Annotated in this window: 96 protein-coding genes and 1 pseudogene (2 of these 97 running past the window's edge); 46 read left to right on the forward strand and 51 right to left on the reverse strand. The window is 55.7% G+C overall.

The features are described from left to right. On the reverse strand, positions 1-389 hold the 5' portion of the coding sequence (locus R8G34_20850; protein MDW3225302.1) for an aspartate dehydrogenase. The gene continues 421 nt to the left of window position 1, outside the view; 389 of the gene's 810 nt are visible here — the first part of the coding sequence; its start codon is at positions 387-389; its stop codon lies off the left edge, out of view. 192 nt (positions 390-581) lie between these two features. Between R8G34_20850 and ltnD the strand changes: the two genes are divergently transcribed. From ltnD to R8G34_20870, 4 genes are read left to right on the forward strand one after another with little or no spacing between them, the layout of a single operon-like run. Continuing rightward, positions 582-1,478 carry an L-threonate dehydrogenase gene (gene ltnD, locus R8G34_20855; protein MDW3225303.1) on the forward strand — a complete coding sequence of 299 codons (897 nt, stop codon included), beginning with the start codon at positions 582-584 and terminating at the stop codon, positions 1,476-1,478. A 37-nt stretch (positions 1,479-1,515) separates the two neighbouring features. Continuing rightward, positions 1,516-2,784: a 3-oxo-tetronate kinase gene (gene otnK / locus R8G34_20860; GenBank protein ID MDW3225304.1), complete on the forward strand. Its 1,269-nt coding sequence runs from the start codon at positions 1,516-1,518 to the stop codon at positions 2,782-2,784. Then, positions 2,781-3,431: an aldolase gene (locus R8G34_20865; protein ID MDW3225305.1), complete on the forward strand. Its 651-nt coding sequence runs from the start codon at positions 2,781-2,783 to the stop codon at positions 3,429-3,431. The genes otnK and R8G34_20865 overlap by 4 nt, the downstream gene beginning before the upstream one ends. Next, complete coding sequence (locus R8G34_20870; GenBank protein MDW3225306.1) at positions 3,428-4,195, forward strand: TIM barrel protein; 768 nt, start codon at positions 3,428-3,430, stop codon at positions 4,193-4,195. The genes R8G34_20865 and R8G34_20870 overlap by 4 nt, the downstream gene beginning before the upstream one ends. Positions 4,196-5,582: 1,387 nt before the next feature. Here R8G34_20870 and R8G34_20875 read toward each other — a convergent pair. Both R8G34_20875 and R8G34_20880 read right to left on the reverse strand, forming a co-directional pair. Then, positions 5,583-7,832, reverse strand: a complete 2,250-nt coding sequence (locus tag R8G34_20875) for a mechanosensitive ion channel (GenBank protein MDW3225307.1) — start codon at positions 7,830-7,832, stop codon at positions 5,583-5,585. A gap of 8 nt (positions 7,833-7,840) precedes the next feature. Then, entirely contained in the window at positions 7,841-8,992 is a 1,152-nt protein-coding gene (locus R8G34_20880; protein MDW3225308.1) for a 2Fe-2S iron-sulfur cluster-binding protein, read from the reverse strand. A 641-nt stretch (positions 8,993-9,633) separates the two neighbouring features. On the opposite strand from R8G34_20880, the gene R8G34_20885 reads away from it, so the two are divergent. Together R8G34_20885 and R8G34_20890 are read left to right on the forward strand one after the other, a co-directional pair. After that, positions 9,634-10,338 carry a CoA transferase subunit A gene (locus tag R8G34_20885; GenBank protein ID MDW3225309.1) on the forward strand — a complete coding sequence of 235 codons (705 nt, stop codon included), beginning with the start codon at positions 9,634-9,636 and terminating at the stop codon, positions 10,336-10,338. Next, positions 10,339-10,959, forward strand: coding sequence for a CoA transferase subunit B (locus tag R8G34_20890; GenBank protein MDW3225310.1), 621 nt, complete (start codon positions 10,339-10,341; stop codon positions 10,957-10,959). A gap of 417 nt (positions 10,960-11,376) precedes the next feature. On the opposite strand, the pseudogene R8G34_20895 reads toward R8G34_20890, so the two are convergent. After that, positions 11,377-12,591, reverse strand: a pseudogene (locus tag R8G34_20895) (IS256 family transposase). A gap of 294 nt (positions 12,592-12,885) precedes the next feature. Here R8G34_20895 and R8G34_20900 point away from each other — a divergent pair. Then, a complete protein-coding gene (locus R8G34_20900) occupies positions 12,886-13,044 on the forward strand; it encodes a hypothetical protein (protein ID MDW3225311.1) in 159 nt (52 codons plus the stop codon). Between the two features lie 822 nt (positions 13,045-13,866). On the opposite strand, the gene R8G34_20905 is transcribed toward R8G34_20900, so the two are convergent. The 9 genes from R8G34_20905 to R8G34_20945 form a co-directional block, all read right to left on the reverse strand. Beyond that, a complete protein-coding gene (locus R8G34_20905) occupies positions 13,867-14,382 on the reverse strand; it encodes a transposase (GenBank protein ID MDW3225312.1) in 516 nt (171 codons plus the stop codon). Beyond that, on the reverse strand, positions 14,334-14,714 hold the full coding sequence (locus R8G34_20910; GenBank protein MDW3225313.1) for a transposase: 381 nt from the start codon (positions 14,712-14,714) through the stop codon (positions 14,334-14,336). The genes R8G34_20905 and R8G34_20910 overlap by 49 nt, the downstream gene beginning before the upstream one ends. Next, on the reverse strand, positions 14,711-15,376 hold the full coding sequence (locus R8G34_20915) for a transposase (GenBank protein MDW3225314.1): 666 nt from the start codon (positions 15,374-15,376) through the stop codon (positions 14,711-14,713). The genes R8G34_20910 and R8G34_20915 overlap by 4 nt, the downstream gene beginning before the upstream one ends. 124 nt (positions 15,377-15,500) lie before the next feature. After that, positions 15,501-15,848, reverse strand: a complete 348-nt coding sequence (gene tnpB, locus R8G34_20920) for an IS66 family insertion sequence element accessory protein TnpB (GenBank protein ID MDW3225315.1) — start codon at positions 15,846-15,848, stop codon at positions 15,501-15,503. After that, a complete protein-coding gene (locus R8G34_20925; GenBank protein ID MDW3225316.1) occupies positions 15,845-16,120 on the reverse strand; it encodes a hypothetical protein in 276 nt (91 codons plus the stop codon). Before R8G34_20925 ends, tnpB begins: the two co-directional genes overlap by 4 nt. A gap of 345 nt (positions 16,121-16,465) precedes the next feature. Continuing rightward, the gene (locus R8G34_20930; protein ID MDW3225317.1) at positions 16,466-17,836 is read right to left on the reverse strand and encodes an aminotransferase class III-fold pyridoxal phosphate-dependent enzyme; all 1,371 of its coding nucleotides are present in this window, start codon (positions 17,834-17,836) and stop codon (positions 16,466-16,468) included. A gap of 35 nt (positions 17,837-17,871) precedes the next feature. Further along, positions 17,872-18,867: a N(2)-acetyl-L-2,4-diaminobutanoate deacetylase DoeB gene (doeB, locus tag R8G34_20935; protein MDW3225318.1), complete on the reverse strand. Its 996-nt coding sequence runs from the start codon at positions 18,865-18,867 to the stop codon at positions 17,872-17,874. A 2-nt stretch (positions 18,868-18,869) separates the two neighbouring features. Then, complete coding sequence (gene doeA / locus R8G34_20940; GenBank protein ID MDW3225319.1) at positions 18,870-20,045, reverse strand: ectoine hydrolase DoeA; 1,176 nt, start codon at positions 20,043-20,045, stop codon at positions 18,870-18,872. A gap of 90 nt (positions 20,046-20,135) precedes the next feature. Next, complete coding sequence (locus tag R8G34_20945) at positions 20,136-21,137, reverse strand: hypothetical protein (protein MDW3225320.1); 1,002 nt, start codon at positions 21,135-21,137, stop codon at positions 20,136-20,138. A gap of 245 nt (positions 21,138-21,382) precedes the next feature. On the opposite strand from R8G34_20945, the gene R8G34_20950 reads away from it, so the two are divergent. From R8G34_20950 to R8G34_20965, 4 genes are read left to right on the forward strand one after another with little or no spacing between them, the layout of a single operon-like run. Continuing rightward, positions 21,383-21,589, forward strand: a complete 207-nt coding sequence (locus tag R8G34_20950) for a hypothetical protein (GenBank protein MDW3225321.1) — start codon at positions 21,383-21,385, stop codon at positions 21,587-21,589. Next, positions 21,586-22,536, forward strand: coding sequence for an MBL fold metallo-hydrolase (locus tag R8G34_20955; GenBank protein ID MDW3225322.1), 951 nt, complete (start codon positions 21,586-21,588; stop codon positions 22,534-22,536). Before R8G34_20950 ends, R8G34_20955 begins: the two co-directional genes overlap by 4 nt. Positions 22,537-22,557: 21 nt before the next feature. Beyond that, positions 22,558-24,189: an FAD-dependent oxidoreductase gene (locus tag R8G34_20960; GenBank protein ID MDW3225323.1), complete on the forward strand. Its 1,632-nt coding sequence runs from the start codon at positions 22,558-22,560 to the stop codon at positions 24,187-24,189. Then, positions 24,186-24,389 carry a DUF2783 domain-containing protein gene (locus R8G34_20965; protein MDW3225324.1) on the forward strand — a complete coding sequence of 68 codons (204 nt, stop codon included), beginning with the start codon at positions 24,186-24,188 and terminating at the stop codon, positions 24,387-24,389. The genes R8G34_20960 and R8G34_20965 overlap by 4 nt, the downstream gene beginning before the upstream one ends. A 69-nt stretch (positions 24,390-24,458) precedes the next feature. Here the strand turns inward: R8G34_20965 and pcaQ are convergent, their stop codons facing one another. Continuing rightward, a complete protein-coding gene (pcaQ, locus tag R8G34_20970) occupies positions 24,459-25,388 on the reverse strand; it encodes a pca operon transcription factor PcaQ (GenBank protein MDW3225325.1) in 930 nt (309 codons plus the stop codon). Between the two features lie 82 nt (positions 25,389-25,470). Between pcaQ and pobA the strand changes: the two genes are divergently transcribed. Then, positions 25,471-26,640: a 4-hydroxybenzoate 3-monooxygenase gene (gene pobA / locus R8G34_20975; protein ID MDW3225326.1), complete on the forward strand. Its 1,170-nt coding sequence runs from the start codon at positions 25,471-25,473 to the stop codon at positions 26,638-26,640. A gap of 37 nt (positions 26,641-26,677) precedes the next feature. Here pobA and R8G34_20980 read toward each other — a convergent pair whose 3' ends face one another. Further along, a complete protein-coding gene (locus tag R8G34_20980) occupies positions 26,678-27,307 on the reverse strand; it encodes a LysE family translocator (protein MDW3225327.1) in 630 nt (209 codons plus the stop codon). 26 nt (positions 27,308-27,333) lie between these two features. Next, a complete protein-coding gene (locus tag R8G34_20985) occupies positions 27,334-28,368 on the reverse strand; it encodes a LacI family DNA-binding transcriptional regulator (protein MDW3225328.1) in 1,035 nt (344 codons plus the stop codon). Between the two features lie 93 nt (positions 28,369-28,461). On the opposite strand from R8G34_20985, the gene R8G34_20990 reads away from it, so the two are divergent. From R8G34_20990 to R8G34_21000, 3 genes are read left to right on the forward strand one after another with little or no spacing between them, the layout of a single operon-like run. Next, positions 28,462-30,039 carry a sugar ABC transporter ATP-binding protein gene (locus R8G34_20990; GenBank protein MDW3225329.1) on the forward strand — a complete coding sequence of 526 codons (1,578 nt, stop codon included), beginning with the start codon at positions 28,462-28,464 and terminating at the stop codon, positions 30,037-30,039. Continuing rightward, entirely contained in the window at positions 30,026-31,048 is a 1,023-nt protein-coding gene (locus R8G34_20995) for an ABC transporter permease (GenBank protein MDW3225330.1), read from the forward strand. Before R8G34_20990 ends, R8G34_20995 begins: the two co-directional genes overlap by 14 nt. A 28-nt stretch (positions 31,049-31,076) precedes the next feature. Then, a complete protein-coding gene (locus R8G34_21000; protein MDW3225331.1) occupies positions 31,077-32,126 on the forward strand; it encodes a substrate-binding domain-containing protein in 1,050 nt (349 codons plus the stop codon). 496 nt (positions 32,127-32,622) lie between these two features. On the opposite strand, the gene R8G34_21005 is transcribed toward R8G34_21000, so the two are convergent. Next, positions 32,623-35,133, reverse strand: a complete 2,511-nt coding sequence (locus tag R8G34_21005) for a methyl-accepting chemotaxis protein (GenBank protein MDW3225332.1) — start codon at positions 35,131-35,133, stop codon at positions 32,623-32,625. Positions 35,134-35,584: 451 nt separating this feature from the next. On the opposite strand from R8G34_21005, the gene R8G34_21010 reads away from it, so the two are divergent. After that, positions 35,585-37,009, forward strand: coding sequence for a DUF2235 domain-containing protein (locus tag R8G34_21010; protein MDW3225333.1), 1,425 nt, complete (start codon positions 35,585-35,587; stop codon positions 37,007-37,009). A gap of 24 nt (positions 37,010-37,033) precedes the next feature. Here R8G34_21010 and rhaI read toward each other — a convergent pair whose 3' ends face one another. Then, positions 37,034-38,308, reverse strand: coding sequence for an L-rhamnose catabolism isomerase (gene rhaI, locus R8G34_21015; GenBank protein MDW3225334.1), 1,275 nt, complete (start codon positions 38,306-38,308; stop codon positions 37,034-37,036). 10 nt (positions 38,309-38,318) lie between these two features. Beyond that, on the reverse strand, positions 38,319-40,421 hold the full coding sequence (locus R8G34_21020; protein ID MDW3225335.1) for a bifunctional rhamnulose-1-phosphate aldolase/short-chain dehydrogenase: 2,103 nt from the start codon (positions 40,419-40,421) through the stop codon (positions 38,319-38,321). Positions 40,422-40,614: 193 nt separating this feature from the next. On the opposite strand from R8G34_21020, the gene R8G34_21025 reads away from it, so the two are divergent. The 7 genes from R8G34_21025 to R8G34_21055 all read left to right on the forward strand — a co-directional run bounded on the left by R8G34_21025 (position 40,615) and on the right by R8G34_21055 (position 47,725). Further along, positions 40,615-41,418, forward strand: coding sequence for a DeoR/GlpR family DNA-binding transcription regulator (locus tag R8G34_21025; protein ID MDW3225336.1), 804 nt, complete (start codon positions 40,615-40,617; stop codon positions 41,416-41,418). Between the two features lie 30 nt (positions 41,419-41,448). Further along, positions 41,449-42,444, forward strand: a complete 996-nt coding sequence (gene rhaS / locus R8G34_21030) for a rhamnose ABC transporter substrate-binding protein (GenBank protein MDW3225337.1) — start codon at positions 41,449-41,451, stop codon at positions 42,442-42,444. A 70-nt stretch (positions 42,445-42,514) separates the two neighbouring features. Next, positions 42,515-44,038: a sugar ABC transporter ATP-binding protein gene (locus R8G34_21035; protein ID MDW3225338.1), complete on the forward strand. Its 1,524-nt coding sequence runs from the start codon at positions 42,515-42,517 to the stop codon at positions 44,036-44,038. 3 nt (positions 44,039-44,041) lie between these two features. Continuing rightward, positions 44,042-45,022, forward strand: a complete 981-nt coding sequence (locus R8G34_21040) for an ABC transporter permease (protein ID MDW3225339.1) — start codon at positions 44,042-44,044, stop codon at positions 45,020-45,022. Beyond that, entirely contained in the window at positions 45,019-46,026 is a 1,008-nt protein-coding gene (locus R8G34_21045; protein ID MDW3225340.1) for an ABC transporter permease, read from the forward strand. Before R8G34_21040 ends, R8G34_21045 begins: the two co-directional genes overlap by 4 nt. After that, positions 46,026-46,340, forward strand: a complete 315-nt coding sequence (locus tag R8G34_21050; GenBank protein MDW3225341.1) for an L-rhamnose mutarotase — start codon at positions 46,026-46,028, stop codon at positions 46,338-46,340. The genes R8G34_21045 and R8G34_21050 overlap by 1 nt, the downstream gene beginning before the upstream one ends. After that, positions 46,337-47,725 (forward strand): FGGY-family carbohydrate kinase, encoded by a 1,389-nt coding sequence (locus tag R8G34_21055; GenBank protein MDW3225342.1) that lies wholly within the window; start codon positions 46,337-46,339, stop codon positions 47,723-47,725. Before R8G34_21050 ends, R8G34_21055 begins: the two co-directional genes overlap by 4 nt. Before the next feature lie 577 nt (positions 47,726-48,302). On the opposite strand, the gene iolG is transcribed toward R8G34_21055, so the two are convergent. Genes iolG through iolD form a run of 5 tightly spaced genes read right to left on the reverse strand, consistent with a single transcriptional unit; the run spans position 48,303 to position 53,820 of the window. After that, on the reverse strand, positions 48,303-49,292 hold the full coding sequence (iolG, locus tag R8G34_21060; GenBank protein ID MDW3225343.1) for an inositol 2-dehydrogenase: 990 nt from the start codon (positions 49,290-49,292) through the stop codon (positions 48,303-48,305). 1 nt (position 49,293) lies between these two features. Then, positions 49,294-50,124, reverse strand: coding sequence for a class II fructose-bisphosphate aldolase (locus tag R8G34_21065; GenBank protein ID MDW3225344.1), 831 nt, complete (start codon positions 50,122-50,124; stop codon positions 49,294-49,296). Further along, entirely contained in the window at positions 50,121-50,963 is an 843-nt protein-coding gene (locus R8G34_21070; GenBank protein ID MDW3225345.1) for a 5-deoxy-glucuronate isomerase, read from the reverse strand. The genes R8G34_21065 and R8G34_21070 overlap by 4 nt, the downstream gene beginning before the upstream one ends. A gap of 11 nt (positions 50,964-50,974) precedes the next feature. Then, positions 50,975-51,952 carry a 5-dehydro-2-deoxygluconokinase gene (gene iolC, locus R8G34_21075; GenBank protein MDW3225346.1) on the reverse strand — a complete coding sequence of 326 codons (978 nt, stop codon included), beginning with the start codon at positions 51,950-51,952 and terminating at the stop codon, positions 50,975-50,977. Continuing rightward, positions 51,952-53,820: a 3D-(3,5/4)-trihydroxycyclohexane-1,2-dione acylhydrolase (decyclizing) gene (iolD, locus tag R8G34_21080; protein ID MDW3225347.1), complete on the reverse strand. Its 1,869-nt coding sequence runs from the start codon at positions 53,818-53,820 to the stop codon at positions 51,952-51,954. Before iolD ends, iolC begins: the two co-directional genes overlap by 1 nt. A gap of 124 nt (positions 53,821-53,944) precedes the next feature. Here iolD and R8G34_21085 point away from each other — a divergent pair, with 124 nt between their 5' ends. The 3 genes from R8G34_21085 to R8G34_21095 are packed head-to-tail and all read left to right on the forward strand — an operon-like array spanning position 53,945 to position 57,128. After that, positions 53,945-55,039, forward strand: a complete 1,095-nt coding sequence (locus R8G34_21085; GenBank protein MDW3225348.1) for a Gfo/Idh/MocA family oxidoreductase — start codon at positions 53,945-53,947, stop codon at positions 55,037-55,039. A 28-nt stretch (positions 55,040-55,067) separates the two neighbouring features. Continuing rightward, entirely contained in the window at positions 55,068-55,961 is an 894-nt protein-coding gene (locus tag R8G34_21090; protein ID MDW3225349.1) for a TIM barrel protein, read from the forward strand. A 12-nt stretch (positions 55,962-55,973) separates the two neighbouring features. After that, positions 55,974-57,128 carry a Gfo/Idh/MocA family oxidoreductase gene (locus R8G34_21095; GenBank protein MDW3225350.1) on the forward strand — a complete coding sequence of 385 codons (1,155 nt, stop codon included), beginning with the start codon at positions 55,974-55,976 and terminating at the stop codon, positions 57,126-57,128. On the opposite strand, the gene R8G34_21100 is transcribed toward R8G34_21095, so the two are convergent. Continuing rightward, complete coding sequence (locus R8G34_21100) at positions 57,121-58,119, reverse strand: LacI family DNA-binding transcriptional regulator (GenBank protein ID MDW3225351.1); 999 nt, start codon at positions 58,117-58,119, stop codon at positions 57,121-57,123. The two genes, R8G34_21095 and R8G34_21100, sit on opposite strands and share 8 nt — an antisense overlap. A 187-nt stretch (positions 58,120-58,306) precedes the next feature. Here R8G34_21100 and R8G34_21105 point away from each other — a divergent pair, with 187 nt between their 5' ends. The 4 genes from R8G34_21105 to R8G34_21120 all read left to right on the forward strand — a co-directional run bounded on the left by R8G34_21105 (position 58,307) and on the right by R8G34_21120 (position 72,638). Beyond that, positions 58,307-59,257: a sugar ABC transporter substrate-binding protein gene (locus R8G34_21105; GenBank protein ID MDW3225352.1), complete on the forward strand. Its 951-nt coding sequence runs from the start codon at positions 58,307-58,309 to the stop codon at positions 59,255-59,257. 75 nt (positions 59,258-59,332) lie between these two features. After that, positions 59,333-60,445, forward strand: a complete 1,113-nt coding sequence (locus R8G34_21110) for an ABC transporter permease (GenBank protein MDW3225353.1) — start codon at positions 59,333-59,335, stop codon at positions 60,443-60,445. A gap of 1 nt (position 60,446) precedes the next feature. Continuing rightward, positions 60,447-61,226 (forward strand): ATP-binding cassette domain-containing protein, encoded by a 780-nt coding sequence (locus tag R8G34_21115; GenBank protein ID MDW3225354.1) that lies wholly within the window; start codon positions 60,447-60,449, stop codon positions 61,224-61,226. 840 nt (positions 61,227-62,066) lie between these two features. Continuing rightward, on the forward strand, positions 62,067-72,638 hold the full coding sequence (locus R8G34_21120) for a hypothetical protein (protein ID MDW3225355.1): 10,572 nt from the start codon (positions 62,067-62,069) through the stop codon (positions 72,636-72,638). 1 nt (position 72,639) lies between these two features. Here the strand turns inward: R8G34_21120 and R8G34_21125 are convergent, their stop codons facing one another. The 3 genes from R8G34_21125 to R8G34_21135 are packed head-to-tail and all read right to left on the reverse strand — an operon-like array spanning position 72,640 to position 77,636. Next, the gene (locus R8G34_21125; GenBank protein MDW3225356.1) at positions 72,640-73,947 is read right to left on the reverse strand and encodes an HlyD family type I secretion periplasmic adaptor subunit; all 1,308 of its coding nucleotides are present in this window, start codon (positions 73,945-73,947) and stop codon (positions 72,640-72,642) included. Further along, positions 73,944-76,148, reverse strand: coding sequence for a type I secretion system permease/ATPase (locus tag R8G34_21130; GenBank protein ID MDW3225357.1), 2,205 nt, complete (start codon positions 76,146-76,148; stop codon positions 73,944-73,946). The genes R8G34_21125 and R8G34_21130 overlap by 4 nt, the downstream gene beginning before the upstream one ends. A gap of 54 nt (positions 76,149-76,202) precedes the next feature. Further along, on the reverse strand, positions 76,203-77,636 hold the full coding sequence (locus R8G34_21135; protein MDW3225358.1) for a TolC family protein: 1,434 nt from the start codon (positions 77,634-77,636) through the stop codon (positions 76,203-76,205). A 139-nt stretch (positions 77,637-77,775) separates the two neighbouring features. Between R8G34_21135 and R8G34_21140 the strand changes: the two genes are divergently transcribed. After that, positions 77,776-78,441, forward strand: a complete 666-nt coding sequence (locus R8G34_21140) for an OmpA family protein (protein ID MDW3225359.1) — start codon at positions 77,776-77,778, stop codon at positions 78,439-78,441. 75 nt (positions 78,442-78,516) lie between these two features. Here R8G34_21140 and R8G34_21145 read toward each other — a convergent pair whose 3' ends face one another. From R8G34_21145 to R8G34_21160, 4 genes are all read right to left on the reverse strand, one after another. Then, a complete protein-coding gene (locus tag R8G34_21145; protein MDW3225360.1) occupies positions 78,517-79,278 on the reverse strand; it encodes a hypothetical protein in 762 nt (253 codons plus the stop codon). Between the two features lie 326 nt (positions 79,279-79,604). Continuing rightward, positions 79,605-80,375 carry an Asp/Glu racemase gene (locus R8G34_21150; protein MDW3225361.1) on the reverse strand — a complete coding sequence of 257 codons (771 nt, stop codon included), beginning with the start codon at positions 80,373-80,375 and terminating at the stop codon, positions 79,605-79,607. Then, positions 80,375-81,526, reverse strand: coding sequence for a Xaa-Pro peptidase family protein (locus R8G34_21155; GenBank protein MDW3225362.1), 1,152 nt, complete (start codon positions 81,524-81,526; stop codon positions 80,375-80,377). The genes R8G34_21150 and R8G34_21155 overlap by 1 nt, the downstream gene beginning before the upstream one ends. Further along, on the reverse strand, positions 81,526-82,572 hold the full coding sequence (locus tag R8G34_21160) for a pyridoxal-phosphate dependent enzyme (GenBank protein MDW3225363.1): 1,047 nt from the start codon (positions 82,570-82,572) through the stop codon (positions 81,526-81,528). The genes R8G34_21155 and R8G34_21160 overlap by 1 nt, the downstream gene beginning before the upstream one ends. A gap of 106 nt (positions 82,573-82,678) precedes the next feature. Here R8G34_21160 and R8G34_21165 point away from each other — a divergent pair, with 106 nt between their 5' ends. Both R8G34_21165 and R8G34_21170 read left to right on the forward strand, forming a co-directional pair. Then, positions 82,679-83,665 (forward strand): TIM barrel protein, encoded by a 987-nt coding sequence (locus tag R8G34_21165; GenBank protein ID MDW3225364.1) that lies wholly within the window; start codon positions 82,679-82,681, stop codon positions 83,663-83,665. Beyond that, positions 83,662-84,501 (forward strand): PfkB family carbohydrate kinase, encoded by an 840-nt coding sequence (locus tag R8G34_21170; protein MDW3225365.1) that lies wholly within the window; start codon positions 83,662-83,664, stop codon positions 84,499-84,501. Before R8G34_21165 ends, R8G34_21170 begins: the two co-directional genes overlap by 4 nt. On the opposite strand, the gene R8G34_21175 is transcribed toward R8G34_21170, so the two are convergent. Both R8G34_21175 and R8G34_21180 read right to left on the reverse strand, forming a co-directional pair. Continuing rightward, entirely contained in the window at positions 84,486-85,328 is an 843-nt protein-coding gene (locus R8G34_21175; protein MDW3225366.1) for an amidohydrolase family protein, read from the reverse strand. The genes R8G34_21170 and R8G34_21175 overlap by 16 nt on opposite strands. Next, positions 85,325-86,353, reverse strand: a complete 1,029-nt coding sequence (locus tag R8G34_21180; GenBank protein ID MDW3225367.1) for an aldo/keto reductase — start codon at positions 86,351-86,353, stop codon at positions 85,325-85,327. The genes R8G34_21175 and R8G34_21180 overlap by 4 nt, the downstream gene beginning before the upstream one ends. A gap of 98 nt (positions 86,354-86,451) precedes the next feature. On the opposite strand from R8G34_21180, the gene R8G34_21185 reads away from it, so the two are divergent. The 3 genes from R8G34_21185 to R8G34_21195 are packed head-to-tail and all read left to right on the forward strand — an operon-like array spanning position 86,452 to position 89,830. Beyond that, on the forward strand, positions 86,452-87,252 hold the full coding sequence (locus R8G34_21185) for a BtpA/SgcQ family protein (protein ID MDW3225368.1): 801 nt from the start codon (positions 86,452-86,454) through the stop codon (positions 87,250-87,252). After that, entirely contained in the window at positions 87,249-88,343 is a 1,095-nt protein-coding gene (locus tag R8G34_21190; protein ID MDW3225369.1) for a M20/M25/M40 family metallo-hydrolase, read from the forward strand. The genes R8G34_21185 and R8G34_21190 overlap by 4 nt, the downstream gene beginning before the upstream one ends. Then, entirely contained in the window at positions 88,343-89,830 is a 1,488-nt protein-coding gene (locus R8G34_21195) for an FGGY-family carbohydrate kinase (protein ID MDW3225370.1), read from the forward strand. Before R8G34_21190 ends, R8G34_21195 begins: the two co-directional genes overlap by 1 nt. A gap of 239 nt (positions 89,831-90,069) precedes the next feature. On the opposite strand, the gene R8G34_21200 is transcribed toward R8G34_21195, so the two are convergent. The 9 genes from R8G34_21200 to R8G34_21240 all read right to left on the reverse strand — a co-directional run bounded on the left by R8G34_21200 (position 90,070) and on the right by R8G34_21240 (position 99,685). Then, positions 90,070-90,855, reverse strand: a complete 786-nt coding sequence (locus R8G34_21200) for a ThuA domain-containing protein (GenBank protein MDW3225371.1) — start codon at positions 90,853-90,855, stop codon at positions 90,070-90,072. Positions 90,856-90,883: 28 nt separating this feature from the next. Continuing rightward, positions 90,884-91,885 carry a LacI family DNA-binding transcriptional regulator gene (locus R8G34_21205; GenBank protein ID MDW3225372.1) on the reverse strand — a complete coding sequence of 334 codons (1,002 nt, stop codon included), beginning with the start codon at positions 91,883-91,885 and terminating at the stop codon, positions 90,884-90,886. A 47-nt stretch (positions 91,886-91,932) separates the two neighbouring features. Then, entirely contained in the window at positions 91,933-92,934 is a 1,002-nt protein-coding gene (locus R8G34_21210; GenBank protein ID MDW3225373.1) for an ABC transporter ATP-binding protein, read from the reverse strand. Positions 92,935-92,947: 13 nt separating this feature from the next. Then, on the reverse strand, positions 92,948-93,985 hold the full coding sequence (locus R8G34_21215; protein ID MDW3225374.1) for an NAD(P)-dependent oxidoreductase: 1,038 nt from the start codon (positions 93,983-93,985) through the stop codon (positions 92,948-92,950). 8 nt (positions 93,986-93,993) lie between these two features. After that, on the reverse strand, positions 93,994-94,806 hold the full coding sequence (locus tag R8G34_21220) for a carbohydrate ABC transporter permease (protein ID MDW3225375.1): 813 nt from the start codon (positions 94,804-94,806) through the stop codon (positions 93,994-93,996). Between the two features lies 1 nt (position 94,807). Further along, a complete protein-coding gene (locus tag R8G34_21225; protein MDW3225376.1) occupies positions 94,808-95,695 on the reverse strand; it encodes a sugar ABC transporter permease in 888 nt (295 codons plus the stop codon). An 88-nt stretch (positions 95,696-95,783) separates the two neighbouring features. Further along, entirely contained in the window at positions 95,784-97,094 is a 1,311-nt protein-coding gene (locus R8G34_21230) for an extracellular solute-binding protein (protein ID MDW3225377.1), read from the reverse strand. A 573-nt stretch (positions 97,095-97,667) separates the two neighbouring features. Then, the gene (locus tag R8G34_21235) at positions 97,668-98,582 is read right to left on the reverse strand and encodes a carbohydrate ABC transporter permease (protein ID MDW3225378.1); all 915 of its coding nucleotides are present in this window, start codon (positions 98,580-98,582) and stop codon (positions 97,668-97,670) included. After that, positions 98,579-99,685 carry a sugar ABC transporter permease gene (locus R8G34_21240; protein ID MDW3225379.1) on the reverse strand — a complete coding sequence of 369 codons (1,107 nt, stop codon included), beginning with the start codon at positions 99,683-99,685 and terminating at the stop codon, positions 98,579-98,581. Before R8G34_21240 ends, R8G34_21235 begins: the two co-directional genes overlap by 4 nt. 154 nt (positions 99,686-99,839) lie before the next feature. Between R8G34_21240 and R8G34_21245 the strand changes: the two genes are divergently transcribed. After that, a complete protein-coding gene (locus R8G34_21245) occupies positions 99,840-100,148 on the forward strand; it encodes an EthD family reductase (GenBank protein MDW3225380.1) in 309 nt (102 codons plus the stop codon). A 72-nt stretch (positions 100,149-100,220) separates the two neighbouring features. On the opposite strand, the gene R8G34_21250 is transcribed toward R8G34_21245, so the two are convergent. Then, positions 100,221-101,879 carry a substrate-binding domain-containing protein gene (locus tag R8G34_21250; GenBank protein ID MDW3225381.1) on the reverse strand — a complete coding sequence of 553 codons (1,659 nt, stop codon included), beginning with the start codon at positions 101,877-101,879 and terminating at the stop codon, positions 100,221-100,223. 218 nt (positions 101,880-102,097) lie between these two features. Between R8G34_21250 and ugpC the strand changes: the two genes are divergently transcribed. From ugpC to R8G34_21275, 5 genes are all read left to right on the forward strand, one after another. After that, positions 102,098-103,147, forward strand: a complete 1,050-nt coding sequence (ugpC, locus tag R8G34_21255) for a sn-glycerol-3-phosphate ABC transporter ATP-binding protein UgpC (protein MDW3225382.1) — start codon at positions 102,098-102,100, stop codon at positions 103,145-103,147. 5 nt (positions 103,148-103,152) lie between these two features. Then, entirely contained in the window at positions 103,153-103,803 is a 651-nt protein-coding gene (locus tag R8G34_21260; GenBank protein ID MDW3225383.1) for an SGNH/GDSL hydrolase family protein, read from the forward strand. Positions 103,804-103,819: 16 nt separating this feature from the next. Further along, positions 103,820-104,269: an RbsD/FucU domain-containing protein gene (locus tag R8G34_21265; GenBank protein MDW3225384.1), complete on the forward strand. Its 450-nt coding sequence runs from the start codon at positions 103,820-103,822 to the stop codon at positions 104,267-104,269. A gap of 3 nt (positions 104,270-104,272) precedes the next feature. Beyond that, positions 104,273-105,181, forward strand: coding sequence for a ribokinase (gene rbsK / locus R8G34_21270; protein ID MDW3225385.1), 909 nt, complete (start codon positions 104,273-104,275; stop codon positions 105,179-105,181). A 724-nt stretch (positions 105,182-105,905) separates the two neighbouring features. Then, on the forward strand, positions 105,906-106,571 hold the full coding sequence (locus tag R8G34_21275) for a D-lyxose/D-mannose family sugar isomerase (GenBank protein MDW3225386.1): 666 nt from the start codon (positions 105,906-105,908) through the stop codon (positions 106,569-106,571). 6 nt (positions 106,572-106,577) lie between these two features. Here R8G34_21275 and modC read toward each other — a convergent pair whose 3' ends face one another. The 7 genes from modC to R8G34_21310 form a co-directional block, all read right to left on the reverse strand. Then, positions 106,578-107,657: a molybdenum ABC transporter ATP-binding protein gene (gene modC, locus R8G34_21280; GenBank protein ID MDW3225387.1), complete on the reverse strand. Its 1,080-nt coding sequence runs from the start codon at positions 107,655-107,657 to the stop codon at positions 106,578-106,580. Beyond that, positions 107,654-108,349, reverse strand: coding sequence for a molybdate ABC transporter permease subunit (modB, locus tag R8G34_21285; GenBank protein MDW3225388.1), 696 nt, complete (start codon positions 108,347-108,349; stop codon positions 107,654-107,656). Before modB ends, modC begins: the two co-directional genes overlap by 4 nt. Then, entirely contained in the window at positions 108,346-109,056 is a 711-nt protein-coding gene (modA, locus tag R8G34_21290) for a molybdate ABC transporter substrate-binding protein (protein ID MDW3225389.1), read from the reverse strand. The genes modB and modA overlap by 4 nt, the downstream gene beginning before the upstream one ends. A 311-nt stretch (positions 109,057-109,367) precedes the next feature. Continuing rightward, positions 109,368-110,642, reverse strand: a complete 1,275-nt coding sequence (gene arsJ / locus R8G34_21295) for an organoarsenical effux MFS transporter ArsJ (protein ID MDW3225390.1) — start codon at positions 110,640-110,642, stop codon at positions 109,368-109,370. Beyond that, on the reverse strand, positions 110,639-111,637 hold the full coding sequence (locus R8G34_21300) for an ArsJ-associated glyceraldehyde-3-phosphate dehydrogenase (protein MDW3225391.1): 999 nt from the start codon (positions 111,635-111,637) through the stop codon (positions 110,639-110,641). The genes arsJ and R8G34_21300 overlap by 4 nt, the downstream gene beginning before the upstream one ends. Further along, positions 111,637-112,482, reverse strand: coding sequence for a helix-turn-helix domain-containing protein (locus R8G34_21305; protein MDW3225392.1), 846 nt, complete (start codon positions 112,480-112,482; stop codon positions 111,637-111,639). The genes R8G34_21300 and R8G34_21305 overlap by 1 nt, the downstream gene beginning before the upstream one ends. An 85-nt stretch (positions 112,483-112,567) precedes the next feature. Continuing rightward, positions 112,568-113,356 (reverse strand): nitroreductase family protein, encoded by a 789-nt coding sequence (locus R8G34_21310; protein ID MDW3225393.1) that lies wholly within the window; start codon positions 113,354-113,356, stop codon positions 112,568-112,570. A gap of 124 nt (positions 113,357-113,480) precedes the next feature. Here R8G34_21310 and R8G34_21315 point away from each other — a divergent pair, with 124 nt between their 5' ends. The 4 genes in view from R8G34_21315 to R8G34_21330 are tightly spaced (at most 3 nt apart) and all read left to right on the forward strand, a layout consistent with a single transcriptional unit that may run on beyond the window. Further along, entirely contained in the window at positions 113,481-114,209 is a 729-nt protein-coding gene (locus R8G34_21315) for a 2Fe-2S iron-sulfur cluster-binding protein (GenBank protein MDW3225394.1), read from the forward strand. 3 nt (positions 114,210-114,212) lie between these two features. Beyond that, the gene (locus R8G34_21320; protein MDW3225395.1) at positions 114,213-114,554 is read left to right on the forward strand and encodes a succinate dehydrogenase; all 342 of its coding nucleotides are present in this window, start codon (positions 114,213-114,215) and stop codon (positions 114,552-114,554) included. Beyond that, the gene (sdhC, locus tag R8G34_21325) at positions 114,536-114,889 is read left to right on the forward strand and encodes a succinate dehydrogenase, cytochrome b556 subunit (protein ID MDW3225396.1); all 354 of its coding nucleotides are present in this window, start codon (positions 114,536-114,538) and stop codon (positions 114,887-114,889) included. Before R8G34_21320 ends, sdhC begins: the two co-directional genes overlap by 19 nt. Before the next feature lie 3 nt (positions 114,890-114,892). Continuing rightward, on the forward strand, positions 114,893-115,343 hold the start of the coding sequence (locus R8G34_21330; GenBank protein MDW3225397.1) for an FAD-binding protein. It continues 1,298 nt past the right edge of the window; the window shows 451 of its 1,749 coding nt (coding positions 1-451); the start codon lies at positions 114,893-114,895; its stop codon lies off the right edge, out of view.

Below are 115,343 nucleotides of genomic sequence, written 5' to 3' on the forward strand. Positions count from 1 at the left end.
ATGCCACCGATTGCGCCTGACGGCAGGATCAATTGGGCGCGACCCTCGGCGGCGGATTGGCGCAGTCCACGCGATATTGCGGGATCTGCCATCACCCCGATGGAGACCAGAACAATGTCGTATCCTGCGCCCAGAACGCGGGGCGCGAAATCGACCACCGCCTGATGTCCCGCGCATTCGACGAACAGGTCTGGCGCGTCTTGCAAAATGTCCTCAATGTCATCGGTCACCCTGACCAGATCACTGGCGGCCTTAAGCGCTGCGTCGTCCTGTGTGAATGCCACCGCTTCGGGCCGCACCAGGATAGAAAGCTTTTCGACGGGGCGCTGTGCAAGCCAGGCAACCAGCGATTGCGCGATATTGCCGTATCCAATGAGTGCCAAATGCATGCCCGGTCTCCGCTTTGATGGGAACCTATGTGATAGCGGAGATTGACAGGGTGTACGATGGTTTTGACAGGCTGTTGTTTTCAGTGTGTTTCGCGACCGCCTGAATAGCCATTTTAATATCTGGTGATATGGCACATAGTGAAACATCAGGAAGTCTATCGGGCTGGACTGATCAGAATGGGGATGAATTAAATGTCGCAGACAGTGGCCGTCATTGGTTTGGGATCGATGGGATACGGGATCGCGGCTTCGGCTTTGCGAGCGGGACACAAGACGCACGGGTTTGATGTCAATGCGGCGCGCGTTGCGGATTTCCTTGCGGAGGGTGGTGCGCCAGGAGCTCTGGATGTGATCGCTGGCGATCTTGATGCGGTGATTGTGGTTGTGCTCAACGCGGCCCAGACCGAAGAGGTGCTTTTTGGGGCCGAGGCTCTCGTGCCACAGCTGAAACCAGGTGCTGTTGTCTTGGCCTGTGCGACTGTGCCGCCAGAGGTCGCACGCAGCCTCGCGTCCCGGGCGCAGGAGCATGATGTACTCTATATTGACGGGCCAATTTCCGGTGGCGCGGTCAAAGCGGCATCAGGTCAGTTGTCCGTCATGGCGTCCGGCAGTGAAGCCGCATTTGTCGCCGCGCGCCCCGTGTTGGACGCCATTGCCGAGACCGTGTTCGAGTTGGGCGATGAAGTAGGTGCGGGTTCAGCGATGAAAGCGGTGAACCAATTGCTCGCTGGGGTTCATATCGCAACCATGGCGGAGGCCCTGACCTTTGGCATGACCCAAGGGGTCAGCCCGGATAAATTTGTTGAAGTGATCAGCAAATGCGCGGGCACAAGTTGGATGCTGGAAAACCGCGCGCCGCATATTGTTGAGGGTGACTACACACCGCATAGCGCCGTGAACATCTGGCTCAAGGATCTGGGGATCGTTCTGGACATAGCCAAAACCGATAAGTTCAGCGCGCCGATCACAGCAGCGGCCTTGCAGCAGTTTGTTGCGGCGGCCGGGCAGGGGTTGGGCGGCGAAGATGATGCTGCGGTCGCCAAGGTCTATGCCCGCAACGCCGGTTTGAAATTGCCTGGCGCCGAATAATCTCCAAAAAACGCAATTGACGGATTGAACCAGCACTATGACGACACTTTTAGGCTGCATCGCAGATGATTTTACCGGGGCCACCGATCTGGCTGGATTGCTGGCGCGCAGCGGCGTTCAGGTGTCTTTGCGTATTGGCGTCCCGGATGAGCCGCCCGAGGATACCGCCGCATTTGAGGTGATCGCGCTGAAATCGCGCACAGCCCCTGTTGAAGAAGCGGTCGCAGAATGTCGCGCTGCCTGGGCATGGTTAAAGGCCGCTGGCGCCGAACGGTTTTTTTGGAAGTATTGCTCGACCTTTGACAGTACGGCCGAGGGAAACATCGGACCTGTTGCTGAGGCCCTTATGGCTGATATCGGCACTTCCCAGACCATCTATTGTCCCGCTTTTCCGGAAAACGGCCGTGCGATTTTCATGGGCAATCTGTTTGTGGGACAGCAACCGCTGTCCGAAAGCCCAATGAAGGATCACCCGCTGACACCGATGCGCGACAGTAACCTGATGCGTCTGCTTGAACCGCAAGTCACCAAGACTGTGGGTTTGATAGATCGATTGAGCGTTGCGCGCGGTTCAGAGGCGATTGCCGCAGAGCTTACGGATTTGCGCGAAAAAGACGTGGTGCATGTGGTGGTGGATGCCGTGGCGGATGCGGATCTTTTGCAAATCGCCAAGGCTTGTCGGGACATGCCTCTGTTGACGGGCGGAAGCGCTGTTGCGATGCCGCTGCCAGACCTCTATTTGCAGGATGGGACACTATCGCGCGATGGCGTGAAAGCAGAGCGCCGCGTTATAGTACCTGGTGCCATCGTTTTATCTGGCAGTTGCTCGGCAATGACCCGGGCGCAGGTGGCGCAATATTGCGAAAATGCGCCGGGATTTCGGTTGGATCCGCTGGAGTTGGCCAAGGATGGGGCGGGCGCCGCACTAGACTGGCTCGCGACGCAACCCCTTGATGTCACACCGATCCTTTATGCGACAGCAGACCCAGATGATGTGCGCGCAGCCCAAGCAGAACTGGGAACCAGCCAAGCGGGAGAGATCGTCGAAACAGCGCTGGCGCAAATTGCCGTTGCAGCGCGCGATCAAGGTCGACGCCGTTTTGTTGTGGCGGGCGGGGAAACTTCGGGTGCCGTGACCAAAGCCCTGGGCGTGGTCCGGCTTGACATTGGCGCCGAAATTGCACCCGGAGTACCCTGGACGTACTGCGAAAGCGCAGGTCATGACATTGCTTTGACATTGAAATCGGGCAACTTTGGTGCGGAGGACTTTTTTGCGCATGCCCTCGCGGTACTTGACGCGTCATGACCGCTGAAAACCTGCTGCGCGAACAAATCTGCCTGCTGGCGAAGTCTCTCTTTGACAGAGGCTTGACCGGTGGGAGCACTGGCAACATTTCTGCGCGCACGCCTGATGGCGGCTTGTTGGTGTCTCCTACGGGGACGAGTTTTGGACGGCTTGATCCGGCGCGCCTCAGCCGTTTTGACGTCGATGCGAAACACATAGATGGCGATGCCCCAACAAAAGAAATGCCACTTCATTCTGCTTTTTACGACACACGCAGAAGTGCAGGGGCCGTCGTCCACTTGCATTCCTGCCATTCTGTGGCCTTGTCGATGATGCCTGGTGTGGATCCCGACAATTTCCTGCCGCCGATGACCCCTTATGCGATCATGAAATTGGGCAAGGTTAAACTCCTGCCCTTTTACAGACCCGGTGATCCGGCGATGGGGGATGCCGTGCGGGGCCTTGCGGGAAAACGCAGCGCGGTGATGCTCGCCAATCACGGCCCTGTGGTGGCCGCGAAAGACGTTGAAGCGGCCTGTAACGCGATAGAAGAACTCGAAGATACCGCGAGACTGGCGATGCTCATGCATGGGTATGATGCCAAGATGCTGAGCCCGAAGCAGGTGAGCGATCTGGTAACGCATTTTGATGTGGAGTGGGACGGATGACTCGGTTTTCAGCCAATCTTGGGTTTTTATGGACCGACCGGCCGCTGCCGGAAGCGATTCACGCGGCCAAGGCGGCGGGATTTGACGCAGTTGAATGCCATTGGCCTTATGATTTCCCGCCGGCGGATGTTGCGCGTGCACTCCATGAAACCGGGCTGCCCATGTTGGGATTGAACACCCGCCGGGGAGATGTCGCGGGGGGCGAAAGCGGTTTGTCTGCTTTGCCGGGTCGTGAAGAGGAGGCTTGTGAAGCCATAGACGAGGCGTTGGAATATGCGCAGAAAACCAACACCGGCGCAGTTCATGTCATGGCGGGTTTTGCGCAAGGTCCGGCGGCGGAGGCGTGTTTTGTTTCAAACCTGAAATACGCCTGCAAGAGCGCTTCCGCCCTTGGCATCACCATTTTGATTGAACCCCTCAACCATTATGATGCACCGGACTATTTTCTGAGCACAACCGCGCAGGCGGAAGAGATCCTTTCAAAAGTAGGGCTTCAGAACCTTAAACTGATGTTTGATTGTTATCACGTCCAGCTCATGGAAGGTGACCTGTCACATCGCCTTAAGCGTCTTTTCCCGATTATCGGGCACATCCAGTTTGCAAGCGTGCCTGATCGGGGGACGCCTGATCATGGAGAGGTCGATTTTGTGCATATCTTTGATTGTGTGCATAAATTGGGGTATGAACATCCCCTTGGGGCGGAATACAAATCAGCACTGCCGACCGATCAGACATTGGGTTGGATGAAGAAATTCAAAGCCTGAATTCCAGTTGCCTAGACATGGACGACATGGCGGGGAGGGCAGCTCAATTGATTAGGAGCACATGCTGCACCCGCCGGCAGAGGCAAGACGCGTGTCACAATCTCGACACCTGTAAAACCCGGATTTCGACGGCACCGACGTAGAGCTTCAAAAATTATGTTGATCCTGGAATTGAAACAAGTTCGGTTTTCTAATTGACTGTTTTCTCTGGGATCGAATTTTCGGTTTCAATTCTGTGTTGACGCTTCTGCAATCCTGTAACAAAAATTGTTGCGCGAAACCGCAATTGCGCGAGTAATGATGTGTACTTCATTTGGGCGCAGGCGCGGGGTCAAATTTTTGGCCGTGTCTTCTTATCTTAGCGGCGTGTTGCTGTGAAGCCGCGACAAAATCCAAAAGCAGATAAGCCGGGAAAGGCTGAAAAATGTCTTGAAAACAAGAATCTGTAGGTTTTGAGTGCAGATGAATTTGGCCATTACGCATTGACGGCTTGGCGAAACAAACAATGGCAGCCAGCAAGCCACAAAATTTCACAGAAGCACCAAAATCTTATCGCCGCCATGCAACCAGCACGCTCCCGGTCCAGGAGCGCCGCGGTTTTGATGCCGTTTGGGTGTCGAAACCAGATGGCAAGGCCTGTGCTTGTTAACCCCAACATCGCAGACATGAAATGGCCTGCGATGGCCCCGGAGTTTACGATGCAAGATCTCTTGTGGCGTTGGTCGCACTGTCGGTTCACGGTGTCGATCAGCAGGATGGATCTCAGCGTCATGCTGCACTGTTTGTCACGCGCCGCTTTGGAGGTATCAATAAACGTGCCAAGATTGACCTTTCGTCGCGCGACTCTGTGGTGTTTCGCGCATCCTTCTTCAAATTCGCGGAAAGCGTCGCCAGCACGTTTGAACGGCTGATACCGCGTTAAAGCCAAGCCGCGCTATTGTCTCCGGCGTCAGGCATTCGACAAATCGCGCCGGAGACAGCAGATGACCAACTGGAAACGAGTGAAGGCGCATCGGGTACATGACATGGCGTTCCACTGCGATCCGGTGATCCGGTCGCAGAATGAGAAATGACTGTTTGTCGCGGTCCGGTTGCGTCAAACCTCTGGAAACATGACCAAGTGAGTGGTCAATGCAGGAAACGCGTTCATGTTGCGACGCCTTGCGTTTGCAGGTCTCGCAAAGATCTTTGGAGGCAAGCACGTGTTCTGCATTTGATGGCTCAACTCAGTAAAGCGCGTGCATCTCGTTGGCGTGGGGCACATTCAAACCCGCTTCCGAGATGAAAATGAGCGTTGATCTGTCGGTCTTGACGCCTCAGACGCATTCGCGCTGCGGCACCAAAACCGGATATCTATTCAAACTGCATCATAACAACGCTCGTGGGATTAAGGCTCGTCGGGTACGATCCCAGGTTTCAGCGGCGGGTTGATCGCGTCCTGCGCCGCAGCGGAGACCGCTTTGCGTTCCTGTTCGCTCAGTTGCTCATCGCCTGCAATTTCGACCTTCACGTTTCTTTCAGCCATTCGGATGCCATTCGCGTCAAAGGCATCGCGTACTTTTTGATACGCATCCCGGCGCACCAGCCACTGCTCGCCGGGGCGGGTCATGAATTTGACCCCGACGACCATGTTAAACTCCTCCATGCGGCGCACGCCTTGAGACTTCAATGTGTCCAGGATCGCATCACCGTAGTGCTCGTTTGCCTTGAGCTCAGCGCCGACTTTTTTGATGATCTTTTTAACCAATTGCAGATCGGTGTCGAACGGTACGCGGAACTCCAGTTTCATGATGACCCAGTCGCGCGAGTAATTTGTCATGGACTTCAGTTCACCAAAGGGCAGGGTGTGAATGGCACCGCGATGGTGGCGTATCTGCAGTGAGCGGATCGAGATTTTTTCAACTGTGCCACGCAATTGGTCAATTTCCACGTATTCACCAACGCGAAAGGCATCATCAATCAGGAAGAAGATGCCTGAAACGACATCCTTGACCAAAGACTGGGCGCCAAAACCAATTGCGATGCCCAATACACTGGCCCCGGCGAGAATAGGCGCAATGTTGACCCCCATGGAGGATAGAACAGACATCAGCACCATGCTTAACAGGGTCACCAGCAATACCACGCGCAGAAGCGGCAAAAGCGTGGCCATGCGCGCTTCCGGCCCCGGTGCCTGCCCGTCCTCGGGCGGGGTATAGGCGGCCAACCTACGGTCAATCGACGTTTTCCCCCAGGTCCAGACGAGATCGGCGATCAGGACCGCAGCAGCACTGTCAATCAGGACAGAAAATACCCGCTGCGCAACCGTGGGCGTGTCTGAATTTTCGAAAATACCCGCATGCCAGATCAGCGCCAGCATCAGTCCCAGCGCCACGAAGACAGCAAAACGGATCAGCCGTTGTGCCAATGGTCGATACGTCTCATAGGGATCTGCCGGTAGTTCAGGCGCTGGCGGCGTTTCGTCCGGGGGCAGGACGTCAATCGGGTCCAAAAGCGTTTCTGATGCGATGCGCCTTTCGGTCTGATCGCGGAAATCCCGTATTGCGTGATCAAAGGTCATATCGACCCAACCTTGCAATAGTCTGAGTGAGGGGATGAACAAACCAATGGTTAAAAACGTCCACATCAGAGGGCGGACGTCAAAGAGCCATGTGACAAAAACAAGCGCGCTCAACAGGCTCAGGTAAGCCCGCCAACGCGCAAGCGAGCGATGCGGTATCATAAAGGTGTGCTTTTTGGCATGCGCAAAGCAGATCATGATGGCAATCAGGCTAAGACCAAACAACAGCGTGGCAAAAAGAACAGCGACTGACAGGGTTTCAGGGGAGGCTGCGCCCGAAACTGTTGTGGCCGTGAGTTGGTTGAACACGTCAATCAGCAAGATCGCGAAAACAAGCATCGCGGAAAAGACCATCAGGGTCAGACCGATCACACGCGCCATCTGATCGCCCACAGGCAGCAGGCGTAACTGGGTCACGCGGGGGGCGAGAAAGAGCTTGATCAGGGCGTTAACGATACGGACAGACACGATACCGATCAGTGTCGCGGTGATGAGTGTGTAAAGCAGCGGCGGCCAGGTCACGACGGAGAAGGCGCCGATACTACCAGCGGCGAAAAGGCTCAATCCCACCAAGGCTAGAGCGGTACGGGTCAGAGCCGCGTAAAGACGTTCTCTCGGGCGTTTGAAGCTGCGAAACTCGATACGACGGCGCAGCGGGTTCGTATATTGACGAAACAACCATTCCAGACCGGCACCGACAAATAGAAATATGAGCGCAAATGTCAGCCCATGAACACGCTTGTCCGGGGTCAACTGCGCGCGCCACTGACCGGCGATAACCTCTGGTGCCTGGTCAAATCGGGCCCAGGCTGCGCTCAGATCGCTCACCCGGTTGCCGGTCCGGTCAACGGCTTCGGTGAATTGTTCACGAATGGTTTTTGCGCCTTCTGGGGCTGCTTCTTCGGCGTCGTCTGCCTGATCCTGTATCCAGTTCTGAATGCGCTCATCTGCGAGCAGCCGGGTAAACTCATGCAGATCATTTGGCGAGGGGGGAGCATTGGAGGGGGGCTCCTGCGCGCCGACCCCGGTTGTGGCACAGACAAACGCGACAGCAACAAGCAGCTTTTTCAAGTGCATCAAGATACTCACACAGATGCCTGCGTCGGATCGGACTGTTGAGCGCCGTAGTCGTTGTCCGTAAAAGCATAGTCTGCCGGATAAACCGGTTCGGTTTCCACAAAGCCACCCGATGGTGTCAGCTGACACGCAAGGCGTACATCCTCGGGCGCGTTGATGCGGCCGAGAGTTTTGATTTCAAGTGCTGTTGGTTCGGGCAGCGGGAATTCTGAGGACACGATACGCACGGCACAGGTGCCACAACGTCCGCGTCCCTCGCACAAACCAGCGTGTGGTTGCTTATGAGCCCTGAAACTATCAAAGACGCTGAGCTTAGACGTCGTTTCGAAAGGCGGATCGTTGCCGCGTTGCAGACGGACGGGTTCAAAGGAGCGCAACCGAACTCTCAATTCGCGGGCTAGCAAGGTCACCGCAGCCAGGGCGAGAGACCACCAGATAACACTGTTGGTGATATACTTGACCGTGGCATAGGGCAGCCTTGGAGGTCCGGGCCGCGTTGTTTCCACCTCAGAATAGGATTGAGTGCTGTAATAAGTCGGCGCAGGTGTTGCGGCCTGCGCTTCGATCAGAACACCGCGCCCGGCTTCTGCATATCCGATCAGGGCGAGAACCGGAACAGCAACAGCAATGGGATAGAGCCAGCCCAGTATGTGACGCATTTCCGCTTTGGATCGTAACCAGGTGAAGAAACCCGCGCATCCATGAACCCAGACCGCTGAAAGCAAAATTACCTGCAACAAACCAATTGCCGGTTGATCCAGCCAAAAGAACTTTGTCGCGATGGCGTAGTCAAAGGGCAAGCCGTTGATCCTAAGAGACATAACGCCAACCACATGGGTCGCCATCAGTGGCACAATGGTCAGGCCGGAAAACAGTTGTACCAGATCCTGTAGGTTCGTTTGCAAAGTCGGGCGCTTGTAGATCGCCCAGAGGCCCAGAAAGAAATGTACAAAAAGGGCGGAGAGCAAGAGAGTGCCCATCACTGGATTGGACCAAATCCCGGTCAAGAAAGGCTTGGAGTTTTTCATGGAGTCGATTGAAATCACGCCAAGGCTCAGATTGATCAGATGCGTTGTAACAAAAGCGAGCATGAACAACCCGGACCAGATACGCGCGGTACGGATGATCAAACCTGACGTGTTCGCGCGCCCGTCTTTCATGTGATGCGTCCCCTTCTGGAAAACCTGCACGGTCGCAGATTTCTCGCGGCTTTTGCGCGATTTGGCGGTCAAAGTGTCGGAATTCCAGCGCCGCTTTGCAACCCCTTGTTAAACTGCGACCTTTTGGGAGCAGACTGGTCGCATCTGGGAAATCTTTGATGGGCCACGGCACGTGCGTTTTTTCAGGCATTCCTTGCGGCCGTTTTAGTTCGCGTCAGTTTGATTGCGCGAGGCCAGAGCGCATTCAACCAGGTCTGTGTACTCAGCTTTGCAACAATCTGCCATTTCGGACATCGGAGACTAGTTTCTTGAAGCGTAAAAGTGCGCGCGCTTAGTGATTGTTGTATTTCCGGTAAGCAGAAAGCCAATTTCCGTTATTCGCAGCAAAGTGCGCTGGCCTGCCGTGCGGAGTCAGATTTGGATTGCAGCCAGACCCGTCGATATCGCCATCACATTCACCAGCGGAAAAACCGCCGCAGTTTTAGGCTCTGCGCCTTGGGATGATCCAAACCGGAGGTTTTCGATCAAAGTGGTTGCAAGATCGCGTGGTGCAGAAGATTGTCCGTGCTAAGATTCGGGAGACCGAGGTGGTTGCATCTCCCGCTGATGATGTGACAGGCGTCGGAATTGAAGGAAGCACAATGAAGAAAGTCTATAGCTCGGCGTCAGAGGCGCTTGATGGGGTGTTGCAGGACGGCATGTTGATTGCGGCGGGCGGGTTTGGCCTTTGCGGCATTCCTGAACTGTTGCTGGGCGCGATCCGTGAGGCGGGTACCCGCGATCTGACCTTTGCCTCCAACAATGCGGGCGTGGATGATTTTGGCATTGGTATCCTGTTGCAGACCAAACAGGTGCGCAAAATGATTTCCTCCTATGTCGGCGAAAACGCTGAATTCATGAGACAATATCTGTCTGGCGAGTTGGAACTGGAGTTCAATCCGCAAGGCACGCTGGCCGAACGGATGCGCGCCGGGGGCTGTGGGATCCCGGGTTTTTACACCAAAACCGGCGTCGGCACGGTGATCGCGGAGGGCAAGGAACACAAGGATTTTGACGGCGAAACCTACATCATGGAACGCGGGATCGTGGCGGATCTGGCGATTGTGAAAGCCTGGAAGGCCGATGAAACCGGCAACCTGATGTTTCGCAAAACCGCGCGCAACTTCAACCCACCGGCGGCCATGTGCGGGCGCATCTGCGTGGCCGAAGTGGAGGAAATCGTGCCGCTGGGCAGCCTCGATCCGGACAAAATCCACCTGCCGGGCATCTACGTGCACCGCCTGATCCAAGGCACCCACGAAAAACGCATCGAACAACGTACAGTACGTCAGCAGGAGGGCGCATAAATGTGGGACCGTAATCAAATGGCAGCGCGTGCCGCCCAAGAACTCGAAGACGGTATGTATGTGAACCTCGGTATCGGGATTCCGACGCTGGTCGCCAATTACGTGGGCGACAAGGACATTACCCTGCAATCCGAAAACGGGATGCTGGGCATGGGACCATTCCCTTTTGAAGGCGAAGAAGATCCCGACCTGATCAACGCGGGAAAGCAGACGATCACTGAGCTGCGCCGCACCTCATATTTTGATTCTGCACAGAGCTTTGGCATGATCCGCGGCGGCAAGATTGCGGCGGCTATTCTTGGTGCCATGGAAGTGGCTGAAAATGGGGATCTGGCGAATTGGATGATTCCGGGAAAGTTGGTCAAAGGCATGGGCGGCGCGATGGATCTGGTTGCGGGTGTCGGGCGCGTGATCGTTGTCATGGATCACACCAATAAACATGGTGACAGCAAGATATTGAAAGAATGCACGCTTCCTTTGACCGGCAAGAGCGTTGTGGACCGGATCATCACGAACCTGGGCGTGTTAGATGTAGTAGAGGGCGGTTTGAGGATTGTTGAAACGGCGGATGGGGTAACGGAAGATGAGTTGCGCGCGGCGACACAGGCAAAGATTGTCTAGCTGAGAAAGCATCGTCGGATTGAGCGCCGCAGGAATTGTGGATGCTCCCACAGTGTTTTTATTTTGATCCGCGGAATTGCCATTCTGGTCCTGTATAGCTGCTGTGGGCTATCTTTGTGTGGTCAGGCGCAAAGAGCCTCCACCTCGATGGCTCTTTGACGTCGCGAGTTGAACACAGAACAAATGGCTCATTGATACACACCGATGTCCGCAGCAAAGATGGCATGCGTTGGATCATAGAGAGGTTGTTCCGGCGGATAATCGGGCGCCAGATAATTAGGCTTGCTGGACTAAGCCGAGTGTCCATTTACTGTATGAAATGTAATGAAAAACATTTTGTCACCAAGCATGTGAGCTTTTTGCGAGGGAGTATCCGAAACTCTGTGTATGAGGCTTAGCCCATGCGGTTGAAACAGGTCATCGGTTGAACCGTTCAGGGTAGAGAATTGCGAACTGGTTTCCGGCAGCAACCCATTCCCTGACACACCCTCCAGTGTTCTCGAATTTTCGGATTGCCAAATAGATCAGCTTGGTTGCGGCATCGTCTGTTGGAAAGCTGCCACGTGTTTTCGTGGTTTTCCGGATCACCCGGTTCAGGCTTTCAATCGCATTCGTCGTATAGATGATCTTGCGGACAGAGGGCGGGAAGGCAAAGAACGGGATGACCTCCTGCCATGCGCGCCGCCAGCTTGGCGCGATTGAGGGTTATTTTGTGCCCCAATCAGCTTTGAAATCATCCAAGGCTTTGGCGGCTTCCTCGTCGTCTACCGCCTGATAAACCCGACGCAGGTTTTTGGCCACTGCCTTGCGGTCTTTCCAGCCGCAGAAGTTCAGGGAGTGGCGCACAAGGTGCACGATGCAGGTTTGTACAGTCGTATCAGGGAAGGCTGCGTTGATGGCGTCAGGGAAACCCGTGAGGCCGTCTACAACGGCGATCAGGATATCTTCCACACCTCGTTTGCGCAGGTTATTCATGATCGACAGCCAGAAATTGGCCCCCTCGTTGGCCGCGATCCACAGGCCCAGAATCTCGCGTTCGCCCTTCGCAGTGATCCCCAAGGCCACGTAGACGGCCTTGTTTTTAACCTGACGACTTTTAGCGTAGCGGATTTTGACCCTGAGAGCGTCGAGAAAAACGATAGGATAAACTGGTTCCAAGGCACGGTTTTGCTAATCTGAAACCTCCTCCAGAACCGAATCGGTGACGCGACTAACCAGGTCGGCAGAAACCTTCAGGCCATAAACCTCTTCAAGGTGGGCGCGGATATCGCGGGTCGAGAGACCCGCAGCATAAAGCCCGATGATCTTGTCATCCATCCTGTCGATCCGGGTTTGGCCCTTCTGGATCAGCTCAGGTTCGAAACTGTCTTTACGGTCGCGTGGGATGTCAATCGGTACCGCACCGTCGTTGCCCTTCAGCACTTTGCGCGTCACCCCATTACGCCGATTGGCCTGCTGGCTGGCAGGCTCACCATGTGGCTCATAGCCCAGATGCTCGGTCAGTTCCGCGCCCAACATCCGTTCCATCAGCCGGACCTTCAGTTCCTTCATCAGGCCCTTGTCGCCGAGTAAATCCTCGGGTCGTTCAAAGCCGCTAAGCAGCTCGTCCAGTAATTCTTTGGAAATCGTCATTGCAGTCATGCTCCTTCGTTGGTGAAGCATGGGCCATATTACTCATACACAGAAGGTCGGACACTCTCTAGGCTCAGGCTCCGCCGCGTGAAACACCTGCCCTCTCAATACGTTCGTTTGCGACGCTGAGCCGACACATGGAAATCCTGGTACTTTCCGACCTCCGCGACGATATCCGGACTAATTTTGGTCGGAACCTGTATGTCGGAAAGGAATGTCTCATCCGAGATCTGGACCATCCGTCGGCTGCGTGCGATCTGACCAACACACCAAAGCCGTGTCGGGAAAACGAGTGTGAAATTGTTAAAGATGCTGGCGCCGAACAGAGTCGTGGTCTTTCCCGGTCATCACGATTTCGATGACTTCCGGCTCGATCATGAAGGCCGCCCTGAACAGATCACATCTGAATTTGAAATTGGCAATTCGCAAAAGATGCAGTTGAATTTTGATTGAACACCCATTCTTTGAGCGACATGGTGGGTTGAATCTTAACTCGGGGCAGGGAGGTCCGCCAACGAATACCTTTTTTCTACGCCGTAATGGACTTCAGGCATATCCACGTCGCTAGAAAAGATATCGCAAGCTAAGGTGGTCTAATGTCGTCGCGGCGGAGATATGCTTGAGGTTGCTGGACCATGTGTCAAGCGAGCCAATCGCGGATCAAACTTTCGTCTCAACCCCTCATTTGCCACGCCGGTCTGTGCTTGAGAATAAGCCAAGAATTTGCACCGCTGCTTATGCTAGTGACCAGTACGAACTCGTCCAGTAACTTCACCCTGCGCGCTGCTTCTTCGGGTGCTGCTTCAGGATGAAGAATGGGCGCGTTGGAGACACGTATCTGATCAATGTATCACTCAGATATCCAGGCGCCGGATCGTATCCGACTGCTCGGATCAGAGAGCTGAGTTTTGACTTGTCGCTCTCAACCTGAGGGCGGATGCTAAAACACTGTTTGGACGAGCCTGGTGGTTGTTCACTCACACGTTTGCGCCAAAGGCCATTTGTATGTGCAAGGAATGTGCAGAAACGCACAGACACGCCAGAGCAAAACGCGAGACAGATGGTGCAGCTTGATGGAATTAGGCGGGGTCGCCGCCGGTCCCCTCATTTCGACGAACCAATTGTGGTTTGAAGGGCACTAACAGGGCAGGCAGAAATACAGTTCAACGAAAAGTTTGAACATTCATCTTGGGTTGTCTGGGAGCATTGAGCCGGTGCGGTACGTCTTGAATGACCTGAACTGTCGGTGCAGGGTAAGCGTCCGGTCAGGCCGGCTTATGGGGCGGTTTTCCATGGCAGGAGATCATCGACACGGTTGATCTTGTAATCTGGAATGCGAGCGAGTGTGTCGGCCAGCCAGACCTGCGGATCAATGCCGTTCAGTTTGGCGGTTTCGATCAGGTTATAGGCGATAGCGGCGGCGCGGCCACCGGTCTGTGATCCAACGAACAGGTAGTTCTTGCGCCCGATTGCGACGGACCGCATCGCCCGTTCGGCTGTGGTGTTGTCCAACTCCAAGATGCCGTGGTCGAGGTAAGGACGCAGCCGAGCCATGCGCGTCAGGGCATAGCGGATTGTCCCCGCCAGCGGTGACTTACCAGAGATACTGGGGAGTTGGGCGTGTAGCCAGGCTTCGAGATCGTCGAAGATCGATTTTGCCTGCGCTTGTCGGAGATGCGCACGCCGTTCTGGCGGCGATCCACGGGCCTCTTTCTCGACAGCGTAGAGCTGCGCGATACGCTTTATGGCTTCATCTGCGATTGCCGAACCCTGAGCGCGGTGGACGTCCACGAACTTACGTCCCGCTGCCCGGCAGTCGTTTGCGCAGCGAAACGATGAGAGGGGACATGCGCCATGCAGGCGACCTCGCGGATATCGCCTGAACGGTAAAGGTCTTCGAACCCGGCATAGCCGTCCGCATGCATCCAGCCATGGTATTTGGCGAGATGATCTTTGGGGTGCTGGCCTTTGCGATCAGGGGAGATTTGATACCAGCTTGCGGGTGGCACGTCGCTGCCCCACGGTCTCTCGTCGCGCCCATAGGCCATAATCGCGCGGTCGCGGTCTTTCCGGTGCCGGGTGCCAGCATTTTGACCGGCGTGTCGTCTGCAAAGATCGCTCACCCGGCCAGCACGTGCCGTCCAATGGCATCGGCCAGTGGTTCCAAAAGTGCTGTGGACTTGCCGATCCAATCCGCCAGCGTTGAACGATCAATGTCGATCCCATCGCGCTCGAAGATGCCGCTTTGGCGATAGAGCGGCAGATGGTCGGCGTATTTGTTAACCAGAACATACGCCAGCAAACCCGGACCGGGGCGGCCCCGTTCGATGGGACGCAATGGCAATGCGGCTTGTGTGAATGCCTCGCAACCCGAACAGGCAAAGCGCGGTCGAACGATGCGGTTCACAATGAAGCGGCCAGGAACGTATTCCAGTTCCTCGGTCACGTCCTCGCCCAGGCGGCGCAGTCCACCATCGCATTGAGGGCAATCATCATCGCCAGTCGTCAGCTCCACCTCCATGCGCGGGATGTGATCGGGGATCGGGCGGCGCTTGGGTTTGTCTTGCGGCTCTTCGTCAGGAAGACGCAGCTTTGCTGTCATCTTGGCAACGGCGATCCCGCTTGTTTCCAGCGCAAGTTGAAGCTGTTCGATGCTCTCGGATGACGACCCGAACCGGTGATGGCCCCTCTCGGCAGATTTGACTGCACCAAATCGCCTGCCGGGCAAGGGTTGACCAGCCAGCTGATGCCGCAACTTCTCGATCAAGACTGCCTGCGACTTCACCTCGGCCAGCAAAAGCGCTGTGAACTACCTCAGCTCGTCAGGATCTTTCGGTAAAGATTTGTCGACGTCCAGCATGGCCAGACCATAACAAAACAACAGCGCGACGGGAATCCCATGCGGGCGTTTATCCTGCCTTGAGCGGTGTCCAACTGCGCTGCGGCACACGCCAATCGATCCCTTCCAAAAGCATTGCCAACTGAGTTGGCGTCAGGGCTATTTTGCCCTCTTTCGCCGATGGCCACACGAACCGACCCTTCTCCAAGCGCTTACTGAACAGGCAGGCACCTTGTCCGTCCCACCAAATGATTTTGATGAGATCGCCGCGCCGACCACGGAAGACAAACAGATGGCCCGTGAACGGATCCTGCTTCAGCGTTTGTTCGGCCTGCGCCGCAAGCGTTGTGAACCCACGCCGCATGTCGGTCACACCGGCAGCCAGCCAGACCCGCGTGGTCGCCGGAACCGGGATCATACAGACAGACCTCGGATGAGCCGGGCCAGTACTTCTGGATCATAGCTGCCAACAATCCTCAGCTGATGACCGCCTGCGATGTCGATCTCAATTGCGCAGTGTTCGGAAGCGGCATTGGCTGCAAGAGTGGGGGTCGGTTCTTCGGCCACCGGCCGATCAACAATCTCAACTGGAAGGAAACAAGACTGAGGGGCAGCCTGTTCTTCGACGGCCTTCAGATCGGGTGCAGATTTTGGATCACGCAGCCACTTATGGATCAGATTGGTGTTCATCCACTGCCAGGCAGTGCATGTTTGCATGCACGAGAGGGGGCATACCGCCGCGCGACCTGCCCCACCGATACCCCCGGCGCGCACGTTTGCAAGCAGATCGAAACCTTCTCCTCATCCGACCAGAAACGCTTCTTCTGACCCTTCTTCCCCGCCATATCTGCCCTCAAGATGTCCACTATCGTTGGTGGACACTATCAACACACTCTATGAACCGTCAGAGCAGCCAGGCCGAACGCTTACGGTGCAGGCGATGCGCCAGCGTATTGTAAATGTCCTTCCTGACCATAAGGTCAGCGCCACGTACTGCGGGCGCTTACTGCAGCGAGCAGCAAAACCTGCGTGTTGTCAGCCCAGAACGGCTTTTACGGCATGTCTCGTGGCCTCTACAACGCGATCAGCTTCTGGCTCTGTAAGACAGAAAGGCGGCGCGAAGCCGATGATATCGCCCTGCGGCATCGCACGCGCAATCACGCCTTGGCGCAACATTTCAGCCACAATCTGTACATTGATTTTGCGCGATGGATCATAAAATCTGCGTGTATCGCGGTCTTGCACCAGCTCCACAGCGCATAACAGTCCGGCTCCGCGAATGTCGCCGACGCACCCATGGTCGCCCAATGCATCGCGCATCGCGGCCAGTAAGTAGCGCCCCATGCGGCCCGCGTTATCCACAAGCCCAAGCGCGTCGATCAGCTTGAGGTTCGCGACCCCTGCCGCGGCGCCAATGGGGTGCGCAGAATATGTCCACCCGTGGCCGAGGGGGCCATTTTCATCGGTGCCTCGCTCCAGTACCTTCCACATCTTCTCGGAAACGACAGAGCCTGAAAGGGGTGCATAGGCTGAGGTCAGTCCCTTTGCGATTGTCATCAAATCCGGTTCCAGCCCATAGAAATCAGCCCCGAATGGTGTTCCAAGCCTGCCAAAACCGGTGACGACCTCGTCCACAATCAGTAGGATGTCGTGTTTGCGCAGCACCGTCTGGATCGCGTCCCAATACCCCGCGGGTGGCGGCACAATGCCGCCCGTGCCAAGAACCGGCTCTCCGATGAAGGCTGCAATGGTGTCTGCCCCCTCCCGGTCAATCAGCGCTTCCAGTTCTGCGGCACAATGAGCGGTGAAAGCCTCCTCGCTCATGTCCAAATCAGCGCGGTGATAATAGTAGGGTGCTTCTGTGTGCAGTACCGGTGCCAGTGGCAGATCAAACTTTTTGTGGAATAAATCCAACCCGGTAAGAGACCCGGTCATTAACCCGGAGCCGTGATATCCACGCCAGCGCGAGATGATTTTTTTCTTGTCCGGCCGCTGCAGAATGTTGTTGTAATACCAGACCAATTTGATGTTGGTCTCATTGGCATCCGACCCCGACAGCCCAAAATAGACCTTGGACATATTGGCAGGTGCGCGATCGATCACCATCTTGGCCAGCGTCACCGAGGCCTCTGTGCCATGTCCGGCATAGGCGTGGTAATAGGCCAATTCGCGGGCCTGATCAGCAATGGCATCTGTAATTTCCGCGTGGCCATAACCTGCATTGACGCAATAAAGACCGGCAAAAGCATCGAGCATCTGCGTGCCATCCCGGTCCTCAATGTAAACGCCAGAGCCGCGTGTAATGATGCGCGAAGGTGTTTCACCGCGGGCATGCTGGGCAAGGTGAGTGGAGGCATGGAAAAAATTCTCGCGGTCCCACTCGGCAAGCGTATCGTTTCGCAGCATGTTTTTTCCCTTCAGTGCGTGTATTTTGTAATCGGTCAGACCGAGTGTTCTACAGACAGCACCGTAAGACAATCACCGGCCTGAACAAGCCCTGGATGATGGCGCGCCGTGACCACGCCATCCATTTGGGCCTTGATGACAGCCGGGCGGCGATCAAGGTGGTGTATATCCCAGATGCGCAACAGGGTTGCGTCTTTATGCACAAGATCACCAAGGTTTACCGTGAATTCGACCAAACCGGGATCAGGAGCGAAGTGGAAACAGGCCGGGTCTGGTTGGGACAGTTGCCGCGTGGGCCCGTGTTCGGGCGTTCCAGACAAAATACTCGCGTGTATCAGCAGGTTTCTCGCTCCTTTACGGGCAATTGCGACGGTTTTCGGCGTTGCGGTGCCACCGCCACCCAGTTCCGTCGTGACGAAGGTTTTTCCCAAACCTTCGGCGGCATCATCATACATGCCAAGCGAGTCAATCTCGCGCATCTCGACGCTGAAGGGCGCGTTGAAAGCGTCCCGTGCGGCGCGACATCGTGCTTCCTGTTCCTTGTCATCAAGAACATGCGAGGCGGCATAAGGCAGAAAATCGAGTGTTTTGCCGCCGGAATGAAAATCCAGCACAACATCTGCCATTGGCAAAAGGGTGCGTTGAAAGTAATCTGCAATCTTTTCTGTGGGTGAGCCATCCGGTTTACCCGGGAACACGCGGTTCATATTGCCCTGATCCAGCGGGGATACGCGCGTTCCCTGGCTAAATGCGGGCTGGTTCATGAAGGGGATCAGGATCACGCGGCCGGTGATATGCGCGGGATCAAGGGTTTGCGCAAGCGCGCGTAAGGCCAGCGGCCCCTCGTATTCATCGCCGTGGTTACCGCCGGTCAACAGGGCAGAGGGTCCATCGCCGTTTTTGACAACGCAAATCGGGATCAAGATGGAGCCCCAAGCACTGTCGTTGCGACTATGGGGCAGGTGCAAATGACCGTGTTGCACCCCATCCTGATTAAAATCAACCGTTGCAGAGATCGGATTGTCGCGCATGATCACTCCTTGACGACAAGTTCGCGAGGTGTGGTGCACAGGCATTCGACTCCGGTTTGCGTGATGACAATTGGCTCGGTGATTTCCAAACCTCCATCGTCCAGCCAGAGCGCGGGCATGAAGTGAAATGTCATACCGGGTTCCAATACAGTCTTGTCGCCGACGCGAAACGACATGGTACGCTCGCCCCAATCGGGGGGATAGGAGAGACCAATGGCATATCCGCACCGGCTGTCTTTCTCAAAACCCAACCTGTTGAGCGATGTGTTGAAGGCCAAGGCGATGTCTTCGCAGAGTTTACCGGGGCGTGCCTGCGCCAATCCTGCCTCAACGGCTTCCAATACGGCTTGTTCTGCATCCAGATATTTTTGCGGAGGTTTGCCCAGAAACAGCGTACGCGATTGCGGGCATTGATACCTGCGATGCGCGCCTGCGATTTCGAAAAACGTGCTTTCGCCTGTGCGCAGCGGCTGGTCATCCCACGTCAGATGCGGCGCTGTCGCGTCCAGCCCGGACGGCGCCATTGGCACAATCGCAGGGTAGTCGCCCCAATGACCCTCCGCACCTTCAACGGAGGCGTGATAGATGTCCGCGATCAGTTTGTTCTTGGGCAGACCGGGCTCTGCACGCTCCCGGATAACGCCGTGCATGCGCTCCACAATGCGCGCCGCGCGGCGCATATAGGTGATTTCGGTTGGTGATTTGACCGCGCGCTGCCAATTGACCAATCCCGTTGCGTCCTCAAATGAAGCGCTCGGAACGCCGACCTGCAAAGCTTTGTAAGCTGCGGCGGTGAAATAATAATTGTCCATCTCAAGACCAACACGCGCGCCTTGCAAACCTCGCGCGGCAAGAACACCTGATAGATCCGCCATCGGGTGTTTATCCGGGTTTTGAACGTAGCTGTCATCATACCCGAGGATGTCATCGTGACCCAGATAGGTCGTGCGTTTGGCCCCGACCGCATCCATCGCCCGGCCCCACCAGATGGGATCCCCGGTATGCGTGACCAAGACACCTTGGTGCACATAAAAGGACCAGCCGTCATATCCTGTCAGCCAGCCCATATTCGATGGATCGGTGACAAAAAGTGCATCAAGGTCGCGCGCCTCCATCGCCGCACGTGTTTTTGATAGCCGGGACGTGTATTCCGCAGGTTCGAAAGGTAGGTTTGCCATTTAAACACGTCTTCCCGGATGTATGATTGCTGCGCGATTATTTGCGACCGCGATCATATCGTGGCGCGCGTTCTTGGTCGAACAGAATGCTCAGAACCTCTGTCCGACGAAAATATAGAGAAAATCCTCATCCAGATCATTGTGTGAAACATCGATGGAAAAATCGACGGGAAACTTTTGTGAAACACGATATCGTAAACCCACACCGACCGCTGCCTGAGTGCCCGCATCGTCAAGGCTGCTAAAGCTGTCGCCGGTCCAGCCCATTCCGCCAAAGGCAACGACGCCAAACCTTTTTCCCAGTCTTTGACGCAGCTCCAACTGCGCGGACACCATTCTCGTATCCAGATACTGCGTCGGCGAGAACCCGCGAAAACCATCGGTGAAGCCAATGGAGCACTGTTCAAAGAAAGGTGCGGTGGATCCGGCTGCGCAGGTGGAAAGCCGCGTAGCAACAACGCTGCTGGGGCTGAAAGAGTGATATGTGTCGAAAAGGGCCTTGCCATATTCATAGTGGCGCGAGGCCCCGCTGAGGGTCTGACCGCGATTAGCGTCCACACTCAGACGAAACCCCTTTGTCGGGTAATCTGAATTGTCGCGCTTGTCCCATTCAAACACTGCGCCGACGCTCAGCAATTCCAAACCAAGATCCGGGAGAATCTCAGGCGGCAGAAAACTACCGCCGATGTCCAGCCCGACCGTTGTGTCCAGATATCGCAAAGTTCCGCCGACGGAGACATCAGGGGTCAGCCCGTAGGAAAGACCTGCCTGTGCGAGTGTGCCATCCTGTCGAATGGGGATCGGCAGGGGCCCGGCGAACAAATCATATCGGACATCCGCTTCGGCAAATGTCGCCTCAAAGGTCCACTGGTTTTGTGGCAGTGCGAGGTTCAAAGTCAGGCCTTGTGCTTCACTGCCATTGGACGATTGCATCGCACCAATCCCCACAACGGAAGTATCGGCAGTGGGATCGGTTTTGAACAGATACCCGACGCCAAGCGCAAGTCCGCCCCCGATTGCGGGGTTGGAAAATGGGACAGGAGCAACAATGATTGACCCATTGCGAAAGCCGAATTCGGTTTTCTGTTGCACATCTTTGATGTCATTTAAGCTTCTTGCAGAAATATCGGGATCGCCGAGAGCTTGGGAGCCACAGAAACATCCTGCAATCAAACCGATAAACCGCACAAGCGATCTCGCCCGCACAAAACCTGAATGTGACTGAAGCAAGTTATTCTTTTTTGAAGTTTTCTGAAGCACGGTTGCAAGCTTTCGTCTGATTTTTGACTCTCATTTAAGACACAGATCTGGACCGGCACCTGTGATTTGAAAAGACTATGAAACCAAAGCCCCGCCAACAAAAAACGAGTAACTTGGAAAGATTTTTTCCAGATGTGGCGCGCAAAACCTTGTTGGTTACAAAAGCGACACTTAAAGCGCTGCAAGGAACCACCAGTCTTTTGCTGTTTGCGAGCCCTTTGAGAGATGCCTGCAGACCGCTATCAAATCTGGCCTGTCTTGCCGGATCAAGGAGTAAAACATGACCAAAGCATTTGCCTCCCAAGGGGACATGTCCGAAAAGAAAATCACCTTTGATGAAATCGGCGAGGGGCTTTGGGCGTTTACTGCCGAGGGAGATCCCAATTCAGGCGTGATCATTGGCGATGACAGCGTCATGATTGTCGAGGCACAGGCAACGCCGCGTCTGGCCGGAAAAGTCATCGAAAAGCTCCGCACAGTCACCGACAAACCGATCAGCCATGTCGTCTTGACCCACTACCATGCGGTGCGTGTTCTGGGGGCTTCGGCTTACGGCGCGGGTCAGATCATTATGTCAGATGCGGCGCGCGCCATGGTCGTGGAACGCGGGCAGGAGGATTGGGACAGCGAGTTTCAACGGTTTCCACGACTGTTTGAAGGCCACGAAAGCATTCCCGGCCTGACCTATCCCACGACGACCTTCAGTAACGCCATGACGGTCTATCTTGGCAATCGTCGTGTTGATATCAAGCATCTGGGCCGCGCACATACGGCCGGGGATGCAGTCATTCACGTCCCCGATCAGAACGTGATGTTTACCGGAGACATCGTCGAGGACCATTCCGCGTGTTATTGCGGGGACGGGCATTTTGGCGACTGGGGCAGCACACTTGATGCAATCGCGGCCTATGATGTGGATGCCATCGCACCCGGTCGCGGCGATGCGTTGGTGGGCAAAGAGGCGGTCGCGCGCGCCATCGCCTCGACGCGTGATTTTGTAAACAGCACCTACCAGCCTGCTGCGCGTGTGGCGGCGCGCGGTGGTTCCCTAAAAGAAGCCTGGGATGCGGTGCGCGTGGCGTGTGATCCGAAATTCAAAGACTACGCCATCTATGAACACTGCCTGCCATTCAATGTGTCGCGAGCCTATGATGAGGCCCGCGGCATGGATACGCCGCGCATCTGGACCGACAAACGGGATTTGGAGATGTGGGCAGCCCTGCAAGGGTAAATTGCAAGTGGGAGGTGCGAATTGATGGATGTAAGATACGACATTGCGTTTAAGCTCTATCCTTATGAACGCGTACCGGCACAGTCTCAAACTGCCCGGCGCCACCCGGTTGTCATTGCGGGTGGCGGTCCAATCGGCATGGCGCTGGCGCTTGATCTGGGGCGCAAAGGCACACCTGTTCTGGTGTTGGATGATCATGAGGGCGTCGGGCAGGGCAGTCGCGCGATTTGTTTTGCCAAACGCACGCTGGAGATTGCCGATCGATTAGGGGCAGGGCAGGCCATGGTCGACAAGGGCGTTGTCTGGAATGTGGGCAAGGTGTTCCACGGCGAGGACAAGGTTTTCGAATTTGATCTGCAGCCACAACCCGGTCACAAACGCCCCGCTTTCATAAATTTGCAGCAACCTTATTTCGAGAAGTTTCTGGTAGATGCCATTCGGGAGGCGCAGGAGCAGGGCGCACCGATTGAGCTTCGCGGGCGCAATGCTGTGACAGGCATGACGCAACATGACGATCATGTCGTGCTCGAAATTGAAACGCCTGACGGCCCCTATCAGATTGAGGCGGATTGGCTGGTTGCTTGTGATGGCGCACGCTCGCCCATCCGGGACATGATGGGGCTGAGTTTTGACGGACGTGTTTTTGAAGACAATTTCCTGATCGCGGATGTCAAAATGACCGCCGACTTTCCGACCGAACGTTGGTTTTGGTTCGAACCGCCGTTTAAAGACAGTGGGCAGTCGGCACTGTTGCACAAGCAACCCGACGATATCTGGCGCATTGATTTCCAACTCGGCTGGGACATTGACCGCCAAGCTGAACTGGACCCGAAGCGCGTCCGGGCGCGTGTGGATGCAATGTTGGGCGAGAATGTCGATTATCAACTCGAATGGACGTCCATCTATACTTTCCAGTGCCGCCGGATGAAGGACTTCCGCCATGACAGGGTCCTTTTTGCCGGGGATAGCGCCCATCAGGTCTCTCCCTTTGGTGCGCGCGGTGCAAATTCGGGGATTCAGGACGCGGACAATCTGGCCTGGAAACTGGATCTTGTTGTGAAAGGATCTGCGCCCGAAAACCTGCTGGAAAGCTATGCTCTGGAACGCGCGCATGGGGCCGACGAAAACATCTTGAACTCGACCCGCGCGACTGACTTTCTGACGCCCAAATCCGAAATCAGTAAGGTCTTTCGCAATGCGGTTCTGGACCTGGCGCGCCGACACGCCTTTGCGCGGCCGCTGGTAAATTCAGGACGCCTTTCAGTGCCTTGCGTCTATGATGAGATGCCGTTGAACGGGCCCGATCACTTGAAAGAACCGTGGGAGACCCGGGTCGGCGCGCCTTGCGTCGATGCACCGCTGTCACAGGGTTTCTTGTTGGATCGCTTGTCAGACGGTTTCACGTTGATGGCGATCAACACGGACGCCCCTCAGATGCGGGAAACTTTCGGCATCGCAATCACGCCTCTTTTGCTGGACACGCGCAAGGATGACCCCACGGGTCAATTGGCGCAGCGTTATATCGGGCGTTGTGATCAGGCGATCTACCTCCTTCGTCCGGATCAACATGTCGCCGCAAGATGGAACGCTTGCAGCGGCGCAGATATTCAATCGGCTTTGAGGACAGCCATCGGACAAGGAAACCCGCTATGAGTCTGAATCTTATGCCCAACATCAAAGATCCGGATGGGTTTTACGATGCATTGATCAGCGCGCATGAGGGGTTGGATAAGGCGCAAAGTGACGCGATGAATGCACGTTTGATATTGATCTTGGCCAATCACATCGGTGATCAGGACGCGTTGCGGCAGGCCATTGACACCGCTCGCATGGACTTTGAAAGCGCGCCTTAGGTCGATCGGCTGGCTAAGGCGGTTGCCCTCGCGAGGGGTGCATCGTTTGCGTGTGTTTATGCAAGCGCGCTATGGTGCCTCCAGGTGATGTATGCTGCGCGTCAGCACATTTTGCACGGCGATCTGAAACACCTGCTGAAGCGGCTTCGTCGCCCTTTCGGGATGCATCATGAGGCCAACCGGGCCTTGCGTGACCGTCGTTTCGAAAGGCAATTCCACAAGCCGCCCCTGTGCAATGTCATTGCCCACAATCCCGCGTGAGATGATCCAGATGGCATCCGTCTGGAGCGTGTATGCCAGACCAAAATCAGCTGAGACAGCTTCGATGCGGTTGCGAAGTTGCCCAATCCCGTATCCGATCATCATGCGCTCGACCAGTGGATGAATGGCGGCGCCTTTCGGCGGATATATCACCTGCCATTCCTTGATACGGGACAGATCCGGCCCGTCCAGCAAAGGGTGCCCCGGGCGCACCACAAAGGTCACCCGCTCGTTATAAAGCTGAGTAAACGAGATGTTCTGCATCATGTCCGGTTCACCCAACTGGCCAATGACCAGATCCAATTCGCCGTGACGCAACCCCTCCATCAGAAACCGATGGGGACCATCAATGATGCGCATGACAGCACCCTGCGCCAGATCCGCAAATTCCACGGCTACGGCGGGCATGAACCACGCGGCGACGCTTGGCCAAAGACCGACGGACAGGGTTTGTTGTGCATCGCGCCCATATTGTTCAATCCCATCAAGGCCCTGCTGAAGGCTGGCCAGCGACATTTGCGCAAAATGCAGAAACACCTCGCCCTTCTTTGTCAGCCTCACGCCGGAGCGGTTTCGGAACATGACCTTCGCGCCCAGAATGTCTTCAAGTTCCTTGAGGGTTTTCGAAATCGCAGGTTGAGACAAGGAGAGCTTAAGCGCTGCCGACTTCAAGCTGCGTTCTCTGGCGATTTCCACAAAACATTGAATGTGACGAAACTTGATACGGCGATCAATCAATTAATTTCCATTTCTAGCAAGTAAATGACCCATAATCTCATTTTACTTGTCTACATGCGCAATTCAAGTTGAGGATGATCTTATGAGAACACAAGTCGCGATCATAGGCGGCGGCCCATCCGGGCTGCTTTTGAGCCAACTCTTGCACTTGCAAGGGATCGATACGGTCGTGATCGAACGACGCTCCAAAGACCACGTGCTAAGCCGAATTCGCGCGGGCGTTCTGGAAACCGGGTTTGTCGACATGATGCGGCAGGCCAAAGCATCCGGTCGGATGCTACAAGAAGGGATCGTTCACACCGGCACGGTTATTTCCTACGCAGACCAGCAAATAAACATCAATTTTACGGAACACACCGACCAGAATGTTCTGATATATGGTCAGACAGAGGTGACGCGTGACCTATACGCCGCGCGTGAGATCATGGACGGAAAACTGGTCTTCAACGCGCAAAATGTTGAGATTTGCAATGCTGACACTGACGCGCCCCATGTGACCTATGACGCTGATGGCAAGGCCCACAAACTGGCGTGCGATTTCATAGCGGGGTGTGACGGGTTTCACGGTGTCAGCAGACCCACGATTCCGAAATCGGTCAGACGGGAATACGAGAAGGTCTATCCTTTCGGGTGGTTGGGCGTGCTTTCAGAAACCCCGCCTGTGCATGATGAAATCATATATGCAAGTTCCGATGTCGGGTTTGCGCTTTGCTCAATGCGTAATCGGCATCTGAGCCGATATTACATACAATGTGATCTGTCAGACAGTCCTGAGCACTGGAGCGACGATGCGTTTTGGGATGCCTTGAAGCGGCGCATTCCAGAAGAACACGCCGATAATCTGATCACCGGACCGGCCGTTGAAAAATCGATCGCGCCACTGCGTTCTTTTGTGACGGAGCCGATGCAATGGGGCAGGCTTTTCTTATGTGGGGATGCAGCGCATATTGTTCCGCCAACTGGCGCCAAGGGTCTGAACACGGCAGCCAGTGATGTGCATCATCTGTCGCAAGGGTTGATCGAGTTTTATGAAAGCGGCTCATCCGATGGCATTGATGCTTATTCATCCAAAGCACTCGCCCGCATTTGGAAGGCGGAACGTTTCAGTTGGTGGATGACCAGTCTTTTGCACCGGTTTCCGGATCAATCGGAATTTGATGTGCGTATGCAGCAGGCAGAGATCGCATTCCTTCAGGAAGATCAAAACGCCCAAGCGGTCCTGGCGCGAAACTACGTCGGGTTGCCTTATTGATCCGAACATTGAACGCCGCAATACGGTCTGATGCGGCTTATTTTTGGGGCTGAAAGTCCTTTGAGGCCAGCAAAGCCGCCGCAGCAATCATTAGACCACCACATGCTTTGTTGACCAAACCCGAAGAATAGCGGTTCAGCACATTGGCTGACCGGATGCCCAACCACCCCCACAGCATCAAAATCGCGCCGTCCACGACAATATACGTCACCCCCAGGATGAACAATTGTGGCCACACGGCTTGGGCGGGATCAATGAATTGCGGGAACAATGCACCAAAAAAGACGACGGCGAACGGGTTGGCCATCGACGTGATAAACCCTAGTCGGAATAGTGGAAATGGCGCGCCGGAACCCGTGGCTCGATCTGTGGTTTTGCGGTCTTTTGTCCGCATCAATTGCAAGCCAATCCAGATCAGATAGGCGACACCAATCCACTTAATCCAGACGAAGGCGGCGGCGGATGTAGCGATGATCGCTGCGAGACCAAAGGCGGCGGCTGTCATCTGCAGGCAATTTGCCGTCAGATCACCGGCAATCGTGTACATGCTCCGTCGCAGACCGTGTTGTATGCTGTTGGAAATGATCAGCAACTGGCTTGTATCGGGCGGCGTTGAAAAAAACACAGCCACAGCGGCCAGATAGATCAGATATGCATCCATTGCCATGTCTCTAGATCTCCAATGAGAGTTGACTAAATGATGGTTTGGCGAACGGTTGCCCCCGGAATCAAATGAAAACCGATGTCCCTGCATGAAACGACGGGTTCACCAGACAGTCGCGCGATCATCATTTCCGCTGCGGCCTGGCCAAGTTTCAAATGAGACACGTGTACGGAGGTCAAGCGACGTTTCATAACTGATGCAATCGCCAAATCCCCCCACCCTGCAATGCCGATGTCACCGGGCACATCCAGTCCTCTCTGTTCGCAATATTGCAAACCACCAAAAGCCATGGAGTCGTTTTGGTAAAAAATGCACTCCACAGTGCCGTCAGAAGCCAGGAGTTGCTCTGTCCCATAAAACCCCGGATAAAAACTCGCCGTGTCATGAAGACAAAGTTGCTTGGTAACCTTGCCTCCGCCGTCTTCGATGGCCTTTGTGAACCCATCCAGCCGTGCAGTAGCTGCATTTGCCGTGTCATGCGATGTTCCCACAAATCCCAACGACCGATATCCACGTCCAATCAAAAAACGACCGACGTCAAATCCGCAATCGAAGTGATTTATGCCAACACTCATATCCAGCGGGCTGGAGTTCAAATCCCATATTTCCACCACGGGAATGCCAGCATTGCGCAGCATATCATAAGAGCGTTGCGAATGTGAGCGACCCGTGAGGATCAAGCCCGCAGGTTGCCATGACAGCACGGTTCGGATCCAGTTTTCTTCTTCCTGGGCGGCGTGTTGGGTCAAGCCAAGCACAGTCTGATGTCCGAAAGATCCAAGTTTTAAATCGATGCCTTCAAGAACATGTGTGAAGACCTCATTCCCGAGATCAGGGATCGAAACACCCACAAAAGTAGAATTCTGATCGCCTGCAAAAACACTTGCCAATCTGTTTGGCAAATAGCCAAGTTGATCGACCTTGGCCATGACCTTTGCTTCGGTTTTTTTCGAGTACCCTCCGTCTCCACGCAGCACACGACTGGCGGTCATTTTCGACACACCGGCGGCCTTGGCAACCTCGGAAAGGTTTATCTTACTGCTTTTGTTCTGCTTTTCATCCATGTGATGTCAATTTACGTTACCGGTAACTTTTTGCTTGACAGATTTGGTCTTTGGCGATGAGCATGGCACAACGTTACGGGTAACTCAACTTCTATGGGAATTGCTCTGACGCCAGCGCTGGATGGCGCTGAGGGGGGACGTATGACGGACAAGCTGCATCAAGGTCTTTTCTTTGATGGAATCGACAAGCATTTCGGCGGGACCTATGCGCTGAAAGATGTATCGCTGTCTGTCGGGCGCGGCGAGATCGTCGCGCTCTTAGGCGAAAATGGCGCAGGAAAGTCCACCTTAATCAAAGTGCTGGGAGGCATCCATGCGCCGGATGCGGGTTCGGTTTTGATCGACGGACAACCCTATCAACATCGAACTGCCGGTTTTGGCGAACGCCAAAAAGTAGCCTTTATTCATCAGGACCTTGGACTGATCGAATGGATGACAGTCGCGGAAAACATAGCGCTGGCCTTGGGTTATTCGTTGCGCGGCGGGCTGATCCGCTGGCGCGATGTAGAGTCCCTTGCTGTCCGGGCATTGAAAAAGGTCGATTGTGATTTTGATCCGACAACACGTGTCGAAGACCTGACCCGGACCGAAAAGTCCCTTGTCGCGATCGCGCGGGCGCTCGCGGTCGATAGCGAGTTTCTGGTGCTTGACGAACCAACCGCGTCACTGCCCGTCGATGAGGTCGAGCGATTGTTTAATGCGTTGCGCCCTTTGCGCGCGCGCGGCGTGGGGATGATATACGTCAGCCACCGGCTGGACGAAATATTTCAGATTGCGGATCGGGTCGCCGTTTTGCGGGATGGGATCATGGTTGGCGTGCGCCGTATCGAGCACACAACCCCTGAAGAATTGGTGCAAAAAATTGTTGGCAGGAAAGCGCGCGAAACGATGAAGTCTCAGGATTTACCCGGTGATGATATTCTGCACTTGCAGGATTTTGCCGTTGGCAAGGTCGGTCCAATGACGATTACGCTCAAGCGCAATGAAATCGTGGGGCTTGTCGGCCTGCGCGGCGCGGGCCATGAGGCCATTTCGCGTGCGCTTTTCGGTCTAAGCGAGTTTTCTGGTGATGTTTCATTGTTGGGCGAGCGACCCGATTTGACCTCGTCGCAGGCGGCCCTTCGCTTCGGGATCGGGCTTGTCGCCAGAGATCGTACCGAAGAGTCAGTCGCCATGAACCTGACAATTCGTGAAAACACGTTTCTTAACCCCGCTGCAATCGGGCGCGGTTTTTTTAACCTGTTGTCGGCCGGCAAAGAAGCGGATCAAGCTGCGAGAATTGGATCGGATCTCGGGCTTTCGCCAAATGATCCGACGCTGGCGATAGAAGCGCTCTCGGGCGGAAATCAACAAAAAGTGGTTATCGGGCGCTGGTTGGCCACGCGGCGACGATTGCTGATTTGCGAGGACCCGACGGCAGGTGTGGATGTCGGTGCGAAATCGGAAATCTACGCTTTGCTCAATCGTGCTTTGGCCGAAGGTGTCGGCATTTTGATTGTGTCGACCGACTTTGAAGAGATCGCAACAATCTGCCATCGGGCCATTGTTTTCAGCCAAGGCAAACTCGTGGAAGAACTCGCGGGAACGCGCCTTTCTACAGAAAATCTGATTCAATCCGCGTCTGCCGGCAACATCGGGTCCCAGAAGGAGCAACCAAATGCAATCGCTTGAATCAGGCGCCCTAGAGCCCACGCGGGCGGACATGACCGGGCTGAGCCGAACCAAACGCGTTTTGCGTCTGTTGCCGGTCTACGGTCTCGTCATCCTGACAGTATTTCTGATCATCCTGTTTTCAGTCCTATTGCCAAATACTTTTCCTACGATGCTCAATTTGCGGGCGATCATATCGGACAAGGCCATCATCGCCTTGCTTTCGCTGGGTGCAATGATCCCGATGGCAGCGGGACGGATTGATTTGACCGTCGGATATGGAATTGTTCTGTGGCACATTCTGGCGATCAGCCTGCAAACCATGTTGGGACTACCTTGGCCGATCGCAGTTGCCGTTGTGTTGGTGCTAGGAGCCGTCGCCGGATTTCTGAACGGATTGCTGGTTGAGGTTGCAAAGATTGACAGTTTTATTGCCACACTTGGAACAGGTACGGTGCTTTATGCGCTGGCGCTTTGGCATACCGGCGGGCGGCAAATGGTTGGTGTTTTACCGGACGGTTTCTACGCACTGAATACCACATTTGTTTTCGGATTGCCCATAACGGGTTACTACCTGATCGCCATTACGTTCGCGATGTGGGTCATTCTCGAATATACGCCCGTGGGTCGGTATCTATATGCGATTGGTGCCAACCAACGCGCCGCTCAACTTAACGGGATCCCGACACGCAAATACGTCATTGGCGCTTTTGTGGCTTCGGGCACGATGACTGCATTGGCTGGTGTGCTCTTGGCGTCGAAACTGCGCATCGGTCAGGCATCCGTCGGGTTGGAATTCTTACTGCCGGCGCTGGTTGGCGCATTTCTGGGGTCCACTACAATCAAGCCGGGCCGGGTCAACGTCTGGGGCACAATTGTTGGTGTCGCAATTCTTGCCGTCGGCATTTCCGGTATTCAGCAATTTGGTGGTTCGTTCTGGGTCGAACCCTTGTTTAACGGGGTCACTTTACTGATTGCCATTGGAATTGCCGGCTATGCACAGCGTCGAAAAGGCGCAAACAAGCGATGACGAAGAAATAGAAAACTGGGAGGAAACTATGAAAAAAAGAACATTTATGAACGCGATACTTGCAAGTACGATGTTGACCACTCTTGCATTTCCCGCTTTCACGCAAACCGCATTCGATGGGCCCACATCCGGACCAACGGCGGCAGCAGGGAAAACGATTGTGGTTCTGGCCGCCGACTTGAAAAACGGCGGCGTGCTGGGTGTGACAAACGGGGTCGAGGAAGCAGCAGATGTAATTGGTTGGGAGGTTCGTGTGCTGGATGGTGCAGGTTCAGTTCAGGGTCGCACAGCAGCGATTGGGCAAGCCCTCGCGTTACAACCTGATGGTGTGGTGATCAACGGTTTTGATGCAATCGAACAGCAGGCAGCACTTGAAGCAGTTGTCAAAGCCAGTATTCCGATGGTGGCCTGGCACTCTGGCCCAAAAATCGGGTGTGACGCTCCTGGAGGAATTTTTGCGAATGTATCGACGGATGCGATGACCGTTTCTGAAGTGGCTGCCCAATGGGCGATGGAAGATGGCGGAAAAAGTGTTGGCGTTGTAATTTTCACAGACTCCACTTACCAGATTGCGATCGATAAAGCGGATCGTATCAAAGAAACGGTTGAGGCCATGGGCGGCACCGTGCTGGAGTATGTCGATACACCAATTGCAGACACATCTACGCGTATGGGACCTTTGACGACGAGTTTGTTGCAAAAGTACGGTGCCAGCTGGACGCATGCGCTGGCGATCAACGATTTGTACTTCGATTTTATGGGGCCGGCACTTGCCGCTGCAGGTATTCAAGGCACAGAATCCCCGAAGGCAGGCTCTGCAGGTGACGGTTCCGAGGCCGCGTTTCAACGTATCCGAAGCGAACAATATCAAGCGATAACGGTAGCAGAGCCCTTGAACCTGCAAGGCTGGCAATTGGTGGATGAATTGAACAGAGCAATTCAAAACGAACCTTGTTCTGGCTACATCACTTCACCAGCCTTGGTGACCACTGAAGGCTTGGCGAAACTAGGCGAAAGCAACGCGTTTGATCCGGATAGTCCCTACAGGGATGCATATTCCAAGATCTGGCAGAAATGACTTTCACAGGATGCGCTGATTTATTGGCGCATCCTGGACGCATTGGTAAATTTACAAATTGTCATTCCGCTTCGTGTCGCATGACGAACACTTCCAAATTTGAAAACCATGTTGCTCTTGAAAGAAAGCGCAGATCTCTTGGTGTTGGTGCCAAAGTAAGTGCAGAGTACGGTATCCACGGTCAGATATTGCTCTGGTACAACTTTGTGTATCAGCCTGCTGAAGGACGGACAAATTTCAACACTGAAGCGAGTAACCGACAATCAATTGCGAGATTTCAAGTTTTCGGCCAGCAACAAACTTAGCCATTTCTTACTATATCGTTCGACCTCGATTTCGAGTAACCGTTCGTTTTCGCAAACGATTTGGTTCAGACCGCGTTCCGCTCTGGAGCTTCAGCCGCTCGAATTTTCATTAAACGAGAGTGTCTAACGCCGTTGGCTGTTACTTTTGAGTTCCGGTGTCCCCGGTGCTTCGATTCAAAAGACTATGCAGATCAAAATTCATCCCATCCATCGAAAGACTCGGCTCCGACGGCTTTCTCGACAACCGCTTTGGGCGCGGCATTGTCCGTAGCTTTCTTTGCGGTTGGCATTGGAACGACGGCTTGCTGGCCAGAAATCTGAAACCGCGACGTTGCTTGACGAAGATCGCTTGCCTCCTTCGCTAACACGTGGCTTGAGGCGGTAACTTCTTCGAATGCGGCGGCTTGTTTTTGTGTGTTGCTGTCAATCTGCGATACCGCTGATGTTATCTCGCCAATACCAGAGGACTGTTCAGAAATCGCTGTTGTAACAACGTCCACGCTTTCTGAAATACTAACGACGGTTTTTGCAATGTTTTCCAGCGAGTCTTTTGCGCTTGCTACATTTGTGACGCCCTCTGCCACAGCCGTATCACTTTGCGTAATGACCTCGGCGATCTCTTTGGCCGCGTCACTCGCTCTTTGAGCCAATTGACGCACCTCGGACGCAACAACAGAAAATCCTCGTCCGGCTTCGCCCGCCCTAGCAGCTTCAACCCCCGCGTTCAACGCGAGCAGATTGATCTGAAACGCGATGTCATTGATTACGCCGATTACCCGGGCGATTTCTTTGGAACCATCTGCGATGCGATCCATTGAAGAGGCGGCTTCTGCCGCAATCAATTCGCTGGAAGATGCAGTCTTGCGCGCTTGCTGTGCGCTGTCGCTAACTCCCGCGATATTGGTATTTACCTGTTTGATGCTGGCAGACAACTCCTCCAGCGCTGCAGATGTTTCTTCGACGGAAGCTGCGTTTTGTTCTGCCTGACGGGACAAGGTATCTGCTGTTTGCTGCAGTTCACTGGAAGAACTGGACAGGGTTGATCCACTTTCAGAAATTTCTCCTACCAAAGAAGTAAGTGAATCGATCATGTCATTCACATTACCTTGTAGGTCGGCGAATGCTCCCTGAAAATCACCTTCCATCCGCTCTGTCAGATCGCCTTGCGCCACACGAGCCAAAAGCGATCCAGTTTGCGATAATCCATCGTCGACAGCTTCCATGAGCATATTGATGTTTTGAGCCAACTCGATCAGGATTTCGTCTTTAAAATCGGATGACACGCGGCTGGAGAATTTGCCTGCAATGGCATCGCTTACCACCTCTCCAAACGAACTGCCAAGATTGCGCATCATTTCCTGACGTTCTTCGGCAGTGGCGCGATCCGCTTCTTCGCGCTCGCGCGCCAATTCCATTTCACGCTCAGCCGCTTTTTCGCGTTCAGCGTTCATTTCCGCCATTTTTGCGTTTGCGGCTTGCTGTTCTTCGTTCATTTTTTCAATACGTAACGAGTTCTGCCTGAATATTTCTGCAGCACGTGCCAGCTCACCGATTTCATCCTGGCGTTCGGTCTCTGGAATCGTGGCGGAATTCTCTCCATCGGCAACTTGAGTTACCGCGCCGGTGAGAGCCTGAAGGGGGCGCGTAATGCCGCGGGAGACGAAAATGGAAATGCCGAGAGCAGCTAAGAAAATCACCCCGGAAATAACGGCAGCAACCACCAGAGCTTTGTTCAAGCTCGCAAAGAGCTCATCTGTATCCTGCTGAACAATAACGACCAATCGCGTGCCCAAAAACTCGAAGGGCGCGAAGTAGCCCAAAACATTGGAGCCCGTGTGACCGATGGCTTCGAACTGCCCACTTTCGCCGGAAATGCCTTCGTCGACAATATCAAGCTCTACGGTCGTAGCCAAGATATCGTTTTGTTCGGAGGCAGGTGAATCGGTCCGCATACGTCCATCCGCACCTACGATGTAGCCATCTATTGTGGAGCCTAGCCCTTCCAACTCACCAGCCGCCCGGTTGAGCTGCGTGATGGGCATCTGATAGGCCAGAACGCCCAACAGCGTTCCTTGTTCATTGAAGACCGGACGGGAGAGAAAAGCTGCGGGTGCCATAGCGCTTGGTGCATAGGGCGCAAAGTCAATGAAAACCGACGGATCGTTCGGGCCAATTTCCATGGCTTGACGGAAGGCGTCTGCCAGACCGGACTCTTTCCATTCGCCTGTCAGCATGTTTGTCGCGTAGTCATTTTCCTTGAAAACACTGTAAACCAGATTGCCTTCGGGATCGAAGAGAAAGACGTCGTAATAATCCATTTCATTCTGCAATTCATCAAAGTTTGGATGATAAATTGCATGAATGAAGCCGTAGCTGGAACCAGTGTCGGCTTTCACCAACAAGTCTTTTTCGCCAAGCGCGTTTTCATTTTCGGTAATGTACACGCGACGCAGAACCTCTTCCGGGTTTTCCAAGGACTGGTAGCCATCGGCCAGTGCAATCAGGGCCTGGCTTGTAAAGGGCGCGTTGGCACGCAAGCGGATGTCGCGATCAATAGCTTCAAACAAGGTTTCCACACGCTTCTTCTTTAGGATGGCAATACCTTGAAGTTTTTGGACCGCAGCGGCCGTAACTGTGCTTTTCTTTGAAGTGGCATTTGCGACGCTGAGCACGATGATCGTAACAGCCACCAAAAGAGTCATTATTATTGGCAATTTTTTACCAATTTTCATACTTCCGAATAGCTTTTGCATCGCTGGGTTCCCTTAGATCTTAAAGTTTTGAGCGCCCTCAGAAACGATTTCCATTTTCGTCGCAATTGCGCGCAGCACGAGCGGTAGCCAGATAAATAGGGGCCTAGTTCTTACCAAAATCTAAAAATGGCATTTTTGAGTACTTGCGAATGCCTAAAACTTTCGCAAATCAGCCCTAAAGAAGGCCAATCAGTTTACAAAATCCCGAGTTCTGAAACACATAGCCAAAAAGTCTAGCGCCATCGCCTTTTCTGTAAAATAGGGTGATACAAGGGCGATTTATGACTTTTCAAGGGCAGGATGCCTGAATGAACCGGTATATTCGCGCATTGTTCGTTTGACCCGGACCGCATCAGGATGGATATTCGACGGGTAACAATCAGGCCGGCGCGAGAAGAATATGCCCAAAAATATACTCATCTTTTCGGACGGCACGGGGCAAGTCGGCGGGTTGCGACCGGATCAACGTCTGTCAAATATCTACAAAATGTACCGCGCTATGCGACCGGGCCCGTCCTCTCCTATAAGTCCTTTTGATCAGGTGTGTTTCTATGATCCAGGGTTGGGGGCAGGCGAGGCCGGCGCGTTCAGTCTGAAACGTCTGCGAAATGTTGTTTCATCCGCCGTAGGCACCGGAATTGATGAAAATGTGATCGATTGCTATGAACAGATCATATCATATTACGAACCGGGGGATCGCGTCCTTCTCTTTGGATTCTCTCGGGGGGCGTACACCGTTCGCGCGGTGGCGAATGTCATGAACCTGTGCGGTATTCCGACACAAATGCCCGATGGAACGGCGGTGCCACGACAGGGACCGCGTTTGCGCAGGATCGCCAGCGATGCTGTCAATTTTGTTTATAATCATGGAAACGGGTATTCGCGTGGTCAGGAACCCTACTTCAGCCGTCGCGAAGAACTGGGGCGCAGGTTTCGACGTAAATACGGCAGCTTCGAACCCGATGCCGAAAAGGACGTTCAGGGAAACGTACAACCCCATTTCATTGGCGTTTTTGATACGGTTGCCGCACTGGGGAACGGGTTGATCCTGTTTGCTGCTTTGGCCGCAATCGCGGTTCTGGCAATTTCTTTGATCGTCATGATTTGGATGGGAACACATTGGTTTTTGTGTGGCATCATATCCGCCTTATTGGCCGTAATTCTCTACCATTATGCAAAACTGCGCTGGTCTCAATTCAAGTATTTTTCACCCGATGAAGACAAGTCTCTCAGGATTTCAAATGTGCGGGATTGGGCGTCGATCTGGAAGCACGGTCACCATGCGGTGTGGAACCTCAAAAACTATGACAAGTGGCTGGATTCAGACGTGCAGTTCGCGCGCCATGCCCTGGCGATTGACGAGCATCGCAAGGACTTTCCGCGCGTCAAATGGGCGATGGCAGCGGAGGCGAAAAAAACGGCTGGGCGTAACCCTGCATGGCTTAAACAGGTTTGGTTTCCGGGCTGTCACAGTGATGTTGGTGGTAGTTATCCCGAACCCGAGTCCCGGTTGAGTGATATCGCGCTTGATTGGTTGGTCGCAGAGCTTAAAGAATGCGTGCCCGACGTTCAAATCAATGAGCATATGCTCTATCTCACGCCTGATCCTTTGGGTGTGCAGCATGAAGAGACGTATATTTTCCGCCTTGGCCGGTTTGGCAAGAAATGGGCCGCCAAGCCGCGGATTGTGGATAGTTTCTTTCCATTGCATCCTTCGGTAACAACACGACTGAAGGCGAAACAAGTGTCGCATTCTGGTGAAATGAAACCCTATAGGCCGGAACAATTGCGCGCACATCCGAAGGCAAAGAAATTCTTTGAATGAGCTAGACTGGCTCTGCCCACTTTCTTAGACGATGCCGCCACCGGCACCGCTGACGGCGGGGCGAATTTCAGCGACGCGAGCCCGATAGCCGGAAGCGCGATATGTTGATATCGGATCAATCGCGCCCGATTTTTTGAACCTGCCCATCGCCAGAATAGGACCAACATCGGTGCAGAAACCCCTTTTCAGCGTCATGGTTGCCATAAGCGCATCATTATTGTCCTGATAACCCTCGAGCTCGGTTCGATCGACGAGTAACGCTTGTGCATAAGCGCGTTGCACTTCCATGGCGGACACCATCAGACTCTCGATTGGATCCGTGACATTGTGGCTCTGATCCAGCATGTGCATGGGGTTGAAAGCGGGGTCCGATTCTGCCTCAACCAATTCATTAAACACCAGAAACAAGCGATAAGGGTCAATGCTGCCGGTATCTAGGTCATCATCGCCGTATTTGCTGTCATTGAAATGAAATCCTCCCAGTTTGCCAAACTGGTTCAGGCGCGCCACGATCATTTCTATGTTCACATTCGGTGCGTGATGACCAAGATCCACAAGGCATTTTGCGCGGTCCCCCAATTGCTGCGCGATCAACAGATTCGTGCCCCAGTCCTGGACCACCGTTGAATAAAACGCAGGCTCAAAAATCTTGTGTTCGGTGAGCAGGGTCCAATCCTCTGGAAGCCCCGCATAGATTGACTTGGCGGCCTCCAGATAGCGTTCGAATTGACGCGTGAAATTGGTCTGTCCCGGGAAGTTTGAGCCATCTCCGACCCAGATTGTCAGCGCCTTGGACCCGATCTGTTGACCTAGTTCAATACACTCCAGGTTGTGCTCGATCGCCTGTTGCCGGGTGGCCCGGCTGGTATGCGACAAGGAGCCGAATTTGTAACTGTGCGCCTGATCGGGCTGGTCCTGAAACGTGTTGGAGTTCATCGCATCGAAGCTGAGACCGACTTCTTCGGCTTTGGCCTTCAAGTCATTTGCAGGGGCGCGATCCCACGGAATATGAAGCGAAACTGATGGGGTCGCCTGCGTTAGTTGTTGTATCACACCGCAATCGCTCAATTTGTCGAAAATCCCACGCGGCTCGCCGGGGCCGGGGAAGCGGGCAAATCGTGTCCCGCCTGTGCCCACGCCCCAACTGGGAATGGCGACCCCGTAATCTGCCACACGGGCTGTGATCTGGTTGATGTCAATGCCGCGCCGCGCAAGCTGCAACCCAAGGGCATCATAGTCTTCGTGCAGATGCGCTTCGGCCTCAGCATTTGCTTTCGCAATGACGTCAGAATGGATCATGTTGCTCTCCTTACCTTGTAAATGCCTGCACATTGCCCGCATCGACATTGAGAATGTTTCCTGTGGATTTTGAGGACAGGTCCGACGCAAGGAAATAAGCCGCCTCGGCGATATCCTCGGGCAAGACGGAGCGTTTCAACATCGAACGTTCGCGGTAATGCGCCTCAAGCCCCTCTTTGTCTTTGCCATAGGTGTCCGCACGTTCCTTCAACCAGTCCCCGGACCAGATTTTGGATCCCTTCAAGACTGCATCCGGGTTCACCACGTTTACTCGGATGCCTGACGGTGCGCCTTCAAGCGCAAGGCACCGTGCGAGATGAATTTCGGACGCTTTGGCCGTGCAGTAAGCCGATGCATTGGGAGAGGCTGCGAGCCCGTTCTTGGAGGCCACAAAGATCACCGCACCGCCTATCTCCTGGGTTTTCATCACCTTGAACGCCTCGCGGCTGACGAGGAAATACCCGGTGGAGAGGATTGACATGTTTTTGTTCCACAAGGCAAGGCTGGTGTCCTCAATCGGCGCTGAACTAGCGATCCCCGCGTTTGAGACCAGAATATCCAAGCCGCCAAATTCGGCGGCTGTTTCACTGAAAGCCTCCGCGACAGCGGCTTCGTCGGTGACATTCATGGCCACGGTACGCACCACATCAGATGAAAACCGCGCGCTGAGATTGGCAGCCGTGTCGGCCAAAGCGCTCTCATCAATATCGGCCAGCATGACACAGGCGCCCTCGCGCAGATATCGCTCTGCCGTGGCAGATCCAATGCCACCCGCGCCCCCGGTCACGAGGGCAATGCGACCCGCCATCGCTTTTGGCTTCGGCATACGTTGCAATTTGGCCTCTTCCAGCAGCCAGTATTCAATGTCGAAAGCTTCTTGTTCGGGCAGACCCTGATAATCCGAGACGGCATCCGCGCCGCGCATGACATTGATCGCATTGACGTAGAATTCGCCGGAAATACGGGCCGTGGCCTTGTCCTTGGCAAAGGTGATCATGCCAACGCCGGGGATAAGGTAAACCACGGCATTTGGGTCCCGGATCGCAGGGCTGTCATCATGTTTGCAACGCTCATAATAAGCTGCGTAGTCATTGCGGTAGGCTGTGACACTGCCAGCAAGACTTGCCAGCGTTGCGTCGATGTCTCGGATTTCTGAATCAAAATCCACAACCAAAGGGCGGATTTTAGTGCGCAAAAAATGATCCGGACAGGATGTTCCAAGCATCGCGAGCCGCGGCATGTCCTTTGCATTGACGAATTCCAGAACGCTATCATTGTCGGTGAAATGCCCAACCATATGTTGTTGGCCGGAGACCATTCCGCGGATCGCTGGCATCAGTTTGGACGCAATGGTGCGACGCTCGGTTTTGGGCAGGCTCTTGTGTATCGCCCCGCCAAAAGCAGGCTTGTCGGCGGTCTGCGCCTCAAACCAGTCCATCGCTTTTTGAATAATGCCCAGCGTCAATTCATAGCAGGCTTGCGCGTCATCATCCCAGGTGAACAAGCCATGGCTTTCCAGCACGACACCCTTCGCATCCGGGTTTTTATCGCAGAAATCGGATAGCCAGAGGCCAAGCTCAAATCCGGGCTTTTTCCACGGCAACCATCCAATGGAGTCGCCAAAAATCTGTTGCGTCAACGCTTTGCTGTCTTTCGCGGCAGCAATGGCAATGATCGCATCAGGGTGCATGTGATCCACATGTTTTCGGGGCACATAGGCGTGCAAGGGCGTGTCAATAGAGGCTGCACGGGCGTTCAGGTTAAAGGTGCAATGGGGCAGGTATGCGACCATTTCGTCCTCAAAATCCACGCCGCGATAGAGACCGCGCAATCCGTCAAGCTTGTCCATGTAGAGTGTGGCGAAGCCATCCATCTTGATAGAGCCCACATCGCCGCCGGACCCTTTGACCCAAAGCACGTCGACGTTGTCGCCCGTCAACGGATCTTTTTCGATCACCTTGGCCGACGTATTGCCGCCACCATAGTTCGTGATTCTCTTGTCAGAACCGAGAAGATTGGAGCGATAAAGCAGTTTTTCAGGCTCGCTCATTCCTGCAGCGTGCTGCGCATCCCATTTATTTTCAAGGCGTTGTGTGCTCTCTGGGTTGCGCATCGGGGGTCTCCTTCAAAGACGTGATCGTCCTGCTTTTGTTGCCGTGAAGCTGATCTGTTGGAACCTTAAAGTCAATCAGAAACAATCAAAATATGTCATCTTGGGCAATTTGCGATTGCTTGTGATAGTTTTTGATTGACATATTGTCGCGACTCGCTCCACGTTATGAGAAGTCAAGCGAGGAGGGATCATCATGCACGAGAAAGACAGGCACCGTATCATTCTGTCAGCCGTGCAGGACCGTGCGCTTGTGACGGTGATCGATCTATGCGCGCTGACCGGTGCATCAGAGGCGACAATTCGCCGGGATATCGGCACTCTTGACGAACAGAAAAAACTGCGCCGGGTGCGCGGCGGCGCCGAGGCGCTAGCTGCGACGCCCTTTGTGGGCCTTGCGGGACGCCCTTTTTCGGTCAATGAGACCATGAACATTGCGCAAAAGCAGGCCATCGCGGCGGCAGCGGTCGAATTATGCCAGGATGGCGATTCAATTATCATCAACGGCGGCACGACGACCTTTCAGATGGTGCATCCGCTTGCAACACGCGGCTTGCAGGTCTTCACGAATTCCTTTCCGATTGCCGAACATCTGCTGAAAAACACACGCAATACGGTGGTGCTATCGGGCGGGATTATTTACCGCGAGCAGAACATCATTCTGTCACCGTTTGAGAACGATGTGACGCGCAACTTTTATGCCAAGCGCATGTTTATGGGCGCGCAGGGCATTGGTCCGCTTGGTTTGATGGAGCAAGATCCGCTGCTTGTTCAGGCCGAGGAAAAACTGATCGGACAGGCGGAGGAGTTGATCGTGCTTGTGGACAGTTCAAAATTTGCCAGCCGCTCCAGCCTTATCCTGTGCCCCCTCAAACGAATAGACACGATCATTACAGACGATGGCATTGATGACCGTACGGCCGCCATGTTGGACGCTGCTGACATCAATCTGATTGTCGTAAAAACCAACGCTGCACAGAAAACGACCGCAGTGTCCTAAAAAAAGCAAAACCGCTCCAGGGAGGAAACCATGAGTGTAATGAAGAAAATTATGGCATCCGCGGCAATGGCCGCTGCGATGTTGACCAGCCCGGCGATGGCCGAAGACAACGTGCGTATCGCGCTTGTGGTCAAAGCCTTGGGAATTGGTTTTTTCGAAGCCGCCGCAAAAGGGGCCGAGGAGGCCGCCGCCGAGCTCGGCAATGTCGAGGTCATTTATACCGGTCCTACGGATACCACCGCCGAAGGGCAAATCGAAGTGATCAACGCTTTGATCGCCCAAAACGTCGATGCGATTGCGATTTCGGCCAATGATACAGACGCCCTTGTGCCAGCGCTGAAAAAGGCAATGCAGCGCGGCATCACCGTGATCAGCTGGGACAGTGGCGTTGCTCCTGAGGGGCGTCAGTTGCATCTCAATCCCTCCTCCAATCCGTTGATCGGGAACATGATCATCAAACTGGCGGCGGATCATCTGCCCGAGGGCGGTGATGTGGCTGTGTTGTCTGCAACAACAACCTCAACCAACCAGAACGTCTGGATTGACGAGATGACAAAGGTGATGGGCGACTATCCCGGCATCAACGTCGTATCCACGGTTTACGGCGACGATCTGGCCGATAAATCCTATCGCGAAGCCACAGGGCTGATGCAGTCTTTCCCCGATCTTGACGCGATCATTGCGCCCACATCGGTCGGCATCGTAGCGGCTGCACAGGCGGTTGTGGATGCCGGCAAAGTGGGACAAGTGAATGTGACCGGTCTTGGTCTGCCTTCCGAGATGGCCGGGGCCATTGAATCCGGCGCCTCACAGAGCTTTGCGATCTGGAACCCCATTGATCTGGGGTATTCGGCGACGATGTTGGCCTACCAATTGGCCGAGGGTGGCGCGACTGCTGAACCCGGTACTGCCGTGCCAATGGGTCGGATGGGTGCATTGACGCTGGATGACAACAACGAGGGCGCGATGGCCGACCCGTTCATCTATGACGCCAGCAACATTGATGATTTCAAGTCGATCTTTTGACCTGATAGGGTTCGGCGCGATCAGGCGCCGAACCCGCAATCTGATCCCCCCAGCCATGAAGAGTGACGACATGACCGAGCGCGCCACGCCTGTTGTATCAATGGACGCGATCACCAAAACGTTTCCTGGCGTCAAGGCGTTGGACGCAGTCCGTCTGGATCTGTACCCTGGGCAGGTGACCGCTTTGGTGGGAGAAAATGGTGCGGGAAAGTCAACCACGGTCAAAATCCTGACGGGTATCTATCAGCCAGATGGCGGCACGATCCGCATCGACGGGGAACCGCAGAATTTTGTCAGCGCCAACGCGGCCTCTGATGCCGGTATCACAGCGATCCATCAAGAAACCGTGCTGTTTGATGAACTCTCCGTGGCAGAAAACATATTCATCGGCCATGCCCCGCGGACCAGGTTTGGTCTGATCGATCGGACGGCCATGCATCATAAAGCAACTGCTTTGCTCAAAGACATCGGCGCACCTTTTGATGCACGAACGCGTCTGCGCGATCTGGGCATTGCCAGCAAACACCTCGTCGCCATCGCGCGTGCCTTGTCCATTGATGCCCGCGTGGTGATTATGGATGAACCCACAGCCGCTTTGTCACACAAGGAAATCGAAGAGCTTTATGCCCTGATTGAAACGCTGAAAGCGCAGGGCAAGGCTATCCTTTTCATCAGCCATAAATTTGACGAAATCTTCCGGATTGCGGATCGCTACACTGTGTTTCGCGATGGTGCCTTTGTCGCAGAGGGCCTGATTGAGGACATCAACGAGGATGCTTTGGTCACTATGATGGTCGGGCGCTCCGTCGACCAAATCTTCCCGCAACGTGGCAAAATGGCGGGCGAAGATGTGTTACAGGTCGTTGGTTATGCGCATCCAACCGAATTTGAAGACATCGGTTTCACGCTCAGGCGCGGCGAGATTTTGGGGTTTTACGGGCTAGTCGGGGCAGGGCGCTCGGAATTCATGCAATCGCTCTTTGGCATCACGAAACCCACCAAAGGTGTTTGCAAGATGGATGGCACCATTCGCATTATCCGCTCCCCCGCGGATGCGGTGGCCAACGGGATCGTTTACGTGCCTGAGGATCGCGGCAAACAGGGCGCGGTGATCGGCTTGCCGATTTTTCAAAACATCACACTGCCGTCCCTCAGACGTATGTCGCAATCAGGATTTCTCGACCTCGCAGAGGAATTCAAGCTGGCGCGCGCCTATTCCGAGCGTTTGGATCTGCGCGCGGCCGCTCTGGATCAGGACGTGGGCAACTTGTCGGGAGGCAATCAGCAAAAAGTGGTGATCGCTAAATGGCTGGCCACTGAACCGAAGGTCATTATTCTGGATGAGCCGACGAAGGGCATCGACATCGGGTCGAAGGCGGCGGTGCATGAATTCATGGCTGAACTTGCCGCACAGGGTCTGTCGGTCATCATGGTCAGTTCCGAAATTCCTGAAATCATCGGCATGTCCGACCGCGTAATCGTAATGCGCGACGGACGCATTGCGGCTGAATTGGCGGGCGATGATCTGAGCCCGGAAACGCTGGTGCGACACGCTGCGGGCATCGTCCCAAGCCATGAATTGGAAGAGGTCTGATTGATGATTTCCCGTTTGCCCTTGCGCGAGTGCATTTTAGCTGGTGCGGTCTTGGTATTGCTAGTGCTGGTTTCCACCCGCTTTGCCGGTTTCGTAGCACCGGCGAACCTTGCCAATGTGTTCAATGACACGGCACCACTGATCATTCTGGCCTTAGGGCAGATGGTGGTGATCCTGACCCGTTGTATTGACCTTTCGGTCGCTGCCAATCTGGCGCTGACGGGAATGGCGGTTGCGATGTTGAACGTGGCGCTGCCAGGTTTGCCGATCCCGCTGATCATTGCCATTGCGATTGTGCTGGGCGCGCTTATGGGCGCTGTGAATGGTCTTTTGGTTTGGAAACTGGAAATCCCCCCGATTGTCGTCACGCTGGGCACGATGACCATCTTCCGGGGCATAATTTTCCTCATTTCTGACGGTAAATGGGTCAATGCGCATGAGATGAGTTCAGCTTTCACCGGCTTTCCGCGTGCCGCCATCCTCGGCCTGCCTGTATTGTCCTGGGTCGCGATCCTGACGGTTGTGGTGTTTGGCATCATGATGGCGCGTACGCCGCTGGGACGCTCCATCTTTGCGGTGGGCGGCAACCCACATGCGGCCGTTTACACGGGTATTAACGTGGGACGCACACAGTTTTATGCCTTTGTTCTGTCCGGCGCATTAGCGGGGTTGACCGGATACCTTTGGGTTGCGCGCTACGCTGTGGCCTATGTCGATATCGCGGGCGGTTTCGAGCTTGAAGTGGTTGCGGCCTGCGTCATCGGTGGCATTTCTATCGCCGGTGGGATCGGGTCCGTGGGCGGGGCGGTTTTAGGCGCGCTGTTTTTAGGCGTTGTGAAAAATGCACTGCCCGTTGTGAATATTTCGCCGTTTTGGCAATTGGCGATATCCGGCAGTGCGATCCTTATCGCCGTGGCCTTCAATGCTCAATCGGGGCGCGCCAAAGGCCGCATCATCCTGAAGTCCGCACAGGAGCCCTCATGACCGATGCAACCGCAGTACCGCGCTCAATTCCGGACCGCCTGCATGGCCGTATGCACCGCGTCCTGCGCTCTTGGGAGACATTGTTACTGGCGGTGGCGGTGGCGATTTTTGTGCTGAACTCTTTTGCCTCGCCCTATTTTCTGAACGCCTGGAACCTGAGCGATGCGACATTCAATTTCACCGAAAAAGCGATGATCGCTTTTGCCATGGCGCTTTTGATCATCGCGGGCGAGATCGATTTGTCGGTGGCATCCATTATTGCGCTGGCCAGCACTGCCATGGGCCTGGCCGTGCAACACGGCGCGGGCACCCCCGAACTTGTCGTGATCGGCCTGACGGTTGGCGTGCTGTGTGGCGCCTTCAACGCGGTGTTTGTCACAGTTCTGGGTCTGCCATCCATCGTTGTGACCATCGGCACCATGAGCCTCTTTCGCGGTATCAGCTATATCATTCTTGGGGACGGCGCCTTTCGCGGATACCCAGCAGATTTTGCATGGTTCGGGCAAGGCTATGTGTTCTGGGTGATCACCGTGGAGATGGTGATTTTTGTGCTGCTTGCAGTCCTTTATGGCGTGCTTTTGCACAAAACCAATTTCGGGCGCGCAGTCTATGCGATCGGGAACAATCCGACAGGCGCTTTGTTCAGTGGCATCCGCGTGCAGCGTGTCAAATTCATGTTGTTCATGCTGACCGGGCTGATGTCAGGCGTGGCTGCAATCTGCCTGACATCGCGCCTTGGGTCTACCCGTCCCAGTATTGCGCAGGGCATGGAGTTGGAAGTCGTCACCATGGTGGTTTTGGGTGGCGTCAATATTCTGGGTGGGTCGGGCTCCATCCCGGGCGTGGTCATTGCCGCTTTTGTCATGGGGTTGGTCACCTTTGGTCTGGGTCTGCTGAATGTTCCGGGCATTGTGATGTCAATCTTTATTGGCGCGCTGCTGATTGGCGTCATCGCGCTTCCGCGGATCTGGCAAATGCTGCGCAACCGGCGGCGGTCACAGTAATGGAGCGCTTTGTTTTCAGAATGCGGCTGCACCCGGGCCATGAAGCGGAATACCAGCGACGTCACGACGAGATTTGGCCCGAACTGGTGAAATTGCTGCACGAAGCCGGGATCAGCGATTACACCATTCACCATGATCGGGAAACGGGGCTTTTGATCGGCGTGCTCTTGCGGACAACGGACCATGCCATGGCCGATCTGCCAAGCCATCCGGTGATGCAAAAATGGTGGGCGCATATGGCTGATCTGATGGAGACAAATCCGGACGGCGCGCCTGTTGCAGTTGAGTTGTCTCGCGTCTTTCACATGCCATGACTGCGCCCCGCCATATTGCGGTGCTTGACGTCGGCAAGACCAACGTCAAGATTGCGCTGGTAGATATGCAGGACCTGTCAGAAAAGGCAGTTCTGACCCGCTCGAACACGGTCCTGCCCGGGCCGCCATGGCCACATTTCGACACGGAAGGGCATTGGGCGTTTTTCCTGGAGGGGCTGGCAGAGTTTCACCGCGCTCATCATGTGGATGCGATCGCCGTGACAACCCATGGTGCTTGCGCCGCACTGCTTGACGAGGCTGGAAATCTTGCGGCGCCGATCCTTGATTATGAGCACGATGGGCCTGACGCGCTGGCGGCACAATATGATGCGATCCGCTCGCCGTTCTCTCAAACCGGCTCGCCGCGTTTAACGGGGGGCCTCAACGTGGGGGCACAGCTATACTGGCAGTTTGCGCAGGACGCCGGGCTTTTTGAGCGCACCAAGCACATCGTGATGTATCCCCAGTATTGGACATACCGCCTGATAGGCGTTCCGGCCAGCGATGTGACGTCCATTGGATGTCACACCGACCTTTGGAACCCGCACACAGACCAGTTTTCTGATCTGGTTGCGCGCCTGAACATCGCCGGCAAGATGGCACCTGTCCATAAATCTGCGGAGGTGTTGGGCGTAATCCGAGAGGAGGTGGCGCTGGCAACCGGATTGCCCGGTCAGACACCGGTTGTCTGCGGTATTCACGATTCCAATGCATCGCTATACCCCTATGTGCTGACACAGGATCCGCCCTTTTCAGTTGTATCCAGCGGGACCTGGCTAATCACCATGAGCATGGGGGCAAAGCCGAAACAACTAGACCCGAGGCGCGATACGTTGATCAACGTCAATGCAATGGGGCAGGCGGTCCCGTCCGCGCGCTTCATGGGCGGGCGAGAGTTTGAGATCATTTTGCAGGGCCAGTCAACATCGGCAAATGATGTGGACGCCCGGCAGGTTCTGGAAACGCGTTGCATGTTGCTGCCCGCAGTTGACCCCACGACCGGGCCATTTCAGGGGCAGCAAATGCAATGGCTCAATGGGGAGCCGCCCCCCGGCACATCTGCACGCACCGTGGCAACGGCCTATTATCTCGCTCTCATGACCGATGTTTGCCTGCAATTGACAGGAGGTCACGGGCCGATTTTGGTTGAGGGGCCGTTTGCCCGTAGCCCGAGGTTTCTTGATATGTTGAGAGCCGCAACAGAACGCCCCGTGCATATCAGCCACTCGGTCACCGGCACGAGCATAGGGGCTGCAATGCTCTTTGGCGCGCCGGATCACAAAATCGAACTTGTACCCGTGCCCGAGCCGACGGATCAAGCACTTCTGGCGCGGTATGCCGCGCAATGGAAGCACCTGACAGCGCATCACCGGGCGCAGATTTAGGGATTGGCTGCGGTACAGAACGCTTCTTGTCTTGCTGGCACCCGGGCGCGGCCTTTCGCCTGAACATGCAGTGTCGCAACGTGTCGACGTTCGAGAGCTGGAAAAAGGTCTTCATGCACCGATTTCTTCGACGTTTCTGTGTGTTTGTTCATTGAAGGTAAGGCGCGCGTCGACATCAATTAACCACGCGGGGACATGAGGAATGTGTCCACCAATCAAATATTTACGATGTGTATCTCTGCCATGGTTTGCGCAGTCATCTTAACGGGGTTGGATAGGATTCTGCCCGCTTTGGAGAAACGGCAGGGGGGCGCGCTGAGTGGATTGAAACAACAGGGACTGAAGCGCACTTAATGGGCTTGGTTTTAGGGCAAGAAATATCACGCAGCGCTCCCGCGTCACGTCAATTATGACTTCGTGGCTGTAGCCAAAGCTTCGCGATGTCGTGGCTCCACTCTTCACGGGTTCCGATTGCGTATTTCCCGTCCAACAAGGCAATCTTTACGGTAGAATTTGCCGAGGTTTCAGCCCGTATGGCCGAGTTTGGTACGATGGATTACGCTCATCAATCCATTTGTCACCCGATGTCGACGGGCGTTTTTTCAGAAAACGAACGCGAAGCCGCATCCGCCAGAATTTGCGCTTGTAAACCGTCATTCATATCGGGCGTCACGGGGCTTCCCGAGGTCAATGCCTTGACGAAATGGATCATTTCAGCCCGGTAAGCTGCCTCGTATCGTTCCAGAAAGAAGTGCAGTGCCGGGGCTTTTTGAAAGCCGCTTTCCGTGGCGATTTCGATCGTGTTTTCCAGAGTGTTTTCGGCGCGCAGCATTCCCCTGGACCCATGCACTTCGATGCGTTGATCATAGCCGTAGGTCGTACGACGCGAATTTGAGATCTGGCAAATTTTCCCGGACCCTGTTGTCAGCGTCACAGCGGCCGTATCCACGTCACCGGCAGCGGCAATCGCCGGGTCCACAAGCGCCGCACCCACTGCGTATACACTCACCACGTCCTCATCCAATAAGAACCGCGCCATGTCCAGATCGTGGATCATCATGTCACGGAAAATGCCACCTGACGTTTTCAGATAGCTTACAGGGGGCGGGGTGGGATCACGCGACAAGATCGTAATGATTTCAACATCCCCAATCTCTCCTTGGGTGATGCGCGCCTGAAGATTTGCAAAATTCGGATCAAAGCGGCGATTGAAGGCTGTCATGAAGGCCACGCCAGATGACTCTACCGCTTCCATGCAAACGCGAATTCGATCTGCCGCCAAATCCACCGGTTTTTCGCAAAAAATGTCCTTGCCGGCTTTGGCCGCCGCATGGATCAAATCGAAATGCGTGTCCGTGGGAGTCCCGATAACAACTGCATCGACGTCTGGACTTTCGATAAGCCCTTCAGGCGTAAGCAAGCTTGCGTTGGTTTTTGATGCCAGCGCTTCTGCCGGTTCCTTGAAAGCATCTGCGACCGCGGAGACTCTTGCGCCATCGATTTGGCCAATCGAGCGCGCATGAACCTGTCCAATGCGACCGCATCCCAGAAGCCCGATGTTCAACATACTATGCTCCCTTGAAACCGTTTAAGACAGTGCGTGTTGCCGCGACAATCGGGTCATGGGTGTCTTTCAATATGCTGACCCGGTCAAATCTGTCGGGATCGCTGTCTATCGAGTTGCGCAAGGCTGCTCCGAACGCCATGCGCAGTTCCGTGCCGATGTTGAATTTGCAGACCGATGATCCGCGCGACAGGATCCGGCGCTGATCCATCGGTACGCCAGAGCCGCCATGGATAACGAGGGGAACATCCGTGACCGCCTCAATGGCGCGTATGCGGTCCATGTCAAGACCGCCTGCCTTGTCCTGTTGCAAATGTATGTTGCCCACGGAAATCGCCATGGCATCTACGCCCGTGTCGCGGGCGAATTGGGCGGCTTCGTCCGGGTCGGTGCCGGCGGAGGCTTCGCCGCCTGAATAGCCGACAAACCCGATCTCACCTTCACAGGAAACCCCTGCGGCATGGGCCATGTCGGCGATGGTTGCGGTTTCGGCAATATTATCGGGCAAGGGTTTACGCGATCCGTCAAACATCACCGACGTAAAACCACTTTCGATGGCAATCTTGCAGTCCTCAAAGGTATAGCCGTGATCCAAGTGCGCAACGACAGGGACGCTGGCATTTTCCGCAAGATATCGAAACATTGCGCCCAGAACGGGCAGGGGGGTGTGTGCGCGACAAGATGGACCAGCCTGCAGGATGACCGGTACCTCTTCGGCTTCGGCGGCTGCCACATAAGCGCGCATGTCTTCCCAGCCAAGGGTCACCAGCCCGGCAACCGCATAACCATGTTTCAACGCAGGCTGCAGTACATCAGCCAGTGTTACGAGTGTCATTTAAATTTCGCCACCATATCCATGATACCCGGAATGGTGTGGAGTTGTTCGGCATGGGTGGGTTGAAAAAACTGTTTCAGGCTGCGCTGTGACAGACCGCCCAGAATAGTGAAGTAATACATCTCATAACCGGGTAAAACAGCGCAGGGATGATAACCTTTGTCGATCATGATCGTCGAGCCATCCACGATGTGGTAGGCATCGCCCGCCTTGCCCTCTTCACGCTGCAACATCTGCACGCCGGAACCGTAATTCGGCTTGAAGCGGAAGTTATAGGTCTCGTCATGACGGGTTTCTTCCGGCAGACGGTCGGTGTCGTGTTTGTGAGACGGAAAACCAGACCAGCCACCTTGGCCCACCGTGTATAATTCGCTAACCAGAAGGCGACCCACTTTGTCGTGATGGTTCGCCCCCAGTATGTGTTTGATTTTACGATGTGTTTTCGTGTCATCGGAGCCGTATTGCACCTTGTCGAGCCCGTCAGCACGCACATCAAATGGTTCCAGCACCTTGTCGTACTTAGCACCTGCGATGAAGGTTTCGGTGGCATCTGTCAGGCAGGTGATGCGCACCTTTGCACCAACGGGCACGTAGACGCCTTCGGGCTCACCATCCCAGACATCAACCGTGCGGTTTCCCAATTTGGCGAAGGCAGCGCCATCCACATCCACATCGACGGTTCCCGTCGCGGGTACGATGCAGGTCTCATATCCCGGTACCGCGTATTCGAACACCTCGCCTTTCTTGAGCTTCACGATGTTGAAATAATTCAGCGGCACCAGATCGTCACCAGCGTCCACAATAGGTTTGTTTTGGTTGTCATAGGGCGCAATATGCATGGCGTTTCCTTTTAACTTTCTGAGGGGCCAGGGTGCGTGGCGAGGAATTCTTCAAGCTCTGCGGTGTCGGGCATGGCAGGAGCGCAACCGGTTTTAGCCACGACGACCGAGGCGCACGCGGACCCGCGTAAAACGGCCTCTTTCATCGCGCGCCCTTCGGTCAACCCAGCCAGAAATCCGGCCATGAAGCTGTCCCCGGCCCCAGTGGGTTTAACGGCTTGAATGGCATAGATACCGGTGCGCATCTCTTGCCCGTCGGCAAAGGTGATAGCGCCTTTATGGCCCATTTTGTAGATCACGATTTTGGCTGTTGTGGTTGCGAGTGCGCGGGCTTTTTCGAGGCCTTTGTTGATGTCGCCGGCCATGAAACCGAATTCTTCGTCGTTGCCGACGATGACATCAGACAACGCCCCCGCACGTGACAGCACCTCTTCGGCGACCTCAGGGGAGGGCCAGCTATAGGGGCGGTAATCCACGTCAAAAATGATCGGCAAACCCGCAGCGCGCGCGAGTTCAAACGCCCGAAAAGCCGCAGAGCGCGAGGGTTCTGCCGCAAAGACCGTACCGGCTGTGATCAGCGCGCCAAATCGGGTGTATTCCACCGCCTCGACATCGTTGACCGTCATCTGAAAATCAGCTGCATTGTTGCGATAAATCACGCTCTGATGGTCTTCGACACGGGTTTCATAGACCGCCAGCGAGGTGCGTTCTTCGCCGCGAATGCGCGATACATAGGTGCGCTCCACACCGTAACGGTCCAATTGCCCTTCGCAATACCAGCCTACAGCATCGTCAGAAACCGAAGTCACAAGCGCCGCTTTACAGCCCAGTTTAACAAGGCCTGCGGCGATGTTCGCGCTACTGCCGCCCATGCCCACAACCATGGTTTCCGCGTCGCGCGTACACGTACCGGCAGGTTCAGGGCAAAGGTCCATGCCGACGCGCCCGATCACCAGGAAGCTGCCTTCCGCGAGTCCAGCCAGCGTCATTACACGCCCTTTCGCTGTTTGTCGCGGCTGGCTTCCCAATCAACGTGCGCTTGTGTGACCTTGGCGTTGTCGCTGACATGGGGCGTGCCCACTTCCCACCAGGTATGGCCTTGAGTGGTCCAGCCTTCATAGGCATCGACCTTCATTACAATCACATGGGTTCGGTCGCTGGCTTTGGCGCGCATGAACGCATCGCCCAACTCCGACGGATTTGAAACCGTTTCGGCAATCGCGCCTTGTGCTGCCGCATGGGCCTCGAAATCCACGCCGAAAGGTTCCGGTACGGTCGGGCAATCCGCGATCAGGTTGTTGAAACTTTCATTGCCCGTGTTGTTCTGCAACTTGTTGATGACCGCAAAACCACCATTGTCCAGAACCAGTATGATCAGTTTCTTCTGACTGAGCACCGAAGAATAGATGTCTGAATTCAGCATCATGTAAGAGCCGTCACCGATAAATACGATGGTGTCCTTGTCCGACTCGCGCTGGCATTGCGCGATGCGCCCACCCCAGGCCCCGGCGATCTCATATCCCATGCAGGAAAACCCGAATTCAACATCGACGGTCCCAAGACCAAGGGTGCGCCAGTTGGCGGTAACCTCGGCGGGCAATCCCCCCGCCGCGGCTACCACACGGTCCCGTGGATCACACAGCGCGTTCACAACGCCAATGGCCTGCGCATAGGAATTGGGTCGGTTTCCGTGCGCGATGTTTTCGGCGACATAGGCGTTCCATTTCACGCGTTCGGATTGCGCAAATTCCACCCATTTTTGTGGTGTTTTGTAGCTCAATGCGTCTGCCAACGCCAAAAGCGCGGTTTTTGCGTCCGCCACAACAGGCAGGGATCGGTGTTTTGCCGCATCATGGCGCGCTGCATTGAGCGAAATGATGCGCGCATCCTTGGCAAAGGCGGTCCATGAGCCAGTCGTGAAATCCTGCAAGCGCGTCCCGACCGCCAGAATGACATCTGCCGCCTCAGCCACGGCATTCGCGCTGTCCGAGCCCGTCACACCGATAGGCCCGATGTTCAGGGGGTGATCGTTCAAGAGATTGGCGCGTCCTGCGATTGTCTCTACAACCGGGATTTGATGCGCCTCGGCAAATTGCAATAACGCGTCGGTGGCACGGGAGTACTGCACACCACCTCCAGCGATGATCATCGGACGCTCGGCAGATTTCAGCAATTCAACGACATCCAAAATCTCCGCCACGTCCGGCGAAGTGCGGCGAATGCGATGTATCTTTTTGTCAAAGAACACTGTCGGGTAATCATACGACCAACCCTGAACATCCTGCGGTAATCCCAGAAACGCAGGACCGCAATCAGCAGGGTCAAGCAAGGTGGCAAGGGCGGCAGGCAGGGATTGGATGACCTGTGCCGGATGGGTGATCCGGTCCCAATACCGTGACACCGGTTTGAAAGCATCATTCACCCCGCAGGTCGGATCTCCATAGTTCTCCAGCTGTTGTAATACCGGATCGGGCAGGCGTGTCAGGAACGTATCACCACACAGCATCAACATCGGCAGCCGATTGGCATGCGCCAAAGCAGCCGCTGTCAGCAGGTTTGAAGTACCTGGACCGGCGCTGGCTGTGCAGAACATGAACCGTTGGCGCAGCCATTGCTTGGCATAGCCTGCCGCAGCGAAGCCCATGCTCTGTTCGTTCTGCCCACGGTAAAGCGGCAGTTCCGTCTGCCTGTCGTAGAGCGCTTCGCCCAGACATGTCACGTTGCCATGTCCAAAGATGCCGAAACCGCCGCCACAGACCCGCATTTCCACGCCGTCGATCTCGATGAACTGACTGGAAAGCCAGCGAATGATCGCCTGCGCCGTGGTCAGGCGGATTGTTTCTGTTGAGGCTGTCATTGTCCTTTGGACCCTTCAGGAAAATTCGATGCACTACCGAATGCGACTTGCGGGATTTCGATTCCCACGATACTGATTTTGCAACCGGTTGCAAATTTTATTTCCATATTGGGAGATCCCTGCCATGCCACAGATTGGAATTGGTATCCTGGGCGGTGGATATATGGGGAAAGCCCATGCAGTGGCCATGTCTGCGGTTGGTGCGGTGTTCAACACTGCTCTGCGGCCAAGGCTCGAAATGATTTGCGCATCAAGTTTGCAAAGCGCCGAAAAGTATCGCGATGCTTATGGTTTTCAGCGCGCAACAGGCGATTGGCAGTATTTGGTCAATGATCCCAAGGTAGAGGGTATCGTTATTGCGTCGCCGCAGGAAACACACCGTGCCATAGCTGAAGCGGCTCTTGCGCTGGGCAAACCAGTGTTTTGTGAAAAACCGCTAGGCGCGTCACTGGACGACAGCCGTGCGATGGTCGCGGCGGCGCAGACGGCGGGTGTGCCCAATATGGTTGGGTTTAACTACATTCGCACCCCAGCCAGCCAGTTTGTCCGCAAGTTGATCACGCAGGGTGAGATTGGCGAAATCACTTGGTTTCGCGGCGAGCACACCGAGGATTTTTACGCTGATCCACAAGCGCCGGCCTCATGGCGGACGCAGGGACATGCCAATGGCACGATGGGCGATCTGGCGCCACATATGATCAACGCCGCTCTGGCGCTGATGGGGCCGATCACCCGCGTCATGGCCGAAGTCGAGACGGTGCATAAATCCCGCCCAGGTGGCGCGGTTACTAATGATGATCACGCGCAAATGATGTGCCGGTTTGCCAATGGCGCCATGGGGCAGATGTATTTCAGCCGTATCGCAACGGGGCGGAAAATGGGCTATTGCTATGAAATTACTGGCACAAAAGGTGCTGTGCGATTTGACCAGGAAGACCAGAATGCGGTCTGGCTATATCGGATGGACGGGCCGGAGGCAGAGCGCGGATTCACCAAAATACTGACCGGCCCGGCGCATCCGGATTACCTGCCGCTTTGTCAGGGGCCGGGGCATGGCACCGGCTATCAGGATCAGATCATCATTGAGGCACGCGACTTTCTGCATGCGATTGAGACGGGCGAAAACACATGGCCCACGTTTCAGGATGGCCACGATGTGAATTGCATCATAGATGCGGCGATGCGATCAGCTCAGGCCGAAAAATGGCAAAACGTTTAGTCAGTGTAAGCAAACGAAAGGCTTGTAGATGACGATGAGAATTGGCAATGCGCCCTGCTCTTGGGGCGTGGAATTTGCGGATGATCCGCGCAACCCGACATGGCAGTCGGTCCTGAAAGACTGTGCCGCCGCTGGTTACAAAGGCATTGAATTGGGACCGGTGGGTTTCATGCCCGAAGACCCGGTTGTTTTGCGCGACGCTCTTGCGGAAAACGATCTTGAGTTGATCGGTGGCGTGGTATTCCGTCCGTTTCATGACGCGGAAGCCTGGGAGGATGTGCTGGACGCTTCAACGCGCACTTGTAAGGCGTTGACGGCGCATGGTGCGCAACATCTGGTCCTGATCGATTCCATCTCGCCACGCCGGGCGCCGACTGCCGGGCGCGCGGATGAAGCCGAGCAGATGGACGCATCCGAATGGGCGGCCTATCGGGACCGCATTGCCACCATCGCGCGGATGGGTAGCGAAGAATACGGTCTCACGGTTGGCATACATGCACATGCGGCGGGGTTCATGGATTTCGAACCAGAGCTGGAACGTTTGTTGAATGAGGTGGATGAAAGTCTTCTCAAGATCTGTTTTGACACAGGTCACCATTCCTATGCAGGGTTTGATCCGGTTGGCTTTATGAAGCGCCACATCGGACGCATTTCTTACATGCACTTCAAAGATATTGACCCTGCGGTCAAAGCGGATGTCATTGCCAAACGGACAGGGTTTTATGACGCCTGCGGTCAGGGGATCTTCTGCAATCTCGGGCAGGGCGACGTCGATTTTGCCGCTGTCCGGCAGGTTTTGATAGACGCAGGTTTTGAAGGATGGTGCACGGTAGAGCAAGATTGCGACCCGACGCTGGATCCTGATCCGATCGGGGACGCAAAGGCGAACCGCGAATACCTTGAGTCCATCGGTTTTAAGTAGGGAAGCCAGATTATGGAAAAACTGAACTGGGGCATGATCGGCGGCGGAGAAGGCAGTCAGATCGGTCCGGCACATCGTCTGGGTGCAGGCTTGGACGGCGCTTTCACATTCGCGGCTGGAGCGCTGGATCACCGCCCCGACGCAGGCATCAATTACGGACGCCGTATGGGGCTTGGGGATCGTGCCTACGGGAGTTGGCAAGACATGTTGGCAGGCGAGAAGGCACGGGAGGACCGCGTGGATCTGGTAACGGTGGCGACGCCCAATGCGACCCATTTTGAAATCACCAAAGCTTTCCTTGAGGATGGCTTCAATGTGCTGTGTGAAAAGCCAATGACAATGACCGTCGAGGAAGGCGAGGAAATCGTCAAACTCACGCGTTCAACCGGTAGGATTTGCGCCGTGAACTATGGCTATTCCGGATATTCTCTCGTCCGCCACATGCGGGCGATGGTGGCGCGAGGCGACATTGGAAAAGTGCGTCTGGTCAAGGCGGAATTCGCTCACGGCCATCATGCAGATGCAGCAGACGCCGATAATCCGCGTGTACGCTGGCGCTATGATCCGACACAAGCCGGGGTGTCTGCGCAATTTGCGGATTGCGGTATCCATGCGATGCATATGGCGTCTTTTGTCTGTCGGCAGGAAGTCACACGCCTGAGCGCGGATACGGTGTCCTGCATCGATGTGCGTGAACTCGAAGATGATGCGATGGTCAATTTCCGGATGGATGGCGGGGCTGTCGGGCGGTTGTGGACATCTTCCATCGCGCTCGGACGTCAGCATGGCCTGACACTCCAGGTTTTTGGGGAGACCGGAGGGTTACGCTGGGCACAAGAACAGCCCAATCAGCTCTATCACATGCCGCTCAATGGACGCTTGCAGGTCATCGAGCGTGGCGAAGGCAATCTGTCGCCCGAGGCAGATCGCACCAGCCGCGTCACTGTGGGGCACGCCGAGGGGATGCCGCTGGCTTTCGCCAATATTTACAGCGATCTGGCCGAAGCAATTCACGCACAAAAAGAAGGTCGTCCGATAGATCCGGCGGCCAACCTCTATCCGCGCGCCGAAGACGGGTTGCGCTCCATGGCTGCGGTTTATGCCGTTGCTGCATCCGGCAAACAGGACGGTGCATGGCTTGATGCACGCCCGCCGATGTTCAGGTAAGGGGGCGCAACGTCCCCCTTTCCACAACGGAGCAGGGAAAAATGCGCGCTTCCGGGTAACGGTTCGGGTCGTCCAGCATGGCGACCATCAATTCAATGGAAGAGGTCACGATCTGGCGGATTGGCTGGTGGATCGTGGTCAGATCAATGTTCTGCCAACGCGCCATTTCCATGTCGTTCAAACCGATAATCCCGATGTCTTCTGGTACGTTCAATCCACTGCCCCTGATCGCGGATAAAACACCGATCGAAAGAACATCATCGCCGCAAAAATAGGCCTGCGCCGGGTCTGAGGTCAGCAAACGGAGCATTTCATTGCGCCCGGCATCAAAGGAATAGGCCTCTGCAAAGGAATAACTGGTTTCCAATCCGGGTTGGGTGTTCAAAACTTCAAAGAAACCTGCGTAACGGTCTTGAGTGGATGTGGCGTCTTCGGGACCACCCAGGAAGGCAATCTTCCTATATCCCCGCGCGATCAGGGTACGTGCCGCCATGCGCCCGCATTCAACGTTATCAATTCCGACAACATGTACCTGCGGTGCACTGGAAGACCGCCCAAAGCTATGAACAACGGGAACCCCGGCATCCCGAAACGCTTGTGCAAACTCGGGCGACAACGTGGAGGAGGCAACAACAGCACCGTCCACGGAGTATTGGCGCAACATGCGTACCGAGGCATCCGGATTTGTTTCATCCGTCAGGTTAACCAGCAAGGGTCGCAGGCCGCGGTCTTGGAGGCCGCGCGTAAACAGGTCAAAAACCTGTAGAAAAATGGGATTGTGGAAGTTGTTGGAAACGAGGCCGATCAATTTGGTGCGCCCGGTGGTCAGAGAAGATGCCAGAGCATTCGGGCTGTACCCCAGTTCCTTTGCGGCTTTTTCTACTTTGCGCCGCATTTTTTCGGAAACCGACGCCCCATCCGTGAAGGCGCGCGATACGGCAGATCGGGATACTCCGGCGCGCTCGGCAACCTCTTTCAATGTGATGGCCATGAACCGACATATCCGTTTTCTGCGATGCCGTGAGGGTGTCACGCCGCTTTATCCTTTTGAAAGTATGAATTTCAAAGAGCAATTTTGCAACCGGTTGCAAAAAAAATGTGAGTGTGCTTAGCTGGAGTCGGAGAGGCGACGCAGGTCGCTCTTTTGCCATGAGAACGGTAAACCTTGGGAGGAAAACATGACATCATTGATGAAGAAACTGGTGCTGGCCACGGCAATTGTCGCCGCACCTTTTATGGCTGCGACTAATGCGGCTGCGGAAGGCGAAAAATACATTCTGGTCAGCCACGCTCCGGACAGTGACAGTTGGTGGAATACCATCAAGAACGGCATTGCACTGGCGGGCGAGCAGATGGGTGTTGAAGTTGAATACCGCAACCCACCCACAGGCGATCTGGCGGATATGGCACGCATCATCGAGCAGGCAACAGCATCCGGTCCAAACGGGATTATCACGACGCTGGCGGATTTTGATGTGCTGAGTGGTCCGATCAGATCCGCTGTGGATCAAGGCATCAATGTGATCATCATGAACTCAGGTACCCCTGAGCAAGTACGCGAAGTCGGCGCCTTGATGTTTGTGGGTCAGCCTGAATATGACGCAGGTTATGCCGCCGGTCTGCGTGCCAAGGGCGACGGCATCGGCAGTTTTGTTTGCGTCAACCATGTGATTTCCAATACCGTTGTGGGCGAACGCTGCCGTGGTTTCGCCGATGGTCTGGGGGTTGATCTGGGTGATAGCATGATCGATTCCGGTCAGGACCCGGCAGAGATCAAGAACCGTGTCACCGCTTACCTTACGGCCAACCCTGAAACGGATGCAATCCTGACGCTTGGGCCAACCTCGGCAGACCCGACGATCGCAGCCGTAAAAGAAATGGGCATTGCGGGGGATATCTATTTCGGAACTTTCGATTTGGGTACCGAGATCGTCAACGCGATCAAGGACGACATCATCAACTGGGGTATCGACCAGCAGCCGTTCCTGCAGGCCTATCTGCCGGTCGTGGTTCTGACGAACTATGACCGTTACGGTGTTCTGCCAGGCAACAACATCAACTCTGGACCGGGCTTCGTGACCAAGGACGCATTGGGCAAAGTCGAAGAGTTCGCGGGTCAATACCGCTAAGCAGAACAAAGAGGGCGGCATCCGCGCGGGGCGGGGGCCGCCCTCTTTTTCTCAATCCTCTCAAAGGACATACAGATGTCAGATGCTCAAACGACCGACGAGCGCGTGAAGGAAATTTCCGGGCTGCGCAAAGCGCTGATCCGGCCGGAACTGGGCGGCATCGTGGGCACCGTCGCCGTCTTTACCTTCTTTCTGCTCTTTGCCTTCGACAGCGGCATGTTCAATGCCCAAGGCATCATGAACTGGACTGTAGTTTCCGCGCAATTTGTGATCATCGCTGTGGGCGCTTGTCTGTTGATGATATCCGGGGAATTCGACCTCAGTGTCGGATCCATGATTGGTTTCGCCGGTATGATGATCGCGATTTTCGGCGTCACCATGGAACTTCCGATGTGGATCGCAATCCTGATTACCTTTGTAATCTGCGTCGGCTTTGGCGCAGTCAATGGGTACATTGTGGTCAAGACCGGCCTGCCCAGTTTCATCGTCACATTGGCCACCCTGTTCATTCTGCGCGGATTCACGATTTTCATCCCTCAAACGCTTGAACGCAAAACCATCATCGGCGGTATCCGCGAAGCCGCAGAGGGAGATTGGCTGGCGCCCCTTTTTGGTGCCAAGATATTCGGTGGCTTTTTCCAGATGCTTGGGGATGCCGGCGTCATTGACGTCTTCCAGCGCGGCACGCGGCAAGGGCAACCTGTCGTGGACGGCATCCCGATGCTGATCGTTTGGGCGCTTTTGTTGGTTTTGATCGGTCACATACTGCTGACGCGCACCAAATTCGGGAATTGGATTTTTGCAGCCGGCGGAGATCCGGAATCCGCGCGTAATTCCGGTGTTCCGGTGGACCGCGTCAAAATCACGATGTTCATGTTCACCGCCTTTTGCGCAACGGTCTTTGCGACCTGTCAGGTCATGGAGTTTGGCTCTGCGGGGGCGGATCGTGGCTTGCTCAAAGAGTTCGAGGCAATCATTGCCGTCGTCATTGGTGGTGCATTGCTGACGGGGGGATATGGTTCCGTCATCGGTGCGGCTCTCGGCGCGCTGATCTTCGGTGTGGTGCAGCAGGGATTGTTTTTTGCGGGCGTTGAAAGTTCGCTTTTCCGGGTATTTCTTGGAGTGATCCTGCTCTTTGCAGTCATCCTGAACACCTATATCCGCCGTATCATCACAGGGGAGCGTTAAGATGTCTGATCCAATCATCCAGATGGTGAACATTGAAAAACACTTCGGGCGGGTGATCGCCCTGGCCGGGGTTTCTGTCGACGTTTTCGCCGGGGAATGCCACTGTCTGCTGGGTGATAACGGCGCGGGCAAGTCGACTTTTATCAAAACCATGTCGGGCGTGCACAAACCCACATCCGGTGACATCATCTTTGAAGGCAAACCGCTTGATTTCGCCGACCCAAGGGATGCGATATCAGCTGGTATCGCGACGGTTCATCAGCACTTGGCAATGATTCCACTGATGTCCGTCAGCCGCAATTTTTTCATGGGCAACGAGCCGGTCAAGAAAATCGGGCCAATTGATTTCTTCGATCACACCTATGCCAATCGGGTCACGATGGAAGAAATGCGCAAAATGGGTATCAATCTGCGCGGGCCTGATCAGGCCGTGGGCACATTGTCGGGCGGTGAGCGTCAAACCGTCGCGATTGCGCGCGCTGTGCATTTTGGAGCAAAGGTCCTGATCCTCGATGAACCGACCAGCGCCTTGGGCGTACGGCAAACGGCCAATGTGCTGGCAACCATCGACAAGGTACGCAAGCAAGGGATTGCGGTGGTATTCATTACCCACAACGTCCGGCACGCGATGGCGGTTGGGGACAGGTTCACGGTCTTGAATCGCGGTCAGACGCTCGGCACAGCAGAGCGTGGCAAGATCACACCTGAAGAGCTACAGGACCTGATGGCCGGGGGACAGGATATGGTTGCATTGGAAGGAAGCCTGGGCGGCACAGTTTGATGTGCAGGGCTGACGGCAACAACGCCGTTATGGTCGGGAAATACTGAAAATTGCTTGTCGGTTTTGTCCGGCCCACTACACGCTCGACGGGAAACAGCCCGCGCTGAGAGTGCAATCTCGGTCGTTCAAATTGGTTTGCATCACACTGGTGGTGACAAGTGTGGATGCGAGTCCGGATATCGCTGGAGTCGCGCGTCAGCCTCTGCGTTGGAGTCTGTTCCGTTTCATTTAAAAGGCAGAGATACTCTGCTGTTTACGCAACAGTGCCATTCGTCGGGATCACCTTGGACAACCTGTTTTGAGTGCGCGACCCGGTCCCATATTTAGTTTTGGGTCTGGCAAACTCAATGCAATTCGTTTTGTGCCGCAGTGCCGCCGCGCTGTTGTCAAATCTGCGCGATGAAGCTGCACGCGTTGGCACGTTTGTAGACGGATTTTTAGCCGGGCCTCTTTGGCTCGGACTAGAGATTGCGTTGCTTAAGGGCACTATCCTGATCCAGCTGTCGGAAGAACGACATCGCGTTCATCAAACCAGATCTTGCGCAACGAATCAAAACATCAATCGGGCGGGGACGAACGCCACGTAATTCCCCTGCAATTAACCTACAAGTTCTTTCAAATTTGATGTGAATTACAATAAAATGTAACTATAACGCGAAACAGATCATTAACTAAGCCCGGTCGCTTAAATGGTGAGCAAAGTGTGGCTCGTAAAAGGCGTCCGGCGGCTCACAAGGGCCGTGTACTTTTGGCAGTCGAAATATGGTGTCGCGGTTTATCAGATGAACCACGATGATGAGGGTAACTTGATGTTTTTACATCTTTTTGAGGGATGTTCCTGTGAGTGATAAGTTCGAAGTTTCTGATGAAACGACACAACAAGAGCTAATGGAAATCATGGCGAGCCTGAAAGAAGGGCAAGCCGGCATTGACCTCATTTTCATGGACACCTCTTCGAAGTCGGACGTGTATTTTCCCGAGGGAACAGACATCTCAAAGCCGTTGATTCTTGGGGATGATCTGCTCTTTGTGCAGCCGGATGGCCAGATCGTGGGCCTGTTGGATGGTGCAAAAGGCGACTTTATCATCACAGCAAACGAATTGAGCGTCCCGTCACAGAATGTGGTGACAGTCGCGCTCGCTCAAGACGATTGGCAAACGATAGCGGATGCGATTGAGGTCAGCGAATTTGTTGCAGCTGGTGCGCCTGCAGGTCCTCCCGGCGGATCAGGAGAACAAGATCCGGTTGATATCGGCGATCCGCTGAACGGAATCGGTATTTCTCCCCTGTTACCACCCACTGATTTTGCATTTCCTGAGTTTCGGGAGCGCGATGTAGGTGCGGATGGCGGGACCGGCGAAGCCGATGTTCAATTCGAACTGTTGGGTGAGGCGCGGTTGATTGAAACGGACGGTGCTCTTGGATTCCGTTTTGCTGATTTCATTGGAATCAGCGCGGGCAATGCGGCGGACGGCGAAGCAATCACGTCGATCACGATCACCCTGCCCAATCTGCCAGTGGGAACAACGGCGACCGGGGGATCCTTCGTTTCCAATGGCGCGACTCAGACGTTTACCTTTACCGGTACGCCAGAGGCCTACGAGGCTCTGGTTCTCAATTTCCCGGCAGATTTTTCGACAGAAAGCCGGGTTGATACAACGCCGGGCGACTTGGACGCCACTGTCACGGCAACATCGAGCTTTGGCGGCACAACGGATTTCAATCTGCCGATCACGGTAGAACCCGAAGGCGATTTGGGTTTTGAGGGTACGGGTGTTTTGGAGGCGTTAGAGACCAATGGGCCGGTCGAAATGACCTTGGCCGAAGCTCTGAAACCAGTTCCCACAGATGCCGATGGCTCTGAAGTCGTGGACAGCGTCAGTCTGGTACTGACCGGTTTGCCGACGGGTTTGCTCAGCGACCCGTTTATCACGACCGGCGACGGCACTCGAATTGACATCACGAACGGCACTTTTGCATTCACAGGCACGCTTGCGGAATACGAAGATCTGGTATTGACTTTGCCTGCCGATTTTTCGACCACCAATCCAGGCTCCACGATCACGGGCGTTCTGAGTGCCACGACGAACGAAGGCGCGAGCGATACACAAAACTTTGAACTGGTTGTCCAAGCCACTCCTGATGTCGACATAGCGGCGCCGGATAGGTTTGCGACCGAAGACGGCAATGGCGCCGACGGGTCCGGCGTTTCAGTTGCACTCGACCTTGGTATCGCAATCACAGACGATGACGGTTCGGAATCCGACGCGCTTGTCACGATTGATTTTGCCGATTTGCCTGCAGGCACGACTTTTCAAGATACTCTCACCGGGTTGCCCAGCAACGGCATGTTTGATCCTGCCACGGGACGATGGGAAGGCACGCAAGCACAAGCCAACGCACTGCAACTGACCTTTCCTGGGGACTACTCGGGCACTGTAACCTCGGTGATCACCGCAACAACCGATGAAGGGACAGTGACGTCGTCCCAGACAATTGAAGTTGACTTTTCGGCCGATGTCGATATCGCGAATGATCCCATCGCGGCCGATGAAACCGATGCACCAGTAGTCGTGAATCCTGCGGCAACCTGGGCGGTTACAGTCAGTGACAATGACCAGAGTGAAGTATTGCAATTGGTGAGGCTGGAATTGTCGGGTTTGCCGGCCGGGGTTTTAGCGCTCAACGTGCCAACCTCCACAATCACCTATGATGCGGCAAACGGTGGCGCTTTTTCCTTTGAGGGGACCCCAGCGGAATACAGTGCCTTGCGCATCGCGTTTCCGACGGATTTTTCAACAGGCGTGAACCCGGTAGCGATTACTGGGACGGTATCTGCCATCTCAAATGAAGGTAACAATCAAGCGGCTGTGAGCCTGACGATTACGCCAGAGGGTGATGCTGCCATAGATGTGTTGCCGTTTGCAGATCTGACCGAAGCCGAGGCAACACAGACCGTTGCATTGGGGCAGCTTTTGGACCCTCAGGCCACGGATCTGGATGGATCAGAGCAAATTGATCAATTGGTGCTGACGATCACCGGTCTGCCCGGGGGTCCGGCCTATACACTTTCAGATATCTTGAACTTGCCCGCTGGCGCACCTGTTTCCTTGATCACCGCGGCAGACCAGACACAAACGCTAACTGTCACACTGAACAGCAGTGATGTCGGGGATGTGCGGGCGGTATTTGCGGCCATTGAATTTTCGATCCCAACGGATTTTTCCACCGCGAACCGGTCCGAAACCGCAGCATCTGTCAACATGCCGATCATGGTCAGTGCGACGATCACCACAGATGAGGTTGGTCAGGCCACTGCCGACGCCTTTGTAAATGTGGGTTTTGTTAATGACATCGCCTTGACGGTGCCTTTGCGAATTGATGCGCAAGAGGACGGCGGCAACAACAACAGCACTGCGGGCGTGACGGTTCCGCTGGGCCTTGTGATTGCCATTACCGATGATGACGGTTCTGAGACGGAAACGCCCGGAAGCCCATTCAGCGCCGTGGTCGACATAACCTTTGGGGATTTGCCGGCGGGCACGACGGTCACAGAAGGGACGCTTACCGGAAACCAGTGGATGGGAACCGTACAGGAAGCACGCGACCTCGCACTCGAACTGCCGGGCAATTATTCCGGTACTGTGACGGCGGACGTAACTGTTACTACGCTGGAAGGCAGCCAGAATGGCAGTCAGGTCATCGTGGTGTCGCCAACGGCAGACATCGACTTTGCGGTCAGCGATCTGGTGACCGCTGAAACCGACGCCACGGTCGAGGTGAACCCATCGCAGGCCTGGCAGATCAGCGTCACGGAAACGGGTCCGGGCGCGGAAACTTTACAATCCATCACGCTGGAGCTCTCCGATTTACCGCCGGGCGTTTTGGTGCAAAACGTGCCTGCTTCATCCATTACCTATGATCCGGCAAATGGGGGCGCATTTACGTTTACCGGTACACCGGCAGAATACGCGGCCTTGCGATTGGTATTTCCAACCGATTACTCAACAGAGTCCGTAACGGGTCCGGCTCTGCCCGGCGGCGTTATTGCAGGAACGGTATCGGCTGTTTCCTCTGATGGGGCGGCTGGTCCCGTGCCTGTGAATCTGCGGATTACGCCAGAAGGCGACGTGCGCATTGATGTGACTGGCACGGCGGATCTGCAGGAAACCGACGCGCCGGTCGATTTTTCACCTTCTGACGTTTTGACTCCGGTGCCGACGGATGTGGATGGGTCAGAAACGATCACCCAGGTGGATGTCACGTTCAATGCCCTGCCCGCAGGGACGTTGTTTTCCATCAATGGCGTGGATTTCAACCCGGCACCTGCCACGCTTAATTTCACTGGCACATTGGCGGAATATGACGGCCTGATCATCCGCCTGCCTGCCGACTATTCCACGCAGTCGCAGACTGGTGCTTTGACCGGGACAGTTGTCGCGACAACGGATGAAGGCGGCACAGTATCCGAAAGTTTTGAGGTCAACGTGGCACCGGAAGGTGACATTACGCTGTCGGGTCCGCGCACGTTGAACCTGTCGGAAAACGATGCGCCGGGCGTCAGTGACTCTGATGCGACGACCCAGGCACCTGTCCAGTTTGCCCTGGCCAGCGCTTTGACGGCAACCGCCAGTGACGCGGACGGATCGGAGTCGATTGCTCTGATCGAGGCGAACCTGTCCGGACTGCCTACAGGGAGCGAGATTTCCTTTGACAATGGCGCGTCATTTGGCGCGATCAACGCGGGTACTTTCCCGGTGTCGGTGAACTCGCTTGCTGACTACCAGCAGATCATTGTCCGCCTTCCGGATGATTTCTCGACAGAGAGCCCGGCCAGTACCATTTCGGGCGATGTGACCTTCACGACCGATGAAGCCCTTTTGAACGGCGAGACCCTCGCTACGCCCAATGGCGGTGTGGCCTCAGATACGTTCTTTGTCACGGTCAGCGCGGAGGGCGATGTCGCCATCTCCGGATCAGAACCTATCGTGATCGAAGACCTCGGGACGCCGATTGATCTTGATCTGGCGGTTGCGGTAACCGATATAGACGGTTCCGAAACCGTGCAGGGCAACATTTCCGTGGCCTTTACCGGGTTGTCATCAAATGGGCCCACGCTCCTTTCAGATGGTACCGTCTTGACGGCTGCGGCAAATACATGGACGGGCGACGCTACCGCTTTGGCGGGACTTCAGATTGCCAGTTTCCCACAGCATTTTTCAGGAATTGTGACCGTCACGCCAACGGTTCTGACGAATGAAACAGGCGCTGCGGGACAAAGCGTTTCGTTCCTTGTGAGCGTCACGCCAGTTGCAGAGCCGATCATTTCGCTGAGCGTTGATGCCAGTGAAGCCGCCGTAGAGGTGGTGGGCGCCGACAATTTCGCGGTAAAAGAAGATGCATCTTTCCTGCTCGAAATCGACGCGTCGACGCCGGACCTTGATGGTTCGGAAACGCTGGTTGACGTCACTATTGAAAATGTTCCGGCGGGTTGGCTGCGCACGGGGGATGGACCAGTCAACCTTGCGCTCTTTGAACAAGGTGGTGGCGCTATCGCCAGCGCCACCGTTACTGGTACAACGCTTACCATCACATTGAACCCTGGCGTTTCGACACTGGATGCGGCTTTGCGGGTTACGCCTTTGGCGGATGATGATCGCGACGTGGATACGATTGTTGGTTCTGATCTTGTCGCCACCGTGACGGCGGTGGATACTGCTGCCGGTCTGTCCGACAATACGGCGACGGCGCAGGACAGTGTTAACGTGGATGTTGATGCAGTTATCGACACGTTGAACCTGACGGCCGTCAACCGAAGAAGTGGTGAAAACATCAATGGGCGCAAGTTCATAGATGCGGGTTTCACGCCCGGTTTTTCGCTGACCGATACTGACGGCTCTGAACGCTTTGACGCGGTCACATTTTCCGTCACGGTCGATACGGAAAGCGACGTGTTTGATCCGGCCAGTGACTCGGACATAAGACTGAACTTTCGGGGACAAGACGCTTTTGTGAATGTCACGAAAACCGACACAACTGCGGGCGACAATGTCGTTGAGTTCGAGATTGCGCGTGCGGCCGGTGCTACGGATGCGGAATTTTCCTCTGCGATTACGGTGATGCGCCTGAGTTTTCCGCAGAACTTCTCGGGCATTGCGACGCTCGATGGGGATGTGACCTGGAGTGAGACACAAACCGGTGACGCCGAGAACAGCACTTTGGACAATTTTGGTAGCGAAGCTTTCCAAAACGTTCTGACCGTGCGGCCGACCGCCGAGGCAACGTTGGATGCCGGACTTTTCGTGACGGATGGTAGTTTTGTTGAGTCAGGAAGCCCGCAAGAAGTCTTTGCTGCGGTTCAGGCCCGCCAAAACGATGCGTCCGGATCGAATGCGAATACGCTCACCTTGCAAGAGAGCACAGCGGACGGGTCCGGTCCGGGGCAGGTGCAGGCGTTTTTACGTCTCGACGCGTCCACGCCAGATACCGACGGTTCCGAAGAGCTCGAGACGCTGGTGATCACCAACCTGCCAACTTCCTGGATCGGCATCGCCGAAACAAATGGCAGTGTGAGTTTGTCGCAAGCAGATTTCTTCGCACTGGATGGCAGTGGCCCGATGACAGCCGCCGAATTTGCCAAGATTGACAGCGCTGAATTTGATGCCTCAACAGGTGCTCTGACCATTACCTTCCAACCCGATGTGATCAGTTTTGCAGGGTCAGTTGCCGTCTATCCAGCGCTCTATGAAGATTATGACGTGGATCGGGATGACAGTGACCCGTTCAGCGCCGATGGCAACTTTTTCGGGGCCGATCTCAATTTCGAACTGACCGTTACGGATGACAACTCGGCAAGCACCGCGCAGGTAAGCGCGGATGTCACCGTGGATGTGGATGTGGATCCGGTGAACAATTTTGGCAGAATTGACCTGTTTCAAACCGGCAACGAGCAGATCGTAGATGATGCTGGCGGTGTTTTGCCGTTCGGTTTCATTCCGCTCATTGATGACATGGATGGCTCGGAGACAATTATTGCGACCGTATTGCGCAACATTCCGCGCGGCATAACAGTATATGTCACTGATCTGGCGAACCCGACAGGTCCCAAGATCCCTGCGCTACTGACCGGTCTGAACAACGATGGAACAGCCGACTGGAGCCTTGAGAGCGATCAGTGGCTCGACTTGGAACTGCGTGGCATTCCGCTGCATTCCGCCGGAAAAATTCCGATTGAGATCGATATCGTCACACAGGAAGCGGACGGCGGCGGAGTTGGACTAAGCAGGTTGGTGAATGTAGACATCGTGATAACACCTGTTGCGGACGGCGGGGACCCCAGCGAAATCGCCTCAACCACGGAAGACACGGCGGTACTGGTGCAGCTTGATGGCAATATTATCGACAATTCAGGTATTTCTGCCGGGTCACCCGAAAGCGTTGTCGGACCTTATATCATTTCCAACGTGATCGCAGATTCAGAAGGTCGTTTGCCTCGTTTCTTTGATGGTGTGCCCAATGAGGTTGGTGTCGATGCTGCCGGTGATCCAGTCTATGACAATGAGATATTGTCGCAACCTGGCCAGCCTGGCACCTATTCGGTTTCGCTGGCGCAGGCAAACACGTTGCATGTGCTGCCCGGGCAGGACAGTAGCCTCGATACTGTCGTTTTTGATGTGACCGCGACCTACCGCGAGGACATTGATCCCCTCAATCCGGGCGATCCACCAAACCCGCAAGCGGAGACCACCAATACCGGCACCGTTACGATTAGCGTCAAAGGTATTGCGGATACGCCGACCATCGACCTGCAGGAAGCAGATCCGGATTTGACAACGGGTGGCATTCAGGAGTCGGACATCAATGCCGTCTATCTGCCAACAGGCACTACCGACGGTATCCGGAATGCAGACCTCGTTTATTCCTATGCCGGATATGACGATACGGTTTTCCAACTGACGCAGCGTGTGAGTGACACGGCTCTGCAGAACGGTTTTGCGGGTGTCTCAGACCCGTTTACAGCGGCTGACCCGATTGTCGGGGACCGTGGCGAAATCATCTTTGCGGACGGTGCGCCGGATGGGTCTGAAACGATTTACTATGCGATCACGGACGTGCCTGCTGGGATCAGGTTCTCAGGCGGCACACCGGTTGATCCTACAGGGGGCAGCTATATCGTCTCCGAAGCACAGCTGAACAATCTGATCGTGCGCCCGACAGGTTTGACGGAACCGACCTACTACAACATGACGATCAATGCGATTGTTCTCGAAGCGGATGCAGAGACGTCGAGCATCCCGGTTGTGGGGCCAACGACGAGCATTCAGGATGTATTGGATGCCATCGAAGCCTTGCCGGGTGGCAGTGTGCAATCCGAAGCGCTTTCGCTTTTGGTGCTGCCATCGGGCAACGGCGTCACACCGCCAGATTGCCCGCCGGATGATCCGCGCCTGCTGCCTATCCCAGAACTCCGGTTGGTGGGGATCGGCGATGAGGATACAGCAAACGCGTTCCAGATCGAGCTTGTGCCAAGCGGGCCTTGGGCCACCATTGATGATCTGACTACGCTGCCGTTGGGCGTCTCGGGTGACTTTGGTCTTGGATTAACAATTCCACCGGGCGCTACGCTTTCCGCGCAACCCGCAAGTGCCGTCTTGTTTGATCCAGTAACGGGTCAGTATGTGATTGATTTTGCACAACTTGGGTCGGCTGGCACCGTAACTTCCGGGAGCCTCATCTATACACCACCTCCAAATGAATCGTCGCTGAACAATCCTTTCACCACGGGTGAAACGCTCGGGAACGCTGATCCCTACGATTCTCTGCAAAACATCGAATTCACGTCGGTTCTGAACAACTACACTTGTGAAGTTTTCAGCAGCGATGCCGGTGAGTTCGTGACGGTGATCAATCCGGTCGTGGATGGCGCGACCATCGACATCGGTGGACCTGCTTCCATTCTTGAAGATGGTGTTTTTGCCGCGGATATTCAGATTTCCAGTGTCGATGGCGGCGAACGCCAAACCGGCGACATTGTGATCGATCTGAGTGGAGATCTGGGAGCGCAACTGTTTGGACCTTTGGGGTTGATCACGCCAGATGGCGGATCCGGGTCGCAATATTCACTGACACTTGCGGAGCTTGCCGGTCTCGAAGTGCGCCCAACGCCCAATTACAGTGGGCCGCTTACACTGACAGTTTCAGCGACAACAGAAGACATTGATAATTCAACGCTCACGAGTACCGTGACGCGAACCATTGATGTCATACCAGTCGCGGACACGCCGGTCTTCAATTACAACCCGGACCAAACACCAACGGAGACTGGATTGCCCCTGGTCACAAATCCGCTGGACCCAGTGCCGATCGTGACAATTGTCGAAGACAAACCCGTGCTGTTTTCGGATTTCATCCTGGCTGGGATTGCGCCCGATCAGGACGGGTCGGAAGCCGTGTCTGCCCTCATTGGACCGCTTCCGGACTATGTTGTGCTGGGCGGCAATGTCATCAATAATGGGGACGGTACGTTTACCGTATCGCGCGACAGCTTCTCCACGCTGACGATCAGCCTGAAAGAGGAACACAGCCGCACGCCGGACAGCCTGGATCCAACCATCCTGGCTGAGGTGCCGATCAATATCAGTGTGAACACGCTGGAACTGGGCAATTTTGATCAGGCCTCGGCGTCGTCACAGTTCCTGCTGCGGGTTTTACCAGACGCGGACAAGCCGACGGTGACGGCTGATGTATCGCCAAATACGGGCCTGGAAGATGACGGTACGGTTTATACGCTTACTCTTGAAGGCACCACTCCGGATCCGCACGAGACGGTTTCGTTTGAGGTCACTGTGCCGCTTGGAAGCCAGCTATTGATTGACGGCGTTGCGCAAACAATACCCGCCAGTGGTGTTGTAACAGTGCCCGGAGTTCCCGCCGCCGTGGTCGGTGGCAGCAGTGATGCCACATTTGTGCCGGACGGGCTGGTTACATTTGTCCCGCCGCTCGATTTTGCGGGCACTGCGGGTCTAAGCGTCGTTGCGGTCTCCTCTGACACGAGCGCACAATATAGCTACACTGATACGGAAAACTCGGATGTGGCGACGGTCAATCTCGACATCACGGGAACCCTGGATCTGGATCTGACCACCACTGCAATCGATGCTGTTCAGCCGGATGGGAGCGACTATGATGTACCGTTGGGCATCGACGCAGTCGTCACCGATACGCAAGCTGTGCCGTCGGAAACACTGGAAGAAGTGGTCGTCAGCTTTTCAGCACCCCTGGCAGCTGGCGTTGTCCCAAGCGATGGTGTTCTGTCGCCCGACCGGCAAACGCTGACAGTGACACGCGGTGCTCTCGCGCCTGCCGATTTCGCGCTGATGATCGCAGCATTGGCATTGACCGTGCCCGCCGCCGTTGCAGACCCGATTGATGGGACGGTTGTGGCGACAACAAACCACGGCACATCTGCGCCGGAAGCATTGGATATTACCATAAACGCGCGTCCGGAAATAACCGGAACAGTTGACGTGCCTCAGACCTTTGATACCTCTATCATGCTGACATTCGCCGACCTCACGTCCAATGCCGTGGATGCGGATACACCGTTGACGGTTGAAAACCTGTCATCCCCGGATCCGGACGTTCAAATTCAGGTCGCGGGCCAGGATGTCACGATCACCGTGCCGCCAGGCTATGTCGGCACGCCGATCTTGGAATATGACGTGGTTGACAGCGCGGGCACGCCTGCAAGTTCTGCCAATGTCGCCGAGCTGGATTTCGACACGCTGCAGATGCAAGACACGGGCGCGACTGTTGTTGGCCCGGATGGCATCGCGCGTGCGGTTCTTTCTGATGTGACTGGCGACGCGGCCTTGGGCGGTACAATCGCCAAAGGCACTGGCAATGATGACGCGGTGATCTGGGATGCGGCTGGCAGCTCCTATGCCGGTATCACGGACTTCCAACTCATGGGGGGGTCCGATTTTATCGACCTCGGTACTGCAACATCCGGATACACGGTAGATCTGGGGATCGGTAATGACATCGCTATCGGTTCGGACAACGCTGATATTCTGAACGGCGGTGCAGGGGATGATACGCTTGAAGGTGGTGCCGGTCTCGACACACTGACGGGTGGCGCGGGCGCGGATGACTTTGTTCTGTCCTCGGGTCCAATTGATATTGCAGATCTCATTACCGACTTTGGGGCAGGGGATCAGATCGACCTCAGTAATGCCATTAACGGCGTCAACGATATCACCGGGCTGGCCAGCTTTGATGCCGCGACGGGCGATCTGGAAGTGGGCGGTGTGACAGCATTCAATGTTGCTGCGGCTGGGGGCGGAATACCTGCTCAAGTCGAGGTGGTTTTTGAGGACGCATCCGGGGCCGCTCAAACCGCTATCCTTTAAGTCAGCGTTCGCGCAGGGCCTCAAGGCGGGCCTTGCGCAGCGGCTTTAACAGGTAATCCAAGACAGTGCGTTCGCCTGTCAGGATGTCAACCGACGCCACCATACCGGTGCGTATCTCGTTGGTTTCCTCGTTGCGCGTCAACGTGTTCGTTTGCGTCCGCACGATGATCGGGAAATAGGTCTCGCCCGTTGTTTCGTCACGTTCCGCATCCGCGCCGATGCGCACCACGGAACCGTCCAGAGCCCCGTAAATGGTGAAATCGAAGGATGTGAGCTTGACCTTCGCAGGCAGGTCCAACCGAATAAAAGCGATGTCTTCCGGGCGCACGCGCGCCTCCACTTCCAGCTTGTCACCCGCAGGCACGATGCGCGCAACTTCTTCGCCCGGCGCGATGACAGATCTCAGTGTATTGACGTTCAACACTGAAATAATACCCCCCACAGGCGCACGCAGGCTGGTGCGGTCCAGCACGTCCGAGGCACGTTTGAGACTTTCATCGATGATGCTCAACTCGTTCAGGGTTTCAGAGCGTTCTGCGTTGATCTCTGCGCGCCGGTTCAGGTTCAACTCCTCCACACGCGCCTCTGCCTCGCCGAGCGCTGTAGTGGCCTGCGCCCGGCGGCTGAGGACACCGTCACGCTCCTGGCGTTTCACCGTCCGTTCGCGCTCAATCGGAATGATCTGAGCGCGCGGCACAACACCGGAATCCGTCCGCAGCTTGATCTCTTCGTCCAGCAGGGTCAGGCTTTCGTCGATCCGCGCGAGGGAACTTGTCAGCTCGTCGATCTCTTGCGAGCGTTGGCTGACTTGCGACATCAGAATGGTACGTTGGGATAGATCTGCGGCTTTGCGACTGTCAAACAGCGCCATTTCGCGCAAAGCCAGAGGGCTGTCACTTGCAAGGCCGAGGTCGGAGAAATCGGGTGCGTTTTTCTGGACCAATTCAGCCTGCAGCCGCACCGCGCGTGCGCTGAGAGCGTCCCGCCGCGCCGTGATTTCGCCGAGACTGGCCGAAGCACCGACATCATCAATACGGATCAGAACCTGGCCCGCCTCAACCGTGTCACCCTCTGATATGAGGATTTCACGTACAATGCCGCCTTCAAGGCTTTCCACGTTGCGCGCGCGGCCTGACGGGACCACAACGCCCGTCGCGCGGGCCACGACCTCCACCCGCGCCCAACTGGCCCATGCAATAGCAGCAGCGGCAAAAGCCACAAGAAGGATCAGGAAGAGCGTTAAAAACCATCCGCGACCGGCCGCGGGGGCAGCAGCGTCCTGTTCAAAATTCCACTCCGACCCGCTCATGATTTTGCATCCGATGCCGGTTTCTGCAACCGTGCAAGGACGTCGTCTTTTGGGCCGTGTTGTTGTAGTTCGCCCGCTGACAAAACTGCAACCTCAGTTACAAGCTGCAACAGCGCCATCCGGTGTGTCGAAATGATCAGCGTCATGGGGCGGCGTTGCAAGGCGCGCTCAACACCTGCAATGAACAAGGCTTCTGATTGCATATCCATCGAAGAGGTCGGTTCATCGAGAATGAGCACGCGGGGTTGAGGCAGGAGCGCCCGTGCCAGGGCCACCATCTGCCGTTGTCCGCCGGAAAGGTTGCGCCCGCGTTCGGTGATTTGCATGGCAAACCCGTCAGGATGTGCGGCTGCAATCCGGTCAACACCGGCATCGCGCGAGGCGCGCAGAATGTCTTCGTCACGCGCGCCGGGCAGGCCAAAGGCGATATTTTCTGCCAGCGTTCCGGAAAAGAGAACCGCCTCTTGCGGCACAAGTTGCACCATGGAGCGCAGCGTTGCCGGTGCGATCTGTTGCGTGTTGATATCGTCCAAGAGCAATAAACCTTCGGACGGTGGCCACAGCCCTGCCATGACCCGGATCAGCGACGTCTTGCCAGCCCCGATGGGACCAATGACACCAAGCTTGCTTTCTGCGGGAACACTGAGAGAGACGGCTTTCAGCGCTGGCAACGCGGCATTCTGATAGGTGAGCGAGATCCCCTTGAGATCCAGCGCTCCGGTCCGAGATGTCGTGTTGATAGCGCGCGCACGGGCCGCAGCGTCAGAGGGTTTTTGCATCAGCGCATTGAGCGAGCGCAAAGTTGAAAGTGCAAAGCTGCCGCGCACAAAAAGCCCTGTAACGGCAGCGGTTGGTGCCAATGCACGTCCCGACAGGATCATTGCGGCGATGACTGCACCCATTGTGATTTGGCCTTCAAGCGCCAGATACACGCCAATCACCACGATCCCGATGGAGGAGGCTTGCGTGACAAGTGCCGTCATGGTTGTGGCAAAGGTCGCCAGCCTGCGGCTCTTGGCCTGTGCCTCTGCGGCCTGTGCGCTTTGTGTTTCCCAGCGCGATTGCATGCGGCTTTGGCCCGAAATCGCCTTGAGCGTCTCAATCTCGGAAACGGACTCTGCGGCGACCGATGTTTTGGCCCCTCCGGTCGCGCGGTTCTGCTCAGAGGCACCGCGCAACGGGCGCAGAATGAACAACCCCATGATCAATACGAACCCCAGTGCCAAAGCGGGTGGCAGGGCAAGAGGACCGCCGATGTAGTAGATCAACAGAATAAACAGAACCGCAAACCCAAGGTCGATCAGATTGGACAGGGTTTGCGATGAAAAGAACTCTGCTACCTGCTCATAGTCTTTGAGCGTATTCATCAGGGCGCCCGATTGCGGGATGTCCCCATCCAGTTGCAGGTTCGCGACATGGCGAAACACGTTTGCAGAGACGCTGCGGTCCACTTTGCGCCCGATGCGATCAATGATCCCGGACCGCACCAATTTGAGAATGGCATCGAACCCGAGAGCCAGTCCGACACCCGCCACCAGTGACCAGAGCGTGATAAGTGCTGCATTCGGGAACACACGATCATAGACGTTCATTGTGAACAGAGGCACGGCCAGCGCCAGCAGGTTGATGAGGACGGAGGCGAGGATCACCTGCGCGTATTCCGGCCAATACGGGCGAAGCGCGCCCCATAGCCAGTGCCTGAATGAATGGCTCGCAGTCTCGTCTGGCACTGTCTCAACGTGCTGTTGCAGAAAGATCGCGTGGCCCAGATAGGTTTCTTCAAAAGCTGATAAACTGACCGTCAGCGCGTCCGACGACTGACTTGGCATAAAGACCACACATGATCCATCCGAATTGCGGGTCAAAAGTACGCAGGCGTCTTTGCCGCGCAGCAAGAGCACCGCGGGGAGGTTGTCGGACGCTATGTCGGCCAATTTGCGTCGGACCAGACGGGCGCGCATCCCATTGCGATCTGCTGCGGTCAGAGCAAGGTCTGGCGTGAGGCGACCATCCGGCGGTAAGGCAATCCCATTGATCAGCGTTTCAATGGCAACGTCGCGCCCCGCCATGCGCATGGCCTCCACAAGGCTTGCCGCCAGCGGATCGCGGGGTTGCGCGGTTAAGGTCCAATCATCAATGGCCTTGGGTTCATCTGCTTGGGGTGTTCCATCAGAAACGACCCGCGCAGAAATATGGGCCATGCGCGACTTTTTCGGACTGGTTGGTTCGGAAATGTCAGACCTCCGTTTCGCAGATCAATCCGACGGCAGACTTTTACGCCAGTCGCGGAAGCTGATGGCGTCATCCCGTGCTCGGTCACCCGGTGTGTTCAAGCCGGGTGCACCCTGTTCGTTCACTGCATAGGCCTGACTGTCCTCCGGTGGGGTGATGCCCAGTGTTGGCAGCAAGATACCGGCGGCAGCCAGAAGGCGATATTTGACGAATATTTCCAGAGACCGCGAATTCAACAAGTTGGTTTCGGCCTGAAACAGGGCGTTCTGCGTGTTCAAGACATCAATCAGCGATCGCGCACCAACGTCGAATTCCTGCTCGTAAGACGCCAGCAGGTCGCGTGACAAGGAGGCCTGTCGATCCAGGATCGAAGCCCGCCTTTGTGTCGATTTCAAATTGGACCAGGACTGGCGCACTTCGCGCTCGACCAGGCGGGTTTGCGTCAGAAGACGAGCGCGTTGTTCACTGACGCGTCTGATCTGTTCCTCACGTTGGCCCCGTTTCCGGTTGCCCTGAAATTCATAACGCAGCACCAGACCGATAGAGGCATCGTTCACTTCCCCCTCAAATCCGCCCACGTCTTCGCCATAGCGGGTTTCCGCTTCCAGATCGAGCGTGGGGAAACGGTTGGAATCTGCCTGACGAGATAAAGCTTCTGCGGCACCGATGTCGGATTGGAAAAACAGGATGGTGGGATTGAAACGCCACGCTGTCGCCAGCGTTTGGTCGAGATTGTTGGGCAGCTTACTCCCGATTTCGGGTACGTTTTGCAGATTGTCTGGCGTGACACCCACCGTTTCCAGGAACAATGTACGTGCGTCCAGATCGGTCAGTTCAAACTGGATGAGCGTGTCTTCCGCAAGAAACAGGCGTTCCTCTGCTTGCTGCAGATCGGCAATGCCCAAAACACCGTTGTCATAGGCGCTTTGAATTCGGGCCATGACGTCGCGGTGATACTCCAGATTCACCCGTGCTTTTTGTGTAAGGGCCTGCGTACGCAAGACTTCGCTATGCACGCGGATGGCTTCAAGGGACAAAAATTCCGACCGCTCAAGCACACGATAGGCTGCCGCATCAATGCGGTAAGCCTGACGTTCGATCTCCGAGCGCGTCGACTTTCCGTCATAAATACGCTGGGTGATCCGCGCATTGACTTCATATCCAAAAAGCGCGTCGTCGGATGCGGTCAGGTCGGTTGTCCGCGTTCCATTGTTGATGCTGCCTTCTGATCGGCCTTCAAGTTCAACACGCGGCGCCCAGAAGCTGCGCGCCTGATCCAGTTCAAACTCAATGGCTTGCTTATTGGCTTCCGCAGCTTTTATTTCCGGGTTTGTTTCAAGCACGAAGAGGATCGAGTCCTCCAACGAAAGTGCCTGTGCCTGTTGCCCCAGAGATGTAAGCGCGAAGAGCGTGCAAACTGGCAATGCTGTGATTGCCTTAGAAATCGTTTTTTTCATTTTTTTACCGATTACTGCTCATCATGCACTGTTGTAGGCATGTTACAATTGCATAATCAATACTACCAGAGGTAGCCTTGTTGCAACTGTGCTGTCAGTGCAATAACTCCAAGAGAAACAATCAAAAGGCAGGGTCCAAGTGCTGTATCGATTTTTTGCTATCATTCTGCTTGTCTTGCCGTTGTCCGCGACCGCCCAGGACTTCGGTACCATCAACTTTGACTTCGATTCCGACCAGCTGGATGCGCAGGGAATTGAAGCTGTAACCCAAATTGCCGATCAACTGAAAGAGCGGCAAAGCTACAAGCCCACGGTGGTAGTTGGCTTCACAGATGCTGTGGGATCAACGACTTACAATGATGGACTCGGGTTGCGTCGGGCTGAAACGGTTGCGGCTGCGCTCGAAGCGCAAGGGGTGCCCGTGAACCGTATCGGCGCGATAGCCTCCCGTGGCGAACGGGAATTGCTGGTCAGCGTCACCGGACCGGAGCGGCTCAACCGGCGTGTAACGGTCTCGCTGGAAGACATCATGAAGGCCTGCCGGACCTATCGCGAAATTCCGCTTACGCCGGCATCGGTGGGGGCAGAATTGCAGACGGATCTCAGGACCCGACTGGCAGAGGCGGTACAATCCTTTGATCAACTTGCCGCCTCTCGGCGAGATGGCGCCGCCTTTCAGATGGCGGGCGCGGCGCGCGAGGACTGCGGGATTGCGGTTGGATATGATGCCGATGCGGTGCGCAAAGCAGAATACGCACAAAAGTGTTTCTGCAGTTCTGCACGCATGCAGGCGGCGCTCAAATAGCCTCAGACGTGATGCGCGCGAGCGGAGAAAGGCCGAAGCTTTTTCCCGGAAAACTCCGGTCCTCTGGTATGTCTTTCAAAAATTGAAAGACACGCCTGCCATGAACCCTTGCTGTTCGACATCATAGAGAAAATCCGGCTCGTCGCGATCCACCGACAGGTATCGATATCCGAAAACGCCCGATACCGCATCGGTGAATTCATAGCCAACGCCGCCGAGCACATCGACCATGGCATCCGAGCCGGCGCCGAATCCGCCCGCATAGGCCCAGCCCGTCGCAAACCAACGATCTGTAATATTTGTCCGTCCCCGCAAGCCGAGGACAGGATCAAACCAATTGTCGCCTGAGGACGCACTGGTGGCAGGTTGTGTGCCCGCCGAGAGGTTCAGGTCGGTGGATACGTTCCAATACCTCAGTCCGCCACCTGCCCAAAGGGTCGTCTTTTGGCTATCCCGAACCCTGTATTCCCCCAAGATAGTTCCGATTGAAGAAATTGAATCAACTTCGGCACTCCCAAAGTTAGTGCCCGGCGTGACGCCTTCTGAATTCAGATTTACATATTGATAATCGAATGTTAGCCCGTAACGCCCTTTGTTGGCATTCAAGATGATCATTCCTGCGAGATCCAGATTCTCAAGAATGTCGGAGAAACTCAGATCCACATCAACGGGCGGTAAACCGGACCCATATTGCACAACACCGGTTTGGCCAGCGCCCCAGAGATACGGTGTAATCCGGTAGTTCCAAGATTCCGAGGATTGCGCGACCACGCCCGTCGCACCCGTACAGGCAGACGCAACGACAACACAAGATAACCGTAAAAGATTTAAACCCATAAATTCAGCCTCTCGGCACAAACACGAAAATTCATTGTCTTGCACTATCTATACGGTATCAACCTGCGTCAACCTATCGCAATTTCAAATCATTTTTGGGTTAACACTGCGTTCACTGCATTAGGGGTCGATTCACGCTCATGTGCAAACCGCGTGGTGCAATCGTGCAGAGAAGGAGCCCGTGCAATATCAACCGCTTATTTTAACACGAAACACGGCGCACAGACCCCAGCTTCAGGCCCGCGTAACGTGGAGCGCCGTATGTTCGCCTTACCGCGGCTGTCTGATGTTGCCCAGAATTCGCCGGATACCTCAGGTAAACCGTGTCAAACTTGCCCTGTTCTTGTTTTAGGATGTTTCGAGAGGAGATCTTCGGGCAAAACGTTCGGTTCTATCGCGCTGCTCGCATGCAGCATATGCCACGCTAATACCAGATTGCTGGAAAGAACGGGCAGACCGGTTACGTCACGCAGCCTGGGGATGACGTCCAGGGTGCGCAGGTTGGTGCAGGATAAAAAAACCGCATCAATATCCACGTCTTTGACCAGCCGACATGCGGCATCCAAGAGCGATTTTTCGTCAATTCGGGCCACTTTGGCTTCTTGGTCTTCGGCGAAAGTGCCAAAAACGGGTGTCTCAATTTTCTGGTCTGACAGGGTCTGACGCAGCTTTTGGGATACGCTTTCGACATAGGGCGACAGGAAGGCAATTCGGCTGACACGCAAAGCGCTGCATGCCGCAAAAAGCGCGGAAACCGGTTCCGTTACGACGATTGTCTGCGTACCCTGGCGTATGCATTGAGCGACGCGTGCTGCGCCGATTTCGGCCGTGCCGGATGTGCAACCATAGCCAAGCACATCAAACGTGACGCCGCGCGGCAAAACGCGTGCGGCCGCCGCAAGGTGGTGTTCCATTTCCGCAAGGGTCTCGGATGTAACGGTGGTTGAGGATGGCACGCGGGTGACTTGTAGGCTGACATCTGCGGGAAGAAGGCGGCGTAAGTCATCTTCAAGCGTGACATCTGATTGCAGCACAATGAGACCCAGTTGCGGGCGCGTGCTCTGATCGAGAGTGTAGTCAAAGATCCGATCCGCCATCATATTAACCTTGGGAGCTGTCGTGGCGCTGGTGTTGACAGGTATTCCGCGCCGGTTTCGGTGATCACGATATTTTCCTCATGCACGAGAGTTTGGCCGGAGGCGATCTCTATGCCGGGTTCCAGCGTCAGCACCATGCCGGGAACAAGCTTGGTCCGATCGGCCGCGATCAGAGAGGGCCATTCGGTCAGTTGCATGCCCAGCCCATGGCCCAATCGCCCCGCGACTTCCCCTCCGGCGACGATGCGGTCCATGCAGTGAAACAAATCTGCGGCGGTTATACCGGGACGCGCAAGCTCAAAAGCCTGATCCGTGGCTTCCAGCAACTGGGCATAGGCATCATCCACCGCACCGCTGACCGTTCCGATGGCGAAATTGCGATCAAAATCGCAGAAATAGCCATCAAAAACCACGCCGGTGTCCAGCATCAGAACGTCGCCATCCTCAAGCGGCTTGGAAACGGCCGGTGCAATAACGTCACCGTACCCGCCCGGGCCAGCGCCTCCCGCAAGATAGGCAACCCAATCGGCACCTTCTTGAAGGCACAGGATTTGAAACTCTCGAAATACAGCGTCCAGGGGAGCGCCCGTCTGTGCAATCTCCTTCACGCGGGCGAAACTGCAATCCGCCACAGCGCAGGCAGTGCGGATCTTTTCAATCTCGCGCGGCGATTTTACCATCCGAAGGGTGCGCATGATGCTGTGATCATGAACCATCACGCGCGGTTCAACGGCGGACTTCAATGCGGCCCAGGACGTCAGGGGCATGCGCAGATGGCTTTCCATGTCACTGGGCACACCGATCCGGCCGTTCTGGGGCACAAACTCGCTAATAGCGTCCGCCAGAAGGTTTACCCCATCATCGGTATAGTCAGGGGACCGCCATGTCCGGATGTCGCTGATCCAGCTTTGTCCCATAAGGTGCGCACCTATGGATGGAATGATCGCGATGGGGGTCCCGCTCTGGGGCAGGAGGACAAACCAAGGTCGCGTCGGGCTTTCCCAGAACCGGGTGAGAAACCCAGTGAAATAGCGCATTTCGGGCTCAGTGGTCAGCAACAATGCGTCCAGATCTGCCTGTGCCATTTGTCTTTGCGCAGCCTTTACCCGATGTTGGTATTCCTCATTTGGAAATCCACGCGTTGACGTGATCACGCCTCGGGACCTTCACTGAGAATGAGCAACACGCGAGACCCGTCATCCAGATGTAATGTTGTGCGATGCGGAGCGCTTGCCACCAATGCGGCAAGTCCCGCGGCACCCGAAGGCGTACTGGGCAATTCAAATTCTGCTGCGGTCTTTGCCCCTGCGTGGCCTTCGTCTTCACTTAAAGTGACAAAGAAATCTGCATCCCGCGCCAGACCTTTCAGCGCGATGAGCGACGGTTCCTTGCAATCCAAACGCCCCATTGCAGAGGCCGGCCCATGGGTTTGGACCGGCCCGCCGGATTCAATTGAAGCGATCAACGCGGGGGCTGCTTCTGGCTCGACCACGACAATCAACGGGTCGTTCCCCCAATGGTCGCGTGCGCTGGCGGCTGCAGCACCGGCAAGACCGCCGACACCCGCTTGTAGAAAAATATGGGTTGGCGCTTCGTCCATTTGTGTGAAAACTTCGGCCATCAGCGCCAGATAGCCTTCCATCAGTCGGTGCGGTCGCTCAAAATACTCCGGCCATGAACTGTCTGACAAAAGGACAGCCTTTTGATCGGTGGCGGCATTGGATGCGGCTCTCATGCTTGCCTCATAATCGCGGCCCTCACGCACAACTTCGCCACCTTCTTCAACCAGCCGATCCGCAAAAGACTGTGGCACGGTCTCAGCAATGTAAATGATCGAGCGCGCGCCAAAAGCCGCCGCACCAGCAGCGACCGACATCCCGTGATTGCCCGCGCTGGCAGTGATGTATGTTGCCCCTGAAGCCACCCCGGCCGCGTGATCGCACGCGATGACATATGCTGCGCCCAGGGCTTTGAAACTGCCAAGCCCCATGCGCGCGCGTTCGTCCTTCACGATAACCTCGCCGACGCCACAAAGCTCGGCTAATGCCTGCGCGCGCACAAGCGGCGTGATACCGGCACGTGGACAGCGCTTTAGCATGTTGACTGGGTTCTGCGTTTGAATGCTCGGCATGGGAACATCGGAAAGAGCAGCGTGCGACAAACCGCTATCGCGATACGGGTTTTGGACTATCTTCATGAACAAACGGTGCGCCAATTTTCAGGGCGCGTCAATTCAGTGGATCAACATGAACCGTGCGAAAAGCAAATTGCGTCTGCCCGATGGTTAGGCGTAGGTTCGGTCCATGACTACTCATACCATTCCCCGCTTCGCCGCTCGTCTGAACGCTTTTAAAATTGGCGCTGATGCCTATTGGCCCGGCAAAAACACAATCGCCACCGCAGATCTCCTCGCCCGTGCGGCGACTGCAGGCTTGAACGCCGCTGATCTGAACTATCCTGATCATTTTGTTCATGATCGCCCGGCCGATTTGACGCGCGTACTTGAAGACAATGGCATGGTGCTCAACGGTATGGCGATGCGGTACTACACCGATCCGGGTTTCAAATTGGGCGCGTTCACGCATCCTGATGCCGTGGTGCGCCGCGCGGCGATAGATGAAACAAAACGCGGGCTGGATACGCTGGCTGACATGGGTGGTCGCCTCATGACGCTCTGGATGGGTCAGGACGGCTTCGATTATTCGTTTCAGATGCGCTACGCAAAGGCTTGGGACAATACACTGGCAGCCATGGCTGAAGTTGCCGATCATAACCCGGATATCGACATTGCACTTGAGTACAAGCCCAACGAGCCGCGCGCCTTTGCCTTGATGCCGGACGCGGCAACAACATTGCTGGCAATCAAGGAGGTGGGGCGGCGCAATACAGGGGTTACCCTGGATTTCGCACATGTGCTTTATGCCGATGAAATGCCTGCCTTCGCCGCTGCGCTTGTTGCGCGTCACTCACGCATATTGGGTGTGCACCTGAATGACGGTTATGGAAAATGGGACAATGGGTTGATGGTGGGTGCAGTTCACCCCATTCAAACCATTGAGCTTCTGGTGGAGCTGGAGCGCTCAGGTTACGACGAAGCGATCTATTTTGATACTTTTCCCGATCACTCCGGCCTCGATCCCGTGGAAGAGGCCCGAACCAACATCGAAGTTGTACAGAAGCTGCGCGGTATCGCAGCGCGGCTGGTAAATGATGCGACACTGGAAGCGGCCATTGCCCGTCAGGATGCGCCCTTGGCCATGCGATTGGTTCAGAGTGTGATGCTGGCGTGAGCGTATTTGTTGTTGGGTCTTTGCATCTGGATGTGGTTCTGAGCGCGCCGCATTTGCCGCGTCTGGATGAAACTGTGACAGGGACTTCGGTTGACTATGTTTTTGGCGGGAAAGGCGGCAATCAAGCAGTGGCGGCCGCGCGCCTTGGTGCCGACGTGGCCTTTGCCGGGCGGGCGGGCAGCGATGGCTTTGGCGACATGCTGCGCGCGGCGTTGCGCCAAACGAATGTCGACATCAGCCAGCTGCAAAAAGACGATGGCCCCAGTGGTATGAGTGCTGCGATCGTCGATGCGCAGGGAGAATACGGTGCGGTGATTGTTTCCGCCGCCAATATGGATATTGACGCCGCCGCGATAAAAATTCCGGCGGGCACACGCGTGGTGCTTTTACAAAACGAAATTCCGCAAGAAGTGAATATGGCCGTTGCTGAACAAGCCAGAGCCGTTGGCGCGCAGATCTGGCTGAATGCTGCGCCGGTACGGGATGTACCAGATGTTCTCGCCGAAATGCTGGACCTCATGATCGTGAATCGGGTGGAGGCCTGCGCCTATGCTCACCCGGCGGTTCCAACACTGGAGACACGAGGCAAAGATGGCGTCATTTTTGAGGGTGTGAATATCGCGGGATACCCGGTTTCCATTGTATCGGCGCACGGTGCGGGCGACATGTTCGTTGGGGCACTGGCCGCGCGGGTTGCGATGGGGCAAACCATTGCAAAAGCGATCCCCTTTGCTCAGGCCGCTGCGGCTCTGCATGTGTCACTTCCGCTTTCAGAGCGTGCGCGCCTCAACGCTGAAAAAACCGCCGCATTCCTTGAGGCTCAGTCCAACCGGTAAAACCGCACGGCCGTTCCGCCAAATATATCGGCGCGTTCCGCCTCCGACAGATGCTCTGTCAACGAAAGGGCGGTGTCGTGCCAGTCTTCGTATTCTGCCTGCAACCGACATACAGGCCAGTCCGAGCCCCACATCACGCGCGCCGAACCAAAGGTGTTGATCACATGATCGGAAAAAGGCCGCAGGTCCTCCGTGACCCAGCCGTCGGCCGCTTCGGTAACGAGTCCGGAGAGTTTGCAGCAGGCGCTTGTGTTCTGTGCCAGCAGGGTCATGCCTTTTGCCCAGTCGGAAAACGCATCACGGCCCGCCATTGCCTCGCAGATTTGCGGTTTCATAGAATGATCTATGACGGTTCGCATACTGGGGTATTGCTGAAGCAGGGCGTGGAAATTCGCCAGATGCTTGGGAAACCCGAGCGCATCAAAGCTGAGGTCCAGATCGACAATCGCGCGAAACGCCCATTGGACATCATCGCGTAGCATCCAATTCACATCGGGAATGTCCTGAATCATCGGACGTACGCCGAGGAAACTTGGATGCTTTGCCAAACGTTGCAAAACGCTCAACTGGCCTGGATCTTCGAAATCAATCCATCCGACCACACCTTGGATGCTAGGCGTCGCATCGGTCAGCCCCAGCATGTATTCGGTTTCATCCACAGTTGCTGCAGCCTGCACCAAAATCGTGCCGTCAATGTCGCAGGCACGCAACGCGGGCGAAAGATCTCCTGGGCGATAGGGGCGATTCAGCGTCACGTTGTCTTGCGGCATCCAATCGTAATCGCCGCGCGCAGGATTCCAATAGTGTTGATGCGCGTCGATCTTCACGTTGGGGCGTCTTCCCGCATCAATCCCTTGGACTTGAGATCCTTCCAGAGCGCTGTGGGAACATCGGCCTGCGCCGCTGCGAGATTGGCGTGCATTTCCGACACACCCTGACCACCGGGGATCACAGCAACATGCGCCGGGTGCAACAGCGGAAACTGGAACGCCGCATCAACCATGCGTACGCCGTGATCGCGGCATACCGCCTCAATGGCATTTACACGCTCGATGATGTGCTGCGGAGCCGGATCATAGTTGTAAAAGGCACCGGGCTTTGCGCCGGTTGCGAGAATGCCTGAATTATAGGGCCCGCCGGTCACAATGCCGATCCCGCGTTTTTCGCAGAGCGGCAGGAAACTGTTCAGCGCTTCCTGTTCCAGCAAGGTGTACCGTCCCGCCAGCAGGAAGAGATCAAAATCCCCGCGTTCTGAAAGAGTTTGGCACACTTCCCATTCATTGACACCACCACCAATCGCTTTGATCACACCTTGATCGCGCAGCGAAACCATTGCGTCATACCCGCGCCCGGCAAAGAATTCCTCGATCCGCATGTCAGAGATTTCTTTGGACCCATGGCTGAAGATGCACAGATCATGCACGTAGAGAATGTCGATCCGGTCCACGCCGAGCCGCGAGAATGAATGTTCCACCGACCGCATCACGCCATCATAGGTATAGTCATATTGCTCGCGCCGCTGGGGTACGTCGAACCATTTGCCAACGCCTGTGCGATGTTCGGGCGCACAAGGCTGCATCAGGCGACCGACTTTGCTGGACAGGACGTATTCATCGCGCGGTTTGCCGCGCAAAAACGGGTTGAGGCGCGTTTCCGACAGGCCCAGACCGTAAAGTGGCGCCGTGTCGTAATAACGTACACCCCCCTCCCATGCCGCATCGAGCGTGGCGCGGGCGTCCTCATCTGAAATCGCGCGGTAAAGATTGCCCAGCGGGGCGGTGCCGAAACCCAATTCGGTGAATGTGACACCCCCATTGCCGATCCGGTCCCAGTTTCGCGTTTTCAATGTCATGGCCAACTCCCAAATGCTTGTCGCAAACCATAGACCAGTTTCCCTTTGCGTGAACAGAGCACAAAACCTAAGTTGATCGCGGGAAGAGGGGGGAATATATGACCGCGCGTTTTCGAACCGTTTTTGTAACGTCCAAACCAGTGATCGGCATGGTGCATCTGGGTGCGTTGCCCGGTACGCCGCTTTATGATCCATCTGTTGATCTGATCGCGGCGGCGCGGGCCGATCTGCACGCCTTGCAGGCTGCGGGTTTTGATGCGGTGATGTTTGGAAATGAAAACGACCGTCCTTACGAATTTCAGGTGGATGCGGCCTCATCCGCCATGATGGCCTATGTGATCGGCCAGTTGCGCGCGGAAATTACGGTGCCTTTTGGCGTCAACATGCTCTGGGATCCTATGGCCAGTGTGGCGGTAGGGGCGGCGACAGGTGCCGGATTCATTCGTGAAATTTTCACTGGGACCTACGCGTCCGACATGGGGGTCTGGTCGCCTGATGCGGGCAAGGCGATGCGGTATCGTGACCGATTGGGGCGTTCGGATATGGCGATGTTGTTCAATGTCTCCGCAGAGTTCGCCCATTCGCTGGATCAGCGGTCGCTGCCAGATCGGGCGCGGTCAGCCGTGTTTTCTTCCATTCCCGATGCGGTTCTTGTGTCGGGTCAAATCACGGGAGAGGCCGCTGCGATGTCCGATCTTGAAGCGGTCAAGGCGGTGTTGCCGGACACACCTGTCATGGCAAACACAGGCGTGAAACACGACACTGTAGCGGATGTGTTGCGGGTAGCAGACGGCTGCATTGTTGGATCGTCCCTGAAGTTTGATGGGGACACGTGGAAGCCCGTGGATCCTGATCGCGCGCAAGATTTCATGGACCGTGTTCGGGCTACGCGCGCATGAAGGACAGAATCAAACAGGATTTGATGACCCTGATGCAGGCGCCGGGGTTATCGGGGCATGAGGACCGCGTGCGTCGCGCGATTGCCGCGCAACTGACCGAAATGGGGGTGCCGAGCGACACCGACCGGCTTGGCAATCTGGTGAGCACCTTTGAAGGGTCTGGACCGTCGGTGATGTTGTTTGCCCACATGGATCAGCTGGGCTTCATAGTGCGTCGGATTGAAAGCGATGGCATGATCCGGTTGGAGCGTTTGGGCGGTGTGCCGGAACGAGCGCTGCCTGCGCAAGAGGTGTTGATCTGTGTCGGGCAGGGGCGCGACATTACCGGCGTCATTGCAAATAAAAGCCACCATGCGACGATGCCGGATGAGAAATACAAAGTGTTGCCCACTGGCGATCTTTATGTGGATGCAGGTTTTTCCTCAGGCGACGCCGCCGGGGCTGCGGGCATCAAGATCGGCGCTCCGGTGGTTTATGCGCCGCGCGCCACCGAATTGGGGACTGATTGTATCTGTGGCACAAGTGTAGATGATCGCGCTGGCTGTGCCGTGTTGTTGGAGGTCGCACGCGTCTTGAAAGATCGAATTGGTGGGCCAACGGTTCATCTGGCTTTTACGGTGCAGGAAGAATTCAACCTGCGCGGCGCGCAACCGCTGGCGCAGGTTTTGCAACCGGACATGGCGGTTCAGATTGATCTGATGCTGGCCAGCGATACCCCCGATATGACCGCGCGCGGAGAAATGGCTCTGGGCGCAGGCCCAGGCATGAGCCTCTATTCGTTTCATGGTCGTGGCACACTGAACGGGGTTATCCCGCATCCGGCTATGGTCGACTTGATTGAGACGGCGGCGGAAACGACAGGCATTTCATTGCAGCGCTCGGCTCAGGTCGGTGTCTTGACCGATCTCTCCTATGTGCAACTGGTGGGCAAGGGCGTCGCCTGCGTCGATCTGGGGTTTCCCATGCGCTATTCGCATTCCGCCCGCGAGGTTTGCGATTTGCGCGATCTCGTGGCGCTGACAGAATTGCTGATCACTGCCCTTGGGCAGATCGGCCCTGATTTTTCACTCAACCGGGATGAGTACACCTGATGGCATATACCCTTGGCATCGATATCGGCACCTATGAGACCAAGGGCGTCTTGGTGGATTTCAGCGGGCAGATTATTGCGCAGGCGGCGCGCGCGCACAAAATGCTGGTGCCGCAACCCGGATGGGCCGAACACCGGCCCGAAGAGGATTGGTGGGGTGACTTCGTCTATGTCACGCGCGCGCTGCTGGCGGAGAGCGGCGTTGAAGCCAATGACGTTAAAGCCGTCGCCTGCAGTGCAATTGGCCCCTGCATGTTGCCGGTGGATGCTGCCGGCGCGCCTTTGATGAACGGGGTGCTGTACGGCGTAGACGGGCGCGCGGAGAACGAGGTGCGCGAACTGACAGAACGCATTGGCGAGGAAACGATCCTAGCCCGATGTGGCAATGCCCTGACTTCACAATCGGTAGGTCCCAAGATCTTGTGGCTGAAACGGCATCAACCGGAGATTTATGCCAAGACCGCGCATATCCTGACCTCTACCAGTTTTCTGGTGCAGCGCTTGACGGGCGAGGTGGTCATCGATCACTACACGGCTGCCAATTTCTCGCCGCTCTATGACGTTGTGACGCAATCCTGGGTGGATGATCTAGTCGATGACGTCATTCCCTTGGAAAAACTGCCACGCTTGATGTGGTCAGGCGATATCGCGGGGCATATTACTGCACAAGCCGCCGCCTTGACCGGGCTGGCGGTGGGCACGCCGGTTACTGCCGGTACGATTGACGCGGCGGCCGAGGCGTTTTCCGTCGGAGTCGATCAGCCGGGCGACATGATGATGATGTATGGCTCGACCATATTTATCATTTTGCGCGCTCAAGACCGCGTCAGCGATGCTGCCATCTGGTATGCGCCGTGGCTCTTTGAAGGGGAGCATGCCTCTATGGCCGGGTTAGCAACTTCAGGTACGCTGACCCATTGGTTCCGCGATCAGATGGCGCGCGATCTGGACGTTGCCGAGGCCTTTCCCATCTTGGCACAGGAGGCCTCGGCCTCCCCTCCGGGTGCCAATGGTTTGTTGTTCCTGCCTTACTTTTCTGGTGAACGCACGCCGATCCATGACTTCCATGCCAAGGGTACGTTTTTCGGGTTGAACCTGACGCATACACGCGGGGATATGTACCGCGCGCTCATTGAGGGTATCGCTTTTGGAACGCGTCATGTAACGGATCATTTCGCTGATCTGGGCCAGCGCCCCGCGCGGCTTTTGGCGGTTGGCGGCGGGACCAAAAACCAACTCTGGTTGCAGGCAACATCCGACGTCACAGGCATTGAGCAGGTGGTTTGTGAGAAAACGACCGGTGCGAGTTACGGTGATGCCTTCCTGGCCGCACTGGCGATTGGCGCGGTGGCGCGGCAGGACATGTCCAAGTGGAATCCGGTGAAGGAGACCGTGCGGGTCACGCCCGATCCGGTCTACGAAAAGCACTATGCGCTGTTTCGCAGGCTTTATGAGCAGACTAAGGACATCGCCTATGAAATTGGTTGATTTCCGTTGTGTGGACAAATCACCAATTCGCTGCATTTGACCCAAATTGCTGCTGTCCTCGCTTCGCGATTGGATCGTAAACCGACTCCCAAAGCATGTCGTCTCTCAGCTGTTTGCGCCCTTCGCCCCGGGACTCAAGAACGGTTGTATGCTTGAATGAAACCGCGCAGCAAAAAGACGCATCTACAAGAGGCTGGCCCCGCCTGACATTAAATTCTTGCGCGGGTTTGATGGCGGCATTAGCGGTAGCCTTCATCACCTTCGTCGTGCAATTTTGGGCCGCGCTCCTCAATTGGCTCCAGTGCCTGTTCAACCGCAGTATTTGGCGCCGCATGTACATCCGACAGCCGGGCCTGTGGATTTGCAGCCCATCTCACGGCGTTGGCGATCACCTTGCGCACATTGGGGTCATAGTATGTGGGATAGGTTTCGTGCCCAGGACGGAAGTAGAAAACGTTACCCGCGCCCCGTCGGTAGGTAAGGCCCGAGCGAAAGACTTCGCCACCCTGAAACCAGCTGACAAATACGGTTTCCAGCGGTTCGGGAACGGCGAAGGGTTCACCGTACATCTCCTCGTGTTCAATCTCAAAGTGATCGGGCAGGCCGCGCGTGATCGGGTGGTGTCGGGACGTCACCCAAAGCCGCTCGCGCTCTCCGGCCTCGCGCCAAGTAAGCGTGCAGGGCGTGCCCATCAGTTTTTTGAAGATCTTCGCGAAATGGGACGAATGCAGCAGAATAAGGCCCATCCCGCCCCAGACCTGATCTGCGATCCGGTCCACGACCTCGTCTGACACGGCCCCATGTGCGGCATGGCCCCACCAGATCAGGACGTCCGTTTCAGCGAGCCGTTCTGCGGGCAACCCGTGTTCGTCCTGTTGCAGCGTGGCGATCGTTGCGCTGATGCCATCGACGGCGTTCAAGCCATCGGCGATACAGCCATGCAGGCCGTCGGGATAAAGATCAGCAACAGTTTTGTTTTCCTGTTCATGGACGTTTTCGCCCCAAACGACGACCCTGGTGGTCATGGCGTCCTCCGATGGTTTGTCCGGCGCATCATGTTCTGGCCCGGCCAGAGCTCGCCCGTGCGATAAATTGCGGTTTTATGATCTGCTGATCGTCGGTGGCGGGATGTCCCTCCAGGATGGACATCAGCTTCTGGCAGGCACGACGACCCCATTCTCGTCGTGGCAGGCTGACCGTGGTCAGTCCGGGGTTAAACACGGCAGCGTATGGCATGTCGTCATAGCCAACGACGGAGACATCATCGGGAATGCGCACGCCTGCATTGGCCAAACCATGCATCAAACTGACGGCAACTTCGTCGTTATGCGCGAAAATGGCGGTGGGCAAGGCGGGTCGGTCGAGCAAGGTCTGGGCCGCTTGCAGGCCGAACTCTGTGGAAAGCGGGCCGTGCAGGAAGCGATCCGTTTGAACGGGCAGGCCTGCGATGCGCAGCGCGGCGTTGAACCCGTCATACCGGCGCTCCAACGATTTGGCGTTAAGCGGACCGCAGACCTGAGTGATATCGCTGTGACCGAGATCGATGAGGTGTTGCGCGGCCAGTCGCCCGCCCATTTCGTCATCAATGCGAACCACTGGAACCGACAGATGCCCATGCCCGCCGCAGGACACCAAGGGCGGGCCACTGTAGCGGGACTGGCCGTCAGTGGGTTTGAGGTCTTCGGGAAAGCCGAGCGCGTTGAGGATCAGCCCCCCGGCCTGGTTCAATAGCAGCATATCAGAAAAGGCGCGTTCGTTTTCAATGGCTTCCGAGGTATCTCCGATCAGGGTCACGTATCCGCTTTTGCGCGCTTCTTCCTCGATGCCCTTGAAGAACTCGGCAAAGAAGGCGTTGGTGATATCCGAGACCAGCACCAGCAAAGTCTTGCTACGCCCGGTGCGCAGATCCGCCGCGGCCTGGTTCATCCGGTAGCCGGTCTGGCGCACCGCCTCGAGGACAACGTCACGTGTTTGGGGTCTGACCTCGTTGGGTCGGGAAAGCGCGCGCGAGACACTCGCCACCGACACGCCGGCCTGTCGGGCGACGTCTTTCACAGTGGGTCGCTTGATCTTTTTGCTCACTTCAAAAACCTTTGTTCCAGCTAGCCTTGCGGCCGTCCTTGCGCGTCGAACTTATGCATGAATTCTGGCATGGGTGTCATGTGGATTTTGTCGCCCACTTGTTGCGCGTGCTGCCCCGATAAGGTGATGGTCAGCAGGCCCGCCTCCGGCACCCGGACATAGAGGATCGTGTCATGGCCAAGGCGCTCGACCAGAGTGACCTGACCGCTCCATTCGCCGCTATTGGCGTCCACGTTAAAGTGTTCGGGGCGGATGCCGATTGTGGCAGCGCCTGCGGTTTGCGCGAAGGCGCCCTTGATGAAATTCATTTTCGGTGAGCCAATGAAACCGGCGACGAACTCTGATGCCGGGTGATTGTAAAGGTCCATCGGGCTGCCGACTTGCTCGATAATGCCGCCGTTGAGCACTACGATCCTGTCGGCCATCGTCATGGCTTCGACCTGGTCGTGGGTGACGTAGATCATGGTGGTGTCCATTCGCTGGTGCAGCTCGCTGATTTCGACCCGCGTTTCGGCGCGCAGGGCGGCGTCGAGGTTGGACAACGGCTCATCGAGCAGGAACACTTTGGGATTTCGGACGATGGCGCGCCCGATGGCCACCCGTTGTCGCTGACCGCCTGACAATTGTCCGGGTTTGCGATCCAGCAACGCTTCGAGCTTAAGCGCTTCGGCGGCGACGCGGACCTTTTCGGCAATCTCAGCCTTGGAACGGCGCTCCAGACTTAGCGAAAAGCCCATGTTTTCGGCGACTGTCATCTGCGGGTAAAGCGCGTAGGATTGGAAAACCATGGCGATGTCGCGCTTTTTCGGGGACAGATCATTTGCGTACTCGCCCCCGATCATACAGTCGCCGCCGCTGATCTCTTCGAGTCCGGCGATCATGCGCAAGAGCGTGCTCTTGCCGCAGCCCGAGGGGCCGACGAACACGATGAATTCGCCGTCTTTGATCGATAGGTTAATGTCGCGCAGAACCTCGACGTCGCCGTAGCGTTTTGTCAGGTCTTTCAGTTCTACTCCGGCCATGAACGACTCCTCTTCATCTTGCGACGCGCGGCGCGCGTATGATTTTGTCGACAGTTGAGGCATCGGCAGGTTTCAGGGCGCGGTCGGGCGTGCCTGCCATGATGTTTGCACAGTCTTGAACGATCATGTCGCCAATCGGGTGGCGCCCACCCTCGACCGCTGCGGCGCGATGTGGGGACCAGATGACGTTTCTGGCGGATCGGTATCTGGATGTGCGGGCCACAGGTTCGACCGGGAATACGTCCGAGGCAAAGCGGATATGGTCGGTCTCAGCCGCCTCCAGCAAGGCGTCGAAGTCCACAAGGTGGGCGCGGCTGGCCAGAACGACGAGTGCGCCCTTGGGCAGGCGCGCGATCAGCTTGCGCGAGATCAGTTGATAGTTTTCGTCTGTGGGTGTGGCGGCGATGACAACGACCCGGCAGGTGCTCATCACCTCGTCCAGCGCGCAAAACTGTATGTCGTCGGGTGCTGTGCCCGAGGCTTTCAACCAGGGATCAAACGCCTTTATCTGCGGTGCAAACGGGGCCAGCAACCGGGTGAGTTCGCGGGCAATCTCCCCGTAACCGACAAAGCCGATGGATTGCCCGTACAGCATGAATTCGTTGCCAATATTGTCACGCAGCCAGCGTTCGCGGTTGTCTCGAAACCGTTCGTGTTCTTCGACAATGCCGCGACATCCGGCAAGCATCAGCCCCAAAGTCATCTCTGCCACCGAATACCGAAAGCCGGGGGAGCAGGACAGCACGTCGATCTGGTTCTCAAAGCAGTAACCATAGTCGATGCCGTCCTGAAAGGTGCCTGACACTTCGATGATGGCCTTGAGTTGGTGCGCTCCGGCCAGTTCGGCAGCGGTCAGCATCGGTTTGGCTGCAACGACAACGTCTGCGTTCGGCAGGTTGTTCAGAAAAACTTCCCGCTCCATTGGCCAGTTAAGACCGCCGATGATCTCGAATGCCACCGCGAGTTTTGCAAAGCTCTCAGGGCTGAACAGTTCTTCGACCTGGCGGAAATGCTGGTCCATGATCAGCAGTGGTTTGGATGTGTTTGACATGGAATCTCCTATTTGACTGCGCCCGCGGTCATGCCGCGCACGAAGTGACGCTGGAACACGAAGAACAGCAGAACGACGGGCAAGGCCATGATCACGGTGCCCGAGGACAGCCCCGAGACGTCGCGTGTCATTGTCCCCTGAAAGTTCAAAAGCCCCACAGACAGCGTGCGCATCTCGTCGCGCGGCAGAAGCAGCAGTCGCAGCAACAGGTCATTCCAGCTCCACAGAAATTCAAGCAGGGCCGTTGTGACCACGGCCGGAGTGGCGATGGGCATCACGACGCGGCGGTAGATCTGAAACTCAGTCGCGCCGTCAATGCGCGCCGCTTCGTGCAACGCCTTGGGTACGCCGATGAAGTAGGATGAGAACATGAACACAAAGACCGATAGCGCCAACGCCAGATCGGCAAAGATCACGCCCAGATGGGTATTCACAAGGCCAATGGAGCGGACGATTGAGTAGAGCGGCAGAATGATCGCCGTCACCGGGATCATCAACCCGATCAAGAAGAGCACCTGCACGATCATTTTGCCCCGGAAATCCATGAATACCAAGGCGTAAGCCGCAAGCGAGGCAACTCCGATCATTACAATCGCATCCACCGTCGAGATGATCAGCGTGTTGAGGAAATAGATGTTGAACTTGCCCTCGGTCCACACCCGTGCGTAATGCTCAAACGTCAGATCAATCGGGGGATACCACGGGGGATTGCCTAGCTCCGTCGTAGGTTTGAGCGACGAAAACACGGTCAGGATCAGCGGCGAGACCATCAGAATGGCAATCACACCCAGACCGAAGATCAGTGCATAGCGACCAAACATCTCAACGCCCCTCCCGGTTCTGAATTTGCATGTAGATGATGGTGGCGACGCTTACGATCACCAGCAGTGCCACCCCAATCGCTGCCCCATAACCATAGTCGTTCTCCAATGCACCGCGCTTGTACATGTAGGTCGACAGGATCTCGCTGAACCGGATTGGCCCACCTTGGGTGGTGGCCCAGACGATGTCGAAGACTTTGAAGGATTGGGTCAGTGTCAGGATGAACACCACGGCCGTGACGGGGCGCAGCGCAGGCATCGTGACAAAGCGAAATTGTTGAACCGCATTGGCGCCATCGACCTTGGACGCCTCATAGAGGTCTTCGTCAACCGCCTGCAATCCGGCCAGAAAGATGATGACGCTGAGGCCGATGGTTGACCATGAATGGGCAAAGGCGAGCGCATAAAGGACGACGCTTGGGTCACCGAGCCAGGGCCGCATCAAAAAATCGAGCCCGATCCCGTCCAGCAATTGGTTGATGACCCCTTTGGGCTGATAGAGCCATCGCCAGATTGTGGCGACCGCCATGGGGGAGATGACAACCGGCAGCACAATCATGGTCTGGAGCAGCAGACGCGCCTTCCAGACCCGGGCCAGCATGGCCGCTATCACAAGCCCCAGCCCCACGTTTATGACGATAATGACGCCGGACCACACGAAGGTATTTCGGAAAGCCTCCCAGAAAATCCTGTCTGAAAAGAGCCGTTGGTAGTTTTCAAAACCGATGTATTCCCGCTCTGGGCTGATCCCGTCCCAATCAGTGAAGGAGTACTCCACCACTGAGAATGTCGGATAGAGCGCGAACACCACATAGATCGCCATCGCGGGTAGCAGAAACAGGACGAGGTTAAGCCGTTGAGCAAGCTTTGAGTCGGGATCAAGGATCACGTGGCAACCTCCTGGCCATACTGTACTTGAGTGCGTCGAAACGAGGGTAAGTGCTCCCAATCTTTGGCAAAATTGGGAGCGTATCAGTTCAACGTTCAGCGAGCCCGCCAGGCAGCATGATCTCGCCTTCTGCCTTCGCTTCAGTCCACGCTTCTTGCATGGCTGCCGTGAACTCTTCAGGCGTCATGACATTCAGCAACAGCGCTTGAAGCCCATCATATGACACAGTGGTCAGGGTGCCGGGCGTGATGGTGTCCAGAAACGCCGGAATCGACCCGTTTGCGGCATGGTCATCGGCCGCTTTCCAGATGTCGACGGCGAGCTGAGGCATGTTCGCCTGGCCCAAAGCGTCCTCCAGTGGGCCAACCGGTATCACGCCATTGTTGATCAGCGTCACGCGACCTTCCATCTGCGTAAGCATGCGGTTGATGTATGCAATCGCGATGTCTTTATGCTCGGAGTTTTCGCGCACATACCAGCCGCTGCCAATCGAGTTGGTCGGGTGGATCATCTGGCCCTGTTCAAAGGGGGGCACCGCAAAGACGGAGTAGTCCGACGCCCGATCACCCGCAGCCTGGATTCCACCGCCAACAACCCAGGGGCCGGTATAGGTCATCGGGATCTCACCCGCCCAAAACGCGTCCATCAACTCGCCGTAACCAATCGCAACGGGCGTCGGCCCGAACCAGCCTGCCTGACCCATTTCCTGCAACTTGGTCGATGCCGCAACAAAGGGGGCGTCGGTCCAAGCGCCATCACCAAACAGGACGTCCTCGATACCCGCGGGGCCTGCGTAGCGGCCAAAGATCATAGACTGCCAATGCGAAATTGGCCACTTGTCCCCGCCTGCAAGGCCAATGGGCGTCTCAAAGCCCGCTGCCATAAGCGCATCTACAGCCGCTTCCATCTCAGCCCAATTGGTCGGGACAGCGACGCCATGCTCGGCAAAGATCGCCTTGTTGTAGAACATGCCCGTGGTCTCGACCTCATTGCCAAAGGCCCACAGCTTGCCGTCGCTGGAGGTCTGCACAATGATCCCTTCGGGGATTGTGTCGCCCCAATTGTGCTCGTAATACGCCTCGGTCAAATCGGCCACCAGACCGCCCGCAATCAGGGCCGCAGGTTGGCCAGGGCCCGTGCCAAAGGTAAAGACATCGGGGCCTTCACCAGCTGAAAGCGCCGGGATCAGTGCGGGGTTGAAGATGTCAGATGTGTTGGTGATCACAGTAAGGTTCACATCCGGATTCTCGTTATTGAACTGATTGGCAATCTCTTCATAAACGGTGGTCTGGCCCGGCTCGCCGCCCACCCACACCACGACTTCTGTCTGTGCGAACGCTGGCATGGCGAGCAATGCCGACATTGACACAAGCGCCCCTGTGAATTTCTGAAACCGCATCTTTTCCTCCCTTGGCTGCACGGATGGCAGAACTGTAATCGTTTACACACATTCTTGTAAACGATTACTTTTTGAAGATTCTGATCGCTATTTTCTGTTGGAAAGCATGTTCATAGCTTGGGAATTCGTAATCTTCTATGCCAATGAATAATCGATGAGAACCAAACCCGCGATTCCGGAGACGTCAATTTCGGAATGTGATTCGTTCCGTTTTCGCGCGTTGGAAAATGTTTCCAATACCCTGTCTGACGCTCTAATTCACCCGATTGAAAATAGACTGGATCGGCCAAGATCAGGCTGGCTTCCGGGATGTCAAAACTCAACCGGCTGGCCCGCGCTATTGAGCTTTTTCAAACCTACATTTGGCAAGCTCAACTGCCTCTCGCTTCTTTCTTGAAAGGACGGCGCCTAATCCCAGTTCGACACAAAACGCCGTCGCATTGAGAGGTTCAGCGGTCGGCAGTTTTTTGCCCCGCAACTTTCACGTTCGTGTCCGCTCCACTTCAGTTCGCTTGTAATGGTGTGGATCGCAACATCGAAACTCAAGAGTTTAGACCGGGTTTTGCCTTATTTTTACTTCACGGCACCCGCAGCCATACCCTTGATGATGTATTTTTCGAGGAAGATGGCAACGATGACCAAGGGCAGGATCGCGGCTGAGGACAAGGCGGCCATGGACCACCAGTTGATACCCTGCGATCCGGTTTGCGAAGCGACCATGACGGGCAGGGTTTTTGCATCCGTTGAGGTCAGTAGCGCCGCAAAGAAGTATTCGTTCCAGCATAGAACGAGGCTTAGAATGAAGGCGGCGACCATGCCGGGCAGGGCGATGGGCAGCACGATTTGAAGGAATGCGCCCCAGATGCCCAGACCATCCACGAGGGCGGCTTCTTCAAGTTCCACCGGGATGCCCTGAAATTGGTCGCGCATGATCCAGATCACAATGGGCAGTACCATGAGTGTGTACAGCAAGATCAAACCGATGCGGCTGTCCAGCAGGTTTAGGGACTTGTAGAGAACAAGAAACGGCAATGCCAAAACCACGGGCGGCAGGATCATCTGGCTGAGGAAAAAGAACGAAATATCCGAATTGCGCATGAAACCGAAGCGGTAGTTGAACCGCGACAAACCATAGGCGGCCAGCGATCCAAGCACCACCGCCAGAGTCGAGGCAGACACCGCGACAATTGCCGAATTCCAGAAACGTTTGAGGAATTCCTCGCGCACTGTGGAAACTTCGCCGATCAGGCGGGGCGACAGGCCAAGACTCTCCCAGCCTTTCCATTTAGGGGTGAAATCCCAGAACGGAATCATATTACCGCGCATCACATCGGGCGCCATTTTGAAGGATGTGGTCAGTGTCCAGTAGATTGGAAAAAGGCAGATGATTGCCCAAGTGATCAGGGCGGCATAGATCGCCACACGGCTGGCCCACCATTTCACGCGGACCTGGCGATCGGCCTCATGATCTTTGAAAATCGCGCTCATGCCGGGCGCTCCATGAATCGACTGACCAGTTTAAGCAGCAGGGTGATGAACACCACAATCAACACCAGATAAACCATCGCCAAGAGCGTGCCGTAGCCCACATTGGAGCGGTCCCTGTATTCGCGGAAAATGAAGCTGGTGACGGAATCCGTGGCACCCCCGGGCCCGCCAGAAGTGACATTGATGATGATATCCGCGAGCTTCAGTTTGAAGATGATGCGTATCACGATGGCCGTGACAGATACGGGCAACATCAAGGGGAAAATGACTTCCTTAAAGCTTTGCCAGCCGGTCGCGCCGTCGACTTTGGACGCTTCGATCACTTCGCGTGGCAGTGCTTGAAGACCCGCCAACAGCATGATCATCATGAAAGGAATAAAGGTCCAGGCGTCCATCGCCATGATCACAAAGCGCGCCAATTCGGGTGACCCGAAAAAGCTGGGCCTGTCCCATCCCAATTCGCGCGCCAAACGCGCGAGCGGGCCAAAACGCGGCTCCATCATGGATTTGCCAACCATCCAACTGACCGCGACCGGGCTGAGCATCAGTGGCAGTAAAAACACGACACGAAAGAACTTGCGCGCGCGGATCTGGGCGTTCAGCAGCAGCGCGAGGCCAAAGGCGATCACATATTCGACGCTGATGGCGGCCACGTAATAGACCATGTTTTTCAACGCGTTCCAGTAAAACGTGTCATTCCACATCTGCCTCATATTATCCCAGCCATTGGGTTGCGGGCCGTTCAGGGACGCCAGGTTCCAATCGGTGAACGAAATATAGAGCGCAAAGAGCAGCGGGAAGACTACGAGGCTGATCACAAAGAGCGCGGCGGGTAACACAAAAAGCGTACGTTTGCCTTTTTCACCGTTCACGATGACCTGCGCGGCACAAAGGGCTGTCGCCCAGAGCAGATAGGCAAAAAGCACGGGCCGCCATGTGTCGAATCCAATCGCCAGACGACCTGTATCATGCGCGAATTGCCCGGCAGCGAGCAGCAAAAACAGCGCCGCCGACCCCCAGACCATCATTCGACCGATACGCCTGCGGCTGTCTGAAATAGCGTCAAGCGTGACGGTGTGGAGGAGGTCGCCTTCAGTATTCATCAGAGGAGGTTAGCGCCCTATGTGTCGACTGTTAACCTTGAAAATCACACTTGGACTTTTTCTTCGCTGGATAGGGCGGACACAGCGAATTTACTGTACCTGCGGTTGTGTTTTTGACTAGCTTTGCGGACATTCAACACATGAGGAGGACCGGATGAGCGTTTCGCTGCAAGTTATCTACCCTGTCACAGAGCAGACGACCTTTGATTTTGACTATTACCTGTCAACCCACATGGACCTCGTTGGTCAATACATGGGGCCACATATTGCAAATACCGTTGTCGTAAGAGGGCAGGCGGGCCCTGAAGGGAGCCCGGCAGGATACCATGCGATCGCAACGATTTTGTTTAATGATCAGAGCGCTTTTGATGGGGCTATGGCGGTGGCGGGGCCGGTCGTCGAGGATATCGCAAAATTCTACAATGGCACGCCGCAGATGCTGGTCGGCGAGGTCGTGGGTTGATCTCACAGCTGCCTCTAGAAGCAAAAAAGGCGCAACGGGTGGCTGCGCCTTTTGATCTTTAAATGGGTCGGATTACAGGCCGAGTGAGGCCTTATAAAGCGCGATCTGACTGTCGCGCCCGATCTGATCGGTGATCTTTTCCCAAGCGGCCGCAATGGCATCTGCGGTTTCCTGAGCCGATCCGTATTGCCCGGCATAGCCTTTGGCCAATTCATCCTCAGCCACAGAATAATACTGGAAGATGCCCGGAATGCGCGGTTCAATTGCCGCATTCGGGTGGTTGTAGCTATCCGCGTTGGAACCAAGATAATCCTCAACGAAAGCACGGTCGTATCCGGCTTCTTCCCACTCTTCGAACTGGAAGTGCGAATTCCGGTAAGGCTGGAAACCCGACGGATAGGCTGAGGCCCAAAGCGACAGGTCTTTGCCCCCCAGATGGGCAGCGGCCGACCATGCGGCTTTCTTCTTCTTCTCGTCGCCCTCAACCGTGGCCATGACGTAAACGCCCCAGCCGATATACGCGTTGTTGGGGGATACGTTGGGCGTATCTTCCCATGCGCCGGATTGTGAATTCCACACCCGCTCGGATCCTGGATTGATGTCAAAACCGACAACGTCGCCCACCACGGATGTATCCGATGTCCGGGCGGAGGAACCAACGTCACCCCACCAGTTCAACATACCGCCCGTGCCCGCAAGGAACTGTTGGAACGCGGTGGTGCCGGGGTCGGCATTGATCTGATCAGCCGGATAGGCGTTTGCCGCGATCAGATCCATGACGTCCTGAATGGCCTGCACAAATGCCGGATTGTTGACCCGAGGTTTCATCGTCTCAGGATCAAAAAGCCAAGCCGGATCATCCGGGTGTTTGGCATAGGGTGCCGCGCGGTTTTCAAGGAAATAGAAGCCAAAACCGCCCCAGCCTTTGAGCGGATCAAGATAGCCATGTGCATCCAACCCGGTGAGCGGATCGGTTTTACCCACAAGGAATTTTGACTGCGCGTTGACCGCTTCCCATGTGGTCGGCTGTTCCCAGGGCGTGGTGTTGCCAGCATCGGCCCAGGCCTGCGCGAACTCTTCGTTTTCGTAATAATCTTTGCGATACGCAAACGTATGGGTGTCACCGTCAATGGAGACGCGATAGGTCTTGCCATCCCATGTGCCAACCGGCGCTTTGAGGTAATCCACATAGTCGTCCATGTCGATCTGGTCTTTTACCCAATCGGGCATTTCCGATGCCATGCCACGGCCCAACACATCGCCTTCAAACGGTGCACCCATTTCAACGATGTCAAAGTCAACGGTGCCGGTGGCGATTGATTGCTGCAAGCGCGCGTTATAATCGGCCTGTGCGAGGTCGATCCAGTTGATCTTCGCGCCTGTGTAGGCTTCCCATGGCTTCAGGAATCCGCGGAATAGAAAGTTGTGCAGGTTCTGGTTGTTCAGGCCCATGAAGGTCAGTTCAACGCCTTCAAACTCCCCCTCAGCCACGTTCTCCTTCGTGGCGCCAAGACAAAGTTCGCCGACTTTTTGCCAATCGCTGTCAGTGGGGGATCCCGCACCCACGCCCGGGATTTTCAGGATTTCAGCACGCACATTGCCGTGTCCATCGGCATAGGCTGCGGCCTTTGGCATCATGGCGACGGCTCCGACAGCCGCCGTGCCTTTCAACATCTGGCGGCGGTTCATCTTCTGCGCCGCCTTGATATAATTATACAGGTCTACTTTCATTTCCATCCTCCCGAGACGTGGTGATACGTTTGATCCGTGAGGTAATGGCGACGCGCATTGGAGTAGTCTTTTTATAACTTGCTCGCGCCGCGTCATTCCCCCAAGAAACATCACTATGGTCGAGAATGACGCCAAGTCAACAAAAGCTGCCCGACGGGCGTGGACAACGTAAAACCCTTTCTCTAGCATCGAAATTCGAAGTCGGGGGAATGCGGCGCATGGCGGGCGTTAAAATACAAGACATCAGAAAATCCTATGGGGCGACTGAGGTCATCCATGGGTTGAACGTCGATATTTCAGATGGGGAATTCGTCGCTTTGGTCGGGCCATCAGGGTGTGGCAAATCCACTTTGTTGCGCATGATTGCAGGCCTTGAACCCATCAATGGCGGCACAATTGCGATCGGTGAACGGGTCGTCAATAACCTTCCCCCGGCACAGCGCGACATTGCGATGGTGTTCCAAACCTATGCGCTCTATCCGCATAAATCGGTCGCTGAAAACATGGGATTTGCCTTGAAGGTCGCCAAGACGGATCGTGGGGAAATCCAGCGCCGCGTCCAGGAGGCGGCTGAAATCCTGAGCCTTACGGAGTACCTTGACCGCAAGCCGCGGCACTTGTCGGGTGGGCAGCGCCAGAGGGTCGCGATGGGGCGGGCCATTGTAAGGGATCCACAGGTGTTTCTGTTCGACGAGCCGCTCTCCAACCTTGATGCGAAGCTGCGCATACAGATGCGTACAGAAATCAAAGAACTGCACCAGCGTCTGAAAACCACAACGGTTTTCGTCACCCATGATCAGATAGAGGCGATGACGCTGGCAGACCGCATTGTGGTCATGCAGGCCGGCAAGATTGAACAGATCGGCACGCCGCTGGAACTTTATGACAATCCGGCCAATGAATTTGTAGCGACGTTTATCGGCGCGCCTTCCATGAACCTGCTTGATGCGACTTTTCAAGATGGCGCTGTCACACTAGCCGGGCACAAAGTACCGCTAAAGGGTGTCTCTCACGAGGGGGCGATCCGCCTTGGTGTGCGCCCGGAACATCTCAATCTGGTACGGGCCGGGGAGGGGCTGGCGATGGAGGTCAAAGTGGTGGAACCGACTGGGTCCGAAACGATGGTTTTCCTGCGCTTCAATGGCCAGGACATCACAGCCATGTTTCGAGAGCGCCATGCTTTTAAACCCGGAGAGACGATCCATCTTGCCCCTGATCCGGTTCACTTGCATTGCTTTGATGCCAAGACCGGTCAGAGGGTCGGTTAACCTGCATGACCGCGCGCGCAATCCTTTGTTTTGGCGACAGCAACACGCACGGAACGCGCGCCATGACCAGCAGTTTCGACAGACGACGCCTTGAACCCACAGCGCGCTGGACATCAATCATGGGAAAAGCGCTTGGCCCGGACTTTGATGTGATTGCAGAAGGTCATCCCGGGCGGACGACGGTTTTTGACGACCCGATCGAAGGAACACATAAAAACGCGCGCCGCGCCTTGCAAGCCATTCTGGAGAGCCATCGCCCGATTGATCTGGTGATCATGATGCTGGGCACGAATGATCTCAAAGCGCGGTTCAATGTTTCCGCGCATGATATCTCTCTTGGGGTGCAACGTCTGATCATGGAAATCCACGGCAATGACAGCGGGCCGGAGGGGACTGCCCCGGCCGTGTTGCTTGCGGCACCCGTGCCGGTGATCGAAACCGGTGTGTTTGCGGACACCTTCGCCGGGGCGGCAGAGAAATCCCGCGCCTTACCTGCGTTGCTGGAACAGATCGCCGCACGTCAGGACGTTGCATTCGCGGACATGGGCCAACATGCGACGGTGGACCCGGTCGACGGCATTCATCTGGATGCCACGGCGCATGCCGCGATTGGCGGCGTGATGGCCAAATCTGTGTTAGCGTTTTTCAAGGAATGACAAGGAAGGACACGAGATGCTCAAGGGAATAGACCCGATATTGAATGCGGATGTGCTTTATGCGCTGCGGGCGATGGGGCATGGCGATGATCTGATCATCGCAGATAGCAACTTTCCCTCTGACAGTGTTGCGCGTGAAACGGTTCTGGGTGAAGTGTTACGCATTGATTGTTCCGCGGCCGAGGTCGTGCGTGCGGTTCTGTCTGTCTACCCTCTGGACACTTTCGTTGATGATGCGGCAGCGCGCATGGAAGTGGTCGGTGAGCCGGATACAATGATGCCAGTGATGCAGGAAGTTCAGGCGCAGGTGACGGCCGTTGGCGGTCCGACAATGATAAGCATCGAGCGCTTTGATTTCTACGACCGCGCCAAGCAGGCCTATGCGGTGATCCAGACCGGGGAGCGTCGGTTTTACGGTTGTTTCGCACTGCGCAAAGGCGTGGTCCCCCCAGAAGCTGAGGGCTGATAGATGGGAAAGGTAAGCGTTCTGGGCGTTTTTGTGGCCGACACGGCGTATCGTGCAGATCGCATGCCCCGCATGGGGGAAACGATCATGGGCAATACGTTTTCGCTGGGGCCGGGCGGCAAAGGATCAAATCAGGCCGTCGCCTCCGCGAAGATCGGCGCGGATACGCATATGATCTCCAAATTGGGGCAGGATGACTTTGCCAAATTGGCGCTGGAAACCTGGGCCAAGGCGGGGGTAATCGCGCATGTGGATCAGATCAGCCAAAGTTATACCGGAGCCGCCTATATTTTCATTGAGGAAAGCACCGGCGATAATGCGATTATTATCGCACCAGGTGCTGCTGCGCTCATCAGTGTGGCCGATGTGGACGCGAAAGCCGATCTGATCAAGGGTTCGGATGTGTTCGTCACGCAGTTGGAACAACCGATGGAAGCTGCGGTGCGCGCGCTGGAAATCGCCCATGAAGCCGGGGTCACAACGATTTTGAACCCGGCACCAGCGGCAACACTACCTGATGGGATGCTCGCCTTATGTGACTATGCGACCCCAAATGAGACGGAATGCGAAGCGCTTACAGGGATTGCAGTGGACAGCGAAGCAGATGCTCTGCGCGCCGCAGAAGCCTTGTGCGATTTGGGCGTGAAAACCCCCGTCATTACGATGGGCGAGCGGGGTGCCTATTTGCACGGCCACGGTTTGGTGCCTGCGGTCTCCGCTGGTAAGGTTGTGGAAACAACTGGTGCAGGCGATGCTTTCAACGGAGGCTTTGCCGCTGCTCTGTCAGAGGGGAAAACCGCTTTGGAAGCGGTCAAATTCGGATGTGCAACGGCAGGTATTTCAGTGACGCGTGCCGGGACCGCCCCTGCCATGCCCAGCCGGGCAGAGGTCGATGCACTGCTGACGACTTAGGACAGTTTGATCGTAGCTTTGTCAAGCAAGCGGTGCGTCAACTGGTGATGTTTTGATGAGTGGTGATCTTTGCCTCAACGGCCTTCCGTCGCTGCCAATACCTGATGGAACCTGCATGGCCGCGGACAAATCGATCTCACCAGTACGTTCTTTGGAGTTGCGACTGCCGCTTCGACAGGAGGTGTCAGAACGAAACAATAACAGTTGCATTTGATCCGCGGTCATTCACGCCCTCAGATGCGATGGTGTCGCATCTGAGGAAGCTGTATTCGTGCGCAGGCGCGATGAACCGAATGAGCAGAAAATCGGTTGGCATTCTCACCTTTTTGGCACACAGTGCTCAGTCTACCCCGCCTCCCGTAACCTGTCGTCAAACAAGGCGTTTGCAAGGGTTACCATGATGATATCTCGAGGTTCTTCGAGGCCGTGAGTTTTGACATCAGCTGTGTTCCGCAGTTCCCTGTTGGGGAAAGGTTCCGAGCCAAATAGAGTTTGCGCATGCCATATCTGAAGCCGTGCCTCTTGGCTCGATGAATGCGGATAGCGCGCGCCGGCATATATCCATTACATTGAAATCAAGAGCGATCTTGCACTTTTTTATGTTCACGCGACCCGCGTTTTAGAATACTTGAGCCGTTCGTCTTATCTGCGTAAAACGTTTGAGCGGTGCTGCCACTTCTGGCACTGCCAAGGAGCAACCTCAATTTCCTGGAAGGGCCTCGATATGAACCGGTCGGACGTCAATGAGATCCTCAAAGCGGGTGATGCTTTTATCCGTGGCTTTGGCCATATCCTGCCGCCTTTTGCCTATTGGACGCCCGAAAAAATGCGCGCTGGAGCTGCCGAAGACATGCGGGCACGTGGATTGGGCTGGGACATCACCGATTACGGTGAAGGCCGCTTTGATGAGATGGGCCTTTTTCTGTTCACCACGCGCAACGGCAGGGTTGAGGATTTGGATGCGGGGCGCGGTATGCTTTATGCCGAAAAGATCATGATCACACGAGAGAAACAACTCTCCCCGATGCATCGACATAACATAAAGGCCGAGGACATCATCAATCGCGGTGGCGGTGATCTGATCATTGAACTGTTTGCGCCAAAACTGGACGGCACCATTGATCCGGATGCCAAGGTCACAGTGCCCTGTGATGGCATAGAGCGCACTTTTGAGGCTGGCGCGCATCTGAAGCTGGCACCGGGTGAAAGCGTTACGCTGATGCCGGGTATCTGGCATGCGTTTTGGGCGGAAAAAGGCGACTGTCTGATTGGCGAGGTTTCCACGGTAAACGACGATCGCACCGACAATGTCTTTTCCATGCCCATTGGGCGGTTTTCCGACATTACCGAGGATGAAGCGCCGGTGCATTTGCTGGTGTCGGACTACTAAACCGTTTTATCCCACGGCATTGCGGGCGACGGAAACGGCCTTGAGAACGGCAAAGATCTTGCGCCCGGGTTGTAAATCGAGCGCTGCGGCGGAGCGACGCGTGACTCGGGCCAGGATCAAGGCGTTCCCAAAAGACACCTGCACCATGGCACCTGGACCCGCTCCTATTCGCACCTCGCGCACGGTTACATCCAGCACATTAAGCGCCGATATGCCCTCTGGGCGCTGCGTGGCCAGCATCACATCCTGCGCTTCGATCCAGATGCGCAAGGGCGTGCCGAGGGGATGATTGACGCGTGGCAGGAGCAGCGTACTTCCTTCGGCATCCAATGTGGTCAGGCCGTCGGAATGATGCTCTCTGACGCGTGCCTCAACCATCGCCCCGGCCGAACGCACGCCGATTGGCGTCACGGCGGGATCACTCAGCACATCCGCTGCCGGGCCTTGGCGCGTCACACGTCCAGCATCCAGCGCCACAACGCTTGTGGCAATGCGTGCAACTTCTGAGGCGGCATGGCTGACGTAGAGGATCGGCACCGACACCTCATCACGGATCCGTTCGAAATAGGGCAGGATCTCGGCTTTGCGCTGTTCATCAAGGGCGGCAAGAGGCTCATCCGCCAGGATAATTTTCGGGCAGGCCAAGAGCGCGCGGCCAATCGCAACACGCTGCTTTTCACCGCCAGACAGAGCAGTAGGACTGCGCGTCAGTAAAGGCCCAATGCCCAGCATCTCAACGATCTTGCCGAAGTCCTCGCGCCGTTCGGATTTCGGCGCAAACCAGCGCCCATATTTCAGGTTCTGCTGAACCGTAAGGTGGGGGAACAGCCGCGCATCCTGAAAGATATAGCCAAGCCTGCGCTTATGGGGCGGCGTCCAATGGCCCTGATCGGTGTCAAAAAGAACCCAATCCTCTGCCGTAACACGCCCCTGATCCGGTTTTATAAGACCGGCAACGGCGTTGATAATCGTGGTTTTGCCCGCCCCGGAACGTCCAAAAAGAACGGTGATACCAGCCGGGGCCTCAAAATCCACGGCCATGGAAAATCCATCAAATTTATGACGCAGCGACACGGCGAGGCTCATAAAGCGCCCACCTTTTTTGCGGCACGGCGCGCCAGCCATTCCGAGCCCAAAAGTGCCGCCATTGCGATCACCACGGAAACGATCACAAGCCGCCATGCGGAAGCTTCCCCACCGGGGATCTGCAAGAATGCGTAGATCGCGGAAGGCACAGTTTGCGTCTGGCCGGGGATGTTGGAGACAAAGGTGATGGTCGCGCCAAATTCGCCCATGGCCTTGGCAAAGGCAAGGATAGCCCCGGCGATGATCCCCGGCAGGATCAGCGGCAATGTGACGGTCACAAAGACCCAAATGCGCGAGGCCCCCAGCGTTCCGGCGGCTTGTTCCAGTTTCGGATCCACCGCTTCAATAGACAGCCGCATCGCCCGCACCATCAAAGGAAATGCCATCACGGCGGCGGCCAGCGCAGCCCCTGTCCAGCGAAAGGCAAAGACGATGCCAAGATCTTGAAGAAACCCGCCTACTGGACCCGTGGTGCCAAAAGTGACCAGCAACAGATATCCGGTAACGACAGGCGGCAGGATCAGAGGCAAATGCACCAGACCATTCACCAGCTGTTTTCCGGGAAAGTCACAGCGCGCCAGCACATAAGCGACCCAAAGCCCGACGGGAAGGCTTAGCAAGGTCGCCCAAAACGACACTTTGAGCGACAAGGCAACAGCGCGCCATTCTTCAGGTCCCAGCCATTCCGTCATGAGGGTGGAACCAGAACGTCAAAGCCATGTTTTTCAAAAATCGCGCGGGATCTTTGTTGGCGTAAATGCGTGATAAACCGCGTCGTTGCGTCCGAGGATGGTCCCGCGACAAGGGCGACGGGATAACGAATTTTCTCGTGGCTGCCGGAGGGGAACCTTGCCAGGATGCTGACGCGGGGCTCGGCCAGCGCGTCGGTTTCATAGACGATGCCGAAGGGCGCTTCGCCCCGCGCGACTAACGCCAGTGCCGCGCGCACATTGTCGGTTTGCGCAACCTGATCTTGCAACGCATCCCAGACGCCAAAAGAGTCCAAAGCGGTTTTACCATAGATGCCTGCCGGTACCGCGTCGACCAGTGCCATTGCGATGCGATTTCCCTCAAGTGTTGCGAGCAGGGATGATGCGTTCATGTCAAAGGCTGCGGCCTGATCGACGTGCGCGATCAGGACCAGTTGATTGCCGAGAAGGTCAAAGCGACTATCTGGCGAAATGGCACCCCGCTCCTCCAGCCAGTCCATCCAATCTGGGCTGGCCGCGATGAAGATATCGGCAGGTGCACCCAATGATATCTGACGTGCCAGGACTGAGGTGCCGGCATAGGATATGGCGGTGGTCTGATCGGTTTGATCCTCGAAGTCCGCTGCAACTTCATCCAGCGCTGTTTTCAAGCTGGCGGCAGCGAAAACGGTTGTTTCAGCTTGGACCATCGCGGGCGGCATCGCCAAGCACGCGAAAGAAAGCGCGCTAGTCCGCAGAAAGCGGCGTATGTAACGCGCAATTACACGCACGTCAGCGGCCTTCCATTGATGCAGCAGTTCTGGGCAGTTGCGTTTGGAATAAGGAATGAAACCGGTGTCATGAACGACACCCTGTTTCAGCCAGCGCGATGATGCAAGGCCGGGCAGTTTCGCCTGTCACATTCGATTGGTTTTATGACATTTAAGATTAGGGTAACGCGCCTAGGCGGATTGTTAAGTTCGGCTCTGCTAGAGATGAATTTCAACCCGAAAAAAACAGGTCACGTAGCGCCTTTTAGCATTCCTGTCTCAGTTATGGGGCGCAACCGACTTGCGCCCAGCGTGCTCAGCGCCAAAAGTACCGCCGCCGTCGCGAGGCACAGTGGAAGCCCGCCGATCTGGTAGCTGAGACCCGACAAGACGGTGCCCATTAAGCGGCCAAGAGCGTTGGCCATATAGTAAAATCCCACGTCCATTGTGACCCGCGTCTCTGAGCTAAAGGCGAGAATGAGATAGGAATGCAACGCGGAGTTAACGGCGAAAAGCGCCCCAAAGAACAGCAAACCTGCAATCAATGTGGCCGTGAGCCAAGGCGTGGGTTCTGGCGTTACGAAGGCCAGCGCGGCCAGAAGGACAGGAATTGCAATGAGGCTTGCCCCCCAGTGACGGGCGCTGCGGATGATTTGTGCCTCAGCGCGATTGTGAGCGTCTAATATCCGGGGTGCATAGGCTTGCACCGCACCATAAAGGATGATCCACAGGGCCATGAAGCTGCCAATGGTGAAAAATGCCGTTCGGTTTCCCGCTTCTGATCCATCCGACAGCACCGAGTAAAAATAGATCGGGATGCCGACCACGAACCAGACATCGCGGGCTGCGAATAAGAACATCCGTGAAAAGCTCAGCCAGTTAACATTGGCATTCTTGGAGAAAACTTCGCGAAATTTTGCATCCTTGCGACCCACAGGCAGTCCTTTGGGCATTTTGAGCGCAATTGCGACCAGGATACAGGCCAGAAGGGCTGCCATTCCCAAAACCGATGCTTTGAGACCCACCAGACCTAAAAGCACTGCGCCGAGCAGAAATCCCAGCCCTTTGACGGCGTTTTTCGAACCCGTTAGCAGGGCAACCCAACGAAACAGGCCACCCTGTTCGGAAGGGGCCAGCACTTTCACCGCAGACTTTGCACTCATCTTCGACAGATCTTTAGCGACGCCCGAAGCCCCCTGAACGGCCATGACGTAGATAACAGAAACAGCTAGGGTCCAGTTCGGGTCCAGTTGCGCCAGAGCGATCAGCGCCGCGACCTGCAGGGCGAGCCCGGCATAGAGCGTCAATGTCAGTCCAAAACGTGCTGCAATCCAACCGGCGCTGAGATTGGTGATCACGCCCGCGATTTCATAAAGCACAAACAGATAGGCCAGCTTTACTGGCGAAAAGCCGAGCGTGTGAAAGTGCAACAGAACCAACATGCGCAGCGCGCCATCCGTCAGCATAAAGGCCCAATAGGCGGCAGTGACCGCGACATAGGCCGCCGCTGCGCGCGACTGGCTCACAGGCTTTCGCCGACCATAAAGGCGACGTCCACCAGCCGATTGGCATAGCCCCACTCATTGTCATACCAGACATAGACTTTCAGTTGGGTGCCGTTGATCACCATCGTCGAGGGGGCGTCCACAATGCCGGATCGCGGGTCGTTAGTGTAATCTGCACTGACGAGCGGGCGTGTTTCATAGCCCAAAATACCCTTGAGATCACCGTTTGCCGCCGTTTCGAAAAGAGCATTCACTTCATCAACTGTTGTTTCGCGTTCCAGTTCGAAAACGCAATCGGTAAGTGAGGCATTCAACAGAGGGACCCGTACGGCGTGACCATTCAGACGCCCCTTGAGTTCCGGATAAATCAGGGTAATCGCCGTTGCACTGCCCGTCGTGGTGGGGATCAGAGAATTCAGCGCAGAACGGGCGCGGCGTAGATCCTTGGCAGGGCGGTCCACAATCGTTTGGGTGTTGGTCACATCGTGGATTGTCGTGATCGACCCGTGTTTGATCCCGAGGTTTTCGTGCACAACCTTGACGACGGGCGCGATGCAGTTGGTGGTACAACTGGCAGCAGTGACAATTTTGTGCCGCTCCGGGTCGTAAGCTTTATTGTTCACGCCAAAGACAACATTGGCGGTCGGTCCGTCCTTAACCGGCGCAGAGACCACAACCTTTTTCACACCAGCGGCGAAATAGGGGGCCAGGCGCGCTTCGGTCTTGAAAACACCGGTACAGTCGATCACCACGTCGACACCGTCCAGCGGCAGTTGCGCGAGCTGCGTTTTATTGTGAACAGGCAGTTTCGTACCATCGATTTTTATACTGTCTGCATCCGCGCTGAAACGGGCGGGCCAGCGTCCATGCACGCTGTCAAACTCCAACAAATGCGCATGCATCGCCGGATCACCGACCGCATCATTGATCCACGCAATTTCAGCACCGCGTTCCAGCAGCGGTCGCAGGGCCAGTTTGCCAATGCGGCCCAGACCGTTGATCGCATAGACGGTCATCAAGAGACTCCTTCAAGAGCGCGGACCGCGATGTCATCCACTGCGGCTTGCAGAGATGTTCTGCTATGGGTGTCAAATGGCAAAGCTGCAAAGGCTTTGATGCGATTGCTCAGAGCGCCATAAGTGAGTTGAAACGCAAGCCTGCGTTCGGCAAGCGTGCCTGTGGCTTGTACCGGGTCAGGAAGACCCCAATGCCCGCTGATCGGTTGGCCTTCCCAGGCAGGACATTCTTCATTTGCGGCGCGATTGCAAACGGTGAACACAAAATCCATTTTGGGCGCATTCGAGCTCTGAAACTCAGAAATGTGTTTAGATCGCAGTGTGGATATTTCATGGCCTTTTGATTGCAGCATTTCTACTGCGAGTGGATTGAGTTCTGATCCGGGCGTTGTCCCTGCAGAGTAGACCGTGAATTGGCTTCCTTCGAGATCGCGCAAAATCGTTTCTGCAAAAATGGATCTTGCAGAATTCCCAGTGCAGATGAACAGAACGTTGAGCGGTTTGCCTGCCGCGGCACGCTGTATCTGGGCCAAGGGGTTTGCGAACGATGGGCATAAATCTGGCCGACCCCGACAACAATCTGTGACAATGAAATCAATGAGTTCCGCCGTCGCTTTGGTATTGGCGCGGTATTGCAGTGATGTGCCAACCCGGTTTTTCGATATGAGGTTCGCATCACTTAAAATCGACAGATACACAGAGGTCGTCGAAGGCTTCAAATCCAAAGCCGATGCGATTTCCCCGGCGGGTACGGCATCAGGGAGCCTGCGCATCAGCATCCGGAAAACGGAAAGGCGCTGTGGATGGCTCAGTGCCGTCAGGCGTAAAAGAGATTCTATTTCCATAATTTATAAATAACGGAAATAATGCTTCACGCAATAGTTTTGACTGCTGCGCAACGCTTATTTCGCGCGGGACATTCCAGCTAAGTCAGTCCAGTTTGAAGCCAATGTCTTGGATAAATGTCGCAAAATCTGTGCGCTGTGGGGATGCGTACATTTTGGCTTTGGCTTCGGACCAACCCGGTCCATCCGCGCCCGCTAGCCGTCGCGTATCATACTCGTGCACTTCGCCCTCTGCAATGTCAGCAAACTGATCGTGGTGCATCGTCTTGGTCAGCGGCAACCGCGCACTGATTGGGGGTGTCTGTGCAGGATGCCCGACGGCCAAGCCGGCGACCGGAAAGACGTGGTCGGGAAGTTTAAGCAGGTCTTTTACCTCGGGCAGATGATTGCGTATCGTGCTGATTGGACAGCACCCCAGACCCGTGCTTTCTGCCGCCATCACGAAGAACGCGAGCGCGATGCCTGCGTCTACGCTGGCGTTGAAAAACGCATCCAGATGGTCGTTTGGAAATGGCTGTTCCTGCCACTTCTGAATTTGCCTTTGGCGTCGATTATTGGCCAGAAAGATAACCATTGCTGGCGCATCGGCGATCCAGTCCTGTGCGATCAACAAGGTTTTCAGATTTTCTAAGAGGGACGGATCGGTGACGATCAGGATATCGCGTTGTTGCAGATCGCTCTTGGAGGGGGCGCATAAGGCCGCCGCGCAAAGTGTTTCCAAAACAGCCCGTTCCACAGGGTCTGGTCGGAAACGTCGACACGACCCGCGCGCGGCCAAGCTGTTGAGGGCTGCATTTTCTGCCAGCGGTTCAGGCACAGCCAATTTATCACCGAAACGCTGAGAAAAAAGTTGATTAAGCGACGCTTCAGACATGGGAATACACTGCAATATTGTAAATAAATCTTACAGAAACCATTAGAACTTATTCCTTCTCGTTAGCATTTCTGGCGTTTATAGCATAAACCCGACGCAAACAGCCACAAGTCAGGAATCCCCTTTGGACGGACGATCCGACCCCCTTCACGTATCAGTATGGCGTGGAAATCCGGATGGCGGGTATTTCCAGGAGTTCGAGGTGCCTGCGCTGGAAAACCAGACAATTCTGGATGTCGTGTCGTGGATTCAACAATATGCTGATGCCACGTTGACCTATCGTTTTGCCTGTCGCGTCGGGATGTGCGGATCTTGTGCGATGATGGTGAATGGGCAACCACGGTGGACCTGTCGGACCCATGTAAAGAAGGTCCTCAAAGACCGAAAGGTCGAAATCGCACCGTTGCGAAATCTGCCTGTTATCAAGGACCTCGCGGCCGATATGGATCCCTTCTTTGATAAATGGGTTGCTGCAGGTGGCGCACATGCGCCCAGTGCCTCGCGGGACGATCCAATTGCGGCAATTGATCCGACGGATGGCGTGCGTGTTGAAGCCAGTGCAGGGATCGAGTGCATCAACTGTTCAATCTGCTATGCGGCCTGTGACACCGTGGCGGGAAATCCTGATTACTTGGGTCCAGCGGCTTTGCAGCGCGCTTGGACCCTTTTGAACGACGAAAAACATGGTGATCGTGACAGCATCCTAGATACGGTTTCCGGCGCGGGTGGTTGCCACAATTGCCATTCCATGGGCAGTTGCACCGTCTTCTGTCCCAACGACCTCGATCCGATGTCGGCGATTGCCGGTTTGAAGCGGGAGACGACAAAGCGTTTCTTTGGGAGGCGCAAATAGGCGATGCTTGATCTACGTCTCTACATGCTGCAACGGATCACGGCGCTGATCATGGCGCCGCTGACGCTCGGGCATATCGCGGTGATGATCTATGCTGTGCAAGGCGGGCTCTCGGCTGAAGAAATACTGGGGCGTACGCAGGGTTCTGTTTTCTGGTTTCTGTTCTACGGATCCTTTGTGGTGGCGGTCTCCGTACACGCAGCGATCGGGTTGCGCGTGATCTTTCACGAAACTTTTGGCCTGCGCGGCCGTTCGTTGAATTTGTTTATGTGGGGCACGGGGCTGGTGTTGCTTTGCATGGGGCTACAAGCATTGATTGCGGTGACATGGGCGGGCGGCCCGTGAGACCAGCGCGTACGCATCCGCTCTGGCTGGCTTTCGTCCTGCACCGCGTGTCTGGTGTCGCGCTTGCCTTGTTTTTACCAGTGCATTTCTGGGTTTTATCCTACGCGCTGACACAACCAGAGAAGCTAAACCAGTTTCTAAGCTTTGCCGAACAACCCATTGTTAAATTGGCAGAGTTCGGATTGGTTTTTCTGTTAGCGGTCCACGCGTTTGGGGGCATAAGACTGATGGCGATGGAGTGGTTGCCATGGTCCGCGCCGCAAAAAACACTGGCGGCGGGCGCGGTCGGAGTCGCGTTTTTAATTTCGGGCACATTCTTTTTGCAGGTAGTCTAGGACATGGAAATTCAGCGGCACGACACCGATATCTTGATCCTTGGCACTGGCGGTGCAGGCCTGTTTGCAGCGCTCCATGCGCAACAGGCCGCACCTGCGGGCACGAAAATCACAATCGCGGTCAAAGGGTTGATTGGCAAATGTGGTTGCACGCGAATGGTGCAAGGCGGGTACAATGTGGCGCTTGGCGGCGGCGACACGGTTGAGCGGCATTTCATGGATACGATTGAGGGCGGCAAATGGTTGCCCAATCAGGATATGGCGTGGCGCTTGTGCGAGCAGGCGGTGGTGCGTATCCGAGAACTGGAAAATGAAATTGGCTGTTTCTTTGATCGCAACCCGGATGGGACTTTGCATCAAAAGGCTTTTGCGGGGCAAACGGCGGATCGTACAGTGCACAAAGGCGATTTGACCGGCATCGAGATCATCAACCGTCTGATGGAACAGGTACTGA

Source organism: Paracoccaceae bacterium, assembly GCA_033344815.1.
In the GTDB taxonomy this organism is placed as follows: domain Bacteria; phylum Pseudomonadota; class Alphaproteobacteria; order Rhodobacterales; family Rhodobacteraceae; genus Roseobacter.

Bases quoted from the DNA above. Each gene is read 5' to 3' on its own strand.
- ltnD (MDW3225303.1), top strand. From the start codon at position 582: ATGTCGCAGACAGTGGCCGTCATTGGTTTGGGATCGATGGGATACGGG.
- otnK (MDW3225304.1), top strand. From the start codon at position 1,516: ATGACGACACTTTTAGGCTGCATCGCAGATGATTTTACCGGGGCCACC.
- R8G34_20865 (MDW3225305.1), top strand. From the start codon at position 2,781: ATGACCGCTGAAAACCTGCTGCGCGAACAAATCTGCCTGCTGGCGAAG.
- R8G34_20870 (MDW3225306.1), top strand. From the start codon at position 3,428: ATGACTCGGTTTTCAGCCAATCTTGGGTTTTTATGGACCGACCGGCCG.
- R8G34_20875 (MDW3225307.1), bottom strand. From the start codon at position 7,832: ATGCACTTGAAAAAGCTGCTTGTTGCTGTCGCGTTTGTCTGTGCCACA.
- R8G34_20880 (MDW3225308.1), bottom strand. From the start codon at position 8,992: ATGAAAGACGGGCGCGCGAACACGTCAGGTTTGATCATCCGTACCGCG.
- R8G34_20885 (MDW3225309.1), top strand. From the start codon at position 9,634: ATGAAGAAAGTCTATAGCTCGGCGTCAGAGGCGCTTGATGGGGTGTTG.
- R8G34_20890 (MDW3225310.1), top strand. From the start codon at position 10,339: ATGTGGGACCGTAATCAAATGGCAGCGCGTGCCGCCCAAGAACTCGAA.
- tnpB (MDW3225315.1), bottom strand. From the start codon at position 15,848: ATGATCCCGGTTCCGGCGACCACGCGGGTCTGGCTGGCTGCCGGTGTG.
- R8G34_20925 (MDW3225316.1), bottom strand. From the start codon at position 16,120: ATGAACACCAATCTGATCCATAAGTGGCTGCGTGATCCAAAATCTGCA.
- R8G34_20930 (MDW3225317.1), bottom strand. From the start codon at position 17,836: ATGCTGCGAAACGATACGCTTGCCGAGTGGGACCGCGAGAATTTTTTC.
- doeB (MDW3225318.1), bottom strand. From the start codon at position 18,867: ATGCGCGACAATCCGATCTCTGCAACGGTTGATTTTAATCAGGATGGG.
- doeA (MDW3225319.1), bottom strand. From the start codon at position 20,045: ATGGCAAACCTACCTTTCGAACCTGCGGAATACACGTCCCGGCTATCA.
- R8G34_20950 (MDW3225321.1), top strand. From the start codon at position 21,383: ATGAAACCAAAGCCCCGCCAACAAAAAACGAGTAACTTGGAAAGATTT.
- R8G34_20955 (MDW3225322.1), top strand. From the start codon at position 21,586: ATGACCAAAGCATTTGCCTCCCAAGGGGACATGTCCGAAAAGAAAATC.
- R8G34_20965 (MDW3225324.1), top strand. From the start codon at position 24,186: ATGAGTCTGAATCTTATGCCCAACATCAAAGATCCGGATGGGTTTTAC.
- pobA (MDW3225326.1), top strand. From the start codon at position 25,471: ATGAGAACACAAGTCGCGATCATAGGCGGCGGCCCATCCGGGCTGCTT.
- R8G34_20980 (MDW3225327.1), bottom strand. From the start codon at position 27,307: ATGGCAATGGATGCATATCTGATCTATCTGGCCGCTGTGGCTGTGTTT.
- R8G34_20985 (MDW3225328.1), bottom strand. From the start codon at position 28,368: ATGGATGAAAAGCAGAACAAAAGCAGTAAGATAAACCTTTCCGAGGTT.
- R8G34_20990 (MDW3225329.1), top strand. From the start codon at position 28,462: ATGGGAATTGCTCTGACGCCAGCGCTGGATGGCGCTGAGGGGGGACGT.
- R8G34_20995 (MDW3225330.1), top strand. From the start codon at position 30,026: ATGCAATCGCTTGAATCAGGCGCCCTAGAGCCCACGCGGGCGGACATG.
- R8G34_21000 (MDW3225331.1), top strand. From the start codon at position 31,077: ATGAAAAAAAGAACATTTATGAACGCGATACTTGCAAGTACGATGTTG.
- R8G34_21005 (MDW3225332.1), bottom strand. From the start codon at position 35,133: ATGACTCTTTTGGTGGCTGTTACGATCATCGTGCTCAGCGTCGCAAAT.
- R8G34_21010 (MDW3225333.1), top strand. From the start codon at position 35,585: ATGCCCAAAAATATACTCATCTTTTCGGACGGCACGGGGCAAGTCGGC.
- rhaI (MDW3225334.1), bottom strand. From the start codon at position 38,308: ATGATCCATTCTGACGTCATTGCGAAAGCAAATGCTGAGGCCGAAGCG.
- R8G34_21020 (MDW3225335.1), bottom strand. From the start codon at position 40,421: ATGCGCAACCCAGAGAGCACACAACGCCTTGAAAATAAATGGGATGCG.
- R8G34_21025 (MDW3225336.1), top strand. From the start codon at position 40,615: ATGCACGAGAAAGACAGGCACCGTATCATTCTGTCAGCCGTGCAGGAC.
- rhaS (MDW3225337.1), top strand. From the start codon at position 41,449: ATGAGTGTAATGAAGAAAATTATGGCATCCGCGGCAATGGCCGCTGCG.
- R8G34_21035 (MDW3225338.1), top strand. From the start codon at position 42,515: ATGACCGAGCGCGCCACGCCTGTTGTATCAATGGACGCGATCACCAAA.
- R8G34_21040 (MDW3225339.1), top strand. From the start codon at position 44,042: ATGATTTCCCGTTTGCCCTTGCGCGAGTGCATTTTAGCTGGTGCGGTC.
- R8G34_21045 (MDW3225340.1), top strand. From the start codon at position 45,019: ATGACCGATGCAACCGCAGTACCGCGCTCAATTCCGGACCGCCTGCAT.
- R8G34_21050 (MDW3225341.1), top strand. From the start codon at position 46,026: ATGGAGCGCTTTGTTTTCAGAATGCGGCTGCACCCGGGCCATGAAGCG.
- R8G34_21055 (MDW3225342.1), top strand. From the start codon at position 46,337: ATGACTGCGCCCCGCCATATTGCGGTGCTTGACGTCGGCAAGACCAAC.
- iolG (MDW3225343.1), bottom strand. From the start codon at position 49,292: ATGTTGAACATCGGGCTTCTGGGATGCGGTCGCATTGGACAGGTTCAT.
- R8G34_21065 (MDW3225344.1), bottom strand. From the start codon at position 50,124: ATGACACTCGTAACACTGGCTGATGTACTGCAGCCTGCGTTGAAACAT.
- R8G34_21070 (MDW3225345.1), bottom strand. From the start codon at position 50,963: ATGCATATTGCGCCCTATGACAACCAAAACAAACCTATTGTGGACGCT.
- iolC (MDW3225346.1), bottom strand. From the start codon at position 51,952: ATGACGCTGGCTGGACTCGCGGAAGGCAGCTTCCTGGTGATCGGGCGC.
- iolD (MDW3225347.1), bottom strand. From the start codon at position 53,820: ATGACAGCCTCAACAGAAACAATCCGCCTGACCACGGCGCAGGCGATC.
- R8G34_21085 (MDW3225348.1), top strand. From the start codon at position 53,945: ATGCCACAGATTGGAATTGGTATCCTGGGCGGTGGATATATGGGGAAA.
- R8G34_21090 (MDW3225349.1), top strand. From the start codon at position 55,068: ATGACGATGAGAATTGGCAATGCGCCCTGCTCTTGGGGCGTGGAATTT.
- R8G34_21095 (MDW3225350.1), top strand. From the start codon at position 55,974: ATGGAAAAACTGAACTGGGGCATGATCGGCGGCGGAGAAGGCAGTCAG.
- R8G34_21100 (MDW3225351.1), bottom strand. From the start codon at position 58,119: ATGGCCATCACATTGAAAGAGGTTGCCGAGCGCGCCGGAGTATCCCGA.
- R8G34_21105 (MDW3225352.1), top strand. From the start codon at position 58,307: ATGACATCATTGATGAAGAAACTGGTGCTGGCCACGGCAATTGTCGCC.
- R8G34_21110 (MDW3225353.1), top strand. From the start codon at position 59,333: ATGTCAGATGCTCAAACGACCGACGAGCGCGTGAAGGAAATTTCCGGG.
- R8G34_21115 (MDW3225354.1), top strand. From the start codon at position 60,447: ATGTCTGATCCAATCATCCAGATGGTGAACATTGAAAAACACTTCGGG.
- R8G34_21125 (MDW3225356.1), bottom strand. From the start codon at position 73,947: ATGAGCGGGTCGGAGTGGAATTTTGAACAGGACGCTGCTGCCCCCGCG.
- R8G34_21130 (MDW3225357.1), bottom strand. From the start codon at position 76,148: ATGGCCCATATTTCTGCGCGGGTCGTTTCTGATGGAACACCCCAAGCA.
- R8G34_21135 (MDW3225358.1), bottom strand. From the start codon at position 77,636: ATGAAAAAAACGATTTCTAAGGCAATCACAGCATTGCCAGTTTGCACG.
- R8G34_21145 (MDW3225360.1), bottom strand. From the start codon at position 79,278: ATGGGTTTAAATCTTTTACGGTTATCTTGTGTTGTCGTTGCGTCTGCC.
- R8G34_21150 (MDW3225361.1), bottom strand. From the start codon at position 80,375: ATGGCGGATCGGATCTTTGACTACACTCTCGATCAGAGCACGCGCCCG.
- R8G34_21160 (MDW3225363.1), bottom strand. From the start codon at position 82,572: ATGAAGATAGTCCAAAACCCGTATCGCGATAGCGGTTTGTCGCACGCT.
- R8G34_21165 (MDW3225364.1), top strand. From the start codon at position 82,679: ATGACTACTCATACCATTCCCCGCTTCGCCGCTCGTCTGAACGCTTTT.
- R8G34_21180 (MDW3225367.1), bottom strand. From the start codon at position 86,353: ATGACATTGAAAACGCGAAACTGGGACCGGATCGGCAATGGGGGTGTC.
- R8G34_21185 (MDW3225368.1), top strand. From the start codon at position 86,452: ATGACCGCGCGTTTTCGAACCGTTTTTGTAACGTCCAAACCAGTGATC.
- R8G34_21190 (MDW3225369.1), top strand. From the start codon at position 87,249: ATGAAGGACAGAATCAAACAGGATTTGATGACCCTGATGCAGGCGCCG.
- R8G34_21195 (MDW3225370.1), top strand. From the start codon at position 88,343: ATGGCATATACCCTTGGCATCGATATCGGCACCTATGAGACCAAGGGC.
- R8G34_21200 (MDW3225371.1), bottom strand. From the start codon at position 90,855: ATGACCACCAGGGTCGTCGTTTGGGGCGAAAACGTCCATGAACAGGAA.
- R8G34_21210 (MDW3225373.1), bottom strand. From the start codon at position 92,934: ATGGCCGGAGTAGAACTGAAAGACCTGACAAAACGCTACGGCGACGTC.
- R8G34_21215 (MDW3225374.1), bottom strand. From the start codon at position 93,985: ATGTCAAACACATCCAAACCACTGCTGATCATGGACCAGCATTTCCGC.
- R8G34_21220 (MDW3225375.1), bottom strand. From the start codon at position 94,806: ATGTTTGGTCGCTATGCACTGATCTTCGGTCTGGGTGTGATTGCCATT.
- R8G34_21230 (MDW3225377.1), bottom strand. From the start codon at position 97,094: ATGCGGTTTCAGAAATTCACAGGGGCGCTTGTGTCAATGTCGGCATTG.
- R8G34_21235 (MDW3225378.1), bottom strand. From the start codon at position 98,582: ATGAGCGCGATTTTCAAAGATCATGAGGCCGATCGCCAGGTCCGCGTG.
- R8G34_21240 (MDW3225379.1), bottom strand. From the start codon at position 99,685: ATGAATACTGAAGGCGACCTCCTCCACACCGTCACGCTTGACGCTATT.
- R8G34_21245 (MDW3225380.1), top strand. From the start codon at position 99,840: ATGAGCGTTTCGCTGCAAGTTATCTACCCTGTCACAGAGCAGACGACC.
- R8G34_21250 (MDW3225381.1), bottom strand. From the start codon at position 101,879: ATGAAAGTAGACCTGTATAATTATATCAAGGCGGCGCAGAAGATGAAC.
- ugpC (MDW3225382.1), top strand. From the start codon at position 102,098: ATGGCGGGCGTTAAAATACAAGACATCAGAAAATCCTATGGGGCGACT.
- R8G34_21260 (MDW3225383.1), top strand. From the start codon at position 103,153: ATGACCGCGCGCGCAATCCTTTGTTTTGGCGACAGCAACACGCACGGA.
- R8G34_21265 (MDW3225384.1), top strand. From the start codon at position 103,820: ATGCTCAAGGGAATAGACCCGATATTGAATGCGGATGTGCTTTATGCG.
- rbsK (MDW3225385.1), top strand. From the start codon at position 104,273: ATGGGAAAGGTAAGCGTTCTGGGCGTTTTTGTGGCCGACACGGCGTAT.
- R8G34_21275 (MDW3225386.1), top strand. From the start codon at position 105,906: ATGAACCGGTCGGACGTCAATGAGATCCTCAAAGCGGGTGATGCTTTT.
- modC (MDW3225387.1), bottom strand. From the start codon at position 107,657: ATGAGCCTCGCCGTGTCGCTGCGTCATAAATTTGATGGATTTTCCATG.
- modB (MDW3225388.1), bottom strand. From the start codon at position 108,349: ATGACGGAATGGCTGGGACCTGAAGAATGGCGCGCTGTTGCCTTGTCG.
- modA (MDW3225389.1), bottom strand. From the start codon at position 109,056: ATGGTCCAAGCTGAAACAACCGTTTTCGCTGCCGCCAGCTTGAAAACA.
- R8G34_21300 (MDW3225391.1), bottom strand. From the start codon at position 111,637: ATGACCGTCTATGCGATCAACGGTCTGGGCCGCATTGGCAAACTGGCC.
- R8G34_21305 (MDW3225392.1), bottom strand. From the start codon at position 112,482: ATGGAAATAGAATCTCTTTTACGCCTGACGGCACTGAGCCATCCACAG.
- R8G34_21310 (MDW3225393.1), bottom strand. From the start codon at position 113,356: ATGTCTGAAGCGTCGCTTAATCAACTTTTTTCTCAGCGTTTCGGTGAT.
- R8G34_21320 (MDW3225395.1), top strand. From the start codon at position 114,213: ATGCTTGATCTACGTCTCTACATGCTGCAACGGATCACGGCGCTGATC.
- sdhC (MDW3225396.1), top strand. From the start codon at position 114,536: ATGGGCGGGCGGCCCGTGAGACCAGCGCGTACGCATCCGCTCTGGCTG.